Here is an 81,524-nt window from a genome sequence, read left to right on the forward strand (position 1 = left end):
CGTCAACTCATCTACCGCGCCCGCACCCTCTACCGCTGGGACACACGCCCCACCACCCGCAGGCTCAGGTAACACCTATCGCCGGTCGCTCTAATACTCCAACGTCACCTGATCTTGACGCGGCAGTCTCAAAAACTATCCGAACGGCGGTCCGGCGAGGGGGTTTGCCAATGTCCGGAAGTCTACGGCTGCGTGGACGAGGGCCACTGCCCCAGCGTGCGCACCGCAGTCGAAGACACCGCGGCCAGTTCGGGCTGCGCAGGCAGAAATACCGTGGGGACATCCAGCGACTGGTTCATCGCGGCGAGCTGGTACTCGGTCCGAAGGTCGGTGGTGTTACGCACGCCGCGGACGATCACTCCTACTTCATGGCGACGGCAGTAGGTGGAGGTCAACCCGCTCCAGGCCGCAACGGTGACGGAGGTCCACTCGACCGGCAGAATGGCCCGAACAGCGGCTGCTCGCTCCTCTTCGTCGGTGCCCGGATGCTTGATGCTGTTGACCGCGACGAGCACGACCACTTCGTCGAAGAGGCCGCGTGCCCGGTTCACCACATTCAAATGCCCGGGAGTGAAGGGATCAAAGCTGCCGGGGTAGACGGCTCGCACGCGAACGCGACCGGGGGTGCGTGCAATCGAACGTGGCCCTGCCGATGGTTCGGGTGTCACGGCCGCAAGACCCGCTGCGCATCGCGGATGACCTGCTCAGAGGCCAGTGTGGCCCAAGAGGCGAACAGTTCCCGGAAGTAGGTACCGTGCCGGTCCACCACCGCAGGATCGTGCTCGATGACGTCCAGGTCGTTGACGATGCTCAGGTCCATGAGCGAGTGGGTAAGGCCCGCGGCTTGCACTTCACTGCTGCAGCCAAGCACGGCGAGTCGTTCGCTGACTCGACATAGGTGGGCGTACAGGTTGCCCCCGGGGTGCGCGATCTGCTCAGCTCCATGCCGGCGGAGCCAGACCCGCACGCCTTTGTCGGTGCTCATGGCCCGACTGTAGGTATCCGCTGTCGGATTCGCTGGCCCCTGGGTGTGGGCAATGTGTCACAGCGCCGTGGATACGTCTGGCACTCGCCTGGCTGAGGTCGGCAGACCCCAGTACCTCAACGCACCGCGCTGGCTCTGTAGGTCAGCCGACGCGGGAAGGCTCACGTCATGCGATCGTCACCGCCGGCCGGCGACGGCGGCCGGGACCAGAGGGGATTCCGCCTTGAGATCGTGAATCCGCTGCCGCAGCGTTTCTTCGACTCCCGGCGGCTGCGCGTCACCCCGGTCGCGGCGCCATCCGGCGAACGCCAGGTCCAGTTGCGCGGAGTGCAGACGCTTCATCCGGGTGTAGGCCGGACGGTCGCCACGCAAGAGTGCCTGTAGCCGCATCCGGAAGCGCAGTGGCGGATTCACCAGTACGGGCACCTCGGCCGGGGTGATCGCGCCGCGCGGGTCGCGCGCCTCCCTCCAGAGGTGCTGGTGCAGCGACCTGGTTTCTTGACGCAACGCGATGATGATGAGGAACAGCAGGATGGCGAACGCCGGTCCCTTGAGGACGACGAGGTTCAGCGGCTGCACCACGAACAGCTGGAGCAGGGAATTGTCAGACTCCCAGTACAGGCGGCCCATCGCGAAGACGTCCCAGATCAGGTGGGCCGCGATGGCGACGAGGAAGCCGCTACCGACGCAGACCGCCCGCCGTCGCCAGTCGTTGAACTGTATGGCGAGTCCGATGCCGGCGCCGATGATCCCCGTGTAGGTGGCATGGCTGATCAGGAGCCCGGTGACCTGCCGGTACCAGTGCTGGTAGAGCACAGCGCCGAAGTCTCCGGTCATGTAGGACATCGACTCGGCGAACTGAAAGCCGATTCCGACGCAGGCGCCGATGACGATGCCACCGAGCATGCCGTCAACGCGCCGCCAGGCGAGCAGCACGATCACGAGGACCCCAGCACCCTTGCCCAGCTCCTCAGGGACCGCGGCGGCGGCCGCGTGGCTGAGGATCGCCGCGGTGCCCGGCAGAACCTCTGCCGTGATGACGACGTGCAGGATGCCCTCGACCATCTGGGCGAAGTAAGCGGCGACGAACAGGCCCCAGGCAAAGGCGACCACGACCAGTCGCCACGGTGGCTTGCGGTTGCGCTGCATCCGGCGGAATGTCCACAGCGCGAAAAGGGTCGTTGGAATGCTCAGCAGCGCGCCCCGCCAGGCGATTCCCACCTGCAGGAGGGTGAGGAACACAACCAGGAGGGCGGGCCCGGCGAACACCACTCCACCACAGATGGCCCAGGTCATGAAGCGGCGACGCGGCGAGTCACCCGTGGCTGAGGTTACGGCGACGACGACAGCGGCGATGCAGGCGGTGAACAGTGAGATGCCGGCAACCCCGAGGCTGACCATGCCGAGGACGCGTACCCCGGCGTCGTCATCGCGGATGACGCCGACCAGCGACGCTACGGCAATCATCACCAGCAACGCCTCACCAGTGGTGAGAGCGGCGCCGAGCCGGTCGAGCCGGTACGCCGCCGGCACGGTCGGGTCCGGCACCACCGGCCCGTTCACCGGGCGGGGTGGCGGTGCGAGGCCGAGCCCGGAACCCTCCCGCGGTGCACTGGTCGGCTGCGGCGTCTCCTCCGTCATCGCTCGATTTCCACGTGCACCCAGGCGAGCACCTCCTCCGCCCGGTTCCCTTCGACGGTGGCCAACACAAACTGATATGTCCCAGCGGGTACCGCGGAGGTGACGCTCAACGGCACCGGACTGGCCCGCAGGTCGTCGAGATCCGGCAGGTCCACGCTGTTGGTCCGGTGGCCGAACGCGTCGTACCAGCTCGCCCACGCAGGTTCCGCGGCTACTGACGCGGCCACACCCTCGTCGATCGTGGCGGCCGGGATCTGTCCCTGCCGGAATCTCCCCTGCGGCAAATCGACGATGCTCGCGGTGGCCGAGTCGTATGCGTAGAGCCGGATCGGCAGGGCAGGAGAACGTTGTGGGGTGGTCGGCCAGGACACGGCTAGGACGACAGTTGAGGCGAGGACGACGACCACCGCGATCAGACCGAGGACAGTCATCACGCGTACCGGAAGGCGAGCTTCCGCGGGCTCGGTCCCGTCTGGCACGGCTTCCTCCGTCCACGGCGGCGGGTTACCCTAGCCTAACCCGAAGCGGCGGTCATACAAGTGCACGCGGATACGCATGCACTTGGTTCAATCCCGGCGCTCGATTGGGAGGCAATGTCTGCGGCGATGTCTGTCAACGTGCTGGCCGACGGCGTACCCATCGATTGTGGCGGCATGGCCGACGGCATCGCCGGCTGTTACGGAGCGGTCCCCGCCGTCGGCATCGCAGCGTTCGCGGTGCTGGGTGGTGCCGCCCTCGCCGGTTACACGGCGTTCGCCGTGTTCTTTCCACAGGTGCTCAATGCCCTGATGGGAATACCGGCGACGACGGATTCGATGGGCCGCAGATCGGACTGGGCCGATCCCCGCGCACATCCGCAACCGCCGACCCGGCCGCCGGATTCGCAACTCGCCGGCGGCGACCCGGTCTACCACCGTCCCGGCGCCACGGCGATCGGCTACGACGAATCGACCATACGGAACTTCGATGCCGTCGCACCCGAGCCGGGTTACCACGACGTCGTGGTCCATGGTGAGCGCAACGGGCTGTTCCGGCCGGGCGTGATTGGGGCAGACGGTGCCGGCCATCCGTCGAACTACACCCACCCGGCCCAGATCGCCGAGGCGATCCGCGGCAATCCGCACTACAACGGCGGGCCGGTGCGTCTGGTGTCCTGCCACTCGGGCACCGTGGCGCCTGACGCGGGCGTCGCACCGCCGGCCCAGCAGGTCGCGGACGCGCTGGGGGTGACGGTCATGGCGCCTACCGATGCGGTCGGTGTGAACCGGTATGGTCCGGTGGGGCAGGTTCCTCGGATCAGGAACGGCGGCCAGTGGGTGACCTTCTATCCCGGCGGGGGGACCGATGGGTAAGCCGGCGTTGCGCTTCGCCGGGATGTTCCGCGAGCTGGGACCCGTCGGCCTGGGCCTGGTTCAGGAGAGCATCTTCGACAACGTCTCCGCCGAGGAGATGCCGGATGTCGACGAGGTCGTCCGTTACCTGAAGGCGGGGTACGTCCTCATCGACATGATGGACCTAGCCGACGACCCGTTCGACTCGGCGCGACAGGTCATGAACGGGTCGACGATCCGCACCGACGGTGACTGGTTGTGGCGCGACGACCTGGCGTACTACGTCCACCGGCACCGGGTGGCCCTCCCCGAGGACTTCCTGGCGCTGATCCGCGAACGCCGCTACACCGTGCCGCAGCGGGACGAGGGGCTGCTCCGCGAATGGTCACTGGTGGCCGAGGAACTGATGTTCTGACCCACAACACCTGGTCGAGGTCGGAGGCGTCAGCACTGGCGCGGCATCGCCCCGGCCAGGCACCGCGTCGGCGGCAGTGGGACGTCAGCGCCGCGCTGGTCGACGTCGGGGTGCGCGACCGGTTCGAGGCGCTCCTGCACACCGATCCGGAGGACGCCGTCGGCGCTGCCGCTCAGTTGCAGCTGTACGACGTCACCCGGCGGCGCACGCTGGTGGTGGCCGGCGGGGCGGGCCTGGTGCTCTGCCGGGGCGACGTGCTCCGGTGGTCCACTGGCGGGCGTACGGTCACCAGCTGGCACACCCTGGACCTGCGTACCCTGGCCTGAGCCGGGCCGCTCCCCCGCCCGGTCAGACGTTCACGTGGAAGTGCACCGCGAAGTAGCCGGTGTTCGCCGTGGAGTTGGACGCTTCCACGCCGACCCACCCGTGGAACGTCCCGGTGTCGCCGATCACCTGGAGCTGCGGCTTGCGGTGCGACCCGCCGGTGTAGCAGGTGCTCGACGTCAGGCAGGTGCACCAGTGTTCGTAGAAGTTTCGCCGGCCCGCTCCCGCGAGGTAGTAGCGGATTGGGGCGGAGGTCGCGCCGTTCGGGCAGGACGAGCAGGTGGCGGTCGGGGGGCTGAGCCAGCTCAGGCAGTTCCCGTTGCATCGGGCGAACGACCGGAGGTCCATCCCGCTGGGGCCGGCGGCGCCGGTGCTTCCGCTGTAGCCGGCGTACCGGCCGGCGTACTGGGCCAGCGGGATGTTGCTGACCGGCGTGTACGCGTCGTTCGAGGCGGAACTGCCGAAGCCCCAGCCGACGGTGACCCCGTAGTTGGAGCTGACGAAGTCGAGCCGGGCCAGGTCGCTGGCAGGCTCGCTGACCTGCCAGGTCTCCTGGACGCTCCCGCTCCAGGTGATGGTGATGCTGTCACCGGAGTTGGTGTACGTCCCGCTCAGGGACTTCACGACGCCACCGGGCTGGAACCCGGCAGCCGTACGCACTTCGCAGTCGTGGCCGGTGCAGCCGGTTGTCCGGACACCCGTGCCGGCAGCCCCGATGGCGGTGGCCCGGTCCCAGTACCAGAAGCTCTCGGTGACCGTGCCGTTGCCGAAGAAGTAGTAGGTCGCCAGCCGGACCCAGACCGGACCGGTGGCGGGCGCGCTGGCGGCGGGGATGGCCCCGAGCGCGACGCTGTAGATACGCCGCCCGCCGGGGTAGTCTACCGCCTGCGCGGGTGCGGGCAGGACGACCGCTCCCATGGTCAGTGCCAGCAGCGCGGCGGCGAGATTTCGCCGGACGATCCTCCATCGACTACCCATACGTCACTCCCCCTCATGACCAAGCGGCCGACACATCGTAACCGCTCGATGCCATCCGGGTGGTCCCCCATGGTGCGCCAGGGAAGCCGGGCCGGTCAGGGGCCGAACGGGTCTGGCCGGCGCGAGGCGCGGGCGTCAGCTCAGGGAAGGTCGGGATCTCGATGCTCGGCCACGAAACGCGCGCCCGCTTCCTCGTCGACCAGCGAGTTGTCGACCAGCCATTCAACCGCCCGCCGCCTTGCGCGCACGTCGCGGAAGGCGTGCCACGCCGGCAGCAGGTGCGGATACTCCTCGTACAACTCGTTCTTGAACCGGCGGAAGGCACCCCGGCCCTGGATAGCTCGCGCGAGTCGGCGGCCGGCCGCCGCGTCACTGATCCTCTCAGCGAAGTCGGCCATGTCCTGGTACCAGACGTAGGACGGCAGCGGGTCGATGCTCACATCGTCCAAGGACAGATCGCCGCCGCCACCAGCGGCGCGTTCGGAGACATCCGGTTCACCCGGCGCACCGGCGGCGGCGACCTGTTCGTCAACCCGCTGATGGCGATCTACTTCACCGTCGACCTCGACAAACTCGCCGCCCGATGCCTGTACCTCGACCGCATCGAAAACACCATCGGCAGACGACAGGTCATCACGCGCATCCAAGCGTTCCGCGACGAACTCCTCAACGCACGCATCCCCCGCGCGTTCCCCCACTGAACGCCCGGACGGCAGCACGAGCGGGCGTTCTAGTGGATCATCGGAGCATGGTCGGACCGGCTCCATCAATGGCGCACGTCCCGCTGCGCGAGGTACTACCGCGTGACTACTTGAGCGCTGAAGGCGAGCTGCGGAGGTTGGCGAACGCACTCGACAGCCACCCGTCGGCTGCCGAACGCACGCTATGGCATTGGTATCCAGACCGGAGCAAGTCCCCGCAGACCTCGAACAGACGCCTTTACCTGCTGCTCGTCGACACGACGATTACGTTGTACAACACCCGCGACGACTGGCTCGAACTCACGCTCGACATCGCCTGGCTGGCACCACCAAAGCTCACCGTGGACGCGGCGGTGGAGGTGGCGTGCTGGTGCCCGCAGGACCACAACATGCACCAGGTGCGCCAGGCGCAGTGGCACACGGCAAACAGCCACGAACTGGTCGAGGCGTTCGCTGCCGGCACGGCGATGTTGATGGACGTCCTCGCCTCCGGCCCATTCGAACCGCGTCCCTGGCGAGTCCAGGTCGGCCTCCCTGATGCGCCTGAGACCAGCCGGTAGCCGACCGCCTGCTCATCGGCACGTCCGGATGTATGCACCCGGGCGTTCACCTTCGTCGCCGGTATCGGGCCGGCCCTGACCCTCGTTCGTGCCCGGTCATGAGCGACCGCGCGCGGACCGCCGCGTGATGCAGTCCGCGGCAAGGCCACCGTGCCTCTCGCTCCGGCTCAGGCCCACGGCGGCTCATAGCAAGACGAACGAGAAGTCCCTGTGAGTCCTGCGGTTCAGCGGAATGCCGATCTTGACGCGGCGAGCGATCTCTCCGCAGCTGATGCCCAGCCCCCTGGGTGATGAGCCGTTCGGGGCGAAGGGGCACGGGGTCGAAGGTGACTGAACCGTGGACGGGCCGGGGGCTTACGGGAGGGGACGGGGCGAGCAGTTCCCAGCATGGGTCCCACTCCAGGGCGAACCGGTTGCGCCGGGCGATCGGCGGGTCGAGAAGGACGCGGGCGAGGAGGGAAGAGGAGTTGCCGGAGTAGCCCTCCAGAAGGATCGGATCCAGGTACCGGACCGGGACGCGATCGTGAACGGTGATTTTGCTGGTGCGGCCGCAGGAAACGCAGGCGACCAGGAGCCAGATGTCGAGGAGCTTGCCGTTGGCATTGACGCGGAACTTCCCGTCGCCGGTGCTGGCGAGGCCGGAATGGCAGTGGACACAGCGGAAGGCGAGCAGGGGAAGGCGCGTGCGCCGAACGGTCCAGGACGGCGCGATATGAGGACGCGTAGACATGATCTCTCTCTGAAGACCTGACGGAAGGCATGGGGAAAGAGCCGACGGCGACGTCGGCGACCGATGCACGGCGAAGGTGTCAGGTCTAAAGAGCAGGCGGCGTCACGCGGGGTGAAGTCCTCTTGTGAGTGGGCCGGAGAAGAAGATCCAGTTACAAGGTAGGGCGGGGCGGGCTGGCGAGGCCACCCATTTTGTCCTGGTGCCGAGCACCGAGGGCGGGGTCGGCGACTGGGCGGACCACGCGCCGATCGCCGCCGCGGCCCTCTCTGCCGATTCCGGCCGCCGCCGGTGGGACTTGTTCCTCCCGCTGGCCTTCGCCCTGTCCTTCGGCAGCGTCGCGGGGACGATCGCCGCTTGCCTGCCGCGGCGGATTGGTGAACAGAGAGGATGGGAGCAGCCGCCTCGAAGGCCCGAGCCCGGACATCCGTCGTCGTCACGGCGGCGCTCGCATCCCGGCATGAGCGTGCGGTCGGTCAACGTGCGTTGGGCCGCTGTCCGGATCACGGTAGTGACGTCGGCAGTGCGAAAGCCGGGAAGTGTTCCGCGCCGAGGAACGACGTGATCTCACGGATCAGAAGGTGCTGGTCAGGTCGTTGCCGGTGGCGCTGGTGCGGGTGGGAGGGGTGAGGTGAGGCGCTTAGCGCAGTTCGACCGTGATGTCGTGGTCGGCGAGCGGATCATGCTTCGACAACGCCGTCGCCGAGGCCACCTTCTCCACCATCAAGGTCGAGTACGTGCACCGCCGTCACTTCCGCACCCGCACCGAAGCCCGCCTGAAGATCGCTACCTGGATCACCGACTTCTACAACCGGCGCCGCCGGCACTCCGTCTCTGACTGGCGCTCACCCACCGACTACGAACGATCAGAACCCGCGTCCTAGAGGCCCGGGCCGCATACCGGCGCCCTCCACCGTTCCAGGGGATTGACAGGCCTTAGCGTAGGAGCCGGTTACCCGGTGCCGTCGGACCGAGCAGATACGCGATGACGTCGGCGGCGGTGTAGTCGTCACCTCGGCGAGTCAGGTGCGGGAGGAAGGCCAGGTCTTGCCCGAGCGTCACCAGCGGTGGCTCGACGTAGCCGTCCGGCCGCCGCTGACCGAGCCCTACGGTGGCGACGAGCCCGTTGCACAGACACCGGCTGCCTACCGTGTCGTCGACCGACCCGCCCTTGCGTACGTACTCGTCGACCGGTTCCGCGGGGCAGCGGTATCCGACCCTGCCGTCCGGGCGGCGGTACGGCGTACGCAGGTATCCCAGATCGCAGTGGCGTGGCCGGTCGGCGTAGACCTGCTCGTCGGCTGCGGTGCCGGGCAGGTGAACCAGCTTGAACGGGAACCCCGTCGGGGAGGCCGTGGCGTGGTTGCGTACGACGAGCGCGTTGCGGGCCGCGTCCCGCAGCATCCGTCGTCGCAAGGCCGGGTCGAGGCCCGATTCGCGGCACAGCGCAAACGCGGTCCCTACCTGCACCCCCGCGGCGCCCGCGGCCCGGGCGGCGCTCAGCCGCTCCGGGCCGGTCTGCCCACCGGCCAGCCAGAACGGCAGACCCAGGTTCGCCACCTTCGCCACGTCCAGGCGGTCCCGCGGCCCATACACAGGCTCGCCGTCGACATTGAGGGTCAGCGGTCCGCGAGGCCGGACGCTGTGCCCGCCGGCGGCCGGGCTCTCCAGCACGAAACCGTCCGGGCGGGTCGTCTCGTCGCGGGCCAGGTAGGCGGCCAGCGTGGCGGACGACACGATGGCCAGCAGCCGCGGCCGCCGCAGCGGTCGGGGCGCCTCGCCGAACAGGTCCCGCGGGTCGAAGGCGAGCTGGTGCTGCTCGCCGGGCGCGGCGGCGTCCACCGCGACCGACAGCCGCGCCGCGACGCCGGCGGCCAGGGCGTCGAGCAGGCGCGGTATCTCGGTGGGCAACCCGGCGCCCATCAGCACATAGTCGACGCCGGCCAGCATGGCGCCGTACACCGCCGCCGGCGTGGCCAGCTGGATCTTCTCCAGGTAGTTCACCCCGACCGGGCCGTCGTGGCCCTCCTTTGCCAGGAAGACCTCGACAAAGTTGGCGACCACCGCCAGTTCCTGCCCGTGGCGCCCGGGCCGCAGCCCCAGACGCGGCACCGGCCGGAACGGCTCGTCTTCGGGCCGCCCACCGGCCACGAAGTACCGGTCCAGCATCCGTTGCGCCACGGCCGGGACCGGGAAGTGGCCGAGAGCCCGACGGATGTGACCGCCGTCGTCGCCGCGCTGCAGGCGCCGTGCCAGCAGGGCGTCGAGGGCGACGCCAGAGACCACACCGAGCTGCCCGGCGGCCGCCACCGCCCGCGCCAGCCGCCAACCGGAGATACCGACCCCCATGCCGCCCTGGATGACGACCGGAGCCGTTTCGCCGGCCATCAACGGTCCCGCCGGTTGGCGCCGCATGTGAGCAACTGTTGCAGTAGCCGCCAGACCCCGGGCAGCAGGCCGGCCGCCAGCACCGCCTTGAGCACGTCCCCGATCAGGTAGGGAACAAATCCCAAGGCAAGCGCTCTGGGCAGGCCCACACCCATCGCGACGGCCAGCCACGGCACGCCGACCAGGTAGATCAGCGCGTTGCCGGCCGCCATCATGCCGATGGTGCGCCACGGCCGTCGGTCCGCGCCAGCTAGGGCGAGCCGGCCGACGAGCGCGGCGGCGAGCACGAAGCCCAGCAGGTAGCCGAGAGTGGCGGTGCCCAACCCGGACGCGCCGCCGGCGAACCACGGTAGGCCGAAGCCGCCGGCTACGACGTACAGCAGCATGCTGACCGCCCCGCGGGTCGGTCCCAGCGCTGCCCCGGCGAGCAGAACGGCGAAGGTCTGCCCGGTGATCGGCACCGGTGACCCCGGCACCGGGAGCGCGACCTGTGCCGCGGCCCCCGTCATGGCGGTAGCGCCGACGACCAGGACCACGTCACGCGGTACGGATCGGCCCCACAGATCCGCCAGCACTCCCGGGGTGCGGCGGTACACCGCCGCACCTGCCATGCCTTCGGCCATCCTCGTCCCTCCTGCCGCCGCGTCCAGCTGGCGCGGGCGCCGTCTTTTCCAGCCCGCGCGTCCTGTCACGACCGGGACGTGCCGCCGCGCGGCGACCAGACCGACAGCGACGGACGCGCTGTGCGAATCCTGGGGCGCATCAACTCGATACGGCAGGGCCGTAGGTCCCGCCCTCGGTTGCCTGTCGGACCCGTCGCCCTCAGTTCTCCGAGCGCCATCCGTGATCGTCGTGACGAGTGGATTCGCCTCGGGATGTTCGCCCAGCTCAAGCAGATCGCGGTGGACGCCTACGACCGGCTCGTCGGCCTGGTCCTAGACGACGTCGCCGTAGACTGCTGCATCACTGTCCGACGTCGGGCACATGCCCATGCTCGAAGCACCCGAGGAGACCAGCAAGCTGCTGCTGGGCTTCACGGCAACAGCCGCTGACACACCGCCCGTGATCCCTCAGGCATAGACTGACCTCGTGCTGTCGACCGGGACACCACCCGACTGGGCGTGGGTGGAGGTTGCAGTCCCGCGCCCGTCAGATCGGCTGCCGGGGATCAGCATGGCCGGGTTCCGCCACCGTGTCCCCGCACTCGTGGACATCGACATGGTCGCGCACCCATCCGTCACCCTGCTCATCGACCTGAGCGAGGAAGAATGCCTCGTCTACGACACCCATGGCCGGCACGAGCGCGGCAGTGTCGTCATCGGGCTCATCCCCGGCGATCTTCGAGCAACTGGCCGGGGAGCCGGCACGTGCCTCCAGATCCGGCTGGAGCCGGCCACCGCGGCGGCGGTGCTCGGCGCATCGACCGAGCTCAGCGGGACGGTGGTAACCCTCGAGGATGTCTGGGGCCGCGACGCCGGGCGAGCCGAGGACAGGCTGCGCGCCGCCACGTCGTGGGACGAAAGGTTCACGATCGCGCAGGAAATCCTCGGCCGACGGCTGGACGCCCACCCACCGGTCGATCCGGAAGTCGCCTACACCTGGCGGCGGACGCTCACCAGCCGCGGGCGGGTGCGGGTCGACGGCCTAGCGGACGAGGTCGGCTGGAGCCGCAAGCGCCTGTGGTCCCGCTTCCGGTCCCAGCTCGGCATCACACCCAAACGCGCCACCCGACTGGTGCGGTTCGACCACGCCGCCCACCTTCTCGCGGCGGGCCGCGCCGTCGCCAGCGTTGCCACCGAGAGCGGCTACGTCGACCAGTCCCACCTCCACCGCGAGGTCAAGGCGTTCACCGGGCTTACGCCCACAGCCATGGCTGTCGCGCCGTGGCTCGCGATTGACGACATTGCGTGGCCGGCTTTATCGCCAACCCGGAGCCCTGTGACAGGTAGCGACCGCATCTCCGACCTTCGTTGAACAGCCTGCCTGAGACGATCGGGCTCCCACGCGCCGCGCAGAGGCCGTCGGACGGGCAACTGTGTTCCTGTCACTGCTGTCCGCCGCGCTGATCGGGCAGGGCTTCGTCTCCAGCTGCGGATACCTGACCAAGCCGTACCCCGGTGCGGTGCTGCCGACCCTGGTGATCACCGGGCTGCTCACCTTCGCCGGGCTGGTGGAGAACATGGTGGAGAACTCGCTGGGTCTCAAGCGCATCCAGCGCATCCGCGCCTACTATCACCGCCGGTTCGCCGGCGAGCAAGACTTCTTCGTCGACGCGGGACCGGTGGGGGCGACACACGGATGATCGCGGCGGCGGTTGGCGGCGGCGCCTCTCGCTGGCAACTGCTACTGACCACGGCGGCCAGGGTGGGTGCCGTCAACGCACTGTTGATCGGCCTGGGCGCGGCCCTGCTGACCGGAGTGTCGGACGGATCCCCCACGTTGGCGATCGCGCTCGGCGTGGCGGTCGCACTGCTCGCCTTCGCCGCCCAGCTCGCGTTCATCAAGCGAGCCTCGATTCGGCTGAGCGGCTGATCGTTGCTCGGCCCCGAGCATGTCGGCGCGAAGCGGTTGCGGAAGATCGCAGATGTCATCCAACCCCGGGACTGGCTTGCCCCCGGCCCACCTCCCGCGACCAACTACGCCCCAGCGCGCGGCCCTCAGCCGGTCGCTACACGCACGGCCCGCGTCAACCCTAGAAGCCAACAGCACCAACAGCACCAGCAGTCACGGCCTCAGAGGGGCCGTCAGCGGCAAGATCGACCCGCCACGATCTGCCCACAACCAGTCGTCAACGGCTGGACTTAGCCGGACTCCGCTAGATCAACGACAACGGCCCCTAATCAGCATTCCTGCTGGTCAGGGGCCGTTGGTGCTCCTGGTGGCGGGTAGAGGATTCGAACCTCTGTAGCTTTCGCGACGGATTTACAGAGCGCCAAACGCAGCGCTGTGACCAGGGGATTCACCCCGTCGCACGCCGTCGGCGACACGCATCCGACACAAACTCAGCTCTCGGGCAACGACGGCGACCACTAAGGCTTCGCGCGCAGCACCGGACGCGCTTGCATCTGCGCTGCTGGCGGCCTCCGGCCGGCATCGCGCCGCGGCGCGCCGTATCAACGCAAGCTTTGGCTGAGGGCAGCCGAGGACCTGGCGGCCGGGTTCACGCGCGGCGTCCGGGGGGCGTCAGGAACAGCTCCCGATCGCGCCAAACCACAACGACGGACAGCACCAGCAGCAGGGCGGTCTGGATCACCTTGGTGTCCGGGTGCGTGCGGAAGATCTCGTTGCCGAAGTTGGCGGCGAGGTGGAAAACGATCGCGACGAGGACGCTGCGGCCGCCGCGGTAGTAGAGCCAGTTCATCAGGATGATGAACGGGATCAGCGAGAAGGCGTAGTTGAGGCTGTGGATCAGTCCCTCCTCGACGACCTCCGCCTGGTAGTAGCCCTTGATGAAGCCGAGCGGCACGTGCCACAGCACCCAGACGACACCGAACAGCAGCGAAGTCCACAGGACGTTCATCCGGGACGCGAGCGCATCCGTGCCGTAGGTCTTCCAGGCGACCTCCTCCAGAACGGGGGCCAGGACGAGCGTGATCCACGCCGGCAGCAGGCCTGTCGCGAACGTGAAGCCGTTGCGGAGCTCGAACTGCGAAACGTCGTAGCCGAACGGGATGGAGATCGCGGTGGCGACGAGCAGGGCGCCGGGGAGCAGGGCGACGGCCGCCAGCCAGACCCAGGCGCGAGTGCCGCGCGGCGCGACCAGGCGAGTGAGGACGTCGCGGGTGAGCCCGTCCTTGCGGATGAACCAGATCGCCACGACGACCGGGGCAGCGAGACCAGCCAGGCCGAGGCCGGTCATGACGGCGAGAGTGGTCTGGCTGGGATCGGGCTGGTTCGACAGCCAGGCGGCGGTGAACCACAGCGCCCACGGGATGGCGGTGGCGAGGACGTAAAAGGCAAGGGGGTGGCGGTAACGGCTGACGTTCTCTAGCTCCAGCGCGCGACCCGTCTTATCAGACCGGGGAGGTTGTGCCGTGTGGGTCATGACCTGCATAGTTTCTCTGCCGCCCAGGTATCGCCATGGCTTGCAGGGGTAGTTCCGGGAGGCCTCAGGGTCGGCTCAGGGTCGGGGGGCAGGGTTCGGCCAGGGTATAGATATGACCGTTAATCGAACGGCAAGCTGTTCGTCACCCGGCGCGGCCCCGGCGGCCGGTACGTGCTCACCGCCGGGCAGCCGATCCCGAACAACGCCTACGGGAAGGCCTCGCGGGACAAGCGGTCATAAGGTGCCAATGCCGGCACAGCAGCGCTCACCGCTGGCCCGCCGGCCGTACGACCTGCGACACGCGGCCGTGTCGCTCTGACTCAACGCCGGGGTGCCGGCGACTCAGGTTGCCGAATGGGCCGGGCGCAGCGTGCACTGACCGCGCGCGGTCGACGCCACCCAAAGGACGGCGGTGACACACCAGCCAGGCCGGACGCCCGGCCGGGTGCTGGTCCCACTGCCGTTGCCCGGCGGACGTGCCGCGGGAACAGTTCAGCCGCCGGCGGTGGTTGCCACGAACGCGACCACCGCCTTCGTCGCCGCCGGCTCATCGCTGCCGCAGTCGACGTAGCTGATCACGATGGCGCCGATCGCGACCCGGTAGTTGAACCCGTCCCGGCACTGGCTGTCGCCGGGCGTGGGCCGGGCCTCGCCGGGCAGCCGGGGATCGTTGACGAGGCGGCCCAGTTCGCGTTGCTGCGCGGCGGTCAGCCGGCCCGAGCGTTGTTCCCCGCGCTGGCTGGTGCGGGTCCAGCCGCCGCCGGGCTCGACGACCGTGGTGTCGTGTACGCCGGCGAAGCCGCCGGTGCGCTCCACGGTGACCTTCGGGGCGTTCATGCCGGTCGGTGTGGCCGCCGGTGCGGGTGAGTCGGATCCGTGCCCGCAGCCGGCCGTCACGCCGAGGACGGCGATGGCTGCCACCAGTGGATATCGATATCGCCTCATGGCGCTACTGACGCTACCGCAGGTGGGATGGTTCCATGCCTCGGCGGCGAGCCGGGGCGACCTTAATAAGCGTTAAGTCGCTTCTACTGAAGGTCTTTCATCTTCATCGATCTTTCGATATACGTGAATGCGTGTGACTGCCGTCACATGCCACCTCTGTGTTGGAGGACTCGTGAGAAGACCCATCGCAGTGGCCAGCGTCGCCCTACTCGTGGGTGCCCTGCTGACCAACGCCGCCACGTCAGCATCGGCGGCACCGCCCGCGGAGCCGGGTCCGGCCGGGACGGTGGCCCGGGCCGATCAGGCGCTGGGCCAGCACCTGGGGGTCGTCCGGGCTTCGGGCGCCGACCGGTTTGCCGTCTACAGTTCGAAGGTCGACGCTAATGGCGCCGCGCACGTGCGGTACACCCGCACCTACCAGGGTTTGCGCGTCCGTGGCGGGGACATCGTCATCCACACCGCGCCCGACGGCGGCTACGCGGGCAGTTCGGTCGGTCTGGTCGCCCCGTTGACGCTCGGCACCACGCCCAAGGTGTCGGCGGCGAAGGCGGCGAAGGCGGCCAAAGCACAGTTCCACGGGTCCTTGACCGCGGTCGGCGCGGCTGAGCTGTTTGTGGAGGCCTCCAGCGGCTACGGTCGGCTGGCGTGGGAGACGATGCTCGCCGGTTGGGCGCCGGACGGGCAGACCCCGTCCCGGCTGCACGTGATCAGTGACGCGGTGACCGGGAAGTTCATCGGCTCCTACGACGAGATCGAGATGGTGGACGGCACGGGCAACTCGGTCTACGCGGGCACCGTGTCGGTCTCGACGACCCAGTCGGGCAGTTCGTACCAGATGGTCGACCCGACGCACGGCAACGGCAACACGTGCGACATGAACAACGGCACGTCGACGTGCACGACCTTCACCGACGCGGACAACGTGTGGGGCAACGGGTCCCCGTCGAACGACCAGTCCGCCGCGGTGGATGCGCACTATGGCGCCGCGTTGACCTTCGACTACTTCAAGAACGTGCACGGGCGCAACGGCATCTTCGGTAACGGTCAGGGCGTCCCGTCGCGGGTGCACTACGGCAGCAACTACGTCAACGCGTTCTGGGACGGCTCCCAGATGACGTACGGCGACGGTGACGGTAACGCCAACCCGCTGGTCTCGATCGACGTGGCCGGGCACGAGATGAGCCACGGCGTCACGGAGAACGTCGTTCCCGGCGACCTGACCTACTCGGGCGAGTCGGGCGGCCTGAACGAGGCCACCAGCGACATCTTCGGCAACATGGTCGAGTTCTCCGCAGGCAACAGCAGCGACCCCGGCGACTACGACGTCGGTGAAGAGATCGACATCAACGGCGACGGGACCCCGTTGCGGTACATGTACAACCCGTCGCTGGACGGAGCCTCACACTCCTGCTGGTCGACCACCACCAAGAACATCGACGTGCACTACTCGTCCGGTGTGGCCAACCACTTCTACTTCATGCTGGCCGAAGGGAGCGGCGCCACGCCGTACGGCACCTCCCCGGTCTGCGGCACCGCGCCGGCGGTCACCGGCATCGGCCGGGCCAAGGCGGAGAAGATCTGGTTCCGCGCCCTGGACACCTACTTCACCTCCAACACCTCGTACGTCAACACCACCAACCCGGCCAACACCGCCCGCGCCTACACCCTCAGCGCGACGACCGACCTGTACGGCCTGTGCTCCACCGAGTACAAGACCGTCCAGGCCGCCTGGACCGCCGTCAACGTGGCCGGCAACGACCCGAGCTGTGCGGCCAACGACTTCACCGTGGCGGTCTCGCCGGCGGCGGCGTCGGTGGACCCGGGCAACTCGACCGCGACGACCGTGTCGACCACTCTGATCCGGGGCTCGGCCCAGACGGTGAACCTGTCCGCCTCTGGCCTGCCGGCCGGTGCCACCGCCGCGTTCAGCCCGTCCTCGATCACCTCAGACAGCGGCTCCTCGACCATGACGATCAGCACCTCGGCGTCGACCCCCAGTGGCGTCTACACCGTGACCGTCACCGGTACCGGCACCGAAGCCACCCGCACCGCCCCCTTCACGCTGACCGTCAACGGCCTGCCCGGCTGCTCTGGCAGTAACAACACCGACGTGGCGATCCCGGACAACTCCACGGTGGAGAGCGCGATTGTCATCTCCGGTTGTGCGGGCAACGCCTCGGCGACCAGCACGGTCGAGGTGCACATCGTCCACACCTACATCGGTGACCTTGTGGTCAACCTGGTCGCCCCGGACGGCACCACCTACCTGCTGCACAACCGGACCGGCAGCGGCACCGACAACATCGACCAGACCTACACCGTCAACCTCGCCGGTGAGGCCGCCAACGGCGCCTGGAAGCTACGGGTACAGGACGCCGCCAGCCTTGACAGCGGCCACGTCAACTCCTGGGCGCTGGACCTGGGCGGCGGCACCGTGCCGCCCGACTGCGGAGGGACGAACGACACCGACCTGACCATCCCCGACGTCTCCACAGTCGAGAGCAGCGTAACGGTGTCGGGTTGCACGGGTAACGCCTCCGCGACCAGCACCGTCGAGGTACACATCGTGCACACCTTCCGGGGTGACCTGGTCGTGCACTTGGTCGCCCCGGACGGCTCGGCCTACCTGCTGCGCAACGGCGGCGGCGGCAGCGCCGACAACCTCGATGAGACGTACACCGTCGACCTGTCGAGCGAAACGCGCAACGGGACCTGGAAGTTGCGGGTGCAGGACACCACCCGCCGCGACACCGGCCACATCAACTCCTGGACGCTGACCCTTTAACACAGCCGAGAACCGTTACCGCATGTGAAGTGTGTTCCGGTGCGCCGATCGGCGCACCGGAACACCCTCGCCTCCAGGCGCACAACGCAGAAGCCGTCCACGCCGGGGGGCTGCCTGCGCGTGTTTCCTGACCATTCATGAAGGAAAGCGTCATGAGACGAAGCAATGTCATCCAACGTGGTGTGCTGGCGGCGGTCGCCGTGTCAGCGCTGGCAATTTCTGGCGCGCCGGCCCCTGCGGTCGCACAGACCGGAGTCCCCGCGCCGGCCACGCTCTCGTCACCGGACCTCTCACTGGCGAACGTGAAGGCGCACCTCGACCAGTTCCAGACAATTGCCAACAACAACGGCGGCAACCGCAGTTCCCGGAGCACCGGCTACACCGGGTCGGTGAACTACGTCTACGACCGGCTTACCGCGGCCGGGTTCACCGTGGTCAAGCAACCATGCACATCGGGATGTACCAGCGGCTCCGGTCCGAACGTGATCGCCGACTGGCCCGGCGGCGACCCCGGCCAGGTCATCATGCTGGGCGCCCACCTCGATGGCGTCTCGGCCGGACCGGGCATCAACGACAACGCCTCCGGCTCGGCCACCATCCTCGAGATCGCGCTCACCCTGGCCGCACAGAACCCGACCATGCTCAAACACGTCCGGTTCGGCTGGTGGACCGACGAGGAGCAGGGCCTCAACGGGTCCGACTTCTACGTAGACCAGCTGCCTGCGGCGGAACGCGCGAAGATCCAGGCCTACTACAACTTCGACATGGTCGGCTCGATCAACGGCGGCTACTTCATCAACCGGATCACCAGCGAAGCCGGGCAGGTCCTGAAGGCCTACTACGACTCGATCGGTGTGGAAACCGAGGAGAACTACGAAGGCGCGGGCCGTTCCGATGACGCGTCGTTCAACGCGGCCGGCATCGAAACCAGTGGCGTGGCGGCGGGCGCCAGCTACCGGAAAACGGCGGAGCAGGTGGCGAAGTGGGGTGGCACTCAGTCCGCCTTCGACCCGTGCTACCACGCCTCCTGCGACACCACCGGCAACATCAGCGACACCATCCTGGACCGGGCTGGCGACGCGGCGACGTACGCGTTGTGGACCACCGCCGTCGCCGGTGACCCGGCTGACGTGGTTGTCGCCGACCCGGGCGACCAGTCGTCGGCGGTGGGTGTCGCGGTGTCCCTCGACACCTCCGCTTCCGGTGGTTCGGCGCCGTACTCATGGTCGGCGTCCGGATTGCCGGCCGGGTTGTCGATCGACGCGTCGACAGGGCGGATCACCGGTACCCCGACGACAGCTGGCACATCGACGGTGACGGTGACCGCGATCGACTCGGCAAGTCCACCTCGATCGGGGAGCGCCACGTTCACGTGGGCGGTGTACCCCACCAGCGGCGGCTGCTCCGGCGGCAACAACACCGACGTGGCGATCCCGGACAACTCCACCGCAGAAAGCACGATCATCATCTCCGGTTGTGCGGGCAACGCCTCGGCGACCAGCACGGTCGAGGTGCACATCGTCCACACCTACATCGGTGACCTTGTGGTCAACCTGGTCGCCCCGGACGGCACCACCTACCTGCTGCACAACCGGACCGGCAGCGGCACCGACAACATCGACCAGACCTACACCGTCAACCTCGCCGGTGAGGCCGCCAACGGCGCCTGGAAGCTACGGGTACAGGACGCCGCCAGCCTTGACAGCGGCCACGTCAACTCCTGGGCGCTGGACCTGGGCGGCGGCACCGTGCCGCCCGACTGCGGAGGGACGAACGACACCGACCTGACCATCCCCGACGTCTCCACAGTCGAGAGCAGCGTAACGGTGTCGGGTTGCACGGGTAACGCCTCCGCGACCAGCACCGTCGAGGTACACATCGTGCACACCTTCCGGGGTGACCTGGTCGTGCACTTGGTCGCCCCGGACGGCTCGGCCTACCTGCTGCGCAACGGCGGCGGCGGCAGCGCCGACAACCTCGATGAGACGTACACCGTCGACCTGTCGAGCGAAACGCGCAACGGGACCTGGAAGTTGCGGGTGCAGGACACCACCCGCCGCGACACCGGCCACATCAACTCCTGGACGCTGACCCTGTAACACCACCGCCGGTGCCCCGGTGCGTACAGCACGCATCGGGGCACCTGTGTACGCGGGAGCGCCAAGTTAACCCGGGTTCCGCATCTCGTAGGCAACGACGGGAGTGATCATGCCTGTGGCCAGCCTTGGTGCGCTCCGGCCCGCAAGGCCAGGGCCGTCGGCGGCGAAGAGGCCGGTTCCCCCACCTTCCGCGACCAAGGCTCCCGCCTGCCGATGCGTGAGGGTCGAGTCCGATTCTGCGCCGCCGGGCCACGCTGCGGACCGGCCAGTCGTGCAGCCGCGCTGTCCTCACCGGCGCCGCCCATGCCGCGCCGGTCCTCGACAAACACGGTCGGTCCCGGGATTGGGCACAGTACATCCGCCCGATGAGCTCGCCGGGTCCAGCTCCGTCGCGGTACGTCACGGGTACTCTGCCCCGGCCCAGGGGCCGGACCGTCTGAACGATGGGCGCCGTCATCCGGCGGAAGACGGGTGCGGGCCCAGGGGTTCGCGGTCAGTCCGCCTTCTGCAGCTCTTCGGCGAACATCACGAGAATGCCGCTGGGACCGCGGAGATAGGTGAGCTTGTAGACATCCTCGTACGTGGCGACGCCGCGGAGCGGGTGACAGCCATGCCTGGCGGCGACCTCGATGGCGGCGTCGATGTTGTCCACGGCAAAGCAGACGCGGTGCATGCCGATGGTGTTCGGTTGGACGGGCTCGGCCTCGATCGCGGCCGGGTGCACGTACTGGAACATCTCGATGCGACCGTTGCCGTCGGGCGTCTGGAGCACGGCGATGTCGGCGGTGTTGCCGTCCAGACCCACGGCGGTGTCAGCCCACTCGCCGCTGATCCGGGCGCGTCCGAGCACCGTCAGGCCGAGGTCGGTGAAGAAGGCGATAGCGGCTTCTAAGTCGCGGACGGCGATGCCGACGTTGTCGAGTCTGATGGACATGGGTGCTCTCCTATGTCAAGCCGCGGCCGGCACGAGGTGCCTGCCGTGATCGAAGGGCTGGGTTTCGACCGTGTTGAAAGACATGACGGGCGAGGCGTCGTGTGAGGCGGCGGAGGGCTTCCGTGCAGGTGTCGCCGGCGGCCAGGTGCTTGGCGTAGCAGGTCTTGGCGTATTCGCGACAGTGCGTTGTCAGTCCGTCGCCGACGACCCCGGGGGACCGGTCAGGACGGTGGGAACGAACTCCAAGAGCTGGAGCCTGCCGTCGAAGGTGCGCGAGTCGACCATCTGCAGCGCCACGTCCGGCCATCCGTCGTAGATCCGGTCCCTGCCGGTTACGCCGTTGACGACGGGGAACACCACCACCCGGTACCGGTCAACCAGCCCTGCTTTCAGCAGTGACCGGCACAGGCCGGGGCTGCCGATGGTGCGCAGCGGAAGCTGACCGTCCTGCTTCATCGACCGGACCACCTCCACGGCGTCCTGATCGACCAGCGTCGTGTTGGCCCAGCTCAGCGGGGCAGCCAAGGTGCGGGAGAACACGACCTTCGGGGTGGCCGCGAGCTCCTCGATTCCCTCCTGGCCGGACTCGGCGAAGCCGGCGAACAAGCGATACGTGTTCGCCCCCATCAGCAGGGTGTACTCACTCTTGGCGTCCTCGCCGAGCCACGCGAAGTACTCCGGGCCCCCCAGGCCCCACAAGCCCGGCCAGCCCTCGGCCGCACCGTATCCGTCCAGCGAGGTGATGTAGTCGACCATCAATGCCGGCATATCAATGCCTTCCGTTTCGTGCCTGCGGGTTTCTCAACAGCTTGACCTGTCAACGCCGCACGATTCATCGCGCCACGCCATCGCACCCCACGCCGGTCATGCGGGCCCCACCGCGCGTGGCCGCCCCGGGCGACCGTCGTGCTGCTAGACGTGACTGAAGTCGGCATCTGGGTACTCACCTCGTCGTCGCATCGGTAATCGGCGGTGGATTGGGCGCAGAGGGATCCGGTCGTGCTCCGCGCGATGCGTCAAGCTGGCGTACTCCTCGACATGGCACAGCATGACGGCAGCCATCGCGAGGAACATCAGCACGTGACCCGAGGTCAGAAACGCACCGGTGGACAGGAATCCGAGCCACAACAGTGGAAGCAGCAGCGACGGTGGCGGTGCCGCCCCCGACCAGCTGCGGGACCACGATCACGTCGGGCCCGGCCAGTGTCCGTGCGTCAAGCTCGGCGAAGGTCAGATCGGGCAGCAGGTCCAAGCCACCGGTCAACGTCACCGGGCGACGCTCGGCGGCCACGGTGTAGAGATTGAACCTGCCGGTGTCGGCCAGCACCTCATACGGAGCCAGCAGGTCGGCTACGTTAGCGCCTTGCACTCCGAGTACCAACGCCACGGTAGGCTTGGCCGGATCGTGCCGCGGCGGCGGCACCACCACACTTCCTAGTGCAGCGGCGCCAGCCTCGCGGGCCGGATACGTGGTGTCGCGGGCCCCGGCGATCCCGACCGCACCGACCGCGACCGGCGCCGCCAAACCCGCCACGAGCAGCGTCGCCACCAACCCAACCGACCGCCACCGCACCGCGGCACCCCCTTCCATCGCAGGTCTACTGCAGGCAGTCGTGCGATTTGCAACCTGACCCCCGGAACTGCGGTAACGCGGTCTCAGTTGCGTCACCTGTCCCTGCTGCGCGCTGGCCGCCTCGCAAGGGGGACGAGGACGAGCCTCACGGCGAGCCCGCGCCGCGGACAAGAGGCCAGGCGCGCCCTGGCACAAATCCTGGGAAACCCGTCCTGTTGGCCGCGGCCGAACCGCCTACGGTGGGTGCATGCGATCCCGTCACGTCGTCGTCGTGGCCTACGACGGATCCGAACTGGTGGACATCGCCTGCGTGACGACTGGCCTGTTCATCGCCACCCGCCTTGGTGCCGACCCTGGCTACGAGGTCACGCTCGCGACGCTGGGCGGACGGGAGGTCCGCTGCGACTCCGGTCTGCGTCTCAAGGCCCAGGCGCGGCTGGCGAGCCGGTTCGAGACCGTCGACACCCTCGTGGTCTCCGGTGGACTCGGCCACGAAGACGCTACCGCCGATGCACGTCTGGTCGGGCACGTGCGACGCCTGGCCGCTCAGTCACGCCGTGTCGCCTCCGTCTGCACCGGCGCCAGCGTCCTGGCAGCCGCCGGCCTGCTTGACGGCCGCCGCGCGACGACGCACTGGCTGTACGCCCGCCGCCTGGCCGCATGCTTCCCGCAGGTCCACGTCGCCCCCGTCCCGGTCTTCATCCGGGACGGTCACGTCGCGACCTCAGGCGGCGTCACCGCCGCGCTCGACCTCACTCTCGCGTTCATCGAGGAGGACCATGGCCACGAGCTGGCCCGACGAGTCGCTCTCGGCATGGTGACGTATCTGCAACGGCCCGGGAACCAGGCCCAGATGAGCATGTTCACGAGCGTCCCGAGGCCCGATGACCTGCTGATCAGGCGAACCATCGACCGCATCACCAGCAACCCGGGGGCCGACCTGCGTGCGACCACGCTGGCGGCCTGGGCCGGCGTCAGCGTCCGACAGCTCAACCGGCTCTTCCGCGACCAGTTGGGCGAGCCACCAGGGCGCACCGTCCGCCGGATCCGACTGGAAGTCGCCGCCCGGCTCCTGGCCGCGACCGACCTCCCGCTCGCGCAGGTCGCCAAGCAGTGCGCCTTCACCTCCGCAGAGACGATGCGCCAAGCCTTCGTTCAGCGGTACGGCGTGAGCCCCTCGCACTTCCGCACCACGCAGCGACGCGCCGCCACCTTCGATGTCTGCAACACGCGGGCCGGGAGCAGCGAAGCCTGAACACCTCGGTCTTCTCAGGGAGGTCACGCCGATTTACTGGTCGGCATCATCGCAGGTCACACCGCTTCTCTACGTCCGGCCTCGGCGAGCACTTCGGACGCGGTGACCACTTCGCCAAGCTGCACCCATCCTGCACCCACCTGTAAGGCCCGGGCGGTCGACACTCCTTACCACTCTGACCTGCTAAAACGAAAGTCCGCAGGTCGGGGCGGGTGCCGTTGAGTGCCGCTCGGTGCCGTTGGATGCGGTTCAACGCCGTCCAGCGCAGCCGGCTGCTCCCAAGCTGCTCCCGTTCCGGGGCCCCCAAGGACATGTCAGAGGTCGAATGCCTTGCGCTGTCCCGCAGGTCGTCCGCCGCGTGGAGCATGGTGGACTGGAGCCTCAGCCGGGTGCATTGCAACGAGTCTCCGGTCGCGTGCGGAAGCTGCTCCGGTGCTCCAAGTTGCTCCCGAATTTGGCGGTTGACTCGAGTGTCCGGGCGATCGGAGTGTCCTAATGGCCGACGTAGGGCCCGCCCAACCAGCGGATGTCGGCGGCGATCAACTGAACCTGTGGCGCCGCAGAGCATCGTTCGGCGATACTGCCGTGCTTGTAGAAGCGGGCTCGCTGCACCTCGAGGCGGCCGCTCCGTCATGGATGACGTACTACCTGGGGTGCCCATCGTCGTCGGGTCGAACGACTGCGTAGTGAACTTCGAGAGGAACAAGCAACACCGCCTGTCCGGTCGTACCACCACCGTGCCGCCGTCCTGCCACGCGCCGTTCTCGGCGTACCACTGGCTGCCCAATGGGTCGCCCTGGTTCTGGTGAATGTTGTGCATGCCCAGCCCGCTGGCGAACGGCTCGCGCCAGCCCAGTCCAGCCCCACCGCCACCCCGCCATCCTGCCCCCAGGCGACCTCTCCCCCGCCGGCGGCCAACCCCGCCCCCTCCATCCGGCCGGAGACCCGCCTCATCGATGACGTCGTACATCGGATGGAACCCGCGCCGTCAATGGCGCTAGCGGATGCTCGGCGTACCGGCCCGGAAGAACCCCGATACCGGTGGCGCCCTGATCTTGCATCGCCCCGAGACGCGGGCAGCAGGGCGTTGCCGGTGGGAACCGCCTTGCGGCGGTGCCGCGTTGTGGGCCATAGTCGTTCCATGATCTCGTACCGGAAGGGCGGCGACGCCCTGGCGCTGTGAGCGCCCCCGCGCGGCGCAACGACGCCGCGAAACCTCCACAGGCCGTTCGCAGCGGCAACCCTCACGACCTGTGGCAGCAGGCCATCCGGATCCGCCAGGAATGGCTCGACCACGCCCTGTCCACGCAGCCGGCTGACAAGTCGACCGCCGAACGCTGCCTGACCGCCATTTACGCTAGGGCATCGCGGCCCCGACCCCGGTTCGAATGGGTCGACTCGCCAGACGAGGCGCGCCCCCTGATCACTGGCTGGCCCACCCTCGATCAACTCTACGAGCGCATCCGGGACCCCCGGCCGCGCGGGACACCACCGATGGCAAGCGATCTCGCCATGATCACCTCTCAGCTACGCGGCGCGCTGAGCGGGGGCGTCACTCACACCGACCCCGAACTGTCACCCGTGCGTACGAGCAAGACCAAAGAACCATGGCCCGAACTGGCGCCGCCGCAGGCGCTCGACAGCGGCGTTCCGCTCGCTGTCGTGCTGCACCAAGGCGTACGCGCGGCATTGCACCGGAGCCTCGCGCACGGGTATTACCTTCCCGTGCGCGCGGCGCTGACCAGCGACGCTCCGGTACCCGTGTGCTGGTACGGGCAGCAGGACGCGTCCTGGATCGCCTACTACGACGTGCTGCATCGACTCGGCCTTGCCGTGTACGGGCCGGACGAGGCCGAACACCTCGACGCCTGGGTCGGCCTGGCCCGCTCCTGCGGCTGGTGGTGGCCCGGCGAGGACGTCTGCGTCGTGGTGGACCGGCCCCAAGCAATACGAACTGAGCAGGTCTCCGGAACAGCGCACGGCCAGATCCGACTGCAACCTCGCGGCGTGTGCTACCGCGACGGCTGGCAACCACTCCTGAGCATGTGACCTGAGTCGACAGCCGGCCGGGACGGGCACCCGCCCGTCCCGGCCAGTTCGCTCCATATCCTGCAAGCCTCAAGACTGAAGTCCAACGGGATAGCGATACCCGGCAGAGAGCCGGGTTGCGGTACGTTCCGCCTCGCCTGCTCGACCGCGACACCGTCCGCGCTGTGGCCACTGCGCTCGACGCGCTGGACGTGGAGGTGCTGCGCACCCGCTTCGACCCAGACGCCATGACCGCGTCATGCCGCACGGCATCGCCCTCGACCCCGCCGGTCGCCTAGCCGTGGGCGTGACCGCGCCATCTGAGGCTGCGGCTCGCCTTCCCGGCCACCGGGCGAGCGCTACGCCGCGTCATCGACGGACAAGCCTCCTAATGGCTATGGCAGACGAAATGGGCTCCACCGGGACGGCCATGGCTGGCCCACCACGGGCCGGCCTCGCTGAGAGCCAAGTAACGTTGCGTAAGGGCCAAGGCTGCTGGTGCTGCCGCACGGCGGTGCACGGATCTGCCGATGTCAGTGCGCGCTGCCGGCTACAGTCCGCATACAGGGCTGAGGCAACGTGCCTTCGCCCCGCGAGCAACCCCTACCCGGGCTGGGAGATCGACTCACGGTTGATGTAGGCGACCTGGGCGGCGAAGGCCAGCAGAGCCAACACGGTGCCGACGCCGATCGCGAACCCGGACGACAGCCCCGCGAGCCCGGTCAGCAGCGTGACCGCGAGCCCCACCAGCAGCGCGTTCACCGCGCCCACCATCGCCGCCGTAGTCAGCAACAGCTGCGACCGCCGGGGCACGTTACCGACCGCCGCCCAGGTCGCCCCCATGATGCCCACGCCTTGCACCGCGTCGGCGAAGAAGTCGTGCTCGCCGGCCAGCCGGCGGTGGTAGTACGCCCGGATGCGCTGGATCCGCGCGAGATCCAGCTCGTTCTCCGCCATGTTCTGCACCAGCCGCAGGAACGTAAGCAGTCCGGTGATCACCAGCGTCGGCAGCACCGCTCCAAGGTACGGCGGGACGAGCGCGGCGTTGCTGGCGACGAAACCGAGCCCGATCAGCGCGGCAGAGAGCATGGACAGGAAGACGGTCGCTCGGCCCACCGACTCCGTGACGGTCGCGCTGCGCGAAGTCTGAAGCACGAAATGCTCGGTGGTCAGGGCGGTGAGCAGAGCCTGCTCGCGTTCTCCGTCGTCCATGCACCCACCGTCCGTGGTTAAGCAGGGGTCATCCTCACGATACGAGCATCGAGGACGCACGGATCGGAAAACCGTTGCTCTATCCCCTGAGCTACGAGGGCGCGAGGGCCTAGTCTCGCGACCTGGGCGCTCACCTGGGGTGGCAGGGAGTGGCCCACGTTCACCAACGTTCCCCGGACCGCCGTTCTCGCAGCCCAGGGCCACACCCGGAGCACACGAACCCCGGTTCGCGACCGGCGGTCGGCCACAGTGACCCGCGTTGGCACGGGTTGACCCGGGTTAGCATTCGCTGGAGAGCACCCGCACATCATCGAAGATCATGATGTGCGCTCCCCCGGCCCGAGACCCGCCGGCCGGCAGGAGCGCGGCTCGACGGCAACCCTCCGCGAGCTTCGTTCGCTGGCTCAGGTCAAGACGCCGACGCAGGTTCAGCGTTCGGGATGAGTCCCGCACGACACTCAGCGCCCGGATCAGCCACGGGCTGCGCTGGACCCGCTTCCGCAGCTTGCCCTCCCGCGAGTCCCCCTGAGTGGGGATTTTTTGCTCAGGAGGTGCGCCACCACAGTCACAGGCCCTCGGCGCGCGTTACGGGTTCGGCAGGGCGGTGTGCGCCAGGCGGCGGCGAGTGCTGCCACGTCGGGGTATCGGTCGGCGGGTGTCGTGGTGGTGGCGCGTACGGCTACCTGTTGTTGCTCGCGGGAGCCGCGCCAGCCGTGTGGGGAGTCAAGGAGGTGGTGGATGGTTCGGCCGAGGGTGTAGACAGTACGCCGACGCTGGCCGTCGACGTGAAGGCTGTACACCGGTCGGCGGTGGCCGACGCGCTGTCGGTCCTCGGCTCACCCGCGCCGAAGACTGGGACGGACCTCGTCAGGCCGCTAGACCGCTGCTGATTTCAGAGGCGAGGCTTGCCGGGCACGCCGGTGGAACGCTTGGTCCACGGGGTTGCTGCGTCCGGCCTGTAGAGACGGCGACGCACCTTGATGCCTACGGCGGCGGTCCCCAACAGGTGTCCGCTCATGCCGATGAGCGGATGGACAGGCGGGTTCAGTGCGGCAATCTCCGATGTCGTATTCTGGCCGACTTTGATTCTTACGGAGGTTGAGTTGACCGAGTATCCGCCGGAAGTCACGCAGCGCTTCCACGGCACCCCCGAGCAGATGGCTACCGCTCTCGTGGGCGAGCCGCCAAGGAGGTGGGAGTCCATCGTCATCGAGGACTACGACCCGGTCTGGGCGGACCGATTCGCTGCTGCCAGCTCCTCGCTCCACGACGTTCTGGGTGACCTGATCATCGATGTTGAACATGTCGGGTCCACATCGGTGCCGGGCCTGGCAGCCAAGCCAGTCATTGATATCGACCTCCTCATCGCGGACACCGCGGACGAGTCCCGCTACATCCCCACCCTCGAAAGGCTCGGGTACCGGCTCGTTCTTCGAGAGCCGTGGTGGCACGGGCACCGGATGCTCGTCAACTCCGCGGAGGACATCAACCTTCACGTTTGGCCGCAGGCCGCTCCTGAACCGGTACGGCACCGGCTCTTTCGCGACTGGCTGCGCTCGCATTCCGAAGATCGGGAGCTGTACGCCTCAACCAAGCGGCGCCTTGCGCGGGACACCGCGCATCATCCCAGCGACTACAGCCTCGCGAAGAACGACGTCATCGATGCCATCTTCGCGCGCATCTTCGCAGCAACCGGCGAGGTGCCCGCATGATCACACTCGATACAGTGCGCTGATCTGCCGCGACTCGCGCGCCACCCACCGTTGCGGCGGACGTCGACACATGGACATGGTGCAATCAGGAACCGCGATCACGTGACCGCCACAGAGCCGCGGTTCGGAACGCGGGCGTACAGGGCATCGCGGCGGGCGCAGCGGTGAGATCCTGGGCGGCATGACAGACATCGACGCCAAGGCGAATCTCTATCGGTACCTGCGGGAGGCGCGCGAGGCGCTGCTCGGGAAGCTCGACGGGCTGTCGGAGTACGACGTACGGCGCCCGCTCGTGCCGACCGGGACGAACCTGCTCGGGCTGGTCAAGCACGTGGCCTTGGTGACCGCCGGGTATTTCGGCGAGGTGTTCGACCGCCCCTTTCCCGAACCCGTCGCGGGCTTGGACGAAGACGCCGAGCCGAACACGGACATGTGGGCCGCAGCCGACGAGTCCCGGGACGACATCATCGGCCTGTGGCACCGAGTCTGGGCACACGCGGACGCCACGATCGAGACACTCCCGATCGACGCGCCCGGCTCGGTGCGGTGGTGGCAACACACGCCGGTGACGCTGCACCTCATCCTCGTGCACGTGCTCGCCGAGCTGAACCGGCACGCTGGGCACGCCGACATCGTGCGCGAACTGGTCGACGGCCAGGTCGGCTGGCGGCGGCCCGGCGACAACGTGGTCGAGGGAGACAAGGCGTGGTGGGCCGCCTACCGCGAGAGGCTGGAATCCACCGCGCGCGAGTTCGCCTGAGGACGCGGTCTTCGCGTAACCCGCGGATGCCGTCCAAATCGTCCGAGAAACCGTTTGCATTCGGCCAGCGGCCGTCGCAGCCCGAAGCCAAGGTCACATGCACGGATTTGCCGCGATTCGCGCACCATGCAGCGTCACGAGGGGCTGCGCTGATCGATGTCCGGACATGCCGATAGCGGAATCTATCGAGGTACCTTGCGTGAGGGTTGCGACGACGTCCCTCGCAGAGGTTGCAGCGTTCAGAGGATGACATAGAAGCCGGCCGACAGCCATCCCAGAATCGCCGCCCCGTACAGCAGTTGGAGTGCCTCCGTCTTGGTCCAAGCTAGCCCGAGAGAGCGCGGCGTCTGAATACGCGCGTGCGGAAGGACGTTCGGCGCGGACTCCAGATCCTCTTGGCGCAGTCCGTAGAAGTCCCGTTCGAGAGTGGCCGCCCACTGCCGGAAGTGTCTGCAGTTCGCGATGTTCTTGCGTTCCCACCGATAGACGGCGAAGGTGACAAGTGCGGCGAAAGTACTCAACAGCACAATGGCGGTGTCGGGTATCTTCGCCCCAGGAGCCCGCATCAGCAGCACGATTCCCACACCGGTCACCAGCGGGACCGCCGCCAAGAGCTTGAGGCTGACGTCGTCCGTGGCCCTAATGTTGGCGCAGATCTCCTGATAGACATTGTTCAGGTCGCCTTGACCTGCCCAGTGCGGCCGGCGATCGGCTGCCACCTCGCGGGGTTGCTTCATGTGTTGCTCCTATCCAGAGACTGGCTGGCCCTCGACTCCGATAGTGGCGCAGTCACGCACGTCATCGGATGAGCCGCTTCGAAGTGGTCGCCTTGGTCGCACCGACCTCTCGCCAGACGTGGCGTCATTGTCGCCGAGCCTGCGTCACGAGCGCAGCGGTCCTCGATCGAGCCGAACGGCGTCGCTGTCAGCCCACGCAGCCGGCAAGCGTCACGCCGGGTCGCCGGCGTGCTGCGCCGGTTGTAGGCACGATGTGGCGGCGACATAAGCAACCCGTAGGAGACCCCGACATGCGGGAATTGGTCGCAGCCGAGTGGATGACCGTCGACGGGGCTGTCCAGGCCCTCGAATTCAAAACGTACGCCGGCTACCCATGCGGAAGGCGATCAGCGTGCGTGCCCCGACTTCGCAAAAGAGCCGGCCGGCCAGATCAACCTCTTCAGGTGCCACAGCCGCGAGCTGATCATGCGTAGCACGTGAACGAGGCCGCAGCCGAGGTGGGTTGTCGAATCGTGGCCGGCATCCTGATTGCCGCAGGCAACGCGCGGGATCGGCGCCAATCGCCGGTAAGCGCCAGCGCAGACTACGTTCGGTAGCCGGGAGCAGCGACAGTCAGCTCATGGTGGGCCAGTTATGGCCGGGCCATAACTGGCCCAACACGGGCCGGTCTCGCGGAGAGCCAAGTAACGGTGCGTAAGGGTCAAAGACTGCTGGTGCTGCCGCGCGACAGTGCGCGGATCGGGAAGAGGACGTCCTGTCGGGGCTACCCTTCCTTCGCTTGGTGTGAGCGCTAGATCTCCAGCCGCAGTCCGGCCCATCGGTCGAGCCATCCCTTGACCTCCACGCGGCGCTGTACCTTCGCGCGGCCCGCTGCGTTGTTGAAGGCTGGAGAGGGGCGGACAACCATTCCCACAAGGTCAGCCAGCCCATGGCAGGACACCAGGCGAACAGAGTCACCCCGTAGAGTGACCGCGACGCACGTTGCCGTTTCGGGCCAGCGCGATATCGCGTCCAAGGCGGACGTGTAGGGCTCGTCGCCATTGCGCAGATGCATCCGTGCTTGATTACGAATCTCCCACGGCACCCCAGGCAGGGCCACCATGGCTTGGGCTTCGGCGCGTGCGTCCTCGCGTTGGTCCAGCTTCTCCGGGTCGAAGTAGGCGACATCCACGTCGCGCTCTGGCGAGACCGGGAGGTTGCTGATCGCGTCCCAGACGCGGTTGCGTACGAAGCCGGCACCGATCCACCAGTCCGGTAGTCCAAGGTCGGCCGTAGCCCGAAGGACCCTCATTGCTCCCGGGTCTGACTCGATTACGCCCACAACGTCCTGCGCGCTCATGACCATCCCAGGGACCCTAGACCAGCGGACGTACGCACCGCTTGCGAGGCGGAAGCTGAGGGCAGAGCGAAGTCTGTCACCGACGCGCTTCGGCGCGATCACCACCGCAGACATCCGCTCATGCCGCCGTCCATACGTGCTGACCGGTCAAGAGCGGCCATATCGGCCATGGCGGATACGGCCCAAAGTACGGACTGCTGTCCATGTAACGGTGGATGTCCGGGGCAGCGGGAGTCAACGGAAATCTAGCCGAGTCATTTCCCTTCGTTCCTGACGTGCACATCGCCGCATGGTCGACCGCTAGTACTCCAGTCGTAGATCGCGACCTGACACGGCGTCATCCACGTTTGATCGGCTGACGAGAATGATGACGGCCGGGTGCATCGGCATGTTCCGGATCTACTGTCTGTCCAGCGGATGCCCCAGTTGGGTCGACTTCACGGCTGGGTGCGTCGCTCGGCGGCGTCGAACGCGGGCGCGAGCGGGGACAGGGCCGCGCGGAGCTGGTCGGGCAGTGAGCCGGAGGGCACGACCAGTCCTCCGGCGCCGAAACTCCCGGCGGCCCCTGCGTTCCCGGCCGGCCGAAGCCAGCCTTCCAACGCGATGCGAACCGCCGCGGCCACGCTCGCCGCGAGAACGCGGACTGTGTGCGCTCCGGCGTCACCTAGGCGTTCAGCGATCACCGCCGCGAGAGGGGGCTCGATGTCGGCGGTGGTATCGAGGAACGCGTCGCGCAGCGTGGTCCGGGTGGTGATCAGCAGCAGCGCCTCGTGTTCGCGCTCGCCGGTGTTCGTGTACTGCTCGACCACTGCTTCGGTGACGGCGTCAGCCAGGCGCACTCCTGCGGGCCGGGCCGCGACCGCCGCCGCGATCCGCGCTTCCCGGTCCGCGGTAACAGCGGCGACGATCGCCTGCTCGCGGCTGGCGAAGTAGTTGTTGTAGGTGCGCGGCGAGACCCCGGCCGCCTCAGCGATGTCCTCGACTCGCACCTGGTCCGGTCCGCGCTCCACGGCCAGCCGCAGGGCCGCCTCGCGTAGCGCCTCGCGCGTGGCCTGCTTCTTCCGCTCCCGCAGCCCTGGTGGTGTCGTCACGGTGTCAGCATTCCACACAGAGATGCGTGCACGCAAACTTGCGCGCACGCACTTTTCCTGTCAGCCTCGACCCGACCGAGACCGACAGAGAGGACGTCACCATGCGAGCAAGAGGAATGACCTACGACACCGGATTCGTCGTACACGGCCAGATATCCCGCGAGCACTTCGACCCAGAGGTCGTCCGGCGCGAGCTCGCCATCATCCGCGACGACCTGCACTGCAACGCGATCCAGATCATCGGCGGCGACCCGGACCGACTGGAGCTGGCCGCCGGCGCCGCCGCCGAGCTCGGGCTGGAGGTCTGGTTCTCGCCCTATCCGCTGGAGCTGGACCCGGAGCAGATCCTCACGCTCTTCCGCGACTGCGCCGAGCGGGCGGAGCGGCTCCGGCGTAATGGGGCCGAGGTCGTGTTCGTCGCAGGTGTAGAGCTGAGCGTGATGAGCCGCGGGTTCCTGCCCGGAGAGAGCCCCGAGGATCGGGTCGAGCAGCTGATGCGCCAACCCGAACAGCGGGCCGAAGCGATGCGCGAGCTCGGCGTGCGCATCAACGCATTCCTCCGCGACGCCGCGGCCACGGTCCGCGAGCGCTTCCAGGGCAAGCTCACCTACGCATCCATCCAGTTCGAGCAGGTCGACTGGACTCCCTTCGACTTCGTGACGTTCGAGCTGATCCGCTCCGCCGAGGTCGCCGACCGGTTCCGGGACGCGGTGCGCACCCTGGCCCAAGGCCCGAAGCCGCTCGCCATCACCGGGTTCGGCACCGCGGCCTACCGCGGCGCGGGAGACCGCGGTGGGCGGGTGCTGGAGGTGGTCGAGTACGACCCAGAGACCAAGGCCCCTGTACGGCTGGACGGCATATACGAGCGTGACGAGGCCGGCCAGGCCGCATATCTGAGCGAACTGCTGGAGATCTTCGAGACCGAGGGCGTGAACAGCGCATTCGTGTTCTTGTTCGCCTTGCCTGGCTACCCGCACCGCCCGGACGGCGACCCCAGGGACGATCTGGACCGGGCCGGCCTGGGCATCGTCAAACTCCTCGAAGGGCGCCGGGGGCAGACCTACCCCGACATGGAATGGGAACCCAAGGCTGCCTTCGCGGCAGTGGCGCAGCGGTATCGGAGGTGACAGGCCCCGCGCACAGTGACCACGGCTCGGGATCTGCACTGCGCCGCAGTGCAGATCCCGAGCAGATGGAAGCGGTATTCGCCGAACTCGCCGCAGACCTCGCGCCGGTCTACCGCCGCCGCGACCTGCGGGCCAACGGCGTGTTGTACCTGCGCGGGTTACTGATGCCGGGCGTTGCGGGCAACTGCTGGTCGATCGCGGAGGCAGTCGGCCTGGACCGGCCGTATCGCCTGCACCACCTGCTCGAACGCGCCTGCTGGGAGGAGGACGCCAGGATGCAGCGATTTCACCCTGCTCGTCGTCACCGGACCAGGCCGCGGCCGTCTGGTCGAGGTCAACGCCGAGGGCTTCTTCGCGCCTCACTTCCACACCGACCCGGACTTCCTCGCCTGGTATGAGCGTTGGTTGGACTTCACCCTGGCCGGACATCGTGATCTGACCTGGTTCGCAGACCAGATGGCCGGTGACGAAGCAGCGCTCGTGGCCACGCTGCTGAACGACGCACTCGCAACGCGACGGCGTGCTGCCGCGTGCACGTTCATCACACACCCAGCGCCAAGTGCATCGCTCCCCGATGTCCTGGCACAGGCGCTGTCGACGGAACCGCACCCGGCCGTCAGGGAGGCGATCTTGCGCGCTCTGTCTGCCCAAGGCGAGCACGGCCGCGCTCGCCTGCCCGCAGCACTCGCAGATCCGGTACCCGATGTTCGATCTCTCGCGGCCATCCTCATGACCACGAACACCCGCAGGGAGGACGGCTGAGCCGCCAGCTACGTCAGACCCTCGGCAATCATCTGAGAGTGGAGGCAGACCACTCGGTGCGTGACACCATCCAGAGGATGCTCGACCACTCGCACTGATCCACACGATCCCGCGGGTCCACGGCCGTCGCGGCCGACCCCGTCGGAGACTCGGCGGACTGTTCGCCGACCGCCCCTACAACCCCTTGCCGCAAGACTCCAACGGCGGCATCGGCGTGGACGGGCCGTAGATGGGGCCGGTTGCTTCGCCTCCCGGGCATTGCGCAGCGATGAGGGCGGCTGCGGCTACGGCCTTCGGGATATGCCACATGTTGACGTCGTTGTTGGCCGTGACCACACGGCCGAGCACCCTGCCGACCATCTCGATGCGTGCGTCCGCCGTCACGGCGTCCAACTCGCCAGCGAAGTCCGCGGCGGCGTCGTCGTTGTCGAAGGGGCCTACGTCCAGAAGCCCAGAGCCGCCACCCCCAACTGACACTCTCGCGGTCTTCGGCCAGCTCGGTGCTGGTCGTCAACCCGCACGCTTCTCGGCACGTCCGGATGCATACACCCGCGAGCTGGTTACCTTGCGTGACGGGCGCTTCGCGGCAGATCCATGCGTTTCTCACCGTCACCTTGCCGGCGCTTCGGGCCGTTGGTGGTCTCCGAGCGCTCGACGAGGCTGAGTAGCGCCGGATGGGGGTACGGCTCTGAGTCGCGATCTCCTACCGGCCGGTGGCACCGTCGATATGCTCTCGCAGGATGTCGGCGTGACCGGCATGCCGGATGGTCTCGCTCGTCATGTGGGCGAGCACCCAGCGAAGCGTACGAGGCGTGTCACCGACCGGCTGCGCGGTGAGGACGTCGGGGCCAGCGGCTGCGATGATGTGGGCGTCGCTGTCTGCGATCGCGGTCCGGTAGCCGGCAATGATCTGATCCGGGGACCGGTCCGGCTCGACCACCATGTCGAAGTCGACGTCGGCGTAGCGCGGGTCGCCGGCGAACGTGTAGCCGAACCAGTATCGTTCGGCGTCGGTCAGGTGCTGGACCAGGCCCAGCAGTGTGGTGTCGGAGACGACCAGGCGGCGCCGCAGCTGTTCCTCGTTCAAGCCCGCGACCTTCTTCAGCACGCATGACCGAGCGAAGGACAAGAAGGCGAGGGTGGTGTCGAGCTCGCCACCGTCGTTGCGCGGCACGGCTTCGCGTTGGGATTCGATCATGTGCTGACCTTAAGTACTGCCATCCGGGAGAGACAGGCGGGGACGTCATCCGAGCGGTACCGACCAGACGCCCGCTCATCGGCGCCCCCGGATGCAGGCACCCGCGATCCGGCTACCTTTTGTGGCGAGCGCTTCGCGGCAGATCCGGATGCTGCTGTTGCGCTGGTGGACGGGGGCAGCGGCATCACCCGACCTCCCGGATCGAACAATGATCTGCATCCGCGAAACCCGGTGTGGCATGCACTTCCGGTGCAAGGAGGATCGAGCTAGTCCTCGATGCTGTCACCGGCCGGTGTGCCCCCGTTGACCGGTTCGAGCACGAAGACCGGGATCTGGCGGTCGGTCTTGCGCTGGTAGTCGGCAAAGTCCGGGTACGCGTCCACCGCGCGGCGCCACCAGTAGGCCTTCTCGTCCCCGAACACCTCGCGCGCCTGGTACTGCCGGGTCACCGCGCCGTCCTGAAGCTCAATGACCGGCTCGGCGACCAGGCTGGCGTACCACTGCGGGTTGGTCGGCGCGCCACCCTTGGACGCGACAGCCGCATAGCGGCCCTCGTGCTCGACACGCATCACCGGCGTCTTGCGAACCTTGCCGGTCTTGGCGCCCCGGTAGGTCATCAGCACGGTGGGCCGGCCACTGATCGTGACGCCGTCGGTCGTGCCGGTGCGCACGATCTGCTCGACGTGCTCGCGGACCCACTCCGACGCGCTCGGTTCATAATCACCAGTCAACGCCCTGCCCTGATCAGCGTGCCTGGTCCGTTGCGATTCTGCGGCTGGACCTGGCCGGCGGCCGTGTGGCTGGCGGGGGCGCCTGGTATCCACGTTGCGGGTCAAGGTCATGAGGATGCCGGGTAGTTCTGCCACCATTTCGGCGGGCAGGCCGGTCACGGTCTCCTCCGCCAGGGCGCACCACAGCTGCTTGACCTGGTCGGCTAGAGCTTTGCCGCTGTCGGTGAGTTCGACGATGCTGGCGCGCTTGTCGGAGGGTGCGGGCGTACGGCGGAGATGGCCGGAGGCTTCGAGCTTGCGGGTCATGAGCGTAACGCTGGGCGGCTCGCAGCCGAGCGCGTCGCTGAGCTGGGCCTGGATCATCGGGCCGGTCCGGGCGAGCTCGAGCAGAAGCGCCTCCTGTCCGGGGTGCAGGCCGAGCGGGGCCAGCAGCGCGGCGGCCCTGGCCCGGTGACGCAGGCTCAGCAGGCGGATGGCCTGGTTCAGGGTGTCGGCGTGCTCGAAGTCCATGGGCTCTCCTTGACAGGTTAGTTACGCGCATAACATTATGCGCGTAACTAATTCTAGCAACACCGAGGAGCCGGACATGACCGTTAAGGTCGCTGTCATCTACTACAGCGCGACAGGCGCTGTGCACACGCTCGCGCAGGCGGTCGCCGAGGGCGCCGCCTCGGCCGGGGCCGAGGTGCGGCTGCGGCGGGTCGCCGAGCTGGCGCCCGACAGCGCGATCGACCAGAACCCGCGGTGGCGGCGGCACGCCGACGCGAGCACGTCAATTGCCCAGGCCTCACTTGAGGACCCGGCGTGGGCCGACGCGTACGCGTTCGGGACGCCGACGCGGTTCGGCACGCCAGCCGCGCAGCTCAAGCAGTTCATCGACCAGGCCGGCGGGCTGTGGCAGGAGGGGAAGCTGGCCAACAAGCCGGTGACGTCCTTCACCTCAGCGTTCAACCGGCACGGCGGCAGCGAGGCCACGATCCTGTCGCTGGCCAACGTCTTCTACCACTGGGGGGCGCTCATCGTCCCGCCCGGGTTCACCGATCCGGTCGTGTACGCCGCCGGTGGCAACCCCTACGGCACGTCGCATGTGACCAGCCCGAACGGAGACGGGCCCGATGCCGCAGCGCTGGAAGCGGCCAGGTACCAAGGGCGGCGGCTGGCCCAGATCACGATCCGGCTGCTAGGGGGCGGCCTCGTCACCGACCCCTCCGAGGGCGAGGGGAACTCCCGCGCAGCCCTGGCCGCAACCACCTCTCAAAGCGCGTGAGCGGCGAGTCGGGAGAGGAGAAGTCATGACAAGCACCAGCACCGCAACTGAGCGGGCCAGGCCACACGCCGGCCCTGCCTGGTTGGTCCTGTCACTGGCGTGCGCCTGCCAGTTCATGGTGATCCTGGACGCGTCCATCGTGAATGTCGCCCTACCCTCGATCGAGCGGGAGCTCGGCTTCACAGCCACCGGCCTGGCCTGGGTGGTGAACGGCTACCTGCTTACCTTCGCCGGCTTCATGCTGCTCGGTGGCCGCGCCGCTGACCTGTTCGGCCATCGCCAGATACTCATCGCCGGGCTCGTCGTGTTCTCCGCCTCGAGTCTGGTCGGTGGCCTGGCCACCGCTGCGGAAGTCCTGGTGGCGGCTCGCATGGCGCAGGGCGTGGGAGCCGCCATGCTGGCCCCGGCAACGCTGGCCGTGATCAACACCAACTTCACCGAGGCGCACGCGCGGGCCCGGGCGTTCGGCGCATGGTCCGCCTCGGGCGGTGTGGGCGGGATGGCCGGCGCGATCACGGGCGGTGCCATCACCACCGGCCTGTCGTGGCGGTGGATATTCCTCATCAACGTGCCGATCGGCGCGGTGCTGATCGCAGTGGCCATGATGTCGTTGGCCAGCACGCGAGCCGGCCGGCGGGCATCGCTCGACCTCACTGGCGCGGTCACGGGAACGGCGGGGCTCGCCGCGCTGATCTACGGGGTCATGCAGAGCACCGATCATGGCTGGACGTCCGTGCAGGTCGCCGGACCAATCGTGGCGGGCCTGCTCCTGCTCGTCGCCTTCACCGTGGTGGAGGCGCGTTTCGCCACCCAGCCAATGATGCCCCTGCGGCTGTTCAGCATCCGGGGGGTGGCCGTCGGCAACGTCATGCTGCTGCTGCTCGGAGGGATCGCCATCGCGATGTGGTACTTCACGTCGCTGTTCCTGCAGAACGCACTCGGCTACAGCGCGCTGCAAACCGGGCTCGGGCAGACACCCGCGGCGGTGACGTTCGTGGTGATCGCGCGAATGGCCGCCACCCTGCTGCCGCGAACCGATGTGCGCCCTCTGGTGCTGGCCGGGTGCGCCTGCCTCGCAGCCGGCTTCGGCTGGCTCGCCCAGGCCCACGCCGACAGCGGCTACGTCACCAGCGTGCTCGGGCCCACGCTGCTCATCGCGGTCGGCATCGGACTGACCTTCCCCACCCTCATGGCCGCAGCGACCGCCGACGTTCCCGAGGGCGACGCGGGGACCATCGGCGGCCTGGCCAACACCGCCAGTCAGGTAGGCGGATCGGTCAGCCTGGCGGTGTTCGCGACGGCCGCTAGCGCCAGAGCCGCGACGGAGGCCGGCGGGAGTTCCCCGGCCGCCCTCGCCGCCGGCTACGACCTGGTCTTCCTCATGGCGGTCGGGCTCGGCCTGGCCATCGCGGCGGTCAGCTTGCTGCTGCCGAAGCACTGGCGCGGCTGACCGCCGGCGACGCCGCGTGTTCACTCGCCGCGCCCCTGTGTCCGCATCCGACAGAGGTGCGGCGAGCGACCTCACGTGGCGGCGCATTTGAACCGTCCTGGGTAATTCCAACCCCTATTGAAGAACGGACCATGCCCGGTCAGTTCCCGCCGAGTTTCGCCAGCACGCGTTGCGGCTGCTGGGCGAGTCCCGGGAGAACCACGAATCGGAGTACGAGGCGATCAAGGCGTAGCGCCGAGGCGGGGAATCGCGGCAGGGTCGCTGCGTCGTTGGCAGCGCCGGGCGGAGGTAAATGCCGGGAAGCGTCCCACCAGGCCCATTGAGCAGGCATCAGACCCACTTGAGCCGTCGCATCAAATGGGGCTTGACCCCTGATCCTGAACACGGGGTTTATGCGGCCGGGGCCAGCGTAGCCGGCGCTGACCGGGTGTTGTTCTCGTAGGTGATCGGTGACTGCTGTCCGAGCCGGGAGTGGCGGCGGAGGGTGTTGTAGCGGTGCAGCCAGCGGAACGCGGTCAGTCGTGCTTCGCGTTCGTTGGTGAAGGCGCGGCGGCCCTGGAGAGTTTCGCGTTTGAAGGTGGCGTTGAACGACTCCGCGGCGGCGTTGTCGGCGGAGCTACCGACCGCGCTCATCGACTGCCGGACGCCTGCCGTGGTGCAGGCCTCGGCGAAGGCCCGAGACGTGTACTGCCCGGGTTCAAGGGGTCGTCGCAACACCGCTTGTTTGGATTGAGAGTAGGTGATCGTTGAGGGCTTCTGCGGGAGTTCGCCATCCGAGTGTCTTGCGGGGGCGGCTGTTGAGGGCGTGAGCGACGGCGTCAGGTCGTCAACGCTGTGTCTACTGAGGTCGGTGCCGGTTCGGCGTCGCATCGCACGGGGCGCTGACGGTCACTGTGGCCGACGACGGGATCGGCATGCCTTCGCCGCAGCAGCGGGGCGTCGGGGTCGGGTTGGCGTCGATGGCCGAACGCGCGGCCGAGCTCGGGGGCACGTTCACGGTGGCTGACGCCCCAGGCGGGGGTACGGTGATCACTGCTGTGCTTCCGGGCCGGGCTGCGGGCCGCGCTGGGCGCCGAGGATGACATCGAGGTCGTCGCGGAGGCCGCCGACGGCGCGCAGGCCCTCGCGGCAGCATCCCAATGCCAGGCGCAGGTGGTGTTGATGGACCTGCACCTGCCCGACCGCAGCGGCATCGACGTGACCCGGGCCCTGCTGGCCGAACGGCCGCAGACCGCGGTGCTGGCGCTGACCATGCACGAGGACAAGGAGACGATGTTCGCGGCGATGCGGTCAGGCGCCCGCGGATACCTGGTCAAGGGCGCCGACCAGGACCGGATCCTGGCCGCGATCCGCGCGGTCGCCGCGGGAGAGGTCGTATTCGGCCGGGCCGTCGCCGACCAGGCGCTGGCGTTCCTGACCGGCTCGGCCCGCCCAACCAAGATCGGCGTACCGAACCGGGTGCAGGCAGTCGTCAAAGCCCGCGAGGCCGGACTCGTCACCGAGGGCTGAGGCCTGGCCAACCGGGCTTGTGCCGACAGGACGGCGTGGGCGGCGGCGGTGGCGGCGGTGGCGGCGGTGGCGGCGGTTTTGCCCTGGCGGCGGTTTTGCCCTGGCGCCAGGCTGCCGGTCCGTCAGGTTGACCTCCACGACGGTGATGATCTGCCTATGCAACAGTCGAGTCACGGCCACAGCGTAGGATCCGATGCCTTCCACCTCCACGCGGCACAACACGCCGAAGCCACGCGCCCGGGCCGGAGCCGGTGGAGGGTCACGATGCGGGGCACCGACCCGCGCAGGTGGACGGATGCGAGCCGTGGCCTGGTAGGTCAAGACACGAGTCCGTCAAGATCGGACAAGATCTCCGAGGCGGTCACCGGGTGCAGGACGCCGAATGTGGCGGCACTGCCGTGTAGGCCGTCGTCGTCGCGGTTGCCGCGCAGCCACACCCGTTCCAGGACCTGATCGGGTTCGTGCGTGATGGCGCCGATGGGGATGCCCGGGTTGAGATCTATGACCACGGTGCGGCCACCGGGCAGGCGGTGCTCGATCGCGTTCTGGTAGCCCTGGTTCTCGGGCAGATCGCGCCGCCAACCCCGCCGCTCGAGCCCGAGCAGCCGCCCGGTGGGGACCTGCAGGCCAGCGAACCTGTCCAGCGTACTGGATACACGCTCGTCCGCGCCGAGGCTGCTCACTTCCCGTGCCAACTGCGGGAACGGCTGCACGAGTTCGTAGTCAGCAAACAGCTGCGCCCAAGCGGGCAGGCTGTCGCCGAGTTCCACCGGGTGCACCACCCGGACGACGGCCTCGCCCGGCAGGTGCACCATGTCGTCGTCGATGTCGGCGAGGCTGCGGTCCTCGGCGACGCGCAGCCCGCCGATCAGCGCGCCGGTGTCGTCGTAGCGGCCCCAGACGAGGCGGCGCACGATGTGCCACAGCAGCGGGTGCCCGACGAGCAGCCGGTTGAAGTCCTCGGCCTTCCAGCGGCGGCGGCTCACCATCGCCTGCTCCAGCCGGCGGATGCTGTCGGCGGCGACGACGCGCACGTCCTTCTTCAGGGCGGTGAAGCGCTGGTAGGCGGCCGGGGCCAGGTGCGGATCGTCTTCCGCGCCGGGTTTGGGCAGGTCCTTGCGCCGTCTGCCGTCGGCGTCGGCGACATACGGCCTGAGCTGCTCGTCGAACCCGACCACGAACCGGCGGTTGCCGTAGTCGAGGCTGAGGCTGCCGTCGTCGGCCAGACCGAAGTCGGGTACCAGCCGGTCGGCCAGCTGCTGCGAGGTCAGGCCGCGCTGCTCGGCGACCTCGTCCAGCTTCTGCTTGGCGCGTTGCTTCAAACCGCTGAACTTCACCTTCTCCGCGATGCCGTGCAGGTGCATCAGCGCCACGTCGGAGCCGATGGCGGCCAGCACGTCCAGGCCGTGCACCGCGCGGGCATGGCCGTTCTCCCCCGGCCACACCCGGATCAGCGGGGTCAGCGCGCGCACGGTGGTGTCGTCGCCCAGCAGGCCCAGCGAGTGCAGCACCCAGCGCTCCTCCGCCGGGTAGCCGGCGGCCCGCCAACACTCGAACAGCGACCATGCGAACCCTGCCAGGCTGGGCCCGTCGCAGGCGACCTTGACCAGCTCGACTCCGGCGTAGACGTCGCCCGGCTGCGAGATCGCCAGCATCGTCAGCACGTGCCGGACGGCCTCGTCTGGCAGGACGCACGGCTCGTCGCGCAGCCGGATCGGTGCGAGTTCGTCGGGTTCGGCCCAGGCGGGCAGCACCGGCATGGTGGCGGGCAGCGCGTCCAGCGGATCGGCCGATACGAGCTCCGCGATCGCCGCAGCCGCGTCAGGGCCGTATCCGGCGGCCGCCGTCAGCACGACCTCGTGGCTGCCCGACGCCAGCACGCGCAGCGCCTGCTCCGCGCGCTCCCGGGCCGGACCCGGCCGGCCGAGTGCCGGCGGGATCAGTGCCCGCGCCGCGGCTTCGGGGTGCCGCGACAGCCACGCCAGAACGGTCGGCCGCAGCGACTTCAGCCGCGCCAGCCATTCGGCCATCTGCGCTGCCAGTTTCGGGCTGGCGAACGGCAGAAGCCAGGGCACGACCTGGGCGGGGCCGTGCCGGGCTGCGTCGAGCGCCATCGGCAGCGCCGCGAGCTCGAAGCGGGCCAGCACGGCGGGCATCCAATCCGCGGCGTCCCACACGTGGTCAGTGCGCCAGTGTTCGATCACCGGCTCGGCGGCTTCCTGCGGGCCTGCGGTGAACAGTGAGATCTCGTGGTGCTCGAAGACGTAGCCGTCGCTGCGGACACCGGCGACGTGCTCGGCGACACGCGTCCAGTTCGTCCGGGGGTCGTTCGCCCACGACACGTACTTGGACGGCGTGGCCTGCCAGGCGGCACGCTCGCCCGGCCGCCAGGTCTCGCTCGGTTCGTCGCTGCACACCAGACCGTCGACGACGACCGGATCGCGGGTCCGGCGGGGGCGCGACCACGGCGGGTCGACCAGCACCTCAGGCAGCGCCTCTGCAGGTGCGACCGCGTTGCTCGAGTTGTCGGCCCTACCCGGCCCGGCCGGAGCCGGCTGGAGATGAGCGGGTTCCTGCGTGTCATGTGTGGTCGCGTCCGGTAGCTCGGCTGAAGGCATCGCCTGCGCTAGTGTCTCCTGGTCCGGGACGGGAGCGGGCCGCGCGACGGCTGTCGCGGTCGGCTGGCCGACTGCCGGTGCGGGCACGGCGGTGACAGTGCCCTCGGTATAGCCCTTGCGGAGCTTCTCGGCGACCAGCTTGCGCATGGCCGCGGTCGCCGCCTCGGCAGTGTCGAACTCCTTCACCTGCGCCTGGCCAGTGGAGCCGAGCCGCCCGAAGCGGATGCTCAGCTCGGCACCGTCCTGGCTGACCTGCCAGAACTTCGCCGAGCCGGCACCGATGCAGGTGAGTAGGTGTTGCTTGGCCATTGTGGGTCCCCGAACGCTCTGTCTGGCGATCGCCAGCATGGTGGTGGCCGTGGCACGATTCCCGCACCGACCGCTGATCTTGCTGGCTGCTTGGCGACACCGTAGCCGTTGGGACTGACAGCGTGGCGTTCTGACCGGCCGCGACAGCGGCCGCGGCCAGTCTGCGAGACGGTCGCGCTGCTGGCCACTCGCGCGGTCGCTGGACCAGGCACGGGCCGGCCGGCAGGGGAAGGCGACGATCGCTGGGTAGCCGACGGATGTCAGCTGCACGTCGTGCCGGAGCCGACCACTTGTGCGAGATCTGGACCGTGCTGTGCGCCTCTGGATCTGGCATGTCATCTCCGTCGACGGCACGATCGCGTCCGCCGGACTGCACCGTTGACCCGCTGGTCGCTCACATGAGGGCGCCGTTGCGTTACCGGATCGTTGGACGCGTTGAACCTGTATCGAGGGCGGTCAGATCGCTTGGGCGAGGTCGGTGAACGCAGCGGCGATTCGCATGTTCGGCGGGGCGTTGACGGCGAGTTCGTAGTGTCCGCGTCGAAGGTTCTGCATGAAGGCGTGTCCTGCGATGATCACTCGTGCTGTCTTGTCGGTTCGCAGGCCGCGCATTGATCGCAGCCGGTGTTTAAGCCGGCTGTGATCGGCCTCTATCGGATTGTTGGCGTACTGCTCGACGTGGTGCCACGCGGACGGGATCAGGTCGTCGAGCACACCGGGGTGGACCCCTGCGGCGTCGGTGATGACCTCGCTGGGTGTCACCTTCAACGTCGACAGGGCTCGGCGGAAGAACCGGCGGGCCGCCTCGGCGTCCCGGCGGGTCAAGACGAGCGCGTCGATGACCTGCCCGTATTGGTCGACCGCCCGGTACACGTACCGCCATGCCCCCGTTGACCTGACGTACTGTCAAGCCCCGAGTTTGATGGAGACGGGATTATCTGGTTTCCAGGGTTGCGTTGACCGGGTGGGTCATCGTGTATAGGTCCTCCTCCAGCTCCCGGACCCGCCTGCGCAATGCAGCGTTCTCGTCCTCCACCGAGCCGGCCGCCGCCGACCCCGCCGGCCCGGCCGCCGCGCCCCGACGCTGATCATCGGCACGGACCCAACTGCGCAACGTCTCCCGATTGATCCCGAGATCCTCAGCGATCTGCGCGATCGTCGCCCCAGGCCGAGACCGGTACAACGCGACCGCGTCGGCCTTGAACTCAACGGGGTAGTGCTTCATCACCATCTGTCAGGGACTCCTGATCTCCCCGGACCATCACGATCCAAGGCTCAAGTGTCCAGAACCAGGGGGCAACTCCCAATTTCCTGAGCCGCACCAGATGCAGCGAGCCAGCACAGCAGCATAGCGACATGGGCACGCCGTCGATCGCCGCACGCGCACTACTTTCGGCACATCCGGATGCATGCACCCGTGAGTTAGTTACCTTGCGTGACGAGCGCTTCGCGGCAGATCCGTGCGTTGGCGTGAGCTGCCGACTCGCCGAACGGCGCCGGATCACCTGCGAAGGGACGCAAGAGCCGCGTCGATGGCGTCGAGCAGTTCTTCTTGGCGCTCGGGTTGGTCGACCCGGTCTACGTCGACACCGCACTCCAATTGCCGTGCACGGAGCAAATCCTTGTGGGGGTGCTGCGAGATGTACACGGGGAAGGCGAAGGGGTCGAGGTCTCGTTCAAGGAGCACCTCGACGGGGTCGCGCCCGTCGTAGCCGATATGCAACCACGTGTCGTACGGTGAGCGGTCGTACACGTTTGCCGCGAACCCCTTGGTCCATTCGGTGAACAGCACGGCCAGGCAGGGGGCGGCCCGAACCGGATTCCAGTCGTCGGCGTCGATTTGGTAGCGCCAGATCTCCCTCTCATTGTCGCCGGTGAGCACGAACGCAAAAACGAGGTGGTCGATGAAGATCAGTGGTAGCTGATGCCGCTGCGAAAGGGGATCCCGACCGCGAAGGACAGGTAGCCAAACAGGTCATCGACCTTGTTCCACACCAGCGGAAACGCGCCGTCGGGCAGAACCCACCCATACGGCAAGCCCTGGATATTGAGCCAGATCGGTTGTTCGGCGATGCGGACCACGTCGAAGACCGGCAAAGAATATCGACGGGCAGCCGTCGATCCGGTCGTCCTCATCGAGCCAGGGAACACCGGCAGCAGTCGCCGCCGCTCGATAGCACTTCACTGCACTACGCAGCACGCGCATGTCGTCGAGCATGACGAACCTTCCCTTGGTCGAGGCGAGGCACAGACTAGCCCCGCCGCCGAAACGACGCGGAGTCGATGAAGGCTTGCGGGGACTTCGTTGAAGTCGAGCAACCTCGGCATGTGGGTTGGCAACTCGAGTTTCCCGTGGGCGGTCATACTCAACTCGGCAGATCCACACCACGAGCCGCGAGCGGTCACGTAACCCTGCGTAACGCGCGGATCGCGGCAGATGAATGAACTGGCCGTACTACCGCATTCCCCAACCACCAAGGCGAGTGTGGGGCAAATCGCGGCTCTCAGCTCATTGACCTGGCCTGCTCTTCAAGCCGTTGCAGGAGCTGCTGAGAGCCTTCGACGGCATGAAAATCCTCCACATGCTTGCGTTTGTCTTCCTCCGTAGCAAAGCGCGCCTTCAGAACCACCTGCGTAGTGTCACCGATGCCTTCCATGTCGAAAACCGACTGAAAGGGTGCCAAGCCAAACTGCGCTGAACCTACATTGGTGTAGACGAGTTGCATATGGGGCTCCACAGAATCGAAGATGTAAAGGTTCGGGTAGTCAGTCCCGTCAGGTCCATGCATGATCAGCTCGAAGCGGCCACCTATACGAACATCGAGTTCCTTGACAGTGCTGCGAAAGCCTGCAGGACCCCACCACTTCGCAATCTTCTCGGGGTCATTCCAGGCCTTCCACACGCTGTCGACGGGTGCAGCAATTTCCCTGGTTGTGACCAAGGTGTAAGAGTCATCCACTCCGCGTCTCCGTTCAGTAGAAGTTCTTGATGTCGCAGGCAGCCGGCCATCATCGTCAAGCGCACCAGGTTCAGTCGCGCGGAGAACCACCAACGACCCTTGACCAAGCGCTTCCCGCTCGCGCCAAGATTATCCGATCCGTACAGCGGAATGCGGGCACTCGAATCGGCATGACAGCGCACCGGGCGCTACCAACGCGCGGACAGCGGCATGTCCGGACGCTCGAGACGACGTCCGTCGGTGTGGCGATGGCATACAGCACCGTGATGCGGCAGCCGTTTTTCGGGTCGGCGGCCTTCACCGGACCGGCGTTGCCGCTGAGCAGTTTTCATCGTAGTGCGCCGGTCGTTTGGCTGGCGCCCACCAAAGCCGTGGTCTGCCCCTACTGGCCGAATGTGGAGCGTAGGTTCGCGTTGATCAGTTCGTTGAGCCGCTTGCGTAGGTGTCCCAGCAGCGACGGGTCGGGCAAGGGCTCGGCGACCAACAGCGTCCAGCGCAATTGCGTGCCTTGTGCACCGTCGGGCACCAGGTCGAAACGCACCTGAGCATCGGGTCGCTTGGGCCATAGTGACGACCACACGACCAGGCGCGGGTGCTCCGCGTGCAGGATCTGCGGAGTTCGCTCGTCTTCGAGTAGCCGCAGCCAGGGACGCGCCGGGTCGCGGTCAGGCTCGGTGAGCGCCTCGAAGACGATGGCCGGTGGGGGTGGCTGGCTACGCGTGCGGCTGCCGGCTTCGAGCATGCGTCATGCTAAGGGCGAACAGTTCATCGTGATGAAGGGCGCCTGACCAGGAAGCGCGACGGCGTGTCGCCGCTCCAGATGGAACGAAGCTCCCGGTAGGACAGCAGTCGACCAAGAACGACCGCCCAGTACGGGAGCTTCGTTGCTGACCTATCCTGCCAGCATCCCGCTGTCCACGCGCAGCCTGACCCGTTTGACCGAGCTGATCCGTGACCGGCGCCGCACGCTCGGCGGGCGCCGGCGCAGGCTGCCCGCGCAGCGGCAGGCGCTGATGGCCCTGGCCCACCTGCGCAACGTCGACACCCTCACCCGCCTCGCGGCCGGCTTCGAAGTGTCGGTCACCACCGTGTGGCGGTACCTGCGCGAAGCCGTCGACCTGCTCGCCGCCTGCGCAGACGACCTCACCGCCGCGATGCGCCGAGCCGCCCGCCTGGCGTACGCCATCCTCGACGGCACGCTGATTCCCATCGACCGGGTCGCCGACCAGCGGCCCTACTACTCGGGCAAGCACAAGCGCCACGGGGTGAACGTGCAGGTCCTGGCCGATGCCGCCGGGCGGTTGGTCTGGGCATCGGCCGCACTGCCCGGCGCGGTCCACGACCTCACCGCCGCCCGCACACACGGCCTGATCGAGGCGCTGACCGGCGCGAACGTGCTGACCTTCGCGGACAAGGGCTACCAAGACGCCCGCGGCACGGTCTGGAGCCCATTCAAACGCCGCCGCACTCGCCTGTCCCGCCGGCAGAAGTCCGTCAACCGGCACCACGCCAAGATCCGAGCCCTCGGCGAACGCGCCGTCTCCACCCTCAAGACCTGGAAAATCCTGACCAAGCTACGCTGCTGCCCCCGCCGGGCCACCCCGATCGTGCAGGCCATCCTCGTCCTGCAAGCCACCGAAGACGCCCGCCACCCACGATGAAATGGCTCATTAAGGAGCCCACGATGCGCGGCCTGATCGTCACCGAGTTCATGTCCCTCGACGGCGTCATCGACTCGCCCGGCGGTGGCGCCCACCCGCACGCCGGCTGGACCTTCAAGGACGTCGAGATGGACCAGGCCGCCTACGAACTCAAGGGCCGCGAGCAGAAGGAGGCCGGCGCGATGCTGATCGGCCGGGTCAGCTACGACGAGTTCGCTCCGGTATGGCCGAGCATGGAGGAGTTCCCGGAGTACAACGCGATGCCGAAGTATGTAGTCTCCTCCACCCTCACCGACCCGCAGTGGCACAACACCACCGTCCTGCGCTCGCTCGACGAGGTCGCCGAGCTCAAGCAGGGCGACGGCGGCCCGATCCTCGTCCACGGCAGTGCCACCCTCGCGCAGGGTCTTGCCAGCGCCGGCCTGGTAGACCGGTACCACCTGCTGATCTTCCCCGTCATCCTCGGCAGCGGGAAGCGGCTTTTCGCCATCGAGGGCGCCGACAAGCAGAAGCTGACGCTGGTCGAACACGCCACGTACGCCAACGGCATCCAGATGGCGGTGTATCGCCCGCTGAGGTCCTGCACCGTGGCCCGCTCATGCTGGGGTTAGCACGCCGGGCAGTATCGGTGGCCGGCGGGCGGCCGGTCGGCGGTTGCCCGATCCACGCTCGGAGGGCACGCTACCGGTCGGTCAACCCCAGCCCGTCTGGTGGCTGGGGCGGCGCAACAGCCGGAGCAGTTCGACGAGGACCATGCGCAGCATGGTCATGCCGACAAGGCGCCTGGCCAGTGGAAATCGCGGGCCAGGCGCCTCTGTCGTTGCCGGGCTGCGGCGGCCGGCGTGCTCGCGTGGTGCTCGTCCGGCGCGGCGACTCACCTCAGCCGCTCAACTGCGGATGTCAAGGCGGCTGCTTTACCCTGGCAGGTGGCTCATGCCGAACCGTTGATGCGGAACCGCACCTCTTCGACGTTCGAGGCGATGCCGATCTGCTTCAGGTCGTCCTCGTCCACCCGGCCGTCGTGGTTGGCGTCCGGTACCACGTTCGGTGCGTCGTCGTACACGCCGTTGCCGTCCAGGTCGTCCACCACCGCCACGGTCAGCACCGACTCCGTGTCGACGCCGAACAGCGGCGCGCCGACGACCCAGTTGTCCCAGACCTGCGCCACATCCTCGTCTCGGTTGGTCACGCCGGTGACGTTGAACAGGTTCGCCAGGTTGGTGCCAGGGCCGGAGAAGGCGCTGGTGGTCGAGACCAGCACGACCAGACCGGGCAGCCGGTCGTCCCGGCCGGGCGAGAACGTGCCCGGGAACGGGGCGGTGTTGTTGTGCGCGGCCGGGCCGGTGAGCTGGAGCCCGGAGAAGCCGGCCGCGTGCAGGCTGGGATAGTCCACGGCGAGGTCGACGATCCAACCCCGCCCGCCGATCCCGGCGTTGTCTCCGCCGCGTGGCGTGAGCACCTCGACCCGCACGTCCGACGGGGCCGGCTTGGCCGACACCGAGGCCCCAGACGTGCTGGCGAGAGCGAATGCGGCGGCGGCTGCGGTCAGCGCGAGCTTTCTCATGGGTACGTGCATGCTGCTTCTCCTTGTTGTCGGGTTACGTCGTGGTGACGAGTACGGTCTGGCCGGTTTCGGTGACCACCTCCACCCGCCCCAGTTCGGTGCGCGGTATCGAGGTGGCGCCGTCCACCCGGGCCCGTCCGTTCGGGGTCGATCCCCAAATGGCTGCCTGCTCGCGCCGCCCGTCGGCAGCCACCGCCCAGGCGACGAACCGCCCATCGCGCGGCAGGTGCCACAGGTCCAGCACGATCGTCGTACCCCAGGGGCGGGCCTCAAGCTCCGCACTCCCTGACGCGGTGAACCCTTGAGCGGCCGTCATCGGGGTCGTGGGATCCCGGTCGGGAAACGGGTCGAGCAGAACCACGCCGGAGAGAACCAGCGCCACCGCCGCCGCCGCGGCGGTGAGCGCCGTGGCGAGGCGGAGCCGGCGGGCGTGCCGGCGTACGGTCGACCGCTCGGCGCGTACCGCTTCGACCAGGCGGGGCAGCAGCTCGGGAGGTGGTTCCGCGGCGGCGCTGTCGCGCACCGTGTCGCGGGCACGTGCCAGCAGGGCCGGCACCACCGCGAAGCTCGACAGCTCGTCGCGGCAGGCGACGCAGCTGGCCAGATGCGCCTCCACCGCGGCGCGGTCGGCGGCGCTCAGCCCGCCGAGCACGTAGGCCCCGAGCTGTAGCCGCATCGCGTCGTGTTCCGGGCTCATCGCGTCACCCCCAACTCCTCGAACGCCGACCGCAGCGCCCGCACCGCGTAGTACGCCCGAGACTTCACGGTCCCCTCCGGGATCCCCAGCATTGCCGCGGCGTCGGCGACCGTACGGCCGTGGAGATACATCTCCTCGACCACCCGTCGGTGCTCGTACGACAGCCGGGTGAGCGCCTCGGCCACCAGCCAGTCGTCGAGCGCCCGCTCGACCTCGTCCTCGGCGGGCACCCGGGCCAGCGCGTCCTCGTCGGCAACCAGCATCGGCCGCCGCTGCTGGGCCCGCCACAGATCGGTCAGCACGTTCCGCGCCACCGTGAACAGGTACGCCCGGGGGCTGCGCCGCTTCGTGTCGAGGCGGTCGATTCCCCGCCAGACCCGCAGGAAGGCCTCCTGCACCACGTCCTCCGCGCGCTGCGGGTCCGGCTCGTACCGCCGGACGAACGCATACACGGCACCCGCGTGCTCGTCGTGCAGCGCCCGCATCAGTGCCTCGCCAGCGTCCACGCTCACCTCCTGGTCACGTATACGAGCGGGGGCGCACCCGGTTCAACGTGTGAGGGCGGTCACCGCTGACGGCACGAGACTCCCGGCCCCCTCGACGCCGGCCCGCACCGCGCCGCCGTGCTCGACTTCGCCGCCAGCCTGCTCGACGTCCGCGCTGACAGCCTGCCCAGCGCCGTCGTCGTCGGCCTAGCCAGCAACACCAACCGCGGCGACGAACACTGGACCGTGGTGAAGGCGAACATGGCCTGGTTCAGCACAAGCCACGCCGCCAACCCCGACCAGGTCCTCAACGTGGTGCTCCGCGCGGCCGGAGCACGCCACCGCCTGACTCCCCGCGACCATGCGTTCACAAGACCGCCCCCCCTCGGAGAACAGCCCACGATGACCAACATCGCCAACAACATCCGCCCGACACCAACCAAGACGTCACCGCCGAGGAAACACCCGGACAGCGTCAGGGGCAGTGACGAACGCCCGGCAAGGCGCACCCGCTCGACGGCAGATGCGTGTGCGTCGTACAGGAAGTCGCGAGGCGCGGGCGTCAGCTCAGGGATGGTCGGGATCTCGATGCTCGGCCATGAAACGCTCGCCCGCTTCCTCGTCGACCAGCGAGTTGTCGACCAGCCGTTCAACCGCCTACCGCTGCGACTGGGGGTCGGCAACCAGACCCGCCGCTGGCACGAGGGCAGCATCTTCGTGTTCGACGACACGGTCGAGCACGAGGCATGGAACCGCACCGGCGAGACCCGCACCGTCCTGCTGTTCGACTTCCTGCGCCCCGGCCAATCCATGGACCAGCTCGACGACCTCCCGCCCGAGGTCGCGACACACCTACAGAACCGGACAAAGCATCCCGAGTAGCAGCACGAGGGCCCACCAGTCGACAAGCCGCTGAGCCGCATATCCGGCAGCCGCCAGGCAGCGAGCGCCAAGCTCCCCCGCTCGAGATCCGCCACCTGCACCAGCCTGTCAGGACGCTCGATGGGTAGCTCACCAATCAGCTGGTCCGCTGCGGTGGGCCCGGGCAATCCGCCAACACGACACTGATCGCGGTGAAGCCGACCGCCATCTGCGCGGTGCCCCGTGGCGGGACGTCCCGGCCTGCTACGGCTCCTGGTCGGCGGCGTACGCGTTGTTCCGCCGCCGGCAGCGCGACGGACCTGGGCCCGCATTCTGACCGCGTTGCAGACCCTCGCGAACGCGGCCGGCCGCATCACCTGGGACGCATCTGTGGACTCGACAACCGCCCGAGCGCATCAGCATGCCGCTGGCGCCCGGAAAAGGGGGATCTGCAGGCAGAAACGCCTGGTGGCGTATACGTGGAGCCAGCCGATCACGCTCTTGGTCGGTCCCGCGGCGGACTGACCACGAAGCTTCATCTGGGCTGCGAGCAGGGCCGAAAGCCGCTGTCGATCGTGTTGACTGCTGGGCAACGCGGAGACAGCCCACAGTTCATCGCGGTCCTGGCCGGCATCCGTGTGCCCCGCCCGACCGGTGGCCGGCCCCGGACCCGGCCTGCCGGGTCCTGGCCGACAAGGCGTACACCTCTCGGGCGAGCCACGCCTATCTGCGCCGACGCGGGATCAAGGCGACTATCCCGAGCAAAGCCGACCAAGACGCTCACCGCCGTAAGCGAGGGTCGAAGGGCGGACGGCCACCTGCCTTCGACCGCGATGCCTACAAGCAGCGTCACGCTGTGAAGTGCGGCATCAACCGGCTCAAACGCAACCGCGGCGTCGCCCCGCGCTTCGACAAGCTTGCCGTGCGCTACGAGGCCGTCGTACACATCGCCGCGATCAACGAATGGCTTTGACCCACTTCAGATACACGCTCTACTCGCTCTTGGGCCAGATGAGGCCCTGGTCGGTCCAGGTGACACCCTTGTTGCGGCAGAGGCAGAACGGGTGGCCGACGGGGTCGGTGTAGACGCGCCAGCCGTAGCCGTCGGGGCCGATGGAGTCCTGCTGCAGGGTCGCGCCGAGGGCCAGGATGCGACTCTGTTCGGCCTCGATGTCGTCAACTTCGAAGTCGAGATGGAACTGCTTGGGGTGCTCGCTGTCGGGCCACTGCGGGGCGCGGTAGTCCTCCACCCGGATGAAGGCCAGCTCGATCTCGCCAAACCGGATACCGGCCCAGTTGCCGTGGCTGCCCCCCTTGACCGGGCGACCCGTCACCTCTGAATAGAAGGCTGCCAGCTCCATCGTGTCCGGGCAGTCGATGATGAAATCGGTGAGTCGCAGCATCCGACGATCTTGCCACAAGATCAAATAAGCCGGAGTTTGAGACAGGCCCTAGTAAGCTTTGTTAGGTTTGGTGGCGTTTGTTGCGGTGTAACGGTTTCACGGGTTGGTGGCAGGTGAGGCAGGCGCCGGTCCAGGTCGCGAGGAGTCGTTGCAGCTCGCGGATGACCGTGTAGAGGGTCAGGCCGGCGCAGCCGCTTATGGGTCCAGGCGTAGTTCGGTGATGAACAGGTGGGCGGCGGTGACGAGGGTGACGTGGCGGTGCCAGCCGGTCCAGGAGCGGCCTTCGAAGTGGTCCAGGCCGAGGCCGGTCTTGAGTTCGCGGTAGTCGTGTTCGATGCGCCAGCGGATCTTGCCGTAGCGGACCAGGTCGGTGCGGCTGGTGGCCTCGGGAAGGCTGGACAACCAGTACTTGACCGGTTCGGCCTCGTCGTCGGGCCACTGGGCGATCACCCAGGTCAAACACGGAAATCTACGCAGTCCCCGGTCCGGGACCCCGGGCGAGAGCGTGGATCGATCATGGCTGGTCTCCGCGCTCTGGGACGACACCTGGACCTGCGTCGGCGACCCGGAAGCGTTGATCAACACCCTCCAACGCGACCCCTGGCCAACGCCCACCGGGTCCGACCCGACGAAGACATGCTGCCACCGGGACTGACCCGCGGGTGACACCCAACGCTTGATCCGGTCGCGCCACCCGAGTTGGAAAGCGCTCAATCTCTGAAGGAGCGACGGCAGTACGGCGCGACAGTGGCATCGCCAACTCCTCGTCGTCGGAAATCTCGGGCCGTGAGGTTGTGAACTGGGGCACAGCTGCCTATGGTGCTGCTGTAACCGGTTTCAGTACCGAAGGCGCAACGGGTCGGTGGTGGCGGCATGAGCAACAGTCGGCTGACGGTTCGGGAGATCGCTCGTTTGGCCGGGGTCTCGGTCGCGACGGTGTCCCGGGTCTCCAACGGCACCGGGCAGGTGTCCGAGGAGACCCGCCGCCGGGTGCTGCGGGCCATCGAAGAGCACGGCTACCGGCCGGACCATCTCGGCCGGGCCCTCGCGGCACGCCGGCACGGCGCGGTCGGCCTGGTCTTTCCGGGGCTGTCCGGGCCGTACTTCTCCGAACTGATCCAGGGCTTCGAGTCGGAGGCGGTGAAGGCCAAGACCAGCGTGCACATTCTCTGCACCCATCTGCGCGCCGACTCAGACGCCGAGGTCATCGAGATGGCCCACCGGGTCGACGGCCTGGCGGTGCTCGGCGGCACGGTCTCCCACGACACGATCGAGGAGCTCGCCACCATGCGTCCGATCGTCGTCCTGGCCGGCGACGGGCCCGCCGGAGTGCCGGCTGTACGGGTGGACAACGCCGCCGCAACGGCCGCGCTGACCCGGCACCTGCTTGTCGACCACGGGTTGCGCCGGCTGGAGTTCGTCGGCGACCCGAACGGCTCGCCCGACGTGACCGAGCGCTGGGCGGGGTTCCGCCAGGCGCACCGCGACCTGGAGCTGCCGCTACCCCGGGCCCCGATCCGGGTTGGTCTTCAGCAGCCCGACGGCGTCTTCGCCGCCGACCAGGTGCTGCGGCGGGCCATCCGGCCGCAGGGCGTGGTCTGCGCCAACGACGAGACCGCGTTGGGGGTGCTCATCGGCGCCTCCGGGCGGGGCCTGCGCGTGCCGGAGGATCTCGTGATCACCGGCTTCGACGACATCCCGATGGCCGCCCTGGTTACCCCGCCGCTGACGACCGTACGGCAACCGGTGCGCGAGCTGGCCTCGCAGACCGCACGGCTGCTGCTACAGGTCGCCGCCGGCAGCGCCGATCACACCAGCCTGCTGCATCCCACCGAACTCGTCATCCGCGGCAGCTGCGGCTGCCCCACCAGCACCGCACCCACACCCACCGGTCGACGCCGCACCCCCCAGATCGCGCCACAGCGGCACGAGCCGAGCGGCGCCGGCGACCACCCTTAGGGAAGGAAAGGCCATGAAAAAGCACTGGAGGTACGCCACAGCCCTGGTGGCCGCCCTCGCGCTGGGCGTGACCGGCTGCGGCCGCGACGAGGGCGGCTCGGGTTCCGGCGGCCAGCCCGCCGGCAAGGGGATCGCCGAAGGCAAGGCCAAGGGCGAGATCACGGTCTGGGCCATGGGCGCCGAGGGCGAGAAGCTGACCGCGCTCGCCGCCGACTTCACGAAGGATAACCCGGAGGCCAAGGTCAACGTCACGTCGTTCCCCTTCGACGCGGCGCACGACAAGATCGCCACCGCCATCGCGGGTCGGCAGACGCCGGACGTCAGCATGATGGGTACGACGTGGATGGGTGAGTTCGCCAAGACGGGCGCGTTCGAGCCCACCCCTGACGGCCTCGTCGACAAGGGCAAGTTCTTCGAGGGCGCGTGGAACACCACGGTCGTCAACGGCACCTCCTACGGCGTCCCGTGGTACGTCGAGACGCGGCTGATCTTCCACCGCAGCGACCTCGCTGCGAAGGCGGGCGTGCAGAAGCCGACCAGCTGGCAGGGGCTCACCGACGTCGCCAAGGGCATGAAGGACAAGGGCGGCGCCAAATGGGGCATCTACCTGCAGCCGGGCGGGACCGGCTCGTGGCAGACGTTCATGCCCTTCGCCTGGCAGGCCGGCGCCGACATCATGCGGGACGGCAAGTTCACCCTCGATACCCCGGAGATGCAGAAGGCGCTGCAGTACTACGCCTCGTTCTTCAAGCAGGGACTCGCGCCGGCGCAGCTGGCCCCCGAAGCCGTGGGACCCGGCTTCATCAAGGGTGAGGTGGGTGCCTTCGTGTCCGGCCCCTGGCACATGGGCATCCTGCGCGAGGAAGGCGGCGCGGCGCTCGAGGGTAAGTGGGACGTCGCGCAGATGCCGCGCGAAAAGGCCGGCACATCCTTCATCGGCGGCTCCGACCTGGTGGTCTACAAGGACTCCAAGAACCGCGACACGGCCTGGAAGTTCGTCCAGTTCCTCACCACGCCGGCGGCGCAGCAGAAGCTGTACGACCTGGTCGGCAGCCTCCCGTCGGTGCAGGAGACCTGGCAGTCCGGCAAGCTGGCCGACGACCCGTTCCTGAAGGCGTTCGGTCAGCAGCTCAAGGACGCGAAGTCGGCCCCGGTGATCGCCACCTGGGAGCAGATCGCCGACGTCATCGACGACGGCATCGAGCGGGTGGTCCGCGATGTCTCCGATCCCGCCACCGCCACCAAGGAGATGCAGGCCAAGGCGTCCTCGATCGGCACCGGGAGCTGAGATGGCCTCCGCCATCGCGCGACGGCCCACGCGCACCGGCGGCAGCCGGACGACCACGAGCAGGCGCCGGGAGGGCGTCGCGGGTTGGGGCTTCGCGCTCCCGTTCCTGCTCGTGTTCGCGGTGTTCATGGCGGGCCCGGTGCTGGCCTCGCTCGCCATGAGCTTCACGGACCTGCGCAGCGCCGACCTGCGCGACCCCCTCGGGGTCAACCCTGTCGGCCTGGACAACTACGTCAAGCTGTTCGGTGACGACACGTTCCGGCAGGCCGCCCTCAACACGGCGTACTTCGTGCTGGTCGGGATCCCGCTGACGATGGTGCTCGGGCTCGCTGCCGCAGTCGGCCTGGACGCGGGGATCACCAGGTTCCGGACGTTCTTCCGGGTCGGCTACTACCTGCCCGTCGTCACCAGCATCGTGGCCATCGCCGTCGTCTGGCGCTTCGTGCTCGAGCCGGACAGCGGGCTGGTCAACACGCTGCTGGGCTACGTCGGCATCGACGGCCCGAGCTGGCTGACCGACCCGACGACGGCCATGCCCGCGCTCATCCTGATGGCGGCCTGGCGGAACCTGGGGTACCTGATGGTGATCTTCCTGGCCGGGCTGCAGGCGATTCCGCAGGAGCTGTACGAGGCGGCGGCCATGGACGGCAGCGGCGCGTGGTCGCGGTTCCGCCATGTCACGCTGCCGCTGATGCGGCCCACGCTGCTGTTCGGCGGCGTCATCACCGGCATCGGCTACCTGCAGTTCTTCGAGGAGCCGTTCGTGATGACGCAGGGCGGGCCGCTGGACCGGACGCTGTCCGTGGCCTTCTACGTCTACAACCAGTTCGGCTTCGGCAACTACAGCTACGCCGCGGCCATCAGCTATGTCCTCTTCATCGCCATCCTCGTCCTCACCCTGGTGCAGTTCCGGCTGCTCCGCTCGAAGACGTGAGGGAGCCGTCATGACCACGTCCGTGCACACACCGGCCCCGCCCGCACCGCGCCGTACCGGCAGAAGGCGCCGGGTCGTGGGTGGCGCGCCGGAGGCCCGAGGCCACCTGTGGTTGTACGCCGTCCTCGCCGGTGGGCTCGCACTCCTGGTCGGTCCGTTCGTCTGGATGCTGCTCGGCTCGTTCAAGACCAACGCCGAGGTCCGCCGGGTGCCACCCACCTGGCTGCCCGAGTCCGCAACGCTGGAGAACTACCGGCACCTGTTCACGCAGTTGGACTTCCCGCAGTTCTTCCTCAACAGCACGGTGGTGGCCGTCGCCATCACCCTGGGCAATCTCGTCTTCTGCTCGATGCTCGGCTACGCCCTGGCGAAGCTACGGTTCCCCGGCAAGCGGGTGGTGTTCGCGCTCGTGCTCGGCATGCTGATGGTGCCGGGTATGGTCACCTTCGTCCCGCTGTTCATGCTGGTCAGCAAGCTCGGCATGGTGAACAGCTACGCCGGGCTCATCCTGCCGTGGCTGGCCCAGCCGCTCGGGGTGTTCCTGATGCGGCAGTTCATCCTGGGTCTGCCCGACGACCTGATCCAGGCGGCGCGGGTGGACGGTGCCGGGGAGTTCCGGATCTTCGCCCGGATCATCCTGCCGCTGTGCCGACCGGCCCTGGCCACGCTCGGGATCCTGCAATTCCTGGCCACCTGGAACAACTTCCTCTGGCCGCTGGTCGTCGCCCAATCCGAGGAGAAGTACACCCTCCCCGTGGCCCTCGCGCTCTACGCCATCGGGGAGAACAACACCCGCTACGGCCTGCTGATGGCGGGCGCGGTGGTGACCATCCTGCCGATCCTGCTCATCTTCGTGCTGCTGCAGCGCCACTTCGTGCAAGGCATTGCCATGACCGGCCTCAAGTGAGGAGCCTTCCGTGCGATCGAGAAATCGTCTGACCGTCGCCGCAGGGGTGATCATGTCCGTCGGACTGGTTGTCGCCGCCGCCCCCGCGGCCACCGCCGCCCCGTCTCCGGCCACCCGGTCCAGCACGGGCAGCAACGCTCTCCTGCACCAGTACGCCGCGGACACGTGGCGGTCGTTCACCGCCCTGGTCGATCCGGCCACCGGCCTGGTCGCCGACAACATCGGCGGTGGCCTCGACCCGGCCGACCGGTCGGCGTACACCTCACCGACCAACATCGGCGCCTACCTGTGGAGCACCGTTGTCGCCCGGGAGACCAGGTTGGTCCCGGCCGGCGAGGCACGGGCCCGCATCGCCCAGACCCTGGCCACGCTGGCCCGGCTGGAGATCCATGAGGCCTCGGGCATGTACTACAACTGGTACAACCCGTCGACCGGGGCAAAGCTCACCACCTGGCCGGCCGACGGCAGCACCGTGCACCCGTTCCTGTCCAGCGTCGACAACGGCTGGCTCGCCACCGCCCTGACGATCGTCAAGGACCAGGTGCCGGAGCTGGCGGCGCCGGCCGACGCGCTGCTGCGCCGGATGGACTTCGGCTACTACTACAACCCGGCCGAGCGGCAGATCCGCGGCGGCTTCTGGGTGGAGCCGCCGCCCGGCTGCTCCGTCGCCGGCAACCACCGCGGCGGGCCCGACGTGTACTACACCTGCCACCACTACGGCGCCTTCAACACCGAGCCGCGCATCGCCAGCTACCTGGGCATCGCCGCCGGCCAGATCCCGCCCGAGCACTACTTCGGCATGTGGCGGACCTTCCCGCCGGAGGGCTGTGACTGGTCGTGGTCCGAGCAGCGGGCGGTCGGCAAGTGGCGTACCTACCTCGGGGTGCGGCTGTTCGAGGGCGCCTACCGCTACCGCGGCATGCAGCTGGTGCCCACCTGGGGCGGCTCGATGTTCGAGGCGCTGATGGTGCCGCTGTTCGTACCCGAGGAGCAGTGGGGCAAGGACAGCTGGGCGATCAACCACCCGACGTACGTCCGGGCACAGATCGAGCACGGGCTGCGCGAGGCCGGCTACGGCTACTGGGGCTTCTCGCCGTCGAACAACCCCAGCGGCGGGTACCGAGAGTACGGCGTGGACCCGATCGGGATGGACGCCGGCGGGTACACCTCCGACCAGGAGCGCACCACCGTCGACTACGGGTACGGCGAATGCCGGCCGGTGCAGCCGCTGCCCACGGCGTACGGGCAGGGTGTGGTGACCCCGCACGCCTCGTTCCTCGCGCTGCGCTACGCCGAGGACGACGCCCTGCGGAACCTGGCCAACCTGCGGCGAGACTTCGACGCGTACGGCCCCGGCGGCTTCTACGACGCCGTCAACGTGACCAGCGGGCAGGTGTCGAAGCGCTACCTGGCGCTGGACCAGGGCATGGTCATGGCGGCGCTGGGCAACGCGCTCGCCCAGGACGTGCTCCGCAAGCCGTTCAGCGAGGGCGCCATGAAGCAGCGGGTCGCGCCGCTGATGCGGATGGAGCAGTTCTCCCTGCCGCACCCGGAGACCCCCTGACGCCGCAGAGAGGCCGTTGACCGATCCTGCGGCGCAGGCCGATGCCGGCGCCGCAGGATCGGTCAGGCCGTCCCCGTCCGGTTACCCCGTCCCCGCGACGGACGGGGTAACCGGTTACAGCCGCTACACAGCCACGCAGAAGCACCTCGGAGGTAACCTCGGTGACCCGCGCGCCCCACACGTCCCCTGGCGACGACGCCCGCTCCGACTGGGAGGCCCGCATCTCCCGGCGCAGCGACGAGACCGAACGCCCGGGAGCACCCGACCTTCCCCCGCCCAGCAGCCTGCACGCCGAACCCGGGGTCGGCCACGTGCGTCTGTCCTGGTCGCCGGTCGACGACGCGGTCGGCTACCTCGTCCACCGCGCACCGGCCGAGGACGGTCTTCCCTTCGCCCCCGTGGACCACCTGGGCGGCGACGTACTCGCCGTCCCCGATCCGTGGTACGTGGACACCACCGGCGAGCCCGGGCGCGCCTACGCCTACGCGGTCGCCTCCGTACCGGAGGTGACGGTCACCGGTCCGCTCTCCGCGCCGGTCACCGCCGCCGCGCTTCCCGCGACCGGCGAACCCCCGACCGTGCGCCTGCGGGTGGACGGGGCCGCCCCCGGCGTACCGCTGCACCGCCCGTGGCAACCGATGATCGGCAGCGAACGACTGTCCCAGCTGCTCTGCCCCGACCGCTCCGGCGGCCGGGAGATCGGCACCGAACTACTCGCGGCACTGGGCCGGGTCCGCGACGAGATCGGCGTCGAGACGGTACGCGCGCACTCGATCCTGCACGACGACCTCGGCGTCTACCGCGAGGTCGACGGGAAACCCGTGCACGACTTCACCCGCGTCGACGACACGTACGACCTGCTGCTCTCCACCGGGCTGCGGCCGGTGGTGGAGATCGGATTCATGCCCCGCGACCTGGCCTGCGACCCCGAGCGAACGGTCTTCGAGTACCGCGGCATCATCTCACCGCCGAAGGACTGGGACCGGTGGGCCGACCTGGTCCGGGCGCTGGTACGACACCTGCTCGACCGGTACGGCGACGAGGTGCTCGGCTGGGACTTCGAGGTCTGGAACGAGGCCAACCTGGAGGTGTTCTGGTCCGGCACCCGGGCAGAGTGGATGCGGCTGTACGACGTCACCGCCCGGGCGGTCAAGGACGTCGACCCGCGCATCCCCGTGGGTGGGCCGTCGTCGGCCGCCGCCGGCTGGGTGGACGCCCTCCTCGACCACGCCAGCACCAACGGCGCGCCGGTCGACTTCGTCTCCACCCACACCTACGGCAGTCCGCCGCTGGACCTGCGCCCCACGCTGCGGCGCTTCGGCATCCCGGACGCCCGCATCCTGTGGACCGAGTGGGGAGTCACCCCCACCCACTTCCATCCGGTCAACGACGGCACCTTCGCCGCGACGTTCCTGCTCACCGGCATGCGGTCGGCGGCGGGCCGGGTGGACGCCTTGTCGTACTGGGTCGCCAGCGACCACTTCGAGGAGCTCGGCCGTCCGCCGCGGCTGCTGCACGGCGGGTTCGGGCTGATCACCGTCGGCGGAATCGCCAAGCCCCGCTACCACGCACTGTGGCTGCTCTCCCGCCTCGGCGACACCGAGCTGCCGGTCCAGGCCGACGGCGATGGCGCTGGCGGGCTGGTGCAGACCTGGGCCAGCCGGCGCGACGACGGCTCGCTCGCGGTGCTGGTATGGGCGTCCACGCTGGACCAGTCGAAGCGGGACGGTGAACCGGCGCTGGCCCGTCGGGTCGCGATCACCATCGGTGGCGTTGCCGGGCAGCCGGTGCGGGTCACCCGGCTCGACCGCGAGCATGGAGACATCACCACCCTGGCGGAACGGCTCGGAGTCGACGAGTGGCCCGACGAGGAGAAGTGGGAGGCGCTGCGCGCGGTCGACACCCTGCGCGCCGAGCCGGTGGACGCCCTCGACCGGGACGGGAGCACGATGCTGGAGCTGGACCTGCCGCAGCCGGGGGCGGTGCTCGTGGAGGTGGGGCCGGGGCGGTGACCGCGCCACCGCCGGTGATGTGGAGGACATCGATTCGGCGAGGTTGGATGGACTGTTACCGCCCGCTCCGCTCGATCACCCTGAGTGTTGGGTAACTGGGGGCCTACTTCTTATTGAGCTGGCGAGGGACAGGGCGAGGATTCCGTCGTCGTGCCCGATCATCAGCACGTCGCCAGCACTGAGCAGGCAGCGTGGTCGGATGTCGAGTGGCACGAGTGCAACGCTGCCACGCAGCGGCTCCCACACCCGCAGGTTGCGGTCCGCCCGGCTCGCTGTCACCACGGCGATGCCGTCGCCGGCCGCCGGTAGAGCGACGATGCCGACCACGTCGCGGTGGGCCAGGTCGGGCGGCAACGGGTCGCCCAGCCGCACGCCGAAGGTCTCCCATATCGATACCGCGCCGTTGCGGTCGGCCAGCAGGACCGGCTTGCGATACCCGAGTCGTTCAGGTGACACGGCAACGCCGATGAGGCGTTGGTGGCCGATCGCGGCGAGCTTGCGCGAGTCGGGTGCCATCGTCGAACGGTCGCCGTGGACGGCTGTCGGCCCCCACACGTCGACGGTGCAGTCGCCGTACACAGTGACGACGTCGGTGCCGCTCCACGGCGGCTGATTGACGAAGTCGACGGCCGTCATTGCGGCCACGGGCCGGCCGGCACGGTGGAACAGCTCGGTCAGCGGTTTGCGGGTCACCGGGTCCCACAGCCGGACCGCGCCGTCGGTGTCGCCGACGGCGAGCACGGTACGGCCGTCGCGGAGTTTGGCCAGCCAGTCGACGGTTCCCGGATGAGGGTCGGTCGGCATGAGGATTGGGGCGAGCGACCCGATCTGTGCCGTGCCGGCGGCCACCGGGCCGTCCAGTGGTCGACCGGTCGAGGCATCCCACCAGCGCAGAGTGCCGCCGTCGCCAGCTACGACTATGACGGCACGGCCGTCGGGCAACGCGACCGACGCCACCGCCACAGCCGGGCCGTCGAGCGGCGGCCCGATCGGCGACCCGGAAACGACGTCCCACAACGTGGCCGCGTCGCTGCCAGCCGCCGCGACGACTGACGGTCGGCCCGCCACCATCGTCAGCGCATCGACCGCGCCGGCATCGGAGCGCCACACCGTACGCGCCGCGACCTGCGCCCTGAGCAGTTTCCGACCCGGGGGCGCCGGGAACCCGGCAACCCCGTCGGCGATCGTCGCCGACGAGACACCCCCGCGGGACCGCGGCTCGTCGACCTCGTCGTTGCGGTCCACCGTGAACAGCACACCCTGCGCGCCCGCGTACTGGCTCTGCGCATCGTCGGCGACGTCGACCGGCTCGGCGTCATTCGCATCGCTCATGACGTCGGCGATCGCCCACACCATGCCGCAGTCCAGGCAACGCACATGCCCGGTCAGCCGGGCGAGCGTCCGCGCCCATGGCGCGGCCTCGGCCGACCCGGTCGCCACCATCGCGGCAACCAGGCACCAGACCGCGCTCGGCGACGCCTGCAACGGCACACCTGCAACGGCGAGTCGCCGGGCGGTCTCGAAGAAGCCAGTCCAGCCCGAGCCCAGAACCTCGTCGTGGTGTGCCCGTTCGATCGCGTCCGCCACCGCCTGCCACGGCCCGGCTGTGTCGGATTCCGAGGCGACCGTCGGCGCAGCGCAAGGTGGCGCCAACGGGTCGGCGAAACCGTCCACCTCGTACTCGGCGTCGCATTTGGGGCAGACCACCCGCACATATCCGGAACTCGGTGAGGGAAACTCCCACATCGCGCGGCCGACCCGGTGGCCGGCGAGCGCGACACAGGCCAGCGCGTAGTAACTGCTGTCGTCGGGGGTCATTTCGGTGTCGGTCAGGAAGTCCCGCACCGCCAGCGTTTCCGCAACGTGCAGTGCGGCGGTGAGGCCCTCCTGCAGGCCCGGCGCGGGCGGAGACGGGAAACGGTCAGCTCCGGCCGTGACCAGGAACCCGATCTCGATCCACAGATCACGTCGCGACGCCGCGGGCAGGTGCGGCGCGACGTCGACCAGATGCGGGATCACGGCCGAGGACACCCCGTAGACGGAACCCTGGTGCAGGATCTCGTCGCGCAGGTCGCTCCACGCCTCCCCGAGCTGCCGGGTGGCGACGATCTCCCGGAGCCGGGCGATCGCGTTTTCCTTTGAGTAGCAGGCCGACAGTTGATTCCAGAGCGGGCTGTCCAGGGGCAGCTTGTCGACCATCACCACACGATATCCGGGGCGGACATTTACCAGGTCGCTACGGTCGCCGCTTGCGTGGGTCGAACTCGTAGGAAGGTCAGCGGCGGACAGGTGACCGCTCCGGCGCGTGGACCGCATCGGTCGACGAAAGCACGACGAAGCTTGCGAAACGTTGAGTGACCTGCTCACGACCGACGGCGGAAGGAAGCGCGCACGCCCGCAAATGCCGCAAGCCTCCCGCTCCCTGCTGCTTCGTCAGCTGTGGACGAGATCGTAAGCCCGCGCCAGGTCGTCCGCCCAGACCGCATCGTGGTCACGCTCGAACGCCCGTACAGCCGGTCTCGGACAATTTCGCGTCGCAGCCAGTCGCCAAGGGCACTCGGCCTGCGGGTTGCGAAGTTGCACCCGTTCACCGCGTCGGCCAGGTGACGCTCCGCCGACAAGCCGAGTGTGGCATCCCAGATATCCAGGAAACGGCGGCTTTCCCCGGTGCCGCTGGCCGCATCAGCCAGCGGGAGGCGTTCCAGGCCCACGGGCAGCGCGGCACATGCCAGCGGTCGTCATGGCGAAAGCTCCAGCCCTTCAGCGGTCGCGGGAAGCGTCCCCGCGAGCCTGACGGCCCGATCGGCCCGATGGCAGGGCCGATCTGCGCCGCGTCGACTGGGCCGATTCTCGGTCAGTCCGCGACGGGCGGTTCGTCGCCGACCGCGAGGGCGCGCAGCGGGACGGGCTTGACCGGCGCCTGAGCGGTGAACGCGCCGACCTGTTCCGGCCCCCGGCCGGTCAGCGTGGAGATGAGCTGGCAGAGGCCCGGCTGGCAGGACCGCCCCTGGCACAGGCCCATCCCGGCGCGGGTCACCAGCTTCACGGCGTTCGCGGTGCCGAGGTGCGGATTGGCCCGCAGCGCGCGGCGCACGTCGCCGGCCCGCACCTCCTCGCACCGGCAGAGCACGGTGTCGTCGGTGACCAGGCTGCCCAGGGCCGCCCGGTCCGGCGCGAACCGGTCGAGCACCTGCGTGACGAAGCGTCGCCGGCGGCGCAGCTCCCGGCGGACCGGGCGGGCCAGCTTGACGGCCCGGTGCTCGTCGAGCAGCCCCAGGTCGCGCAGCACGCCGAGGGCGGCGAGCCGGCCCTCGACCTCCGCCTGCTCGGCACCCGCGACGCCGGTCAGCTCGCCGGCCACCGCGATCTGAGGAACCGAGGTCCGCAGCCACTCGTCGTGCCGGACCACCCAGCCGCCTGCGGGGGAATCCCAGGTCACCGCGCACCCGGCCTGCCGGGCCAGCTCGACGGAGGGGACGAAGCCGTACCCCAGCGCCAGCACGTCGCAGGGAACGTCCCGGTCGGTCCCGGGCACCGGCAGCCCCGTGGGGCCGACCTCGGCGAGGGTCACCGTGGTCAGGTCCGGGTCGCCGGCGGCATGGCGGACCACCGTGCCGAACCGGACGGGCACGCCCGCCCGGTGTAGGATGCGCAGCGCGTCGACACCCTCGGCGATCTTGCCTCCCGCGCCCGCCACGGCGGCCAGCCCGGCCGGTCCGGGCAGGAGGTCGCGGCGGCGCTGGATCAGCGCGACCTCGACCACCCGGGCGCCGGCCCGAACCAGTTGGGCAGCCACGACCAGCAGCAGCGGGTGGCCCCCGGCCAGGACGAACCGGCCGCCCGGCAGCAGGCCCTGTGCCTTGACGAACGTCTGCACGCCGCCCGCCGTGAGCACTCCCGGCAGGGTCCAGCCCGGAAACGGCACCGGCAGGTCGTACGCGCCGGCGGTGAGCAGCACCGCCCGGGGTTCGAGCAGGCGAACCCCGGCCGGACCGTGCGTGGCGACCCGGTAGCGGCCCGGCGGGGGCTGCTCGCCGGCGTACCCGTCGAGGCCGGCCCGGGTGCCGAGGACGCCCCACACCGTGGTGTCGGCGAGCCACCGGACGCCGGGAGCGGCGGTGGCCTCGGCCAGGAGCGCCCGACCGGCGGAGGACGATCCGGCCGGCGGGGTGAACCCGGCCGGCGGTTGGCGGTAGATCTGCCCGCCCGGCTGCTCCTGCTCGTCGACGACGGTGACGGCAGCGCCGTGCCGGCCGAGGGTGGCGGCGGCGGCCAGCCCGGCTGGGCCGGCGCCGACCACCACCACGTCGGGCGCGCTCACCGGGGCACCGCCGTGCGGACCCGCATGCCGGCCCGCACCCGGATCAGGCAGGAACGCTGGCAGGGCACGTCGTCCACCGTCACGACGCACTCGAAGCAGATCCCCATGTTGCAGTAGGGCGCCCGGCGGGCACCGCCGCGCGTGGTGCCGACGGACCGCTCACCGGCGGCGAGCAACGCGGTGGCCAGCGACTCGCCCGGGTGGGCGGGAACGGTCCGCCCGTCCACCTCGATGGTGACCGGCTCGGGTCGGCCCATCGGGGTGCGCCTCGGCGCGTCGGGAGGGTTCGACGGGCGGTGTTCAGACAAAGTTCAGCGCTCCGAAGCGGGAGGGTGAGTAGTCCTCGATCGACCGGTCGGTCTCGCCGGTCACGACCATGCCGGCGAGGAGCCGGGCGTAGGTGAGGCCGAGGGTGAAGGCCGAGCCGCCGGTGGCGACGAACAGTCCGGGCCGGCGCGGGACCGCGCCGAGCAACGGCAGGTGGTCCGGGGTGAGCGTGGTCATGCCCGTCCATGTCCGGATCACCGGCAGGTCGAACACCGCCGGGACCACCCGGGCGGCGTCGGCGTTGCCGACCAGCGACTCGTACCGCAACTCCGGGTTGGTCTCCAGGTCGACCTGTCCAGCCCGGCTGACCAGCTTGGCCGGCCATCCGCCACCGATCAGCACGTTGCCGTCCTCGGTCTGCTTCATCGACAGCCGCCGGCCGACGTGCTGGATCAGGTGCGGCAGGAACGGCCGGCTGCGGGCGGTGGCGCTCATCGTCAGCCCGACCGGGAAGACCGGCAGCCGGACGTCGGCCATCGAGGCCAGCTCGGCGGTCCAGACCCCGCCGGCGAGCACCACCGTGTCGGCCAGGTGGGTCTCCCCGGCGGTGTCCCCGGGCCCGGTCCCGGTGCGCAGTTCCCAGTGCCGGCCGCGCCGGTGCAGCCCGGTGACCCGGCAGCCGGTACGCAGCACGGCGCCGTACCGGCCGGCGGCCCGGGCCAGCGCCGGGGTGACCAGCCGGGGGTTGGCCTTGCCCTCGCCGGGCACGTGACCGGCGGCGAGCACGGTGTCCGCCAGGTACGGCGCGAACCGGCGCAGCTCCGGGCCGGAGAGCACGGCGACGTCGAGGCCGTACTCGCGTTCCAGGGCGGCCTTCCGGTCCAGCACGGCGATCTCCGCCGGGGTCTCGGCGAGCATCAGCCCGCCGGTGCGGGACACCCCGCACCGCTCACCGAGTTCGTCCTCGACGGTGGCCCAGGCCCGCATGGCGTCCAGGTGCAGCGGGAGCGCGCGGGCCGCCGCGCGGGCCGCGTCGTCGCCGTGCTCGACCATCCGGAACTCCAGCTGGAAGTGCAGGCTGCCCGCGTTCTGCCCGGAGGCGTGCCGGTTGACCTGGTCCTTCTCGACGAGCAGGACCCGGTTGCCGGCGCGGGCCAGGTGCCAGGCGGTCGCGCAGCCGAGCAGACCGCCGCCGATGACCGCCGTGTCGTACGAATTCATGGGAGCAGGTCGAGCTGGGTCATGGTGGCCCGGACGCGGTCCTGTTCGGCGGGGGTCAGCGGGAGCAGCGGCGCGCGGACGTGACCGGCCGGTACGCCGCGCAGGGTGAGCGCGTACTTCATGATCGCCTGCGCGTTGCCGAACCGGGCGCCGTAGTCCGGCCCGAACCAGTCCTCCATGATCACCCGGTCGCGGGCGCCGAGGACCCGGGCCCGGTCGAGGTCCCCGGCGCGCAGGGCGCGGAAGAAGTCGGGGTGGTCGGCGCCGAGCACGGCGCCGGCTCCCATCAGTCCGTCGCCACCGATCGTGGTCATCAGCTCGATGCCGACCTCGTTGGTGGGGATGCCGAAGTAGCGCACGCGGTGGCGCAGGGCGACGAGGCTGCGGACGAATCCGCCGAAATCCGGGGTGGAGTTCTTGACTGCCACCACGGTGTCCAGCCCGCTCAGCTCCGACAGCAGGTCGGCGTCCAGGTCGACGCCGGTGCCACGGGGCCAGTTGTAGACGCAGAGCGGCAGGTCGACCGCCTCGGAGACGGTCCGGTAGAAGGCCACGATCTCCGACCGGGTGGGCACCACGTACGGCGGCGGGGTGAGCAGGATGCCGTGCAGGCCGGCGTCCCGGGCGGCCTCGGCGTGCCGGATCGCCTCCGCCGGCGTGTACGCGTTGCAGCCGCCGAGCACCGTGAGGCGGTCGCCGACCCGTTCGGCGGCCGTCCGGAACAGCGCGGCGCGTTCCTGTTCGGTGAGGCTGAACCACTCTCCCGTGGTGCCCCCGACGATGATCCCGTGCAGCCGCTCGGCGGCGAGCCAGTCCAGTTGGACGCGCCAGGCGGCGAGGTCCAACTCGCCGGTGGCGGTGAACGGGGTGGTGACGGCCGGCAGGTAGCCGAACCAGTCGACGCTGTCGCGGTCCACTGCGGGGTCCTTTCGACGGGCGGCGTCGTACCGCCCGCGTGCGCGACGCGGGCCGGGTGACGTGCCGGGTGGGTCAGGGGGTAGGCGGGGTGACCGCGATGATGAGCCGGGCCCGCTGGTCGCTGGCGTTGCGGTAGAGGTGGGGCAGCCGGGAGTCGAAGGTGATCGCCTCGCCGGTACTCAGCACGTACTTCTCGCCACCGATCTCGGCGACGACCTCGCCGGTGACGGCGATCGCGCACTCGGTCGAGGGGTGCGCCCACGGCTCGCCGGAGCTGGCGTCGCCGGGGGCCAGCTCGGCTTCGAGCACCTCCAGGTCGCCCCGCCCCGGGGTGAGCCGGTCGTAGGCGATCTGCCCGGGGGGAGCGGCGAGCCGGGTCCGCGAGCCGGGCCGGCTGATGTGCACCAGCGGCGCGTCCGGCTCGGAGAACAGCGCCGCGATGGAGGTGTCGAAGACCTTGGCGAGCTTACGCAGGGTGGCCAGGCTGGGGTCTGTGGCGCCGTTCTCGATCTGGCTGAGCAGGGCGGGCGAGACGTCGGCCGCGGCCGCGAGCTGACGCAGCGTGAGGGAGTGCTGCTGGCGCAGGTCGCGGAGCTGGTCACCGAGCATGCGTCTTTCCCCGTTCCAAAACAGTGTGGCTAGAAATGTTTGACGCAACTATACGCCCCTGTCTAGCATGGTCAAACACAAGGCGAACGTGTTTGGCGTAACTAGACAAGCGACGTCGGGGCGCGAACCGGACAGGAGTCCCGTCCGGATACATCCAACCTCATGACGGTCTACGGGCGAAGCCCCGCGAGCCGCCATCGGTTGGCACCGGCCCCCGACCTCGGCGTCACCGGCGACGTCGGCGCGACAACCCAGAGCCCGTCCCGCGCGGGCCGGCCCAGACGAAGGTAGGAACAGCATGTCGGTGTCCCCTCGCCGGCTCCGCGTCGGAGCAATCGCTCTGGCGGCGCTGGTCACAGCCTCCAGCACCGCGTGCAGCGCGGGCGGCAGCGGAGGAAACGGTAACGGTGGTTCGGCCAAGACCCTCACCGTCAACACCTCGTTCGTCCTCAAGACGCTCGACCCCGGCCGGATCTACGAGGCGACCGGCCTCACCGCCGTGCACTCCCTCTACGACACCCTGCTGACCTTCAAGGGCTCAGACGTCAGCAAGCCCGTCCCGGCGCTGGCCGAGTCGTACGAGGCCTCCGCCGACGCGAAGACCTTCACCTTCAAGCTCCGCGAGGGGGTGAAGTTCTCCGACGGCAGCCCGCTGACCGCCGACGACGTGGTCTTCTCCCTCAACCGGCTGAAGAACGTCAAGGCCAGCCCGGCGGTCATGGTCAGCGGCCTCACGGTCGCCAAGACCGACGAGCGGACCGTGGTGGTCACCTCGGCGACCGCCGACCCGAACATCCCCGTGGTCCTCGCGATGCCCTCGACCGGCGTGGTCAACTCCAAGGTCGCCAAGGAGAACGGCGCGACGGACGCCGCGGACGCCGCGAAGACCGACACCGCCCAGCAGTACCTCGACAAGAACTCCATCGGCAGCGGCCCGTACGTGCTGAAGTCGTACGACCCGTCGGCGCAGGTGGTGCTGGAGGCCAACCCCAACTACTGGGGCACCAAGCCAGAGTTCGGCCGGGTCGTGCTGCGCAACATGGACGTGCAGACCCAGAAGCTGACCATGCAGCGGGCCGGCGGCTCCGAGATCGCGCTGGACATCTCCGGCAGGCTGCTGGAGGGGCTGCCGGACACGCTGAAGACCTCCGCCATGCAGGACACCGTCTACTTCCTCTTCCTCAACGCCGACCCGGCCGTCTCCGGGGTCACCTCGAACGCGAAGTTCAACCAGGCGCTGCGGGCCTCCATCGACTACCAGGGCATCGCCGGGCTGTACGGCAAGGGCGCCGCCCCCGGTGCCGGGCTGGTGGCCCCGGCCTACCCGGGCGCGCTGCCCGCCGGCGAGGAGTCGAAGCGTGACGTGGCGAAGGCCAAGGCGTTGCTCGCCGAGGCGGGGCTGACCAACCCCACCGTCAAGTTCAACTACCCGGCCATCACGTACAAGGGCGTCGACCTGGGCACGGTGGCGACCAAGGTGCAGGGCGACGCCGCCGAGGCCGGCATCAAGCTGGAGCTGACCCCGCAGCCGCTGACCACGTTCCTCGACGAGATGCGTACGGGCAAGATGGCGCTCGGGTTCACCCCGCAGAGCCTCAACTACCCGGTCGCCGACTCGCTGATCAACAACATGTCCCCCGGCCAGGCCACCGCGCTGCGCTCGGGCTGGACGGTGGAGCGGGCCGACCCGGCCGTCGTGGCCGCCGGCAAGAAGGTCACCGAGACCCTCGACCTGGCCGCCCGGGCCACCGCCATGCAGGAGTGGCAGCGGGCGATGAACGCCGCCTCGCCGTACGTCGTCCTGGCCAACAACTCCTCCACCGTCGTGGCGAGCAGCGACCTGACCGGCACCGACTACACCGCCGCGGGCTGGCAGGTCGACCTGGCCGCCGTCGGCCGGGAGTAACCATCTCATGACGACGACAGTCGACGACGCCGAGCCGGGCGCGGTCAGCACGACCGCGTCCCGGCCTCGGCCGCACCGGTCCCTGCTGGTGTTCCTGGCCAAGCGGGTGGCGATCACGGCAGGCCTGCTGCTGGGCGTCACGATCGTGACGTTCGGCCTGGTCACCGTGGTGCCCGGCGACCCGGTCACGGCCAACCTCTCCGACCAGGCGCTCAACGACCCCGCGACGGTGGCCGCGTTCCGCGAGAAGTGGGGCCTGGACCAGCCGCTGTACGTGCAGTACCTCCAGTACCTGGGCAACCTGCTGACGGGCGACCTCGGCATCTCCCAGCAGACCGGCCGCACCGTGACCGACGACCTGTTGCAGTACGTGCCGGCGACCATGGAACTGGCCATCCCCACCATGGTGCTGGCGCTGCTGATCGGCACCGGGATCGGCATGCTCGCCGCCGTCCGCAACGGCCGGATCACCGACCAGCTGATCCGCGTCGGCGCGCTGCTCGGCCTGTCCACCCCGCCGTTCTGGCTGTCGCTCGTCGTGCTCTACGTGTTCTTCTACCAGCTCGGCCTGGCGCCCAGCGGCGGCCGGCTCTCCACCGACTTCAGCCCGCCGCCGACGGTGACCGGGATGTACACCGTCGACGCCGCCCTCGCCGGTCAGTGGGACGTGGCCTGGGACGCCGCCCAGCACCTGGTCCTGCCGGTGCTCGTGCTGACCAGCCTGACCGTGGCGATGCTGGTCCGGTTCGTCCGCTCGTCCATGCTGGAGGTGCTCCAGCAGGACTACATCCGGGCCGCGTACGCCAAGGGCCTGCCCGCCCGGGTGGTGTTCCGCCGGCACCTGTTGCGGGCCGGGCTGGTCCCGGTGATCACCGTCTCCGGTCTGGCCTTCGCCTCGCTGCTCTCCGGCACGGTGCTGGTGGAGAACATCTTCGGCTGGCCGGGCCTCGGCCAGTACGCGTACCGCAGCGCGACGGCGCTGGACCTGCCCGCGATCCTCGGCGTCAGCCTGTTCGTGGCACTGGTCTACACGCTGGTCAACCTCGCCGTCGACCTGCTGTACGGGCTCATCGACCCGAGGATCCGGCTGTCATGACCACACTCGCACCCGACCCCGTAGCGCCCGACCCGAAGGCGACCGACGCGCTGGCCCGGCGCCGGTTCCTGGGCCGGCTGCGCGGACGCTCCACCGGGCGGCCGATCTGGCGGCAGCCGATCGCCGTGGCGGCCCTGGTCATCCTCGGCGGGTGGCTGCTGATGGCGCTGTTCGCCCCGGTCGTCGCGCCGTACGACCCGTTGGCACAGAGCCCGGACGCGTACGCCCCGCCGTCGGGCACGCACTGGTTCGGCACCGACTCCCTCGGCCGGGACGTGTTCAGCCGGGTGATCCACGGCTCCCGCCTGTCGATCCCGCTCGCGCTCGCCATCGTCTCGCTCGCCCTGCTGATCGGCGGTCTGCTCGGCCTGGTCGCCGGCTACGTGGGACGCTTCGTCGACGAGGCGCTGATGCGCCTGACGGACCTGGTCTTCGCGTTCCCGCAGATCATCCTGGCGATGGCGGTGACCGCCGCGTTCGGGCCCAGCACCCGCAACGCCGTCCTCGCGCTGGTCATCGTCTCCTGGCCCGTCTACGCCCGGGTCATCCGCAGCGCCGTGCTGACCATACGCGGCGAGGACTACCTCAGCGCCGCCCGGCTGCTCGGCATCGGGCCGGTCCGCGCGCTGCGCCGCGACGTCCTGCCCAACAGCGTGGGGCCGGCGATCGTGCTGGCCACCCTGGAGCTCGGCAACGCCGTGCTGCTGCTGTCCGCGCTGTCCTTCCTCGGCCTCGGCCCCCGCCCGCCGGCGGCCGAGTGGGGCTCGATGGTGGCGCTCGGCTCGCAGGACCTCTCCATGTGGTGGGTCAGCGTGTTCCCCGGCCTGGCCATCCTCACCGTGGTGATGGCCTTCAACGTGCTCGGCGACGCGCTGCGCGACCGGATCGACCCCCGCTACGCGAAGGGACGCTGAGAATGCGACCGCTGCTCGAAGTCGACTCCCTGGCCGTCACCCTGCCCGGCCCCACGGGGCCGCTGCCGATCCTGCACGACGTGTCGTTCACCGTCGGTGAGGGCGAGATGGTCGGCATCGCGGGGGAGAGCGGGTGCGGCAAGAGCCTCACCGCGCAGACCCTGCTCGGGCTGCTGCCCGCCGGTGCCAAGGTCACCGGGTCGGCCCGGTTCGACGGGACCGAACTGCTCAGCCTGGACACCAGGCGCTGGCAGAAGGTGCGCGGCGCCGGCATCGCGATGGTCTTCCAGGACCCCACCGCGGCGCTGCACCCGATGCTCACGGTGGGCCGGCAACTGACCGAACACATGCAGGTCCACCTGGGCCTGGACCGGCGGGCGGCGGACCGGCGGGCGGTGGAACTGCTCGACCAGGTCCGCATCCCCGACCCGCAGCGGGCGGTGCGGGCGTACCCGCACCAGTTCTCCGGCGGCATGCGGCAGCGGGCGGCCATCGCGATCGCCCTCGCCGCCCGCCCCCGGCTGCTGATCGCCGACGAGCCGACCACCGCGCTCGACGTGACGGTGCAGGCCGGCATCCTCGCGCTGCTGGACCAGTTGCGCGCCGAGACCGGGCTGGCCGTCGCCTTCATCACCCACGACCTCGGGGTACTCAGCGCGCTCACCACCCGCGGGTACGTCTTCTACGCCGGGCGGGTCGTGGAGACCGGCCCCACCGGAGCGCTGCTCACCGCGCCGCGCCACCCGTACACGGCCGCGCTGCTCGGCGCCCGCCCGCACGGCACCCAGGCCGTCGGCACGCTGCGTCCCATCCCGGGCGGGCCGCCGACGCCGGGGCAGGCGCCGCCCGGGTGTCCGTTCCAACCCCGGTGCGGGTACGCCGAGCCGTCCTGCGGCACCGCGCCTCCCCCGCTGTCCCCCGCCGGCACCGACCGGTCGGTGGCCTGCGTGGTCCGTCCGCACCTGGAGGTGGCGGCATGAACGAGCCGGTCGGGTCGGGCAACCTGCTCGAGATCAGCGACGTCGAGGTGGAGTACAAGCCGCGCGGCCGGGGGCCGGTCCGGGCCGTGGCCGGCGTGAGCCTGGAGGTGGCGCCCGGCCAGATCGTCGGCCTGGTCGGCGAGTCCGGCTGCGGCAAGTCGTCGCTGGCCCGGGTGGCGGTCGGGCTGGCCGCGCCGAGCGCCGGGACGATCCGGTTCGCCGGCCGCCCGATCACCCCGCTCGGCTGGCGGCGCCGGCCGGTGCCGGAGGTCGGGCTCCAGATGGTCTTCCAGAATCCGTACGCGTCGCTGAACCCCCGGCGCACCATCGGCGCCCAGCTCCTCGACGGGGTGCCGGACACGGTGACCGGCGCCGCCCGCCGGGCGAGGGTCGCCGACCTGCTGGACCGGGTCGGCATGCCGGCCGGGGCCGCAGAGCGGTACCCGCACCAGTTCTCCGGCGGCCAGCGGCAGCGGCTCGCTATCGCCCGGGCGCTGGCGCCGGAACCCCGGATGATCATCGCGGACGAGCCGGTCACCGCACTGGACGCGTCGTCGCAGGCGCAGGTGGTCAACCTGCTCGTCGGGCTGGTCCGGGACCTGGACATGGGCATGCTGTTCATCTCGCACGACCTCTCCCTGGTGCACGAGATCGCCGACGTCACGGCGGTGATGTACCTGGGCCGGATCGTCGAGACCGCGCCCACCCGTCAGTTGTGGTCCTCGCCCCGGCACCCGTACAGCCGGGCGTTGATCGACGCGGTGCCGCAGATCGCACTCTCCCCGCAGCTGCCCAGGACGCTCGCCGGGGAGGTGCCCGACCCGGCACACGCGCCGGTCGGATGCCGCTTCCGGCCGCGTTGCCCGCACGCCTTCCGGCCGTGCGGCGAGCAGCCGCCCACGCTCGACCTCGGCGGCCGCACCGCCGCCTGCTGGCTCAACGACCCCACGGTGGCGCAGACCACCGTGCCCGCCGCGTAGAGGACACCGCATGCACATCCCCACCGAACAGGTCCTGGTCAACCTCGCGCTCTACGACGGCGTCCGGGACGACGTCCAGCGCGACAGCGGCATCTGGATCGGCGCCGACGGCACGATCCGCGCGGTCGGGCCGGTCGACGACGTCCTCACCGAGGCGGGCGGCGCCCGGGTGGTCGACCTGCACGGCGACCACGTCATGCCGGGCCTGACCAACATGCACGTGCACCTGTCGCTCGGCCTGCCCGGCCACTTCGGCGACGAGGTGCACCGGTCGAACCTCGCCGAGCTGGTGCTGCTGATGGCCGACTCGGCGCGCCGTACCCTGCACTCCGGCGTCACCACCGCCCGGCTCGTCGGCGAGAGCCGGTACGCCGACTTCGCCCTGCGCAAGGGGATCGCACGCGGCGCGGTGGACGGCCCGCGGATCTTCACCGCCGGGCACGCCCTCTGCTGCACCGGGGGGCACGGCTGGGAGGCCGACGCGCTGGAGGCCGACGGGGCGGACGGGTTCCGCCGGCTCACCCGGCAGCAGATCCGGGCCGGCGCCGACCTGATCAAGGTGTGCATCTCCGGTGGGATCGCCGGCGAGTTCGAGTCGATCGACACCCCCCAACTGCTCGACGACGAGCTGGCGGCGGTGATCCGGGTGGCGCACGACTGGGGGCGCAAGGTCACCGCGCACGCCGGCCCGGCCGAGTCGGTGCGCCGCGCCGTGGAACTCGGGCTGGACTGCGTCGAGCACGGCTACGAGCTGACCGACGAGGTGACCCGGCTGATGGCCGAACGGGACGTCTGGTACGTCCCGACCATCGTGGTCAGCCGCTGCGAGCAGTTCTTCCGCGACTCCGGCGTGCCGGGCTGGCTGATGGACCGCGCCCTGGCCGCCGGGCCCCGGCACTGGGAGAGCCTCCAGCACGCCATCCGCAACGGGGTGCCGATCGCGCTGGGCAGCGACATGCCGCCGCACGCCGGCTACGACGAGACGACCGCGACCGTGCGTGAGCTGGAGTTCATGGTGGACGCCGGGATGCCCGTCGCCGACGCCCTGAAGTCCGCCACCATCCGCCCCGCCCAGTGGCTGGGCCAGGCCGACACGCTCGGCAGCGTCGAGGTGGGCAAGCACGCCGACCTGCTGGTCCTGCGCGACGATCCCACCCGCTCGGTGTCCGCGCTGCGCACCCTGCACACGGTGCTCAAGGGTGGCGTCTCCTACCGCGACGACCACGGCCGCCTCGGCGTCGCCCGATGACGACGATCATCGAGGTCGCCGACCGGTACCTCGACGCGCTCGCCGGGCTGGATCCGGAGGCCGCCGAGGCGGCGGGTCGTACGCCCGAATCGCACTTCGCGGACCTCTCCCCCGACGGCTTCGCCGCCCGCGCGGAGCTGGCCCGCGGCACCGCCGCGGCAGCGGACGGCGCCGGTGTCGACGGCACGGCCCAGCGGGCCCTCGCCGGCGCGCTGATCGACCGGCTGGCCAGCGAGGTCGACCTCTACGACGCGGGCTTCACCACCCGGCTGCTCGCCCCGCTGGCGACGCCGGTGCACCTGGTCCGGCAGGTCTTCGACAACCTGCCCCGCAACATCGCGCAGGACTGGGCGGTCGTCGCCACACACCTGCGCCGGGTGCCCACGGCCCTCGGCCAGTACGCCGAGACGCTGCGCTGGTCGGCCCGGCGGGGGCACCTGGTCGCCCGCCGGCAGGTGCTGGCGGTCGCCGACCAGTGCACCGCCTGGGTCACCTCCGACGACTTCTACGGCCGGCTGGTGGCCGGATGCCCGGACGGGCCGCTGGCCGGGGAGCTGGCCGCCGGGGCCCGCTCGGCCGCCGCCGCGACGGCGGACTTCGCCGCGTTCCTGCGTACCGAGCTGGCGCCACGGGCCACCGACGTCGACGGCGTCGGCCGCGACCTGTACGCCGTCACCGCGCGCAGCTTCCTCGGCGCGACCGTCGACCTGGACGAGCTGTACGCGTACGGCTGGGAGGAGCTGGCCCGGACCGCCGCCGAGCAGCGCGCGGTCGCCGCCGAGCTCGGGTACCCGGACGTGGCGGGCGCACGGGCCGGGCTGGACGCCGACCCCGCCGGCCGGGTGCCGGTCGGGCCCGACCTGGAGGAGTGGCTGCGGGAGCGCACCGAGCGGCTCACCGACGCCCTGGACGGCCCGCACTTCGACATCCCGGCCGCCACCCGCCGGGTGGTGTGCCGGATCAGCCCCGCCGCCTCCGGGGTCATGTACTACACCCCGCCCGACGCCGGGTTGACCCGCCCGGGCGGGATCTGGTGGTCGACGCCCCCCGGCGAGTCGACGGTTCCGGTGTGGCGGCACGTCGGGACGCTCTGCCACGAGGGGCTGCCCGGGCACCACCTCCAGCACGCGATCACCCTCACCACCGTCGACCTGCACCCGTGGCAGCGGTCGCTGTGCCAGGTGCACGGGTACGCCGAGGGCTGGGCGCACTACGCCGAACGCCTCGCCGACGAGCTCGGCCTCTACGCCGGTCCCGCCGAGCGGCTCGGGATGCTCGACGGGCAGATGTGGCGCGCCGCCCGGGTGGTCATCGACCTCGGCCTGCACCTGGACGTGCCGATCCCGGCCGGGACCGGCTTCACCGACGCGCGCCGGTGGACCCCCGAGCTGGCCGTGGACTTCCTGGTCCGCGTCGCCGGGCTGGACCCGGCGACCGCGCGGTTCGAGGTCGACCGGTACCTCGGCTGGCCGGCGCAGGCGTTGGCCTTCAAGGCCGGGGCGCGGCTCTGGCAGCAGGCCCGCCGGGAGGTCGAACGGCGCGAGGGCGCCGGGTTCGACCGCAAGCGGTTCCACCAGCGGGCCCTGCGGCTCGGGCCGATGGGGCTCGATCCGCTGCGCGCCCGCCTCGCCGAGCTCTCCTGATCCACCCCCGACGCCCCCGTCCGCCCCGACCGGAAGCGAGCCCCGATGACCGTTGACGATCTCACCGCCGCCATCACCGACATGTACCGGTCGTTGGGCGACCGGGCGGCGTTCGACGCCCGGCTGCACCCCGAACTGACGATCTGGGAGTCCGACGCACCCGACCTGCTGGACGGTCTGGCCGCCCTGGACGACCTGCGGGACCGCCGGGCGGCGGCCCGGGGACCGGCCGCGCCCCCGACCTCGGTCGCCCCCGAGCAGTTCCGGGCCGAGGCGTGGGAGGACACGGGCCTGGTCCGCTACGTCCTGCGGGCCCGGTACGCGACCGGGCAGCCGGACGACTGTTTCCGGGTGACGGACGTGCTGCGCCGCGACGAGCGGGGCTGGCGGATCGTGCACCACCACGCTGAGGCCCTCCCATGAGCGCCGAGGAACCGGTCACCGACCTGTACGACCTGCGGGTCGTGGTGGAACGGATCGAGGGCCGCTCCGTCTGCGGCCTCCAGCCGGGCGACCACATCGACCTGACCGAGTCGAGCCGGCTCACCATCCCCGCCGGCCGGCACTTCTGCCTCTACGCCCTCGCGGCATGCCTGCCGCTGCTGCCGGCCAAGCAACGTCCGTTGCCGCCGGAGGACTGGCTGGCCCGGGACTGCCACGTGGCCTGCCCGGATCCGGACGAGCGGGTCATCCTGCGGATCGAGCGGACCGCCCGGCGACAGATCCCGACTGGAGAACTCACGTGAGCACCGACGAAGGACGCCGGCTGGTCGGCATCGGACTCCAGTCCGACAAGAGCGCCGACGAGTACGCCGCGCTGGCCGAGCTCGCCGAAGGGCACGGCTTCGACGTGCTGTCGGTCTTCGGTGACCTGATGTACCAGCCGCCGTTCTTCCCGCTGCTGGTGGCCGCGCGGCACACCCGACGGATCCGGCTCGGGTCGGCCTGCCTCAACCCGTTCACCATGCACCCGGTGGAGATCGCCGGGCAGGTCGCGGCGCTGGACCTGGCGTCGAACGGGCGGGCCTACCTCGGGCTGGCCCGGGGCACCTGGCTGGATCAGATCGCGGTGCCGCAGGCCCGGCCGCTGCGGCGGATCACCGAAACCGTCGACGTGGTCCGGCTGCTGCTGTCCCGCGACGCCGGGGGCTTCCAGGGCCGGGAGTTCACCGTGGCGCCTGGTACCGCCCTGCGCTACGCCCCGGTCCGCGCCGACGTGCCCGTCCTGGTGGGGACGTGGGGTCAGCAGACCGCCCGGACGGCCGCCGCGTTCGCCTCGGAGATCAAGGTTGGCGGTTCGGCCAACCCGGCGATGGCCAAGACGATGCGGGCCTGGCTGGACGACGCCGCGCCCGCCGGTCGGGCCGGTGACGAGGTCGGCGTGGTGCTCGGCGCCGTGACCGTGGTGGACGAGGACGGCGCGCTGGCCCGTCGGGTGGCCCGTACGGAGGTGGCCATGTACCTCGCCGTGGTCGCCGCCCTCGACCCGAACGTCGACATCGATCCGGAGCTGCTGTCGCGGATCCAGCAGCACGTCGCCCGCCAGGAACACGACCTCGCCGGCGCGCTGATCGGCGGGGACCTGCTCGACCTGTTCGCCTTCTCCGGCACCCCGGAACACGTCGCGGCGCAGGCCGCGGCGGTGTTCGATGCCGGGGCCACCCGGGTGGAGTTCGGCACCCCGCACGGTCTGACCCCGGCGGGCGGTGTCGACCTGCTCGGCCGCCGGGTGCTGCCGCTGCTGCGGGGGTGACGCCGTGGCGGGGGTGGGCATCCACCGGCCGGCCCCCGCCACGGGCTTCTCCGTTCCCTGCCAGCGCGATGGGACGGGACCACGGCCGCCGTCGACTGTGTGACGTGTCAGCCACATCGATCACTCGGCCAGCAGCCGCCCAACCCGCCGTCGGGAGTCACTGACTTGACCGCCGCCAGGATCCGACGGCACCCGATCCTCGGCGGGCTGATCAACGAGTATTCGCAGGCAGCGTAGCCGAACCGGCTTTACGAGCCCCACACGTTCGCGGCTACCTATGGGTGCACCTGATCATGAAGATGCTGGTTACGGCGAGTTCGGAGGCTTGGCCTTCTGCGGGTAAATCGTCTCGTGACGGGCCAACATGGCAACGAACTCGCTGATCTTCCGCTCGCGGGTCTGCGCCCGTTTGACGGCATTGACGCGGTGGATGAGAGAAAACCGGTTGGTTTTGGTGAGTACGTCGAACATGGCCTGGGCGGCAGGGTCGGCAGCGATGGCGGCGAGGAGGTCAGCCGGCACCTCAGCTTCCGACGGCGGGGCGTAGGCGGCCGCCCACCGCCCGTCCGCCTTCGCGGCTTCTACCGCGGCGAGGCCTGGGGGCAACATTCGCCCCTGCGCCTGCAGCCGGGCCACGTGGGCGACGTTGCGTTGTGACCAGGAACTGCGGGGCCTGCGAGGGGTGAACCGGATCCAGGAGGTTTCCTGATCCCGTTTACGGGCCTGCCCGTCGATCCAGCCAAAACACAGGGCCTCGTCAACCGCCTGCTGCCAGGTCAGCGTCGTGACTGTGCCGCCCTTCTTGGTCAGGGCGAGCCAGACGCCGGGCGACGTGGCGTGGTTGACCGACAACCACGCACGCAGCGCGTCGGCGTCCGCGACGATCAACTCATCCAGTTCGGCGCCCGCCATGACGGCATGCTATCGCTACGCCGTGGCCGCAGCCTCTGCCTGTTGGACCGCCCGACTCGTCATGCTGCCGGCGCCAACGCCGGCGCGAGTTCCTCAGCTTCCTCAAGGTGCTGCGCCGCCGCTGGCCCGACCAGCGGCTCCACCTCATCGTGGACAACTTCTCCCCGCACAAGCACCCCGAGGTCCGTACCTGGTGCGCCGCCAACCAGGTCGATCTGGTGTTCCTATCGACGTACGCGTCGTGGCTGAACTGGATCGAGGCCGAGTTCGCCGCGGTGCGGTACTTCGCCCTCAACGGCACCGACCACCGCAGCCACGCCGAGCAGGACGCCGCCATCGGCGACTACGTCCGCTGGCGCAACCAGCGAGCCCGACCGAAATCCGGATTCGCGATCAACTCCAAGATCCGCTACCCGGATTACCCGTTCAAGGCTGCATGACGGGGCACTAAGGCGTGTTTCAGAAGCGGGTGGGTCTGATCGAAGTCACGGCGTGGCGGTGATCGACAACTGAAGAGGTCTCCGGTAACTGGTTCTGCGACCAAGCAAGAACTTCATACCGCCCACCGCAGCAGCCGCTGCATCCCGTCCGGCGACACGTCCCCGGCCTGTTCAGCCAGGGTCCAGCCGTTCTTGCGCCCCAGGCCCGACACCAGCCCGCACAGGTACTGACGCACCCGCCGCTGCGGCTCCGACCAACGAAACCGGGGCCCGATCCGCGCGTGTAACCGGTCCAGCTCCGCATGCCACCGCCTAACATCAACATCCGTCACAGGCAGACCAACGAACGCGAGTCGAACTCGATTCGCCTACTGCCGTTGCAGTACTAGTACTCCAGCCGCACCTGGTGGAGTCGGAGTCTTCGCTGGTAGTGGGCTGTTTTGGCGCGGTATTGGTGTCGGCGTCGCCATCGTGACCATCGATG

General features: G+C 69.4%; 81 protein-coding genes and 8 pseudogenes. 45 read left to right on the top strand and 44 right to left on the bottom strand.

Annotated elements, in window-relative coordinates:
• Positions 1–182: 182 nt before the first annotated feature.
• The 4 genes from coaD to ACGF5C_RS27825 all read right to left on the bottom strand — a co-directional run bounded on the left by coaD (position 183) and on the right by ACGF5C_RS27825 (position 3,057).
• Positions 183–608, bottom strand: a complete 426-nt coding sequence (coaD, locus tag ACGF5C_RS27810) for a pantetheine-phosphate adenylyltransferase (protein ID WP_393306288.1) — start codon at positions 606–608, stop codon at positions 183–185.
• A 56-nt stretch (positions 609–664) separates the two neighbouring features.
• Complete coding sequence (locus ACGF5C_RS27815; RefSeq protein WP_393306290.1) at positions 665–985, bottom strand: DUF6817 domain-containing protein; 321 nt, start codon at positions 983–985, stop codon at positions 665–667.
• A gap of 177 nt (positions 986–1,162) precedes the next feature.
• Positions 1,163–2,626 (bottom strand): PrsW family intramembrane metalloprotease, encoded by a 1,464-nt coding sequence (locus ACGF5C_RS27820; protein WP_393306292.1) that lies wholly within the window; start codon positions 2,624–2,626, stop codon positions 1,163–1,165.
• Complete coding sequence (locus ACGF5C_RS27825) at positions 2,623–3,057, bottom strand: hypothetical protein (protein WP_393306294.1); 435 nt, start codon at positions 3,055–3,057, stop codon at positions 2,623–2,625. Before ACGF5C_RS27825 ends, ACGF5C_RS27820 begins: the two co-directional genes overlap by 4 nt.
• Positions 3,058–3,231: 174 nt before the next feature.
• Between ACGF5C_RS27825 and ACGF5C_RS27830 the strand changes: the two genes are divergently transcribed.
• From ACGF5C_RS27830 to ACGF5C_RS27840, 3 genes are read left to right on the top strand one after another with little or no spacing between them, the layout of a single operon-like run.
• Complete coding sequence (locus tag ACGF5C_RS27830) at positions 3,232–3,978, top strand: hypothetical protein (RefSeq protein ID WP_393306296.1); 747 nt, start codon at positions 3,232–3,234, stop codon at positions 3,976–3,978.
• Positions 3,971–4,372, top strand: a complete 402-nt coding sequence (locus ACGF5C_RS27835) for a hypothetical protein (protein ID WP_393306298.1) — start codon at positions 3,971–3,973, stop codon at positions 4,370–4,372. Before ACGF5C_RS27830 ends, ACGF5C_RS27835 begins: the two co-directional genes overlap by 8 nt.
• Positions 4,339–4,698: a hypothetical protein gene (locus tag ACGF5C_RS27840; RefSeq protein WP_393306300.1), complete on the top strand. Its 360-nt coding sequence runs from the start codon at positions 4,339–4,341 to the stop codon at positions 4,696–4,698. Before ACGF5C_RS27835 ends, ACGF5C_RS27840 begins: the two co-directional genes overlap by 34 nt.
• Positions 4,699–4,720: 22 nt before the next feature.
• On the opposite strand, the gene ACGF5C_RS27845 is transcribed toward ACGF5C_RS27840, so the two are convergent.
• Positions 4,721–5,674 carry a hypothetical protein gene (locus ACGF5C_RS27845; protein WP_393306302.1) on the bottom strand — a complete coding sequence of 318 codons (954 nt, stop codon included), beginning with the start codon at positions 5,672–5,674 and terminating at the stop codon, positions 4,721–4,723.
• Between the two features lie 140 nt (positions 5,675–5,814).
• On the bottom strand, positions 5,815–6,393 hold the full coding sequence (locus ACGF5C_RS27850; RefSeq protein ID WP_393306304.1) for a UPF0158 family protein: 579 nt from the start codon (positions 6,391–6,393) through the stop codon (positions 5,815–5,817).
• Positions 6,394–6,485: 92 nt separating this feature from the next.
• On the opposite strand from ACGF5C_RS27850, the gene ACGF5C_RS27855 reads away from it, so the two are divergent.
• Complete coding sequence (locus ACGF5C_RS27855) at positions 6,486–6,935, top strand: hypothetical protein (RefSeq protein WP_393306306.1); 450 nt, start codon at positions 6,486–6,488, stop codon at positions 6,933–6,935.
• 46 nt (positions 6,936–6,981) lie between these two features.
• On the opposite strand, the gene ACGF5C_RS27860 is transcribed toward ACGF5C_RS27855, so the two are convergent.
• Positions 6,982–7,665, bottom strand: coding sequence for a DUF1062 domain-containing protein (locus ACGF5C_RS27860; RefSeq protein WP_393306308.1), 684 nt, complete (start codon positions 7,663–7,665; stop codon positions 6,982–6,984).
• Between the two features lie 656 nt (positions 7,666–8,321).
• Between ACGF5C_RS27860 and ACGF5C_RS27865 the strand changes: the two genes are divergently transcribed.
• On the top strand, positions 8,322–8,546 hold the full coding sequence (locus ACGF5C_RS27865) for an integrase core domain-containing protein (RefSeq protein ID WP_393306310.1): 225 nt from the start codon (positions 8,322–8,324) through the stop codon (positions 8,544–8,546).
• A 52-nt stretch (positions 8,547–8,598) separates the two neighbouring features.
• Here ACGF5C_RS27865 and ACGF5C_RS27870 read toward each other — a convergent pair whose 3' ends face one another.
• Both ACGF5C_RS27870 and ACGF5C_RS27875 read right to left on the bottom strand, forming a co-directional pair.
• Entirely contained in the window at positions 8,599–10,050 is a 1,452-nt protein-coding gene (locus tag ACGF5C_RS27870) for a nitronate monooxygenase (protein ID WP_393306312.1), read from the bottom strand.
• On the bottom strand, positions 10,050–10,673 hold the full coding sequence (locus tag ACGF5C_RS27875) for a biotin transporter BioY (RefSeq protein WP_393306314.1): 624 nt from the start codon (positions 10,671–10,673) through the stop codon (positions 10,050–10,052). The genes ACGF5C_RS27870 and ACGF5C_RS27875 overlap by 1 nt, the downstream gene beginning before the upstream one ends.
• 204 nt (positions 10,674–10,877) lie before the next feature.
• On the opposite strand from ACGF5C_RS27875, the pseudogene ACGF5C_RS27880 reads away from it, so the two are divergent.
• From ACGF5C_RS27880 to ACGF5C_RS27895, 4 genes and pseudogenes are all read left to right on the top strand, one after another.
• A pseudogene (locus ACGF5C_RS27880) lies at positions 10,878–11,018 on the top strand (IS5/IS1182 family transposase); the annotation flags it as partial.
• Between the two features lie 238 nt (positions 11,019–11,256).
• Entirely contained in the window at positions 11,257–12,024 is a 768-nt protein-coding gene (locus tag ACGF5C_RS27885; protein ID WP_393306316.1) for a helix-turn-helix domain-containing protein, read from the top strand.
• Positions 12,025–12,085: 61 nt separating this feature from the next.
• Positions 12,086–12,352, top strand: a complete 267-nt coding sequence (locus tag ACGF5C_RS27890; protein ID WP_393306317.1) for a hypothetical protein — start codon at positions 12,086–12,088, stop codon at positions 12,350–12,352.
• Complete coding sequence (locus ACGF5C_RS27895; RefSeq protein WP_393306319.1) at positions 12,349–12,582, top strand: hypothetical protein; 234 nt, start codon at positions 12,349–12,351, stop codon at positions 12,580–12,582. Before ACGF5C_RS27890 ends, ACGF5C_RS27895 begins: the two co-directional genes overlap by 4 nt.
• Before the next feature lie 628 nt (positions 12,583–13,210).
• Here the strand turns inward: ACGF5C_RS27895 and ACGF5C_RS27900 are convergent.
• A complete protein-coding gene (locus tag ACGF5C_RS27900; protein ID WP_393306321.1) occupies positions 13,211–14,095 on the bottom strand; it encodes a CPBP family intramembrane glutamic endopeptidase in 885 nt (294 codons plus the stop codon).
• Positions 14,096–14,218: 123 nt separating this feature from the next.
• Here ACGF5C_RS27900 and ACGF5C_RS27905 point away from each other — a divergent pair.
• Positions 14,219–14,411 (top strand): annotated as a pseudogene (locus ACGF5C_RS27905) (integrase); the annotation flags it as partial.
• A gap of 176 nt (positions 14,412–14,587) precedes the next feature.
• On the opposite strand, the gene ACGF5C_RS27910 reads toward ACGF5C_RS27905, so the two are convergent.
• Positions 14,588–14,932 (bottom strand): hypothetical protein, encoded by a 345-nt coding sequence (locus ACGF5C_RS27910; RefSeq protein WP_393306322.1) that lies wholly within the window; start codon positions 14,930–14,932, stop codon positions 14,588–14,590.
• Between the two features lie 280 nt (positions 14,933–15,212).
• Between ACGF5C_RS27910 and ACGF5C_RS27915 the strand changes: the two genes are divergently transcribed.
• Together ACGF5C_RS27915 and ACGF5C_RS27920 are read left to right on the top strand one after the other, a co-directional pair.
• A complete protein-coding gene (locus ACGF5C_RS27915) occupies positions 15,213–17,825 on the top strand; it encodes a proprotein convertase P-domain-containing protein (RefSeq protein WP_393306324.1) in 2,613 nt (870 codons plus the stop codon).
• Positions 17,826–17,977: 152 nt separating this feature from the next.
• The gene (locus ACGF5C_RS27920; RefSeq protein ID WP_393306326.1) at positions 17,978–19,924 is read left to right on the top strand and encodes a M28 family peptidase; all 1,947 of its coding nucleotides are present in this window, start codon (positions 17,978–17,980) and stop codon (positions 19,922–19,924) included.
• A gap of 493 nt (positions 19,925–20,417) precedes the next feature.
• Here ACGF5C_RS27920 and ACGF5C_RS27925 read toward each other — a convergent pair whose 3' ends face one another.
• From ACGF5C_RS27925 to ACGF5C_RS27935, 3 genes are all read right to left on the bottom strand, one after another.
• On the bottom strand, positions 20,418–20,858 hold the full coding sequence (locus ACGF5C_RS27925) for a VOC family protein (RefSeq protein ID WP_393306328.1): 441 nt from the start codon (positions 20,856–20,858) through the stop codon (positions 20,418–20,420).
• Between the two features lie 189 nt (positions 20,859–21,047).
• On the bottom strand, positions 21,048–21,614 hold the full coding sequence (locus tag ACGF5C_RS27930; RefSeq protein ID WP_393306330.1) for a dihydrofolate reductase family protein: 567 nt from the start codon (positions 21,612–21,614) through the stop codon (positions 21,048–21,050).
• 187 nt (positions 21,615–21,801) lie between these two features.
• Complete coding sequence (locus ACGF5C_RS27935; RefSeq protein WP_393306332.1) at positions 21,802–22,407, bottom strand: hypothetical protein; 606 nt, start codon at positions 22,405–22,407, stop codon at positions 21,802–21,804.
• 295 nt (positions 22,408–22,702) lie between these two features.
• Between ACGF5C_RS27935 and ACGF5C_RS27940 the strand changes: the two genes are divergently transcribed.
• Positions 22,703–23,686: a GlxA family transcriptional regulator gene (locus ACGF5C_RS27940; protein WP_393306334.1), complete on the top strand. Its 984-nt coding sequence runs from the start codon at positions 22,703–22,705 to the stop codon at positions 23,684–23,686.
• A gap of 46 nt (positions 23,687–23,732) precedes the next feature.
• On the opposite strand, the gene ACGF5C_RS27945 is transcribed toward ACGF5C_RS27940, so the two are convergent.
• The gene (locus tag ACGF5C_RS27945; RefSeq protein WP_393306336.1) at positions 23,733–24,656 is read right to left on the bottom strand and encodes a DUF2278 family protein; all 924 of its coding nucleotides are present in this window, start codon (positions 24,654–24,656) and stop codon (positions 23,733–23,735) included.
• A gap of 209 nt (positions 24,657–24,865) precedes the next feature.
• Here ACGF5C_RS27945 and ACGF5C_RS27950 point away from each other — a divergent pair, with 209 nt between their 5' ends.
• Together ACGF5C_RS27950 and ACGF5C_RS27955 are read left to right on the top strand one after the other, a co-directional pair.
• Positions 24,866–25,735 (top strand): DUF6745 domain-containing protein, encoded by an 870-nt coding sequence (locus tag ACGF5C_RS27950; RefSeq protein ID WP_393306338.1) that lies wholly within the window; start codon positions 24,866–24,868, stop codon positions 25,733–25,735.
• Between the two features lie 116 nt (positions 25,736–25,851).
• Positions 25,852–26,013, top strand: a complete 162-nt coding sequence (locus tag ACGF5C_RS27955; RefSeq protein ID WP_393306340.1) for a DUF1877 family protein — start codon at positions 25,852–25,854, stop codon at positions 26,011–26,013.
• Positions 26,014–26,317: 304 nt separating this feature from the next.
• Here ACGF5C_RS27955 and ACGF5C_RS27960 read toward each other — a convergent pair whose 3' ends face one another.
• Complete coding sequence (locus tag ACGF5C_RS27960; protein ID WP_393306342.1) at positions 26,318–26,926, bottom strand: hypothetical protein; 609 nt, start codon at positions 26,924–26,926, stop codon at positions 26,318–26,320.
• 1,103 nt (positions 26,927–28,029) lie between these two features.
• Between ACGF5C_RS27960 and ACGF5C_RS27965 the strand changes: the two genes are divergently transcribed.
• A complete protein-coding gene (locus ACGF5C_RS27965; protein ID WP_393306343.1) occupies positions 28,030–28,638 on the top strand; it encodes a GrpB family protein in 609 nt (202 codons plus the stop codon).
• 181 nt (positions 28,639–28,819) lie between these two features.
• The gene (locus tag ACGF5C_RS27970) at positions 28,820–29,398 is read left to right on the top strand and encodes a DinB family protein (RefSeq protein WP_393306345.1); all 579 of its coding nucleotides are present in this window, start codon (positions 28,820–28,822) and stop codon (positions 29,396–29,398) included.
• A gap of 239 nt (positions 29,399–29,637) precedes the next feature.
• Here the strand turns inward: ACGF5C_RS27970 and ACGF5C_RS27975 are convergent, their stop codons facing one another.
• From ACGF5C_RS27975 to ACGF5C_RS27985, 3 genes are all read right to left on the bottom strand, one after another.
• A complete protein-coding gene (locus ACGF5C_RS27975) occupies positions 29,638–30,135 on the bottom strand; it encodes a hypothetical protein (protein ID WP_393306347.1) in 498 nt (165 codons plus the stop codon).
• A 790-nt stretch (positions 30,136–30,925) separates the two neighbouring features.
• Positions 30,926–31,474 (bottom strand): nucleotidyltransferase family protein, encoded by a 549-nt coding sequence (locus ACGF5C_RS27980; protein WP_393306349.1) that lies wholly within the window; start codon positions 31,472–31,474, stop codon positions 30,926–30,928.
• A gap of 437 nt (positions 31,475–31,911) precedes the next feature.
• Complete coding sequence (locus ACGF5C_RS27985; protein ID WP_393306351.1) at positions 31,912–32,565, bottom strand: TetR/AcrR family transcriptional regulator; 654 nt, start codon at positions 32,563–32,565, stop codon at positions 31,912–31,914.
• A 116-nt stretch (positions 32,566–32,681) separates the two neighbouring features.
• Between ACGF5C_RS27985 and ACGF5C_RS27990 the strand changes: the two genes are divergently transcribed.
• On the top strand, positions 32,682–33,692 hold the full coding sequence (locus ACGF5C_RS27990; protein ID WP_393306353.1) for a hypothetical protein: 1,011 nt from the start codon (positions 32,682–32,684) through the stop codon (positions 33,690–33,692).
• Between the two features lie 405 nt (positions 33,693–34,097).
• Complete coding sequence (locus ACGF5C_RS27995) at positions 34,098–34,454, top strand: hypothetical protein (protein ID WP_393306355.1); 357 nt, start codon at positions 34,098–34,100, stop codon at positions 34,452–34,454.
• A gap of 174 nt (positions 34,455–34,628) precedes the next feature.
• On the opposite strand, the gene ACGF5C_RS28000 is transcribed toward ACGF5C_RS27995, so the two are convergent.
• From ACGF5C_RS28000 to ACGF5C_RS28010, 3 genes are all read right to left on the bottom strand, one after another.
• Positions 34,629–34,931 (bottom strand): DUF4259 domain-containing protein, encoded by a 303-nt coding sequence (locus ACGF5C_RS28000; RefSeq protein WP_393306357.1) that lies wholly within the window; start codon positions 34,929–34,931, stop codon positions 34,629–34,631.
• A 226-nt stretch (positions 34,932–35,157) separates the two neighbouring features.
• Positions 35,158–35,652: a DinB family protein gene (locus ACGF5C_RS28005; protein WP_393306360.1), complete on the bottom strand. Its 495-nt coding sequence runs from the start codon at positions 35,650–35,652 to the stop codon at positions 35,158–35,160.
• Between the two features lie 266 nt (positions 35,653–35,918).
• A complete protein-coding gene (locus ACGF5C_RS28010) occupies positions 35,919–36,893 on the bottom strand; it encodes a nitroreductase/quinone reductase family protein (RefSeq protein WP_393306362.1) in 975 nt (324 codons plus the stop codon).
• Between the two features lie 76 nt (positions 36,894–36,969).
• Here ACGF5C_RS28010 and wrbA point away from each other — a divergent pair, with 76 nt between their 5' ends.
• Both wrbA and ACGF5C_RS28020 read left to right on the top strand, forming a co-directional pair.
• Complete coding sequence (gene wrbA / locus ACGF5C_RS28015; protein ID WP_393306364.1) at positions 36,970–37,650, top strand: NAD(P)H:quinone oxidoreductase; 681 nt, start codon at positions 36,970–36,972, stop codon at positions 37,648–37,650.
• Positions 37,651–37,675: 25 nt separating this feature from the next.
• Positions 37,676–39,100: an MFS transporter gene (locus ACGF5C_RS28020; protein WP_393306366.1), complete on the top strand. Its 1,425-nt coding sequence runs from the start codon at positions 37,676–37,678 to the stop codon at positions 39,098–39,100.
• Positions 39,101–39,490: 390 nt separating this feature from the next.
• On the opposite strand, the pseudogene ACGF5C_RS28025 reads toward ACGF5C_RS28020, so the two are convergent.
• Together ACGF5C_RS28025 and ACGF5C_RS28030 are read right to left on the bottom strand one after the other, a co-directional pair.
• Positions 39,491–39,790: pseudogene (locus ACGF5C_RS28025) on the bottom strand (transposase); the annotation flags it as partial.
• Positions 39,791–39,797: 7 nt separating this feature from the next.
• Positions 39,798–39,955 (bottom strand): annotated as a pseudogene (locus ACGF5C_RS28030) (IS30 family transposase); the annotation flags it as partial.
• Between the two features lie 59 nt (positions 39,956–40,014).
• On the opposite strand from ACGF5C_RS28030, the gene ACGF5C_RS28035 reads away from it, so the two are divergent.
• Together ACGF5C_RS28035 and ACGF5C_RS28040 are read left to right on the top strand one after the other, a co-directional pair.
• Positions 40,015–40,182 (top strand): ATP-binding protein, encoded by a 168-nt coding sequence (locus ACGF5C_RS28035; RefSeq protein WP_393306368.1) that lies wholly within the window; start codon positions 40,015–40,017, stop codon positions 40,180–40,182.
• 1 nt (position 40,183) lies between these two features.
• Positions 40,184–40,609, top strand: coding sequence for a response regulator transcription factor (locus tag ACGF5C_RS28040; RefSeq protein ID WP_393306431.1), 426 nt, complete (start codon positions 40,184–40,186; stop codon positions 40,607–40,609).
• Between the two features lie 317 nt (positions 40,610–40,926).
• Here ACGF5C_RS28040 and ACGF5C_RS28045 read toward each other — a convergent pair whose 3' ends face one another.
• From ACGF5C_RS28045 to ACGF5C_RS28075, 7 genes and pseudogenes are all read right to left on the bottom strand, one after another.
• Positions 40,927–43,536 (bottom strand): DUF4132 domain-containing protein, encoded by a 2,610-nt coding sequence (locus tag ACGF5C_RS28045; RefSeq protein WP_393306370.1) that lies wholly within the window; start codon positions 43,534–43,536, stop codon positions 40,927–40,929.
• 456 nt (positions 43,537–43,992) lie between these two features.
• A pseudogene (locus tag ACGF5C_RS28050) lies at positions 43,993–44,427 on the bottom strand (DDE-type integrase/transposase/recombinase); the annotation flags it as partial.
• Between the two features lie 43 nt (positions 44,428–44,470).
• Complete coding sequence (locus ACGF5C_RS28055; RefSeq protein WP_393306372.1) at positions 44,471–44,767, bottom strand: transposase; 297 nt, start codon at positions 44,765–44,767, stop codon at positions 44,471–44,473.
• Positions 44,768–45,037: 270 nt separating this feature from the next.
• Positions 45,038–45,418, bottom strand: coding sequence for a hypothetical protein (locus tag ACGF5C_RS28060; protein WP_393306374.1), 381 nt, complete (start codon positions 45,416–45,418; stop codon positions 45,038–45,040).
• A gap of 29 nt (positions 45,419–45,447) precedes the next feature.
• The gene (locus ACGF5C_RS28065; RefSeq protein ID WP_393306376.1) at positions 45,448–45,672 is read right to left on the bottom strand and encodes a hypothetical protein; all 225 of its coding nucleotides are present in this window, start codon (positions 45,670–45,672) and stop codon (positions 45,448–45,450) included.
• Between the two features lie 368 nt (positions 45,673–46,040).
• Positions 46,041–46,496 (bottom strand): SRPBCC domain-containing protein, encoded by a 456-nt coding sequence (locus ACGF5C_RS28070; RefSeq protein ID WP_393306378.1) that lies wholly within the window; start codon positions 46,494–46,496, stop codon positions 46,041–46,043.
• Between the two features lie 382 nt (positions 46,497–46,878).
• The gene (locus ACGF5C_RS28075; protein WP_393306379.1) at positions 46,879–47,238 is read right to left on the bottom strand and encodes a hypothetical protein; all 360 of its coding nucleotides are present in this window, start codon (positions 47,236–47,238) and stop codon (positions 46,879–46,881) included.
• Positions 47,239–47,380: 142 nt separating this feature from the next.
• On the opposite strand from ACGF5C_RS28075, the gene ACGF5C_RS28080 reads away from it, so the two are divergent.
• Positions 47,381–48,157, top strand: coding sequence for a transposase family protein (locus ACGF5C_RS28080; protein ID WP_393306381.1), 777 nt, complete (start codon positions 47,381–47,383; stop codon positions 48,155–48,157).
• A gap of 23 nt (positions 48,158–48,180) precedes the next feature.
• Positions 48,181–48,768, top strand: coding sequence for a dihydrofolate reductase family protein (locus tag ACGF5C_RS28085; protein ID WP_393306383.1), 588 nt, complete (start codon positions 48,181–48,183; stop codon positions 48,766–48,768).
• Between the two features lie 320 nt (positions 48,769–49,088).
• Here the strand turns inward: ACGF5C_RS28085 and ACGF5C_RS28090 are convergent, their stop codons facing one another.
• Genes ACGF5C_RS28090 through ACGF5C_RS28100 form a run of 3 tightly spaced genes read right to left on the bottom strand, consistent with a single transcriptional unit; the run spans position 49,089 to position 50,906 of the window.
• Entirely contained in the window at positions 49,089–49,733 is a 645-nt protein-coding gene (locus ACGF5C_RS28090) for a hypothetical protein (RefSeq protein ID WP_393306384.1), read from the bottom strand.
• Positions 49,734–49,755: 22 nt separating this feature from the next.
• Positions 49,756–50,418, bottom strand: a complete 663-nt coding sequence (locus ACGF5C_RS28095) for a zf-HC2 domain-containing protein (protein WP_393306386.1) — start codon at positions 50,416–50,418, stop codon at positions 49,756–49,758.
• Positions 50,415–50,906 (bottom strand): sigma-70 family RNA polymerase sigma factor, encoded by a 492-nt coding sequence (locus tag ACGF5C_RS28100; RefSeq protein WP_393306433.1) that lies wholly within the window; start codon positions 50,904–50,906, stop codon positions 50,415–50,417. The genes ACGF5C_RS28095 and ACGF5C_RS28100 overlap by 4 nt, the downstream gene beginning before the upstream one ends.
• Before the next feature lie 135 nt (positions 50,907–51,041).
• Between ACGF5C_RS28100 and ACGF5C_RS28105 the strand changes: the two genes are divergently transcribed.
• Both ACGF5C_RS28105 and ACGF5C_RS28110 read left to right on the top strand, forming a co-directional pair.
• A complete protein-coding gene (locus ACGF5C_RS28105) occupies positions 51,042–51,785 on the top strand; it encodes an aspartyl/asparaginyl beta-hydroxylase domain-containing protein (RefSeq protein ID WP_393306388.1) in 744 nt (247 codons plus the stop codon).
• Between the two features lie 67 nt (positions 51,786–51,852).
• Positions 51,853–52,737 (top strand): annotated as a pseudogene (locus ACGF5C_RS28110) (IS5 family transposase); the annotation flags it as partial.
• 19 nt (positions 52,738–52,756) lie between these two features.
• On the opposite strand, the gene ACGF5C_RS28115 reads toward ACGF5C_RS28110, so the two are convergent.
• Together ACGF5C_RS28115 and ACGF5C_RS28120 are read right to left on the bottom strand one after the other, a co-directional pair.
• Positions 52,757–53,167: a VOC family protein gene (locus tag ACGF5C_RS28115; protein ID WP_393306390.1), complete on the bottom strand. Its 411-nt coding sequence runs from the start codon at positions 53,165–53,167 to the stop codon at positions 52,757–52,759.
• Between the two features lie 195 nt (positions 53,168–53,362).
• Positions 53,363–53,584, bottom strand: a pseudogene (locus ACGF5C_RS28120) (transposase); the annotation flags it as partial.
• Between the two features lie 88 nt (positions 53,585–53,672).
• Here ACGF5C_RS28120 and ACGF5C_RS28125 point away from each other — a divergent pair.
• The 7 genes from ACGF5C_RS28125 (at position 53,673) to ACGF5C_RS28155 (ending at position 61,831) form a co-directional block, all read left to right on the top strand.
• Positions 53,673–53,822, top strand: coding sequence for a hypothetical protein (locus ACGF5C_RS28125; RefSeq protein WP_393306392.1), 150 nt, complete (start codon positions 53,673–53,675; stop codon positions 53,820–53,822).
• 218 nt (positions 53,823–54,040) lie between these two features.
• The gene (locus ACGF5C_RS28130) at positions 54,041–55,126 is read left to right on the top strand and encodes a LacI family DNA-binding transcriptional regulator (RefSeq protein ID WP_393306394.1); all 1,086 of its coding nucleotides are present in this window, start codon (positions 54,041–54,043) and stop codon (positions 55,124–55,126) included.
• Positions 55,127–55,172: 46 nt separating this feature from the next.
• On the top strand, positions 55,173–56,414 hold the full coding sequence (locus ACGF5C_RS28135; protein ID WP_393306396.1) for a sugar ABC transporter substrate-binding protein: 1,242 nt from the start codon (positions 55,173–55,175) through the stop codon (positions 56,412–56,414).
• A 1-nt stretch (position 56,415) separates the two neighbouring features.
• Positions 56,416–57,348, top strand: a complete 933-nt coding sequence (locus ACGF5C_RS28140; protein ID WP_393306398.1) for a carbohydrate ABC transporter permease — start codon at positions 56,416–56,418, stop codon at positions 57,346–57,348.
• Positions 57,349–57,358: 10 nt separating this feature from the next.
• The gene (locus ACGF5C_RS28145; RefSeq protein WP_393306400.1) at positions 57,359–58,255 is read left to right on the top strand and encodes a carbohydrate ABC transporter permease; all 897 of its coding nucleotides are present in this window, start codon (positions 57,359–57,361) and stop codon (positions 58,253–58,255) included.
• Positions 58,256–58,307: 52 nt separating this feature from the next.
• On the top strand, positions 58,308–59,819 hold the full coding sequence (locus tag ACGF5C_RS28150; RefSeq protein ID WP_393306402.1) for a glucoamylase family protein: 1,512 nt from the start codon (positions 58,308–58,310) through the stop codon (positions 59,817–59,819).
• Positions 59,820–59,980: 161 nt separating this feature from the next.
• Positions 59,981–61,831 (top strand): xylan 1,4-beta-xylosidase, encoded by a 1,851-nt coding sequence (locus ACGF5C_RS28155; protein ID WP_393306404.1) that lies wholly within the window; start codon positions 59,981–59,983, stop codon positions 61,829–61,831.
• Positions 61,832–61,906: 75 nt separating this feature from the next.
• Here ACGF5C_RS28155 and ACGF5C_RS28160 read toward each other — a convergent pair whose 3' ends face one another.
• The 6 genes from ACGF5C_RS28160 to ACGF5C_RS28185 all read right to left on the bottom strand — a co-directional run bounded on the left by ACGF5C_RS28160 (position 61,907) and on the right by ACGF5C_RS28185 (position 69,167).
• Positions 61,907–64,030, bottom strand: coding sequence for a WD40 repeat domain-containing protein (locus ACGF5C_RS28160; RefSeq protein ID WP_393306406.1), 2,124 nt, complete (start codon positions 64,028–64,030; stop codon positions 61,907–61,909).
• A gap of 655 nt (positions 64,031–64,685) precedes the next feature.
• Positions 64,686–66,152: an NAD(P)/FAD-dependent oxidoreductase gene (locus tag ACGF5C_RS28165; protein WP_393306408.1), complete on the bottom strand. Its 1,467-nt coding sequence runs from the start codon at positions 66,150–66,152 to the stop codon at positions 64,686–64,688.
• Positions 66,149–66,409 carry a (2Fe-2S)-binding protein gene (locus ACGF5C_RS28170; RefSeq protein ID WP_357462300.1) on the bottom strand — a complete coding sequence of 87 codons (261 nt, stop codon included), beginning with the start codon at positions 66,407–66,409 and terminating at the stop codon, positions 66,149–66,151. The genes ACGF5C_RS28165 and ACGF5C_RS28170 overlap by 4 nt, the downstream gene beginning before the upstream one ends.
• Before the next feature lie 43 nt (positions 66,410–66,452).
• Positions 66,453–67,640 (bottom strand): NAD(P)/FAD-dependent oxidoreductase, encoded by a 1,188-nt coding sequence (locus ACGF5C_RS28175; RefSeq protein ID WP_393306409.1) that lies wholly within the window; start codon positions 67,638–67,640, stop codon positions 66,453–66,455.
• Positions 67,637–68,557, bottom strand: coding sequence for a dihydrodipicolinate synthase family protein (locus ACGF5C_RS28180; RefSeq protein ID WP_357462295.1), 921 nt, complete (start codon positions 68,555–68,557; stop codon positions 67,637–67,639). The genes ACGF5C_RS28175 and ACGF5C_RS28180 overlap by 4 nt, the downstream gene beginning before the upstream one ends.
• A 73-nt stretch (positions 68,558–68,630) precedes the next feature.
• The gene (locus tag ACGF5C_RS28185) at positions 68,631–69,167 is read right to left on the bottom strand and encodes a helix-turn-helix domain-containing protein (RefSeq protein WP_393269772.1); all 537 of its coding nucleotides are present in this window, start codon (positions 69,165–69,167) and stop codon (positions 68,631–68,633) included.
• 298 nt (positions 69,168–69,465) lie between these two features.
• Here ACGF5C_RS28185 and ACGF5C_RS28190 point away from each other — a divergent pair, with 298 nt between their 5' ends.
• Genes ACGF5C_RS28190 through ACGF5C_RS28235 form a run of 10 tightly spaced genes read left to right on the top strand, consistent with a single transcriptional unit; the run spans position 69,466 to position 79,688 of the window.
• On the top strand, positions 69,466–71,073 hold the full coding sequence (locus ACGF5C_RS28190; RefSeq protein WP_393306411.1) for an ABC transporter substrate-binding protein: 1,608 nt from the start codon (positions 69,466–69,468) through the stop codon (positions 71,071–71,073).
• 7 nt (positions 71,074–71,080) lie between these two features.
• Entirely contained in the window at positions 71,081–72,169 is a 1,089-nt protein-coding gene (locus ACGF5C_RS28195; protein ID WP_393306413.1) for an ABC transporter permease, read from the top strand.
• Positions 72,166–73,083: an ABC transporter permease gene (locus ACGF5C_RS28200; RefSeq protein ID WP_393306415.1), complete on the top strand. Its 918-nt coding sequence runs from the start codon at positions 72,166–72,168 to the stop codon at positions 73,081–73,083. Before ACGF5C_RS28195 ends, ACGF5C_RS28200 begins: the two co-directional genes overlap by 4 nt.
• A 2-nt stretch (positions 73,084–73,085) precedes the next feature.
• On the top strand, positions 73,086–74,063 hold the full coding sequence (locus ACGF5C_RS28205) for an ABC transporter ATP-binding protein (RefSeq protein ID WP_357462284.1): 978 nt from the start codon (positions 73,086–73,088) through the stop codon (positions 74,061–74,063).
• Positions 74,060–75,043 carry an ABC transporter ATP-binding protein gene (locus ACGF5C_RS28210; RefSeq protein WP_393306417.1) on the top strand — a complete coding sequence of 328 codons (984 nt, stop codon included), beginning with the start codon at positions 74,060–74,062 and terminating at the stop codon, positions 75,041–75,043. The genes ACGF5C_RS28205 and ACGF5C_RS28210 overlap by 4 nt, the downstream gene beginning before the upstream one ends.
• A 10-nt stretch (positions 75,044–75,053) precedes the next feature.
• A complete protein-coding gene (locus ACGF5C_RS28215; protein WP_393306419.1) occupies positions 75,054–76,292 on the top strand; it encodes an amidohydrolase family protein in 1,239 nt (412 codons plus the stop codon).
• Complete coding sequence (locus tag ACGF5C_RS28220) at positions 76,289–77,935, top strand: DUF885 domain-containing protein (protein ID WP_393306421.1); 1,647 nt, start codon at positions 76,289–76,291, stop codon at positions 77,933–77,935. The genes ACGF5C_RS28215 and ACGF5C_RS28220 overlap by 4 nt, the downstream gene beginning before the upstream one ends.
• A 45-nt stretch (positions 77,936–77,980) precedes the next feature.
• Positions 77,981–78,358, top strand: coding sequence for a nuclear transport factor 2 family protein (locus tag ACGF5C_RS28225; protein ID WP_393306423.1), 378 nt, complete (start codon positions 77,981–77,983; stop codon positions 78,356–78,358).
• Positions 78,355–78,681, top strand: a complete 327-nt coding sequence (locus ACGF5C_RS28230) for a TIGR04076 family protein (protein WP_091630792.1) — start codon at positions 78,355–78,357, stop codon at positions 78,679–78,681. Before ACGF5C_RS28225 ends, ACGF5C_RS28230 begins: the two co-directional genes overlap by 4 nt.
• A complete protein-coding gene (locus tag ACGF5C_RS28235; RefSeq protein WP_393306425.1) occupies positions 78,678–79,688 on the top strand; it encodes an LLM class flavin-dependent oxidoreductase in 1,011 nt (336 codons plus the stop codon). Before ACGF5C_RS28230 ends, ACGF5C_RS28235 begins: the two co-directional genes overlap by 4 nt.
• A gap of 306 nt (positions 79,689–79,994) precedes the next feature.
• On the opposite strand, the gene ACGF5C_RS28240 is transcribed toward ACGF5C_RS28235, so the two are convergent.
• Entirely contained in the window at positions 79,995–80,600 is a 606-nt protein-coding gene (locus tag ACGF5C_RS28240; protein ID WP_393306427.1) for a YdeI family protein, read from the bottom strand.
• Positions 80,601–80,707: 107 nt separating this feature from the next.
• Here ACGF5C_RS28240 and ACGF5C_RS28245 point away from each other — a divergent pair, with 107 nt between their 5' ends.
• The gene (locus ACGF5C_RS28245; RefSeq protein ID WP_393306429.1) at positions 80,708–81,040 is read left to right on the top strand and encodes a transposase; all 333 of its coding nucleotides are present in this window, start codon (positions 80,708–80,710) and stop codon (positions 81,038–81,040) included.
• 119 nt (positions 81,041–81,159) lie between these two features.
• Here ACGF5C_RS28245 and ACGF5C_RS28250 read toward each other — a convergent pair.
• Positions 81,160–81,372: pseudogene (locus tag ACGF5C_RS28250) on the bottom strand (IS701 family transposase); the annotation flags it as partial.
• Between the last annotated feature and the right edge of the window lie 152 nt (positions 81,373–81,524).

Origin of the sequence: Micromonospora sp. NPDC047620 (assembly GCF_043205005.1) — a bacterium.
GTDB lineage: Bacteria > Actinomycetota > Actinomycetes > Mycobacteriales > Micromonosporaceae > Micromonospora.

Excerpts from the sequence above, each read along its gene's own strand:
- ACGF5C_RS27815 (WP_393306290.1), bottom strand. The coding sequence starts at position 985 with ATGAGCACCGACAAAGGCGTGCGGGTCTGGCTCCGCCGGCATGGAGCT.
- ACGF5C_RS27820 (WP_393306292.1), bottom strand. The coding sequence starts at position 2,626 with ATGACGGAGGAGACGCCGCAGCCGACCAGTGCACCGCGGGAGGGTTCC.
- ACGF5C_RS27825 (WP_393306294.1), bottom strand. The coding sequence starts at position 3,057 with ATGACTGTCCTCGGTCTGATCGCGGTGGTCGTCGTCCTCGCCTCAACT.
- ACGF5C_RS27830 (WP_393306296.1), top strand. The coding sequence starts at position 3,232 with ATGTCTGTCAACGTGCTGGCCGACGGCGTACCCATCGATTGTGGCGGC.
- ACGF5C_RS27835 (WP_393306298.1), top strand. The coding sequence starts at position 3,971 with ATGGGTAAGCCGGCGTTGCGCTTCGCCGGGATGTTCCGCGAGCTGGGA.
- ACGF5C_RS27840 (WP_393306300.1), top strand. The coding sequence starts at position 4,339 with ATGGTCACTGGTGGCCGAGGAACTGATGTTCTGACCCACAACACCTGG.
- ACGF5C_RS27845 (WP_393306302.1), bottom strand. The coding sequence starts at position 5,674 with ATGGGTAGTCGATGGAGGATCGTCCGGCGAAATCTCGCCGCCGCGCTG.
- ACGF5C_RS27860 (WP_393306308.1), bottom strand. The coding sequence starts at position 7,665 with ATGTCTACGCGTCCTCATATCGCGCCGTCCTGGACCGTTCGGCGCACG.
- ACGF5C_RS27865 (WP_393306310.1), top strand. The coding sequence starts at position 8,322 with ATGTCGTGGTCGGCGAGCGGATCATGCTTCGACAACGCCGTCGCCGAG.
- ACGF5C_RS27870 (WP_393306312.1), bottom strand. The coding sequence starts at position 10,050 with ATGGCCGGCGAAACGGCTCCGGTCGTCATCCAGGGCGGCATGGGGGTC.
- ACGF5C_RS27875 (WP_393306314.1), bottom strand. The coding sequence starts at position 10,673 with ATGGCCGAAGGCATGGCAGGTGCGGCGGTGTACCGCCGCACCCCGGGA.
- ACGF5C_RS27895 (WP_393306319.1), top strand. The coding sequence starts at position 12,349 with ATGATCGCGGCGGCGGTTGGCGGCGGCGCCTCTCGCTGGCAACTGCTA.
- ACGF5C_RS27900 (WP_393306321.1), bottom strand. The coding sequence starts at position 14,095 with ATGACCCACACGGCACAACCTCCCCGGTCTGATAAGACGGGTCGCGCG.
- ACGF5C_RS27910 (WP_393306322.1), bottom strand. The coding sequence starts at position 14,932 with ATGAACGCCCCGAAGGTCACCGTGGAGCGCACCGGCGGCTTCGCCGGC.
- ACGF5C_RS27920 (WP_393306326.1), top strand. The coding sequence starts at position 17,978 with ATGAGACGAAGCAATGTCATCCAACGTGGTGTGCTGGCGGCGGTCGCC.
- ACGF5C_RS27925 (WP_393306328.1), bottom strand. The coding sequence starts at position 20,858 with ATGTCCATCAGACTCGACAACGTCGGCATCGCCGTCCGCGACTTAGAA.
- ACGF5C_RS27930 (WP_393306330.1), bottom strand. The coding sequence starts at position 21,614 with ATGGTCGACTACATCACCTCGCTGGACGGATACGGTGCGGCCGAGGGC.
- ACGF5C_RS27945 (WP_393306336.1), bottom strand. The coding sequence starts at position 24,656 with ATGTACGACGTCATCGATGAGGCGGGTCTCCGGCCGGATGGAGGGGGC.
- ACGF5C_RS27960 (WP_393306342.1), bottom strand. The coding sequence starts at position 26,926 with ATGGACGACGGAGAACGCGAGCAGGCTCTGCTCACCGCCCTGACCACC.
- ACGF5C_RS27970 (WP_393306345.1), top strand. The coding sequence starts at position 28,820 with ATGACAGACATCGACGCCAAGGCGAATCTCTATCGGTACCTGCGGGAG.
- ACGF5C_RS27975 (WP_393306347.1), bottom strand. The coding sequence starts at position 30,135 with ATGAAGCAACCCCGCGAGGTGGCAGCCGATCGCCGGCCGCACTGGGCA.
- ACGF5C_RS27980 (WP_393306349.1), bottom strand. The coding sequence starts at position 31,474 with ATGAGCGCGCAGGACGTTGTGGGCGTAATCGAGTCAGACCCGGGAGCA.
- ACGF5C_RS27990 (WP_393306353.1), top strand. The coding sequence starts at position 32,682 with ATGACCTACGACACCGGATTCGTCGTACACGGCCAGATATCCCGCGAG.
- ACGF5C_RS28005 (WP_393306360.1), bottom strand. The coding sequence starts at position 35,652 with ATGATCGAATCCCAACGCGAAGCCGTGCCGCGCAACGACGGTGGCGAG.
- ACGF5C_RS28010 (WP_393306362.1), bottom strand. The coding sequence starts at position 36,893 with ATGGACTTCGAGCACGCCGACACCCTGAACCAGGCCATCCGCCTGCTG.
- wrbA (WP_393306364.1), top strand. The coding sequence starts at position 36,970 with ATGACCGTTAAGGTCGCTGTCATCTACTACAGCGCGACAGGCGCTGTG.
- ACGF5C_RS28020 (WP_393306366.1), top strand. The coding sequence starts at position 37,676 with ATGACAAGCACCAGCACCGCAACTGAGCGGGCCAGGCCACACGCCGGC.
- ACGF5C_RS28035 (WP_393306368.1), top strand. The coding sequence starts at position 40,015 with ATGCCTTCGCCGCAGCAGCGGGGCGTCGGGGTCGGGTTGGCGTCGATG.
- ACGF5C_RS28045 (WP_393306370.1), bottom strand. The coding sequence starts at position 43,536 with ATGGCCAAGCAACACCTACTCACCTGCATCGGTGCCGGCTCGGCGAAG.
- ACGF5C_RS28055 (WP_393306372.1), bottom strand. The coding sequence starts at position 44,767 with ATGGTGATGAAGCACTACCCCGTTGAGTTCAAGGCCGACGCGGTCGCG.
- ACGF5C_RS28065 (WP_393306376.1), bottom strand. The coding sequence starts at position 45,672 with ATGAGGACGACCGGATCGACGGCTGCCCGTCGATATTCTTTGCCGGTC.
- ACGF5C_RS28075 (WP_393306379.1), bottom strand. The coding sequence starts at position 47,238 with ATGCTCGAAGCCGGCAGCCGCACGCGTAGCCAGCCACCCCCACCGGCC.
- ACGF5C_RS28085 (WP_393306383.1), top strand. The coding sequence starts at position 48,181 with ATGCGCGGCCTGATCGTCACCGAGTTCATGTCCCTCGACGGCGTCATC.
- ACGF5C_RS28090 (WP_393306384.1), bottom strand. The coding sequence starts at position 49,733 with ATGCACGTACCCATGAGAAAGCTCGCGCTGACCGCAGCCGCCGCCGCA.
- ACGF5C_RS28095 (WP_393306386.1), bottom strand. The coding sequence starts at position 50,418 with ATGAGCCCGGAACACGACGCGATGCGGCTACAGCTCGGGGCCTACGTG.
- ACGF5C_RS28115 (WP_393306390.1), bottom strand. The coding sequence starts at position 53,167 with ATGCTGCGACTCACCGATTTCATCATCGACTGCCCGGACACGATGGAG.
- ACGF5C_RS28130 (WP_393306394.1), top strand. The coding sequence starts at position 54,041 with ATGAGCAACAGTCGGCTGACGGTTCGGGAGATCGCTCGTTTGGCCGGG.
- ACGF5C_RS28140 (WP_393306398.1), top strand. The coding sequence starts at position 56,416 with ATGGCCTCCGCCATCGCGCGACGGCCCACGCGCACCGGCGGCAGCCGG.
- ACGF5C_RS28145 (WP_393306400.1), top strand. The coding sequence starts at position 57,359 with ATGACCACGTCCGTGCACACACCGGCCCCGCCCGCACCGCGCCGTACC.
- ACGF5C_RS28150 (WP_393306402.1), top strand. The coding sequence starts at position 58,308 with ATGTCCGTCGGACTGGTTGTCGCCGCCGCCCCCGCGGCCACCGCCGCC.
- ACGF5C_RS28160 (WP_393306406.1), bottom strand. The coding sequence starts at position 64,030 with ATGGTCGACAAGCTGCCCCTGGACAGCCCGCTCTGGAATCAACTGTCG.
- ACGF5C_RS28170 (WP_357462300.1), bottom strand. The coding sequence starts at position 66,409 with ATGGGCCGACCCGAGCCGGTCACCATCGAGGTGGACGGGCGGACCGTT.
- ACGF5C_RS28175 (WP_393306409.1), bottom strand. The coding sequence starts at position 67,640 with ATGAATTCGTACGACACGGCGGTCATCGGCGGCGGTCTGCTCGGCTGC.
- ACGF5C_RS28185 (WP_393269772.1), bottom strand. The coding sequence starts at position 69,167 with ATGCTCGGTGACCAGCTCCGCGACCTGCGCCAGCAGCACTCCCTCACG.
- ACGF5C_RS28190 (WP_393306411.1), top strand. The coding sequence starts at position 69,466 with ATGTCGGTGTCCCCTCGCCGGCTCCGCGTCGGAGCAATCGCTCTGGCG.
- ACGF5C_RS28195 (WP_393306413.1), top strand. The coding sequence starts at position 71,081 with ATGACGACGACAGTCGACGACGCCGAGCCGGGCGCGGTCAGCACGACC.
- ACGF5C_RS28200 (WP_393306415.1), top strand. The coding sequence starts at position 72,166 with ATGACCACACTCGCACCCGACCCCGTAGCGCCCGACCCGAAGGCGACC.
- ACGF5C_RS28205 (WP_357462284.1), top strand. The coding sequence starts at position 73,086 with ATGCGACCGCTGCTCGAAGTCGACTCCCTGGCCGTCACCCTGCCCGGC.
- ACGF5C_RS28210 (WP_393306417.1), top strand. The coding sequence starts at position 74,060 with ATGAACGAGCCGGTCGGGTCGGGCAACCTGCTCGAGATCAGCGACGTC.
- ACGF5C_RS28215 (WP_393306419.1), top strand. The coding sequence starts at position 75,054 with ATGCACATCCCCACCGAACAGGTCCTGGTCAACCTCGCGCTCTACGAC.
- ACGF5C_RS28220 (WP_393306421.1), top strand. The coding sequence starts at position 76,289 with ATGACGACGATCATCGAGGTCGCCGACCGGTACCTCGACGCGCTCGCC.
- ACGF5C_RS28225 (WP_393306423.1), top strand. The coding sequence starts at position 77,981 with ATGACCGTTGACGATCTCACCGCCGCCATCACCGACATGTACCGGTCG.
- ACGF5C_RS28230 (WP_091630792.1), top strand. The coding sequence starts at position 78,355 with ATGAGCGCCGAGGAACCGGTCACCGACCTGTACGACCTGCGGGTCGTG.
- ACGF5C_RS28240 (WP_393306427.1), bottom strand. The coding sequence starts at position 80,600 with ATGGCGGGCGCCGAACTGGATGAGTTGATCGTCGCGGACGCCGACGCG.